The following is a 109,253-nucleotide window of genomic DNA, read 5'->3' as shown; positions in this document are numbered from 1 at the left end:
ATGACGGCGCCGTTGCGGTGGGCGGGGTGGACGCAGGAGCGGCCGACCTCGACCAGGTCGTGGCGGATCGGGGCGAGCCGGGTGAGGTCGAACTCGCTCTCGGCGTAGAGGCGTCCGGCGACGGCGGCCCGCTCGGGCGGCAGGATCCGGTAGGTGCCGACGACCTCGCCGGTGGCCTCGTCCCGTACGAGCAGGTGGTCGCAGTAGGCGTCGAAGGCGTCGCCGTCGAGGCCGGGTTCGGGGCCGTCGAGGATCGCGCCCATCTCTCCGGCGAAGACCTGGTGGCGCAGCCGCTGGGCGGCCCGTACGTCCTCCTGGTCGCGGGCGAGCCCGACGACGTACCGGGGCTGCCCGGCGGTCGCGGACCGCCCGGCCCGGTCCTGTGCCGTGGGCTGGGCGGGAACGGCGGCGAGCGCGGGTGACGAGGGAGCGACGGTCATGGCGGGTACCTCCGGCCGGACGGAAGAGGAGCGGGCGCGCCGGGCCGCGTGAGCGGTGGTGGCCCGGCTCCCTACTTCTTCCGTCACCGGCTGGATTCGACATGACCGTCCGGGGACCCGCGGGTGTGGACCCGCTGAATGCTATTCGGCGAGCGTGTCCGTGATCTCTTCCGACGCCGCCTTCGCCGCCTTCGCCGGGTCGTCGCCCTGGAGGACCGCCGTCATGTACGGCTTGATCGGGTTGTTGCCCTCGACGTCCGCCCACTGCGGGGAGTTGGGGGTCGCCTTGCCGCGCGCGGCGGCCGAGGCCATGACGGCGGTGGCCTCCTGGCCGCCGACGACGGAGGCGAGGGACTTCTTGTTCGGCACGTAGCCCATGGCGCGGGCCAGTTCGGTCTGCCACTTCTCGCCGGCGAGCGCCTTGACGACGTCGAGCGCGGCGGCGCGTTCGGGCGCGTTCTCCGGGATGATGAGGTCGGAGCCGCCGGTGAAGACGGTGCAGGGCTGTCCGGCCTTCTTGCCCGGTATCGCGAAGTAGCCCAGCTTGCCTTCGAGTTCGGGGTTGGCCTTGAGGATCGCGGCGACCGCGCTGGGCGTGGCGATCAGCTGGGCCACGTCACCCTTGGCGAAGACGTCGGACTGCGGCGGGTTCTGCTCGTCGGCGTCCTTCGGTCCGGAGCCGAGGGACTGGAGTTCCTTGTAGAAGGCCATGCCGCGCAGGGCCGCGGGGCTGTCGAGGGCGCCCGTCCACTGGCCGGCCTTGTCGTCGGCGAGTTCGCCGCCCTCGTCCCAGATGAAGCCGGCGAGGGTGTACCAGTCCTGGCCCGCGAGGTAGATGCCCTGCGTGCCGCCCCGGTTGAGCTTCTCGGTGTCGGCGAGCCACTCGGCGCGGGTGGCCGGGGGCTTGGCGATGCCGGCCTCGCGGAAGAGGTCCTTGTGGTAGATGACGATGCGGTTGGCGGCGTACCAGGGGATGCCGAACTGGGAGCCGTTGATGCTGCCGGGCTCCGCGAGGCCGGGCAGCCAGTCCTCGCTGCCGAGGTCGCGGACGGACTCCAGGGTGAGGTCGAAGAGCGTGCCGGTGTCGGCGTACTGGGCGACCTGGGTGTTGCCGACCTCGATGAGGTCGGGACCGCCGGAGCCGGTGATGGCCTCGGTGACCTTCTTCCCGATGCCGGTCCAGTCCTGGATGGTCACGTCCAGCTCGACGTCGTGCTCCTGCTCGTACTCCTCCGTGAACCGCGTGAGGAAGTCCTCGCTGACGCTGTCCCGCATCAGCCAGATGCTGACGGTGGGAGTCTCGCTCACGCCCGGGAGCATGCCGCACCCGGAGAGGGCGAGGGCGAGGGCGGCTGCCAGTGGGCAGGCGAGGTGGCGGTTCTTCACGTGGGTCACCTTCTGTGTTTGAGCACAGGGCTAGTGCGCCTTGGGGGGCTCTGACCCGACGTGGGGGGACCGAACGGGGTGTTCGCGCGGGTATGTGACCCGAATTTTGGTCTGGACCAACGGAGTGGTCAAGTCCTTGACCATCTCCTTCCGACCCGAGATCGGGCAGGATCTTCACTCCGTGATCACTCCGTCATCACGGAGTGATGACGCGGTCACCCTCGGCCCCCGTCCTGTCGCGCGCCGAACAGCCCTGGGGCACGGTGGAAGGACGTACCGAGAGGAGTCCGGCCCCCATGTCGAATCACACCTATCGCGTCACCGAGATCGTCGGCACGTCCCACGAAGGCGTCGACCAGGCCATCCGCAACGGCATCGACCGCGCCGCGCAGACCTTGCGCGGCCTTGACTGGTTCGAGGTCACGCAGGTCCGCGGGCACATCGTCGACGGTGCCATCGAGCACTACCAGGTCGGGCTGAAGGTGGGCTTCCGCCTGGAGGACGAGGGCTGACCGGACGGCGTCCCGCCGCAGAGAGGGCCGGCCGTCAGGTCCGGCCCTCCTCCGGGTCCGGGCCCTCCTGTCATCAGGTCCGGCCCTCCTTCTCCTGCGCGTCCCGCAGCGTCTCCGAGGGCGTCGCCCACCGGGCCCGTACGACCCGGAATCCGGCCGCCTCCGCCGCGTCGCAGACGAGCAGGTCGTCGTCCACCAGCATCCGGACCTCGCGGTCGGCGCCGAGCCGCCGCAGGACCTCGACCTTCGTCACCCGCGCCGGCCGGAAGTCCCGGTGCCCCCGCATGTGGATCGTGCCCTCCGGCAGCCCCTGCGCGGTGAGCCAGGCCACGGTGTCCCGGCGGCAGCGCTCCGGCCGCCCGGTCAGATAGACGATCTCGCACTCCTCGGCGGCCTCGCGGCACAGCTCGACGCCCTCCGCGAGGGGCGGGTCGGCGGGGGCCGCGGCGAAGAAGGCGCCCCAGTCCTTGGGCCGCCCCTCCAGGAAGTGCTGCCGGTGGGCGGTCCCGGCGAGGGTGTTGTCCAGGTCGAAGACGGCCAGGGGCCGGTGGTCGCGCGTCACGGGGCCAGCCTAGGAGCAGGCACCGACAGAACCCGGCGAATCCTCATCTAAAATGCACTGCGGCCTCGGGCTGCGACCCGCCGCCCCGCGCGGCAGGTGCGGAACGGCCGGCCCACCCCGAGTCCCGGGGGAATCGCGTGACCGCCGACGTACGTCCTGCGTGCGTCCCGGTGGTGCGGGAAGCCCAGCTCACCCGCTCGCGAACAGAAGACCCCCAGGGAGAAGTGAGGTATGCCGGTGATCTGCGTCGGAGGCATGATCGGGATCGGCAAGACGAGCGTGGCGGAGCTCCTCGCGAAGGAGCTCGGCAGCGACGTCTTCTACGAGAGCGTCGACGACAACCCGATCCTCCCGCTCTTCTACTCGGCGAGCCCCGAGGAGATCGAGGCCAAGCGCTACCCCTTCCTGCTCCAGCTGTACTTCCTCCAGACGCGCTTCGCCGCGATCAAGGAGGCGTACAAGCAGGGTGACAACGTCCTCGACCGGTCCATCTACGAGGACTGGTACTTCGCCAAGGTCAACCACGACCTCGGCCGGATCAGCTCGCTCGAGATGCAGGTGTACGAGGGTCTGCTCGACGAGATGATGCGCGAGATCGACGGCCTGCCGTACCGCAAGGCGCCCGACCTCATGGTCTACCTCAAGGCGGACTTCGAAACGGTCATGTACCGGATCGGGCTCCGGGGCCGTGACTTCGAGCAGGACGAGAACCTCGTCGCGTACTACCGGACGCTGTGGTCCGGCTACGACGACTGGGTGCACAAGCACTACTCGGCCAGCGAGGTCCTCGTCGTGGACATGAACAACACGGACGTCGTGAACAACCCCGAGGACGCGGCCCGCGTGGCCCGGCAGGTGAAGGACGCCCTGGCGGCGGCCCGCGCCACGCTCTGACCTACGCGAAATCCGCCGGTGTCCGTCTTTCGACGGGCACCGGCGGACCGTTTCACCTGACTGTTACTGGGTCTTCGTCGAGAGGGTCACTCCGCTGAAGTCCTGCGCACCGGCGAGGCTGAAGTACACCCAGCCGGACGGCGGGTTGTCGATCGTCAGCGTCTCGCCGTTGCCGGCGTTGGTGGACTTCGCCTGGTAGGCGGAGGTGGTGGCCCAGGCGGAGCCGCCGTAGTACAGGTCGGCGTTCCCGGTGCCGCCGGTGGCGGTCAGCTTCAGCTGCTTGACGCCGGCCGGCAGGTACACGAAGTGGTAGCTGTAGTTGCCCGCGCCGGCGGCGAGGCCCTCACGGCGGCAGTTCTGGTCGAACTGGCGCGTGTCGGGGAGGGTGCAGAGCGGGGCGGTCTCGGCCGGGACGTCGGTCGGGGCGTCCGGCAGGGTGCCGCAGTCGTTCGTCGCGCAGTCGGTGGCGAGCCAGTTGGCGAAGTCGGCGTCGTAGCGGGTGCCGATGGTCGTCTTCAGGATCGTGCGGGCGCCGTTCCAGTCACCCGAGCGGTACTTGCCGAGGACGGCCTGGATGTCGGCGGGGTGCTTCTGGAGCATGTAGCGGACCGCGAGCCAGCCCCAGCGGTAGACGCGGGTGGAGTTGACGTTCGGGTCGGCCTCCTGGCCGTAGACGGTGTCGAAGAGCTCGCTCAGCTTGTACGTGTTCTTCGCGGCCTCGGTGATGGCGCCGTCGTTGCGCTCGCCCTTGTAGCCGTACGAGATGTTCTCGGCGATGCCCTCCACCCACCAGATGGTGGGGGTGACCATGCCGGCCTCGAAGTCGCCGTACATGTTGTAGCGGCCGTCGAGGTAGTGGGTGTACTCGTGGTTGAGGTTCCAGATCTCGAACGTCGGGCGGATCCAGCTGGCCTCGTGGGCGATGAAGCGGGCCTGGTTGCCGGGGACGGCCGGGTTGCCCTCCTCGTACATGCCGCCGTTGTCGACGTCGATGTTGTAGATGGCCCAGGCGTACAGCGCGTACTGGGTGTAGTCGTCGAAGGCGACGACCTCCAGGTTGGTGTTCACGTCGCCGGCGATGGCGCCCTTGTCACCGATGATCCGGTGGAAGTAGGCGTCCTGGTTGATCAGGCTGGTGCAGGTGGTCGCCAGCTGGCCGGGGGACATGTCCTGGGCGCGGATCTTGATGCCGTCGTTGCAGACGTGCTGGGTCGGCAGGACCTGCGGGAGGACGCGGTCGCCGAGGTCGCAGATGGCGTAGGCGGCGCAGTTGCCCCGGTCGAACTGGCGGGTGGCCCAGCCGAGGTTCATGGTGATCGGCGCGGTGGGGCCGACGTTCGGGTACCGGTTGATGATGTCCTTGAGCAGGGGGCGCAGGCGCTCCTTCAGCTCGGGGACGTCGAGGGCGTAGCCGAGGAAGCGGCCGACGTTGCTGACGACGTCGTCGCGGTTGAGCGCGGCGCCGTTGCGGGTGATGAAGCCGGCCCAGGTGTCGAGGATGGCGGGGTCGGCCTTGAGGGCGGCGCGGAAGCCGCGGGCGTCGTTCTTGGCGGCGAAGGCGTTGTCGACGACCCACTCGACGTGCTGCATGGAGAGGTTCATCTGGCCGGGCCACGAGGAGACGTAGCTGCCGAGCAGCCACTTCAGGACGCCCGCGTACCGGCCGGCCGTCTCGGTGCTGTCGATCAGCGTGACGACCTCGTTGAGGATCGCGCCGTTGGCGTCGGTGACGTCCTTGCTGCGCGGGGAGGCGAAGTAGGCGTCGAGGGCGCCCTTGGCGGCGCCGTCGAGGGCGGTGCCGTAGTCGCCGACGGTGGCGGCGTTGTTGTCCTGCACGTAGTAGCCGGCGCGCAGGAAGAGGACCAGCTGGCCGATCTGGTTGCTGTTGGTGCCGTTGTACGTGGCGGACGCGTCGCGCAGGGCGTTGGCGACGGTCACCATCTTGTCCTCGCGGAAGGCGTTCCGCGCGTCCGTGCCGGTGAGGCCGAACAGGGGGTAGGTACAGGTGATCTGCGGGAGCGTCTTGAGCGCCGTGATGAGAGCGGTGCCCGTGTTGTTGATGACGCCCGAGAGGTCGTTGCACGGGTCCCCGGCCGCGGCCGAGAGCAGCTTGCCCGACTTGCTCGTCTTGCCCGTCGTGGCGGTCGAGACGCCGGTGGGCGCGGGGCGCGGGCCGGTCTCCTCGCCGGTCTCCTGCGAGGAGAGACGGAAGCGCGGGTTGGCGCTGATGGCGTGCGGCGACTTCGGAACGGGGATCGCCCGCGTGGCCTCGGCGCCGGCGGCGGCCCGAGCCGTGTCACCGGTGGTGGCGGTGGCGGCCTGGCTGTACGGCGCGAACAGGCCGAGGGTCATGACGACCGCCGCGCCGAGCACGGGGATGGTCCGCGCGCTCTTCGATATCCGGTAGGGATGCATCTGTGGGGGCCTCCGGGGCCTTGTGTGGGTTGCCACGCGCTGGGACACACGGGCAGCTGGCACGTGACGTGTAAAATTTCACATGTCGCATTGTTCTGGAAGACTTCTGGCCACATTTGTTGATCGCCGAGACGAAAAAGTTGCCGAAGCGGCGGCCCCGCCCGACGCCCCCCGCCGCCCTGACGCGCCGCCACCCCCGTTCCCACCAGGGAAAACAGCCCCCGCTTGGCTAAAATCGGCGCATGCACGCCAGCCCCCACGATCCGTACGTCCGCGTCCGCGGTGCCCGCGAGCACAACCTCGACGGAGTGGACGTCGACATCCCACGGGACGCGCTCGTCGCCTTCACCGGCGTCTCCGGCTCCGGGAAGTCCTCACTCGCCTTCGGGACGATCTACGCGGAGGCGCAGCGCCGGTACTTCGAGTCGGTCGCGCCGTACGCCCGCCGTCTGATCCACCAGGTGGGGGCCCCTGCCGTCGGCGACATCAGCGGACTGCCACCGGCGGTCTCCCTGGAACAGCGCCGGTCCACGCCGAACGCCCGCTCCTCCGTGGGAACGGTGACGACACTCTCCAACTCTCTGCGGATGCTCTTCTCGCGCGCCGGGACGTACCCGGAGGGCGCGCCCCGCCTCGACTCCGACGCCTTCTCCCCCAACACGGCCGCCGGGGCCTGCCCCTCCTGCCACGGGATCGGCCGGGTCCACGACACGAGCGAGGAACTCCTCGTCCCCGACCCGGACCTGTCGATCCGCGAGGGCGCCATCGCCGCCTGGCCGGGCGCCTGGCAGGGGAAGAACCTGCGGGACGTCCTCGACACGCTCGGGTACGACGTCGACCGGCCGTGGCGCGAGCTCGCCGCGAAGGACCGCGAGTGGATCCTCTTCACCGACGAGCAGCCCGTCGTCACGGTCCACCCGGTACGGGAAGCAGGGCGGATCCAACGCCCTTACCAGGGTACGTACATGAGCGCCCGGCGCTACGTCCTGCGCACCTTCGCGGACTCGAAGAGCACCACCCTGCGCGCGAAGGCCGAACGCTTCCTGACCAGCGCGCCCTGCCCGGTGTGCGGCGGCAGCCGGCTCCGCCCCGAGGCGCTCGCGGTGACCTTCGCGGGGCACACCATCGCCGAACTCGCCGCGCGACCGCTGACCGTGCTCGCCGGCCTGCTCCAGGCGGAACACGGCACCGAGACGGCACGGGTGCTCACCGAGGACCTCGTCGAGCGGATCGCCACCGTCACCGAACTCGGCCTCGGCTACCTCAGCCTCGACCGCGCGACCCCGACCCTGTCCAACGGCGAACTCCAGCGGCTCCGCCTCGCCACCCAGCTCCGCTCGGGGCTCTTCGGCGTCGTATACGTCCTCGACGAGCCGTCCGCCGGTCTGCACCCGGCGGACACCGAGGCGCTGCTCGTGGTCCTCGACCGCCTCAAGGCGGCCGGGAACTCGGTCTTCGTCGTCGAGCACCACCTCGACGTCGTCCGGCACGCCGACTGGATCGTGGACGTCGGCCCGCGCGCCGGGGTGCACGGCGGACGGGTCCTGCACAGCGGCCCGCCCGAGGAGCTGGCGGCGGTCGAGGCCTCGGCGACCCGGCGCTTCCTCTTCGACCGGGAGCCCGCGCCCGCCCGTGAGGTCCGCGCCCCGGCCGGCTGGCTGCGGACGGGACCGGTGACCCGGCACAACCTGCGCGCGGTCGACGCGGCCTTCCCGGTCGGCGTGCTCACCGCCGTGACGGGCGTGTCCGGCTCGGGCAAGTCGACGCTCGTGAGCGCGCTCACCGGGGAAGTGGAGGGAGTGGGACGGATGGTGACGGTCGATCAGCGGCCCATCGGCCGCACACCGCGCTCCAACCTCGCCACGTACACCGGACTCTTCGACGTCGTCCGCAAGCTGTTCACGGAGACGGAGGAGGCGAAGGCGCGCGGCTACAAGGCGGGCCGGTTCTCCTTCAACGTGACCGGGGGCCGGTGCGAGACCTGCCAGGGCGAAGGCTTCGTCTCCGTCGAGCTGCTCTTCCTGCCGAGCACGTACGCGCCCTGCCCCGACTGCCACGGCGCCCGCTACAACCCCGAGACCCTGGAGGTACGCCTCCGGGGCCTCACCATCGCCGAAGTCCTCGACCTGACGGTCGAGTCGGCGGCCGAGTTCTTCGCCTCCGTTCCGGCCGCGTCCCGTTCCCTCCGCACCCTCCTCGACGTCGGTCTCGGCTACCTCCGCCTCGGCCAGCCGGCCACCGAACTCTCCGGCGGCGAGGCGCAGCGCATCAAGCTCGCCTCCGAACTCCAGCGCCCGCGCCGGGCCCACACCCTCTACGTCCTCGACGAGCCGACCACCGGCCTCCACCCCGCCGACGTCGAAGTCCTGATGCGCCAGCTCCACGGCCTCGTCGACGCCGGCCACTCCGTCATCGTCGTGGAACACGACATGGACGTCGTCGCCACCGCCGACTGGGTCCTCGACCTCGGCCCCGGCGGCGGCGACGAGGGCGGCCGGGTCGTGGCCGCCGGGCCGCCCGCCGAAGTGGCCGCTTCCCCCACAAGCCGGACGGCGCCCTACCTGGCCAGGGCGCTCGCCGACTGACCCGGGTACGCTCACCCGCACACACGGCCGGGGGGACGGGGACGAGAGTGGCACTGCGGGACAGCGATCCGCGCGTGATCGGCGGATACGTGCTCCTCGACCGGCTCGGCGCGGGCGGCATGGGCACGGTCTTCCTCGCGACGGCCGAGTCCGGGCGGCCGGTCGCGCTCAAGGTCGTCCACGAACAGTTCGCCGCCGACCCGGAGTTCCGTACGCGCTTCCGCCAGGAGGTACGGGCCGCCCGCCGGGTCAGTGGAGCGTTCACCGCGCCGGTCGTCGACGCGGACCCGGAGGCGGAGCGGCCGTGGATGGCGACGACGTACGTCCCCGGACGCACGCTCCGGGACCGCGTCGAGTCGGAAGGCCCCCTGTCCGGGGCGGAGTTGCGACTCCTCGCGGTCGGCCTCGTCGAGGCGCTGCGGGACATGCACCAGGTGCGGGTCATCCACCGCGACCTCAAGCCCGACAACGTCCTCCTGACGGAGGACGGCCCCCGGGTCATCGACTTCGGCATCTCCCGGGCCGCCGACCACCAGACGATGACGGTCACGGGCCGCATCCTGGGCACGCCCCCGTTCATGTCCCCCGAACAGCTGTCGGCCCCGCACCGGGTGACGGCGGCGTCGGACGTCTTCTCGCTGGGCGCGGTGCTGGTGTACGCGACGACGGGCCACGGCCCGTTCGACGCGGGGAGCCCGTACATGACGGCGTACAACGTGGTCCACGAACCGGCGGAGGTCGCGGAACTCTCGGGCACGGTACGGGAGATCGTGCAGTGGTGCCTGGCGAAGGAGGCGGGGGAACGGCCGGGGCCGGAGGATCTGTTGTCGGCGTTCCGTCGGGCCCCGGAGGAGGAGTGGGGCACGCGCCCTGTGCTCCTGCCTGTGCAGCCCGCTCCCCCGGCCGCCACGGAGGTCGTCCCGCTCCCGGCACGCCGGCGCGCCCGCCGACGACCCGTCCTCGTCGCGCTGGCGACGGCGGTCGCGCTGCTCGCGGGGACAGGAGCGTACGCGTGGTGGCCGGACGGCCGGTCCTCGGGCGGCGGTGGCGCGCGCCCGTCCGCCACACCGTCGGCTCCGCCCGCGGGGAAGATGCCGGACGCCTCCGTGCTGGCGGCGGCCACCCCGTACAGTCCTGTGTACGGGGGCGATCCCGGCTTGACGAACGCGTATGCCGACTCCCCCGCACGGCGGCCCAAGGGCTGGCGGGCCTGGTCTCTGGACACCGGCCTCGGTCAGTGTGTGTTCGTCGAAGCGTCCCTGGTCTGCGTCGAACCCGACGTCTTCGAGACCGAGAAGCGGGTGGTCCGGATCGACGCCGCTACGGGGCGCACGATCTGGTCGGTCCCGACGACCGTCAAGGACGACCACGCGCCCGCAGTCCTCGGGAAGAGGATCGTGGTCTCCACACCGGACGGGCTCCGGGCGCTCGCGCTGTCCGACGGCCACGAGCTCTGGGAGCGGACGGGCGGGAGCGCGATCGCCCGGATCACGGCGGTCGGTGACGCGATCTACGGATCGACCTTCGACGGAGCGGTCGTGGCGGTCGACGCCGCCACGGGCGGTACGCGGTGGCGCCGACGGAGCGTCACCGAGGACATCGCGTACCCCCGCGTGCGGGTTTCGGGCGGCCAGGTACATGTCCTCGCGATGTCCGGAGGGGAGACATCGGCGAATCTCGTCGTAAGCCTGGGGATCAAGGGCGGCGCGAGCGTCAGGACGACGAACCTGGCGGAACAGTGTGAACCCTGGGAGCTGACGGTCACACCCGCGCGGCCGCCGGCGAAGGAGGTGTCGTACCTCTGCCGCGCGTCCCGCTTCCAGGCGTTCATCCACCAAGAGGCCGGCACCCGGAGCGCCGTCCAGTACGGAAACGGACTGGGCCTCGCCGCCGCCACCGTCTCCGACGTCGGCACGTACGGCGTGACCGGCGAAGAGACCCCCGAGTATGCGTTCGTCGGTCTCGTCGGTGGCTTCCCCGCCTGGCGGCTCGCCTTGAACCTGCAGTGCGAGGGACACAACCCGCCGCCCGTGGTCACGGGACAGCGAGCCTACGTGGTCTGCGGCTCTGCCGGAGTCGTCATCGACCTCGTCCGGCACGTCGTGGTGAACCGCTTCACGCTGCCCGGCGGCTTCCCCAAGAAGAGCGACGCCGAGGTCGGCATCCTCGTGGCCGGCGGCATCCTCTACGTACAGACCGAGAAGGGCTGGACCTCGCTCGACCCCTACGCCACCCCGGCGTGACGGAGACCCCTACCCCTTCACCTTCCTCCGCGCCCGCAGCCACTCCCTGTTCATCGACGTGATCGACGTCAGCGGAATCCCCTTCGGGCACGCCGTCGCGCACTCCCCCGTCAGCGTGCAGCCGCCGAAGCCCTCCGCGTCCATCTGGGCGACCATGTCGAGGACCCGGGTCTCGCGTTCCGGGGAGCCCTGGGGCAGGACGTTCAGGTGGTTGATCTTGGCGGAGGTGAAGAGCATCGCCGAGCCGTTGGGGCAGGCCGCCACGCACGCCCCGCAGCCGATGCACTCGGCGTGTTCGAAGGCCGTGTCGGCGTCGGGCTTCGGGACGGGGGTCGCGTGGGCCTCGGGGGCCGAGCCGGTGGGGGCGCTGATGTAGCCGCCGGACTGGATGACGCGGTCGAAGGAGGAGCGGTCGACGACGAGGTCCTTGACGACGGGGAAGGCCGCCGCCCGCCAGGGCTCGACGTCGATGGTGTCGCCGTCGCGGAAGGAGCGCATGTGGAGCTGGCAGGTCGTCGTCCGCTCCGGTCCGTGCGCGTCGCCGTTGATGACGAGGCTGCACGCGCCGCAGATGCCCTCGCGGCAGTCGTGGTCGAAGGCGACGGGGTCCTCGCCGCGCAGGATGAGTTCTTCGTTGAGGGTGTCGAGCATCTCCAGGAAGGACATGTCGGCGGAGATGCCGTCCACGTCGTACGTGGACATCGCGCCGGGGGTGTCGGCGTTCCGCTGGCGCCAGACGCGCAGGGTGAGCTTCATGCGTAGCTCCGCTGGGTGGGGTGGACGTACTCGAAGGCGAGGTCCTCCTTGTGGAGGACGGGTGCGGCGCCGGGCGACGTGAACTGCCAGGCCGCCGCGTAGGAGAACTCCTCGTCGCGGCGGGCGGCTTCGCCGTCCGGCGTCTGGGACTCCTCGCGGAAGTGGCCGCCGCAGGACTCGGCGCGGTGGAGCGCGTCGAGGCACATGAGCTCGGCGAGTTCCAGGTAGTCGACGATGCGGTTGGCCTTCTCCAGGGACTGGTTGAACTCCTGTCCGCTGCCCGGGATCCTGACGCGGCGCCAGAACTCCTCGCGGATCTGCGGGATGCGGGCGAGGGCCTTGCGCAGCCCTTCCTCGGTGCGGGCCATGCCGCAGAACTCCCACATGAGTTCGCCGAGTTCGCGGTGGAAGGAGTCGGGGGTGCGGTCGCCGTCGACGGCGAGGAGGAGGCTGAGGCGGTCCTCGGTCTCTGCGAGGACCTCCCGCACGGCCGGGTGGTCGTCGGTGACGGGTTCGGCGCCCGGGTGGCGGGCGAGGTAGTCGTTGATGGTGGCGGGGAGGACGAAGTAGCCGTCGGCGAGGCCCTGCATGAGGGCGGAGGCGCCGAGCCGGTTGGCGCCGTGGTCGGAGAAGTTGGCCTCGCCGATCGCGAAGAGGCCGGGGACGGTGGTCTGGAGGTCGTAGTCGACCCAGAGTCCGCCCATCGTGTAGTGCACGGCGGGGTAGATCCGCATGGGGACCTCGTACGGGTTCTCGGCGGTGATCCGCTCGTACATGTCGAAGAGGTTGCCGTACTTCTCCTCGACGGCGGCCCGGCCCATGCGCCGGATGGCGTCGGTGAAGTCCAGGTAGACACCCTGGCCGCCGGGGCCGACGCCCCGGCCCTCGTCGCAGACGTTCTTCGCGGCGCGGGAGGCGATGTCGCGGGGGACGAGGTTGCCGAAGGAGGGGTAGATCCGCTCCAGGTAGTAGTCGCGCTCGTCCTCGGGGATGTCGGCGGCGGGGCGGGTGTCGCCCTTCGCCTTGGGGACCCAGATGCGGCCGTCGTTGCGGAGCGACTCGCTCATCAGCGTCAGCTTGGACTGGTGGTCGCCGGTGCGCGGGATGCAGGTGGGGTGGATCTGGGTGAAGCAGGGGTTGGCGAAGTACGCGCCGCGCCGGTGGGCGCGCCAGACGGCGGTGGCGTTGGAGTTCATCGCGTTGGTGGAGAGGTAGAAGACGTTGCCGTAGCCGCCGCTGGCGAGGACGACGGCGTCGGCGTAGTGCGCGGTGATCTCGCCGGTGATCAGGTCGCGGGCGACGATGCCCCGGGCCCGGCCGTCGACCACGATGAGGTCGAGCATCTCCGTACGGGCGTGCATCTCGACGTTTCCGGCGGCGATCTGGCGCGAGAGGGCCTGGTAGGCGCCGAGGAGGAGCTGCTGTCCCGTCTGGCCGCGCGCGTAGAAGGTGCGGGAGACCTGGACGCCACCGAAGGAGCGGGTGTCGAGGAGGCCGCCGTACTCGCGGGCGAACGGGACGCCCTGGGCGACGCACTGGTCGATGATCTCGACGGAGATCTGCGCGAGGCGGTGGACGTTGGACTCGCGGGCCCGGAAGTCGCCGCCCTTGACGGTGTCGTAGAAGAGGCGGTGGATGGAGTCGCCGTCGTTGCGGTAGTTCTTGGCGGCGTTGATGCCGCCCTGCGCGGCGATGGAGTGGGCGCGGCGCGGGGAGTCCTGGAAGCAGAACTGGACGACGTGGTAGCCCTGTTCGGCGAGGGTGGCGCCGGCGGAGCCGCCGGCGAGGCCGGTGCCGACGACGATGATCCGGTGCTTGCGGCGGTTGGCGGGGTTGACCAGCTTGGCCTCGAAGCGGCGGGTGTCCCAGCGGTCGGCGATGGGGCCGGCGGGTGCCTTGGTGTCGGCGATCGGTTCGCCCACCTGGTACTCGGCATAGCTCATGTCAGCTCACCACTCCGGTCATGACGGCGACGGGGACGGAGACGAAGCCCGCCGTCAGGGCGACGGCGAGGGTGTTGGCGAGGGCCTTCAGGAGGCGCTCGCGGCGGGCGCTGCCGACGCCGAGGGTCTGGGCGGCGCTCCAGAAGCCGTGGCGGACGTGGAGGCCGACGGCGAGCATGGCGACGATGTAGATGACGTTGCCGTACCAGGTGGAGAAGGTGTCCACGACGTTCTGGTAGGGCTTGCCCTCCTCGAAGCCGCCGGGGTGGACGGTGCCGGTGGTGAGGTCGAGGACGTGCCAGACGATGAAGAGAGCGAGGATGATCCCGCCCCAGCGCATGGTGCGGGTGGCGTAGGAGGCCCGCTTGCGGCGGTGGACGTAGGCGACGGGCCGGGCCTTCACGTCGCGCCGGGTCAGCTGGTACGCGGAGACGGCGTGGGCGACGACGGCGGCGAGGAGCACGATCCGGACGAGCCAGAGCGCCCACTCGTGGTGGAGGAGGGGCGCGCCCATGACCCGGAGCCAGTGGGCGTATCCGTTGAACTCCTCGGGGCCGAAGAAGACCTTGAGATTGCCGACGACGTGGGCCACGAGGTAGCCGAGCATGATCAGCCCGCTCACCGCCATGACCGTCTTCTTGCCGAGGGTCGAGGAGAGGAATCCGCGTGACGGTGCGGGGGTGGGCGGGCGGCGCGCCGCCCGGTCCCCAGGGGGTGCCAGAGCCATGCCCTCGACGCTAGAGCCGAAGGCCCCGAGTGGTCCAAGACATGGTCTGGCTGATCTCGATAGGCACATCCTATCCACGTATCCTAGGCTGGCCTCATGCAGTTCCAGCAGCTCCTGTACTTCGTCGCCGTCGCCGAGACCCGCCACTTCACCCGGGCCGCCGAGCGCGTCCACGTCTCGCAGCCCTCGCTCTCGCAGCAGATCAAGGCGCTGGAAGGGGAGTTGGGGGCGGAACTGTTCAGCCGGGCCCGGGGGAACATCACGCTCACCGACGCGGGCGAGGCGCTGCTCCCGCTGGCGCGGCGGATCCTCGCCGACACGGAGACGGCCCGCCTGGAGGTCCAGGAGCTCGCGCAGCTGAAGCGGGGCCGGGTGCGGCTGGGCGCGACGCCGAGCCTCTGCACGGGGCTGCTGCCCGACGTGCTGCGCGCCTTCCACGACCTGCACCCGGGGATCCAGCTCCTCATCGAGGAGGGCGGCTCGCACGACCTCGTACGGGAGCTGGCGCGCGGCGCGCTCGACCTGGCGCTCGTGGTCCTGCCGCTGCCGACCCCGTCACCGGCGCTGACCACGGTCGAGCTGCTCCGGGAGGACCTGGTGGTGGTCTCCGCCGCCTCGGCGCCCGCGCCGAACCGCCCGGTACGGATCAAGGACCTGCGGGACCAGCCCCTCGTGATGTTCCGGCACGGCTACGACCTGCGGGAACTGACGGTCGCGGCCTGCCGGGCGGAGGGCTTCGAGCCGACTTTCACGGTGGAGGGCGGGGAGCTCGACGCGGTGCTCGGTTTCGTCCGGGCGGGCCTCGGGCTCGCGGTCGTCCCGGCGATGGTGGCGGCGCGGGCGGGCCGCGACCTACGGGTGACGGCACTCGCCCGGCCGGGCCTGCGACGCACGATCGCCCTGGCCCACCGCAGCGACGTGGCCCCACCCCGCGCGGCCCGCGAGCTCCAGAGGCTCCTGATGGCCTCCCGTCGGGACGCCTGACCTCTCCCCTGCGGGGCCGCACGGATCGGGGCGACGACCACCCCTGCCCCGCGGGTCGTCCGGACCGGGTGGTCGTCCGGACCGGGTCGACGGCCGCCGTACCCCGGCGCGGAGGCCCGAGCGCCTCCGCGCCGGTCTCAGACCGCGTCCGCCAGCACCAGCGAGTGGATGCGGTCCGGGGCGCCCGGGCGGGCGTAGTACCAGCCCTGGGCCGTGTCGCAGCCCAGGTCGCGGAGTTGGCGTGCCTGGGCCGCCGTCTCCACGCCCTCGACGGTGACCGCGAGTTCCAGGCTGTGCGCGAGCGAGACGATCCCTTCGACGATCTTGATGTCGACCGGGTCCACGGGGTGCTGCTGCATGCCGCGGGTGAAGGACCGGTCGAGCTTGAGGACGCTGACCGGGAGCCGGCGCAGGTTGGACAGGTTCGAGTAGCCGGTGCCGAAGTCGTCGAGCGCGATGTCGACGCCCATCTCGGCGAGCTGGCGCAGCGGCTTGAGCAGGTCCTCGTCGGCGCCGATCAGGGCCGACTCGGTCACCTCCAGGCAGAGCGCCCCCGGTTCGAGGCCCGACCGCTCCAGGACGTCGACGGTGTCGGCGACCAGCCGCGGGTGGTGCAGCTGGGTCGGCGAGAGGTTGACGTTGATGCGCAGCGGGCCGCCGTCGGAGTGCCGCGCCTGCCAGAAGCGGGCCTGGCGCACGGCCTCCTGGAGCACCCAGCGCCCGAGCGGCACGATGAGGCCGGTGTCCTCGGCGAGCGGGATGAACCGGTCGGGCCCGAGCACCCCGTGCTGCGGGTGGCACCACCGTACGAGCGCCTCGGCGCCGTGCACGCTGCCGTCGTCGAGGTGGACGAGCGGCTGGTACTCGATGAAGAACTCGCCGCGTTCGAGGGCCGCCGGCAGCGAGGTCGTCAGACCGTGGCGGGTGATCGCGCGGGCGTCCGCCTCGGCGTCGGCGACCTCGAAGCGGTTGCCGCCCGCCGACTTGGCCCGGTACATGGTGATGTCGGCGCTGCGCAGCACCTCGGCCGGGGTCCGCTCCCCCGCCGGCCCCTCGACGACGCCGAGGCTGCCGCGCACGGTCAGTTCGCGGCCGTCCACGCGGATCGGGGCGGCGAGCGAGCCGAGGATGCGCTCGGCGAGCTCGGTGACCTCCCGCTCGCCGCTCGTGCCCGTGGTGAGCGCGACGAACTCGTCGCCGCCGAGCCGGGCGACCATCTCGCCGGGTCCGGTGACGGAGGTCTGGAGCCGGTCGGCGACCTCGACGAGCAGCCGGTCGCCGGTGGCGTGGCCGAGGCTGTCGTTGATCACCTTGAAGCCGTCGAGGTCGAGGTAGCAGAGGCCGAAGCGGCCGTTGTCGCCGGGCGCGAGCGCCTTCTCCAGGCGCTCGAAGAACAGGGTCCGGTTCGGCAGGCCGGTGAGGGCGTCGTGCGTGGCCTCGTACCGCAGGCGCAGGTGGAGCAGCCGCCGTTCGGTGGTGTCCTCCATGAGCGCCAGCTGGTACTGGGGCCGGCCCTCGGCGTCGCGGAGCAGCGAGACGGTGAGATTGGTCCACAGGACCGTGCCGTCGCCGCGGTAGTACGGCTTCTCGACGCGGTAGTGCTCGCGCTCGCCGCGGACGAGTTCCTCGTACAGCTTCCAGACGTGCGGGCCGTCCTCGGGGTGGACCCACTCGCTCACGTTCCGGCCGCGCACGTGCCCCTCGACGCCGCCGAACATGCGGGTGAGGGTCTCGTTGACCTCCAGGACGTTGCCGTCGAGGTCGGCGATGCCGATGCCGATCGCCGCGCCGTCGAAGACCGCGCGGAAGCGGCTCTCGGTGGCGTGGAGGGCGGCCTCGGCGAGGCTGCGGGCGTTCAGCGCCGAGCGGGCGATGGCCTCCTGCTCGGAGCGGGTGCGCTCGCGCAGGGCCCCCGCGTAGCCCGCCGCCATGGCGTGCTGGAGCCGGGCGCACCGGGCGTGGAGCTCCTCGGCCGCCAGGTCCGACTCCGTACCGCAGTACAGGACGAGGTACGAGTCGACCACGCCGAGGCTGCGGCCGAGGGCGTCCGGGTCGGTGCAGTGGGCGTCGACGAGGGCGGCGCCCGCGCGCTGGGCCGGGGCCGTGTCGAAGGGCCGGGCGTGCAGCGCGTCGCACAGGAGGCGGGCCGGCGGCAGCAGGTGCCCCTCGAACTCGGCGCGGGTGAGCGAGGTGGCCGTCACGGGGAAGATCGCGCGGCTCCAGATGGTGACGAACCGCCGGAGTCTGTCCTCGGGCCCGTCGGTCTCGGCGACGGCGCCGGTCGGCTGCGAGGGGACCTTCACGCCTTGCGCCCCACACCGGCGAACCCGGAGAAGGCGTACGGATCCTCCTCCTCGACCGGGGTCTCCGGACGCCAGGCCGCCATGGGCACGAGCCCGGGGTCGACCAGGTCGGTGCCCTCGAAGAACCGGGCGATCTCCGGACCCGAGCGCATCACCAGCGGGTTGCGGATGTTCCGGTAGACGCCGACGGCGCCGCCGGACTGCTCCTGGGTGAGCGGGATGCCCTCGTAGGAGGCGTGGGTGAGGATGACGAGGCTGCCGGGCGCAAGCGCGTCGACCAGTTCGGCGACGGCCTCGCCGGGCCGGTCCTCGTCCTCCAGGAAGTGCAGGACGGCGACGAGCATCAGGGCCACCGGCCGGTCGAGGTCGAGGAGGCCGGCCACCTCGGGGCTGCCGAGGATGTCGGCGGGCTTGCGCAGGTCGGCGTTGACGACGGCGGCGGTGTCGTCACCTTCCAGGACGGCGCGGCTGTGGGCGACGGCGACCGGGTCGTGGTCGACGTAGACGACCCGCGAGGCGGGGTCGGCGGCACGGGCGACCTCGTGCACGTTGCCGAAGGTGGGGATGCCGGAACCTATGTCCAGGAACTGGGTGACGTCGTTGTCAACGGCGAAGCGCACGGCGCGCCGCATGAAGGCTCGGTTCGCCTGCATGATCTTCGGCAGGCCCGGCATGAACTCCATGGCCTTGCGCGCGGCTTCCCGGTCCACCTCGAAATTGTGCGATCCGCCCAAATAGAAGTCGTACATACGGGACACGCTCGGCACCGAAATGTCGATACCCGGCGGAGCCCAGGCGGGACGCTCCATCAATGTCTCCAACACGTCGCATGGGGGGACGCGGCCAGGTGTTCGCGGCCGGTGTTCGAGGTGAGGCTACTGATCGCCCGCCGAGAGAGCGAGGGGAAACGGAAATTGGCGGTCCGTTCTTGGTCACACGTCAATGGCACGTGCGCGTGGAACGAAGAGATCACGCCTTCAGGCCGTGCACATTCACGTGCATATGAGCGTGCGTCGGATTCCGTGGAGCCCGCGCCCGGCGGCGGCGAGTCCGTCAGGTCCCTTGCACACCTCGGCCGTTGCGGGAAACGGAACGGCAGCCGCCAGGAGCGGGCGTCCTGTTGAACTCCGTACGGCAGGTCGACAACCGGACAAGTCTTCGCACGAGGCCCTTGGAGGGCCCTGTCGGCCACACGTCCGGAAACACCGTACGCGGCAATACGGGCATTGCGCCGAATCCGTCTCCGGCCCGAGGCGAAACGTCAAACCAACGCGATCGAAGATCCCCTCCATCCGGCGAATCCGTCGCGTTTCCGCCCCGGCGCGCCGTATCGGTGTTCAAGCTCGTCGGCGTGTCTCTGTACGGATCACTCCTCGCGCGGCCACTGGCGGCCCTCGGACTGGTGTGGCTGCTCGCCGCACCGGTGCCGGCCGCCGCTGACGCCTGCGCCTACGTTTCCGACGACCTTGGAGGTTCACACATCGCCGTGGCGTACGCCGGAAGCGGTCGCGAAGACCACGGCGACGGCAAGGACGGTGACCGGGGTCGGGACAAGGGCCAGGGCCAGGGCCAGGGCCAGGGCCACGACAAGGGCAAGGGCCACGAGAAGGGCAAGGGAAAGGGCCACGGCAAGCACCACCATCACCACCACCCGAACCCCTGCACTCCCAAGCCCAAGCCCGAGCCCACACCCGAGCCGAAGCCCACGCCCCCGTGCCCGACGCCGACCCCCACGCCCACACCGACTCCCCCGCCGAAGCCGACCCCGACCCCGACCCCCACGCCCACACCGACGCCGCCCCCACCCCCGCCGCCACCGCCCACCCCGAAGCCGACCCCACCGGCCACCACGCCACCGCCACCGCGGCCGGCCCCGCCGAAGCCCGCGCCCCCCACCACGCCGCCGCCGAAGCCCGCCGCCGTCCCTCCGGCGCCGCCGCCTCCGCCCCCGCCGCCGGCTCCCACCCCGAGCCCGACTCCGACCCCGGAGCCGACCGTGAAGCCGCGCCCTCCGGCCCCCACGCCCGTGGCGCTGCCGCACTACCGCCCCACCGTCCGCGCCGAGCCGAAGAGCGGCGGTTCCGTCGTCACCGCGACGCTGATGATCACCGCCCCCGCCGTGCTCGCGACCGCGATCCTGCGCCCCCGCTCGAAGTAGCCGGGGACGGACCGCCCCATGTCCCGCTGAACCCCGTCGGAGAATCCGAGAACTCCCATGTCCGAATGGCTTGTCCTGTCCCTGGCGATGGCCGCAGCCTGCGCCGTCGTCCTGACCATCGTCGTCATCAACCACCGCCGCATCCCGGTGGACGACGACCCGAGTGAGACCCCCGACGTCATCGAGTACATGACGATGATGATCGGCGTGATCTACGCGATCGTCCTCGGCCTCGCCATCGCCGGCGTCTGGGAGGCCCGCGGGGCCGCCCAGGAGACCGTGCGCCAGGAGGCCCAGGCGATGCACGAGATCTCGGCCCGTGCCGAGGTCTATCCGCAGGCCGTCCGCGAGCGCATCCGCGCCGACGTGGACGCGTACGTCTCCTACGTGGTCCACGACGAGTGGACCCACATGTCCGAGGAGGGCGAGCTCAGCGACGAGGGCACCGCGCTCCTGGAGAAGGTGCGCCGGAGCGTCACCGACTACGAGCCCGCCGACGACTTCGAGGGGCAGGCGTACCAGCCGCTCGTCGACCAGGTCGCCGCGGCCGACGACGCCCGCGGGGCGCGCGGGCAGAGCGCCGGGGCGACCATGCCGGGGGTGGTGTGGTTCGGCCTCATCATCGGCGCGCTCGTGACCGTCGGCCTGATCTTCACGCTCCAGATCCGCAGGACGGGAAGGGAGTTGCTGCTCGCCGGGCTCTTCAGCGTGCTGATCGCCTTCCTCCTCTTCCTCATCTGGGACTTCGACGCGCCCTTCGGACGAGGCATCTCGGCCACCGCCACGCCGTTCACCGATCTGTTCCCGCAGGTCAACGAGTAGGCAGGGGGGTTCCAGTGGGCCGCACGGGGGACATGGGTGCCCCATTCGCACGTCTGGGATCGCGGCCGTGATAGTGCGCTCCTAGCGTTTCGGACATCGAGGTGCACGCAGGCCCTTCGCGGAAATCCCGTTTCGCGGCTGCCCCTCGGGACCCGGAGGATCACCATGCGCGCGATACGTGCCGCGTCCACTGCCCTGCTGGGGGCGGCCGCCCTCGCCCTGGCCGCCCCCACCACCCTCGCCCTCGCGGCGGAGGGCGGCCCCGCCGCCCATCCGAGAGCGCCGGGCCCGAAGGCACCAGGAGCGAAGGCACCGGGCGACTTCGTCGTGTCGCCCGGGGTCGTCGACCCGGGCGGGCGGGTGACGCTCAGCGCCCCCGGCTGCGCCAGTACGGCGACGGCCTCGGCCGGCATCTTCGACACCGTCACCATCGCGCCGAACTCGGCGGCGACGGCCACGGTGGACTGGGACGCCAAGCGCGGCGCGGTGTACACGGTCTCCTTCAACTGCACCGGTGGCGTGCAGGACACCGTCGATCTGACGATCAGCGGCGCGACCACGGCCCCCGCGACGATCAGCTCCACGATCCTGACGACCCCGCGCGGGGTCCAGGGCGGCCTGGGCGGCTCCGTGGACGAGGTGGACGGGACGGCGCTCGCCGCCGGTACGGCCCTGGTCCTGGCGGCCGCGACGGGCGCCGTGTACGTGGTCAGGCGCCGCTCGGGCACCACCCGCCGCCACTGAGCAGAGCCCGGACCACCGACCCCGACGCCCGGCGCCCCCACCGACCCCGACGCCCGGCGCCCCCGAGTCCTGGCAGGGACTCGGGGGCGCCGGGCACAGCGGGCCGACCGGGAGGTTCGGCCGGTCAGACTCCCGCGCCGGCCGCGCGGCGGCGACGGGCGATGAAGAGACCGCCGCCGAGCGCGGCCGCGGCGACCAGGCTGCCGCCGACGGCCATCTCGGTGGAGCTCGGGGTCAGCGAGCCGCCGAGACCGCCCTGGGCGCCGCGGCCCGCGAGGACGCGGAACGGGTGCGTGACGACGGCGGAGTTGTCGCTGCACTTGACCGCGAGGTTGTAGCTGCCCGGGGTGGCGTTGTCGTAGACACGGGCGATGGCGCTGGAGAGCCCGTTGGAGTTGACCGAGAGGCTGGTCTCGGGGAAGGCGTTGGACGTGACCGTGCCGCCGTGGCCGCAACCCTTGGCGGTGATGGTGATCGTCGACCCCGCGTGGACGTCGTACGGGTTGACCTGAACGTTGCTCGGCCCGTTGGTGGCGGCGGCGAGAGGGGCGGCGAGCCCGACCGCCGCGAACGCGGTGGCGGCCACCGCCAGAGTGCGTGCAGCACGCATGGTTGAACCTCCAGAGGAAGACGCCCCAAAGCGGTGCTCCGGGAAGTTCGACGAGTACGCCTTCCATGACGAACCATCACAACCTGGGCAGGGCAACGCACCTCGGCCTTGGTCCACCCCGGTGAGCCGACACTCCCGGGATTCGGCCCGCGCGGGGAACAGAACCGCAGGTCAGGGCCGTGTGGGCTGCTTATCTGACGAATACTCGGATGGTGGAGCCCTCTGTCACCCGGCTGCCACGACGGGGCTCCCCCGGTGCTCGCCGAGCCCTGCTCCGACGTCCGCCGACCCCGTTTCCGGCACTCGCCGGGCCTCCTCCCCGCGCGCCGACACCCGTCCGGCGGCGGCCCCCACCCGTTCGCTCCGTCCGGGGCGACGGCCTCGGGGACCGCCCTTACCGTTCTGTCGACGCCACGAAGGGAGAACCATGCCCCCGAAGGACTTCCGCGTCGCCGAGCGCCGGAGACGCCAACCCTGGGGCGTCCTGGCCCTCGCCATGCTGTCCGGACTCGCCATGATGCGCAACGGGGTCGACGTCGCCGCCGGACCTCCCCAACCCGCCGCGGCCGCACGGCCCGTGGCCCGGCCCGTCACCCCGCCGCCCGCCGCGGAGAGCACGGGTCTGGAACCCCTGCCCTTCGCCCCCGCGTCGCGGATCAAGATCCCGGCGATCCAGGTCGCGGCCCCGATCATGGACGTCGGCCTCGACGCCGACGGCTGGGTCTCGGCCCCGCCCCCGCAGGACGCCAACCTCGCCGGCTGGTACCAGAACGGCATCTCCCCGGGCCAGCGCGGCACCTCGGTCGTCGTCGGCCACGTCGACAACGCGAAGGGCCCGGCGGTCTTCTACGGTCTCGGCTCACTGGAGAAGGGCCAGCACGTCGAAGTGGAGCGGTACGACGGCCGGGTGGCCGTCTTCGAGATCTACGGGGTCGAGGTGTACGCGAAGAACGACTTCCCCGGCGTCCAGGTGTACGCGGACACGGGGCAGCCCGAGCTCCGCGTGATCACCTGCGGCGGCGGCTACACGCGCGCGCGTGGCTACGACGGGAACGTCGTCGTGTACGCCCGCCTGGTCGGCTCGCGCTGACGCGCTCCGGCGACCGCGGACCGAAGGGCCCCGGCACTGGCAGGTGCCGGGGCCCTTCTCGTATGCCCATCTCCGCCGCGCCCGCCGTCAGCGCCTCGGCACGGTGATGTGGTAGCCCGCGTCGAGGAGTTCGGGCAGGTAGCGGCGGAGCGCGGCGACGCTCTGCGTGCGGTCGCCCCCGGCGTCGTGGGAGAGGACGACGGCACCGGGTGCGGCGCCGTCGAGGACGCGCCGGACGATGGTCCCGGTCCCCGGCTCCTTCCAGTCGAGGGTGTCGACGGTCCAGGCGAGCGGTTCCATGCCGAGCTCCGCCCCGATCTCGAAGGAGTGCCGGTTCCAGGCGCCGTACGGCGCGCGGTACCAGAGCGGGGCCGTCCCGAGGGTCTTCTCGACGACCTCGCTCGTGGAGCCGAGCTCGTCGCGGATGCGGGAGGGCCGCAGCTTCGGGATGAGCGGGTGGGACCACGAGTGGTTGCCGACGACGTGCCCGTCCTCCGCCATCTCCCTGAGCAGGTCCGGGTTCTCGACGGCCATCTCGCCGCAGACGAAGAACATCGCCCGGCAGTCGTGGCGGCGGAGGGTCTCCAGGATGCCCGGCGTGTAGCGGGGGTCGGGGCCGTCGTCGAAGGACAGCACCATCGAGCGGCCCACCCCGGACATGCTGAGGAAGGGCCGCTGCCGGACCGGCGGCACCGCGCGCCGGAAGGCCGGGGGCGCGTACGCGGTCATCGGCTGGAGACGGTACGAGGACGGGCGCATCCGGGCGGCCCGCGCGGCCTGGGGTCCTCCGGCGGGGGCCGACCCGGCAGGGGCCGACCCGGCGGGAGCCGACCCGGCGGGGGCCGCCGAGGGCGCGGGCGGCGCCGTCGGGGAGAGCAGGTCCGCCGCGAGGTATCCGACGGTCGCCGTGGCGCCGAGGGCGGCGGCGAGGCGCAGCACGGTCCGGCGCCCGTGAGGCATCTGATCCGATTTCATGACCAATGGTTCGACCGGGCCAGGGCCGGTCCGGAACACCCACACCGGGCGCCCGCCCGATTGCACCCGATGGGCCTACTTGCCCATCGTGAGGCCGTCCTTGTCGGCGCCCCGGCTGAGGACGACCTGCCGGACAGTCTCGCGGACGGCGGCGAGGTTCGCGTCCTCGTCGCCCGCCGCGCCGAGGTTGACCACCCGGCCCCGGCCGGTGTCGAACCACTGGGGGACGAACTCGGCCTTGACGACCTCCCAGCGCGCCCCGGCCTTCTTGGGCGGGGCGAAGGTGAAGCGGCCGATGCTGCCCTGGTTGCCCCGGGGGTCGAAGGAGCCCTCGTGGTTGATCATGTCCCCGGCGATCTGGTCGCCCATGCCGTAGATGATCCAGGTGCCGTTGACCTTCTCGTACGCCTGCGGGACATGGGCGTGCGTCCCGATGACGAGGTCGATGTCGGGGCGGCCGCCGGTCGTCGACCCGGTGAGCGCGCGGCCGAGGGCGAGCTGCCGCTCGTCGGGGGCCGTCTGCCACTCGGTGCCCCAGTGGACGCTGACCACGACGACGTCGGCGCCCGCCGCGCGGGCGGCGCGGGCGTCGGCGATCACCTTCCGCTCGTCGAGCAGGTTGACCGCCCAGGGCTGCCCGTCCGGGAGCGGATAGCCGTTGGTGTCGTAGGTGTAGGCGAGTTGGGCGACCTTGGCGCCGCCGGCCTGGAGCAGCGTGGTGCGCGCCGCCTCCTGGGCCGTACGGGCGGAGCCTGCGTGCCGGACCCCGGCCTTGTCCAGGGCGTCGAGGGTGCGGGCGAGGCCGGCGGCGCCGTCGTCGAGGGTGTGGTTGGAAGCGGTGGAGCAGGAGTCGTAGCCGGTGGTCTTGAGGGCGGCGGCGACCTCGGGCGGGGACTTGAAGGCGGGGTAGCCGGTGTAGGGGCCGCCGGCCTTCCCGTAGACCGTCTCCATGTGGCAGATGGCGAGGTCGGCCCGGGAGACGACGTTCTTGACGCCGGAGAGCATGGGGGCGAAGTCGTAGCCGTCGCCGCCCGCGTCCTGGGCGGCGCGGCGGATGATCGAGTCGTGCGGGAGGACGTCGCCGGAGGCGACGAGGGTGAATCCGGCAGGGGCGGCGGGCGCGGACCCCGTGGCGGGGGGCTTGGGCGCCGCGGTGCCGGACGAGGCGCCGGGGGCGGGTGCGCCCGCGCTCGTGCCGCCGCTTTCGGAGCAGCCGGTGGTCGCGGCGAGGAGGACGGCGGCGACGGCCATCGTCGAGAGGGTGGTGCGTGAGGTCATGGGCTTGGGCAGCATGGACAGCGCTCCACTCGCTTCGTTCCATAAGTCACATGAACTTCTGAACATCAGTTCTGACGAATTGATCTCGCGAGGCACCCTCAGTCAAGGGTCGGGGCCGGAGAGGATCGCAAACCCCCACTAAACGGATGAATCGGCTCCGCCTGACCGCTCGCCGCACCATTCACCGCTCGGTGCGACCGTTCGTCGCACACCTCTGCCCGTTCCCTGTCGCTCGCCTTCCGGATGCGTTCGTATACCGCCGAGACGACGAGAGGCGGGATCATGACGGCGACGATGGCGGCGAGGACCGACGAGCGGAACCTGGAGCAGTTGCAGCGGGACCACGGACCCGCGCTCCTCTCGTTCCTGCTCGGCCTGACCTACGGCGACCGGCAGCGCGCCGAGGACCTCGCGCAGGAGACGCTCGTCCGGGCCTGGCTCCACCCCGAGGCCTTCGACGGCCCCTACGACTCCATGCGGCCCTGGCTCTTCACGGTCGCCCGCCGGCTCGCCATCGACGCCCGCCGCTCCCGCCTCGCCCGGCCCACCGAGATCGGGGACGGCGTCCTCGCCGTCACCCCCGACCCGCAGGACGCCACCGCCTCCGCCGAGGCCGCGCTCGACGTCCGGGCGGCCGTCCGCGAGCTCAGCCCCGAGCACCAGGCGGTCCTGGTCCGGCTGTACTTCCGCGGGCTCACCGTCAACGAGGCCGCCGTGGACCTCGGGATCCCCGCCGGGACCGTCAAGTCCCGCTCGCACTACGCCCTGCGGCAGCTCGGCGACTCCCTCCCCGGCTACCGGCCGCGCAGGTCACCCATTGCCCGGCCCCGGGCGGCGGCCGCACAATGACGCGGTGACGCTCACTCTCGCCGCCGCCGAAAAGGTCCTCGCCGACAACTTCGCCCCCTGGGTGCTCGATCTCGGGCTCACCGTCGACTCCGTCGACGGCGCCGAGGCCGTGCTCCGGCTCCCCTGGTCCGACCGCCTCGCCCGGGAGGGCGGCGGCCTGTCGGGACAGGCCCTGATGGCCGCCGCCGACACCGCCACGGTGATCGCGGTCGCCTCCGCCCGGGGCGGTTTCGTGCCGATGACCACGGTCCAGCAGAACATCACCTTCCAGCGGCCGGTCCTCGGCGCCGACGTCCTCGTCCGGGCCCGGCTCACCAAGAACGGGAAGCGGATGGCCTTCGCCGACATCGTCATGACCGCCGAGGGCACGGACGAGACCGCCGCCCACGCCACGGCGGTGTACGCGCTCCTCGGCTGACCCGCCGGCCCCGGCAACCCCACCCGCCTCTCACGGCCCCCGTCGCACGCCCGCCCACGGAAACCTCATCGGTACCTATCCGGCCGGGAAACGTATCCGAAAGCACACGGGCGAGTTGAGCAAACCGGGACCCGCGGGCGCCCTTCACGGAGGAGGCTCTCCCCCGGGCCCCGACGCCGGGGCCCGCATGTCCGGGAGAAGGTGGGAGCGTTGCTGCCCGAGAGCACGAACGGCACCGGCGGGACGAGCGGCGGGGAACTCGCCGTCCCGATGGCCTGGCTGTGTGCCGAGTACGTCGCCGACGAGGTGCTGCGAGCCGCCGCGCTCGTGGCACCCGGTTCACTGGAGTACCGGGCGGGGCTCCAGGCCCTGGCCCTCACCGTCCACCTCACGGACGAGCCGGACGGCTCACGCGGCCCCGACGGGGAACGGGACACCTGGCCGCTCTTCCAGGCCGACGAGTGGCTCCGCCACACGGCCTACGACCGGCCCTGGCCGCCCTGGGTGGAGGAGCGGCTCTCCGGCCGGCTCGCCGCCCACGGCGACAGCCCCGACCTCGCCCTCGCGCGGACCGCCTGGCACCGGCTGCGGGACACCTGGGTCCGCGCCGCCGACCTCGACGGACCGGCCGACACGGAGACCCCCGTCGACGAGGCCGAGCAGATCTGGCTGCCCGCGTGGAAGCTCGGCCTGCCGCTCGCGCACCTGTCGCTGCACCTGCGCTGAACGACGCCCGGCGAGAGCGGGAATCGGGTCCACGGGTGCACGGGCCTACGGGCCTAAGGGGCCGAAGGGTGCACCCCCGGGCGGTACTTGGGGACGCGTACCGTCACCTTCATCCCCGCCCCGACGCCCGTCTCGATCACGAGACCGCGCTCCGCCCCGTACACCTGGCGGAGCCGCTCGTCCACGTTGGACAGCCCGATGCCCGAGCCGCCGGGGTGCTCGCCGCGCAGGACGGCGCGGAGCAGCTCCGGGTCCATGCCGACGCCGTCGTCCTCGACGGTCACCACGGCCTCGGCGCCCTCGTCGCGGGCGGCGATCGTCACCCGGCAGCCGCGCTCCCGCTCCTGGAGGCCGTGCTTGACGGCGTTCTCCACGAGCGGCTGGAGGCAGAGGAAGGGCAGCGTGACCGGGAGGACCTCGGGGGCGATCTGGAGCGTCACCTTGAGACGGCTGCCGAAGCGGGCCCCGGCCAGGGCCAAGTACTGCTCGATGGCCCGGAGTTCGTCGGCGAGCTGGGCGAACTCGCCGTGCCTGCGGAAGGAGTAGCGGGTGAAGTCGGCGAACTCCAGGAGGAGTTCCCTGGCCCGCTCGGGGTCGGTGCGGACGAACGAGGCGATGGCGGCGAGGGAGTTGAAGATGAAGTGCGGGGAGATCTGCGCGCGCAGGGCCTTGATCTCGGCCTCCACCATCCGCGTCCGCGACCGGTCGAGCTCGGCCAGCTCCAGCTGGACGGAGGCCCAGCGGGCCACTTCCGTCGCGGCCCGCACGAGCACCGCCGACTCGCGCGAGCCGTAGGCGACGAGCGCGCCGAGGACGCCGTCCTCACCGGTGAGCGGGGCGATCACCGCCCAGCGCAGCGGGCAGGCGGGATCGGCGCAGTCGGTGTGCGCGGAGCGGCTGCGTCCCGACTCCAGGGTCTCGGCGGCGAGTTCGGGGACGTGCGCGCGGTGGTGGTCCCCGCCGGGACCGTCCCAGGCGAGGACGGCGTCCCGGTCGGTGAGGCACAGCGCCTCGGTGCCGAGCAGCGAGCGGAGCGTGTGCGCCGCCTTGCGGGCGGTCTCCTCGGTGAGCCCGGCGCGCAGCGGCGGGGCGGCCAGGGAGGCGGTGTGGAGGGTGTGGAAGGTGGCCCGTTCGACGGGCGTGCCGAGGTCGAGATCGGCGGCGCGGCCCGCGCGCCGGGCGGTGAGCCGGCCGAGGGCGAACCCGACGGCGAGCAGCACGGCCCCGGCGGCAGCGGCGGCGAGCGCGATGCCGGTCATCCGCGTGCCTCCGCCGGGAAACAGGCCTCGGTCATCGGCGTACCTCCGTCAGGGACTCGGCTATCTCCTCCGGCAGGTGCAGCCGGGCCAGCAGTGCGGGTGTGCCCGGCGGGACGCGGTCCGGGGTGGCGAGCGAGACGAGGACCATGGTGAGGAAGCCGAGCGGCACCGACCAGACGGCCGGCCAGGCCATGAGCGTGTGCGGCCAGCCCTCGGGGGCGAGTCCGGCACGGGTCGCCATGACGGCGGCGAGCGCGGAGCCGCCGCCGAGCAGCAGCCCGGCCATCGCGCCGGGCGGGGTGAGCCGCCGCCACCAGATGCCGAGGACGAGCAGCGGGCAGAAGGAGGAGGCGGAGACCGCGAAGGCGAGCCCGACGGCGTCGGCCACCGGCACCTTGGAGGCGACGACGCCGACGCCGAGCGGAACGGCGGTGGCGAGCACCGTCGCGAGCCGGAAGTGCCGGACGCCCCGGGTCGGCTGGGTGCTGCGGCTCGGCAGGACGTCCTGGGTGAGGACCCCGGCGACGGACATCGTCAGCCCGGAGGCGGTGGAGAGGAAGGCCGCGAACGCCCCGCCCGCCAGGAGCGCGCCGAGCAGCTCCCCCGCGAAGCCGCCGAGGATCCGTTCGGGCAGGACGAGGACGGCGGCGTCGGCGGAGCCGGTGAGCGCGAGCTCGGGGGCGTACACCCGGCCGAGGAACCCGTACAGCGGCGGCAGGAGGTAGAAGGCGCCGACGAGGCCGAGGACGACGAGGGTGGTGCGGCGGGCGGCGCGGCCGTGGGGGCTGGTGTAGAAGCGGACGGCGACGTGCGGCAGGCCCATGGTGCCGAGGAAGGTCGCGAGGATCAGTCCGTACGTGGCGTACAGCTGGTGCCCGTCGCGGCCCCCGGCGAGCGGCTGGGACCAGCCGAGCGGGTCGGTGCCGCTCGCGGCCCGTTCGGGCAGGACCGTGCCGGGCGCGAAGGTGAGCTCGGTGCCGGCGCGGACGTGGTGGGTGCCGGCGTCGAGGGTGACCGTCCCGTGGTCGTACGGGACGGAGTCGACGGTCCCGGTGACGGTGAGCGTCAGCGGGGCGTCGAGGCCGATCCGTACGGTGTCGGAGACGCGGACGACGGTGTGCTCGCGCAGGACGGCGGGGGCGTCGAAGCGGGCACGGGGCGCCCCGTCGCCGTACCAGGCGGCGAGGAGGAAGAGGGCGGGGACGAGGAGCGCGGTGAGCTTCAGCCAGTACTGGAAGGCCTGGACGAAGGTGATGCTGCGCATCCCGCCGGCCGCGACGGTGCCGGTGACGACGAGCGCGACGAGCAGCCCGCCGACCCAGTCGGAGGCGCCGGTGAGGATCTCCAGGGTGAGCCCGGCGCCCTGGAGCTGGGGCAACAGGTACAGCCAGCCGATGCCGACGACGAAGAGGCTGGCGAGGCGGCGGGCGCGGCGGGACGCGAGGCGGGCCTCGGCGAAGTCGGAGAGCGTGTACGCGCCGGAGCGGCGGAGCGGGGCGGCGACGAGGACGAGCAGGACGAGGTATCCGGCGGTGTAGCCGACCGGGTACCAGAGCATGGCCGGGCCCTGGACGAGGACGAGTCCGGCGATGCCGAGGAAGGAGGCGGCGGAGAGGTACTCGCCGCTGATGGCGGCGGCGTTGAGGCCGGGGCCGACCGTCCGCGAGGCGACGTAGAAGTCGGAGGTGGTGCGGGAGACCCGCAGACCGAGGGCGCCGATGAGGACGGTCGCGAGGACGACGGCGGCGACGGCGACGACCGCGTGGGCCTGGTTCATCGAGCCGGTGGCCTCAGTGCTCGACGAGACCGGTGAAGGCGCGCTCGTTGCGCTCGGCTCTGCGGACGTACCAGTGGGCGATGGCCCACACGACGGGGTACACGCCGAAGCCGAGGGCGGCCCAGACGAGGGCCTCGGGGGCGGGCAGGGCGAGGAGCAGCGGGAGCGTGCCGACGAGGAGGACGAGTGCGCCGAGGGCGGTGAGCGCGGCCCGCAGCTGGCTGCGCATCAGGGAGCGGACGTAGGTGTGGCCGAGGGTGGTCTGCTCGTCGATCTCGGAACGGGCGGGCGGGTGGGGCGGCCGGGGGCGCGTCCGGACGCCGGGGCGGTCACCGAGGGCCGAGGCGTGGGTGACGGTCTCGCGCCGGGGCCTGCGCGGCGGGTGGAGCTCCGGCATCGGCGTCCCGATTCTGCTGGCAGGCTGGCTGTGGGGCGGTGGGGCCCGTGGAGTGTAGGCACACGGGGTCCGCCGCCGGAAGGGGAGACGGCGGCTCAGCCTCCGGCCCTGCGCATGAGGAGGTCGCGCAGGTGGCGGGCGTGGCGGCGGCTCACGGCGAGGTCGGTGGCGCCGAGCCGGACCGAGGTGGCGCCGCCGTCGAGCCGGAGTTCGTCGATGCGGGCGAGGGCGACGAGGTGGCTGCGGTGGATGCGGACGAAGCCCCGGGCCGCCCACCGCTCCTCCAGGGCGGAGAGCGGGATGCGGACGAGGTGGCTGCCCGTGTCGGTGTGCAGGCGCGCGTAGTCGCCGTGGGCCTCGACGTACGCGATGTCGTCGACGTCCAGGAAGCGGGTGACGCCGCCGAGTTCCACCGGGATCTGCTCGGGGGCGGGCGCCGGTGCGGTGGCTGGTGCGGCGGTCGCGTGGACGAGCTCGTGGACGCGGCGGACGGCCTCGGCGAGGCGCTCGCGGCGGACCGGCTTGAGGACGTAGTCGACGGCCTTGAGGTCGAAGGCCTGGAGGGCGAAGCCCTCGTGGGCGGTGACGAAGACGACGAGCGGGGGCCGGGCGAAGCCGGCGAGGAGCCGGGCGACGTCGAGTCCGGTGAGGCCGGGCATGTGGATGTCGAGGAAGACGACGTCGATGGCGTCCCCGCCGTCGGGTCCGGTCTCCAGGGCGCGCCCGATCCTGCGCAGCGCGGCGGTCGCGTCGCCCGCCCCCTCGGCGGTACGGACCCGGGGGTCGGCCCGGAGCAGGTAGAGCAGCTCCCCGAGGGCGGGTTCCTCGTCGTCGACGGCCAGTACGCGCAGCATGCGCGGGAGTCTATGCCGGGGTTACTTGAGCAGTTTCGACAGGCGGCGGTCGGCGAGGATCTTCCCGCCGGTCTGACAGGTGGGGCAGTACTGGAGGGACGAGTCGCTGAAGCTGACCTCGCGGACGGTGTCCCCGCAGACCGGGCAGGGCTGCCCGGCCCTGCCGTGGACGCGCAGGCCGCTCTTCTTCTCGGCCTTCAGCTTGCCGGCCGCGAGGCCGTGCGAGCGTTCGACGGCTTCGCCGAGGGTGGTCCTGATCGCCGTGTGGAGCGTGGTGATCTCGTCCGGCGTGAGGTTCTGGGTGGGCTTGAACGGGGACATCCTGGCGACGTGGAGGATCTCGTCGCTGTAGGCGTTGCCGATGCCCGCGACGAGGCTCTGGTCGCGCAGGGCGCCCTTGATCTGCCGTCGTTCGCCCGCGAGGAGCGCGGCGAGGGCGTCGCGGTCGAAGTCCTCGGCGAGCGGGTCGGGGCCGAGGCGGGCGACGCCGGGGACCTCGCGCGGGTCGTGGACGAGATGGACGGCGAGGCGCTTCGTCGTCCCGGCCTCGGTGAGGTCGAAGCCGTCGCCCTCGGTGAGCGCCACGCGCAGGGCGAGCGGGTTCCGGCCCCCGGGCTTGGGCGGTCCCGAGGGCAGCGGGTCCTGCCAGCGGAGCCAGCCCGCGCGCGCGAGGTGGACCAGGAGGTGCAGCTCGCCCGCCGTGCCGCGCGTGGTGAGGTCGAGGAACTTGCCGTGCCGGCCGACGGCGGTGACCTCGGCGCCCTCGATCGCGGTGACGGGAGGCTCGTACGTCTTGAGGACGCTGATCGCCACGGGCAGGACGCGGGCGATCTCCTTGCCCACCAGATGCGCGTCGAGGAACTCGCGGAGCGCTTCCACCTCGGGCAGTTCGGGCATGGCACCACCCTGCCGCACGCGGGTCCCGACCGCTCGGTGAGCGAGACGACTTAGGGTGTCCGACGTGCGAGTACTGCTGGTCGAGGACGACGACAACCTCCGTTTCGGGGTGGCCGCCGCGCTGCGGGCCGCCGGGCTCGCCGTCGACGAGGCCGCCGATCTGCCGGGGGCCGACGAGGCGCTGTTCGTCACCGCGTACGACTGCGCGGTCTTCGACCGCATGCTGCCGTCCGGCGACGCCGCCGCCTACGTCGAGGGGCTCCGCCGGGCCGGTCGCGGGGTGCCGGTGCTGTTCCTGACGGCGCGGGACACGGTGGCGGACCGCGTGGAGGGGTTCGCGAGCGGCGGCGACGACTACCTGGTGAAGCCGTTCGCCGTGCCCGAGCTCGTGGCCCGCGTGCGCAGCCTGTGCCGCCGCTCCGCCGTCGTCCGCCCTCCGGTGCACCGCGTCGGCGGCCTGGAGATCGACACGGCCCGGCGGCTCGTCCGCAGGGACGGGGTCCTCCTCACGCTCACCGGCCGGGAGTTCGCGGTCCTGGAGGTCCTCGCCGCCCGCGCCGACCAGGCGGTCTCGCGCGCCGAGCTGATCGAGAGCTGCTGGGACGAGATGGCCGAGCCGCAGTCCAACGTCCTGGAGGTGCTCGTCTCCCAGCTCCGCCGCAAGCTCGGCGATCCGCCGCTGATCCACACCGTGCGCGGCCTCGGCTACCGGCTCGCGCCGCCCGACGGCCCGCGGTGAGCCGCGCACACGTCCGCGGTCCCCGGGTGCTCACGCCGACGGCCCGGGTCCTGCGGCTGCGCCGCCGGATCAGCCTGCTGTTCGCGCTGACCAGCGCCGTCGGCCTGATCGCGATGGCGGTCTTCGCGGTGCGCGCCGACAGCGGCCGGTGGCGGGAGCAGCTCGACCACACGATGGACGCGGACACCAGCTGGGCGCTCGGGCTCCTGGAGACCGACGAGGACGGGCGGCTCGTCACGGACGTCCTCGCGGACTCGGTCGACACGGCCTGCCCGCCGCTGACCGTGCTCCTCGTGGACGCGAAAGACGCGCGGGACGCGAGGGACGTCGGGGACGTGAACGCCCCGGAGCGGCTGACCGTCGAGCACGCGCCGAGGAAGCCCTGTCTGACCGTGGACCCGGCGCTCGTCGAGGAGGCGGGCCGGGCGGCGGTACGGGCCGACGCGGTACGGGCCTTCGACGCGCGGACGACGGACGGCGAGCCGGTACGGATGTTCGCGCAGCCCTTCTACGCGCCGGAGGCCCCCGACGACGCCGGGCCGCAGGGCGTCCTCGTCACGGCGGCCGACGCGAGCGCGCAGCGCGAGGACCACCGGCGGCTCGTCTGGCTGACGACCGCCGGATGCGCGGTGCTGATCCTGCTCTCGGCGGCCGTCGGCCACGTCCTGTCGGGGCGTGCGGTCAGGCCCGCGCTCGCCGCGCTCGACCGGCAGGAGGCCTTCCTCGCCGACGCCGCCCACGACCTGCGGACCCCCGCCGCCTCCCTCCGCACGCTCGCCGAGACGGCGCTGCGCGGCGAGACGGACAGCGCCGAGGTCCACCGGCGCACCCTGCGCCTGGCCGAGGGCATGGGCCGGCTCGTCGACGGGCTCCTGACCCGGGCCCGGCTCATGTCCGGTACGGCCGCGGTGACCCGGCAGCCCCTGCGCCTCGACCAGCTGGTGGAGGCGGTGGCGGAGGAGGCCGTGGCGGACGACGCGGAGGGCCACCGGGTCCGCGTGGCGGCGGAGGACACGGTCGTCGTCGCCGATCCCGATCTCGTACGGCGTGCCGTCGGCAACCTGCTGGGCAACGCGCTCCTGCACGGCCACGCGCCCGGCGAACCGGCGGACGTGCTGGTCACGGTCGGACGGGACGGGACGGTGACCGTCGAGGACGCCGGGCCGGGGCTGCCGCCGGAGGTGGCGGGGTCGCTGTTCGAGCGGTTCCGCAGCGGGTCGGGGGCGCGGACCGGGTCGACGGGTCTCGGCCTGTCGATCGCCGCGTGGGTCGCGCACGCGCACGGGGGCACGCTGACGGCGGGGCGGAGCGAGCGGGGCGGGGCACGGTTCGTGCTGCGGCTGCCGACGCGGGGATGAACGTCCGAGGCCCGTCCTCAGGAAAACCTCAGCATCGCCGCGTGATCCTTCCCTGGACCGACCGTTCAGGGGAGTTCTCGTGTACCACCGCCTTGGCGCTCTCGCCTTCGCCGCCCTCGGCACGGCCGCTCTGGCCGCCTGCACCACCGCCGTGCCCTCCACCGCGCCCTCCACGGCGCCCGCCACCGGCGCGGACCGCCCCGACCTGCGCCGCTTCTACGAGCAGAAGCTGAGCTGGCGCCCCTGCGGCGAGGAGGGCGGCGGCGTCCAGTGCGCCTCGCTCACCGTCCCCAGGGACTACGCGCACCCCGCCGACGGCAAGACCTTCGTCCTGCCCGTGGCGAAGGCGGCGACCTCGCTGCCGGGCAAGCGCGTCGGGGCCGTCGTCCTCAACCCGGGCGGCCCCGGTGAGCCGGGCGCGCAGCTCGTGAAGGACGGTGTCGCCGACACCATGGGCAAGGGCCTGCGCGAACGGTTCGACGTCGTCTCCTTCGACCCGCGCGGGGTGGGCGGGAGCAAACCGGCGCTGACCTGCGTCGACCCCGACCAGGACGAGGCGGAGGCCCGCGCCTCGACCGAGGCCTCGCTCCACCCCCGTACCGCCGCCGACCGCTCCGCCGTCCTCGCCGACGCGCGGGCGACGGCCGACGCCTGCCGCAAGGCCAGCGGGCCGCTGCTCCCGCACGTCGGAACGGTGGACGCGGCCCGGGACCTGGACGTGCTGCGGGCCGTGCTCGGCGAGCGGAAGCTGACGTACGTCGGCTGGTCGTACGGCACGAGCCTGGGGACCTCGTACGCCGAGCAGTTCCCCGGCCGCGTACGGGCGATGGTCCTGGACGGGGCCGTCGACCCGTCGCTCGACTGGCGGCAGCGCATGCTCGGGCAGTCGGCCGGTTTCCGCGACGCGGTCGACGCGTACGCCGAGTCGTGCGCGGACACGGTCGGCGAGAGCTGCCCCGGCGGGACGCCCGAGGAGATACGGGCGCTGATCGACCGGCTCGTCGAGCGGACGCGGCGCGAACCCCTGCCCGTCGACGACTCCGAGGACGAGGGGCTCGACGCGACGGGCGTGGTGGGCGCGCTCAGCATGGCGATGTACACGCCGGAGGCGCAGTGGGAGGACCTGTCGGAGGCGCTGCGCGCGGCCGACGAGGGGGACGGGACGAAGCTGGCCGCGCTCGGTGAGGACGCGTCCGCCGACACGGAGGAGTCCGAGGAGCCGACCGACTCCGCGACCCCCACCACCCCGGCGACCCCCACCACCCCGGCGACCTCCGCCACCCCCGATGTCCCCGAGGACAACAGCGAGGCCGCTCTCATCGCCGTCAACTGCCTGGACGTCCCCCACCCGCGCGACCCCCAGGCCTACTGGGACGCGCTCGCGCCCGCCGACAAGGCCGCCGGGGTGTACGGCACCTCCAGCGTGGCGAGCGAGCTGGTCTGCAAGGACTGGCCGTCCGGCCCCGAGCGCCCGCACCGGGTCCACGCCCCCGGCGTCCCGCCGGTGCTCGTCGTGGGCACGGCCGGCGACCCGGCGACGCCGTACGGCGAGGCGGTGGGCCTGGCCCGGCAGTTCCCCGGCGGGATGCTGCTCTCCTTCGAGGCCGACGGCCACACCGGGTACGGCAGGAACGCCTGCGTCGACCGGAAGGTCGAGGCGTACCTGACCGACCTCACGCCGGTGGCCCCCGGGACGACCTGTCAGAGCTGAGGCCCCCGGTCCGCGTCCGGAAGGGGCGGTGGATCGAGCAGGTCCAGTTCGGCGGTGAGGGCCGTGGCCAGCGCGTCGAGGTCGGGCACGGCCTCGCCGTCGGCGACGAGGCCGATGTGGACCCGGCCGTCGTACGGGGACATGGCGACGGCCAGGGACTGGCCCCGGGCCAGCGGCGCCATCGGGAAGAGGGCGCGCAGCGGGGCGCCGCCGAGGGAGAGCGCGGTGCGGGGCAGCGGGACCTGGGTGACGAGCAGGTCGAAGAGGAGCCGGGCGGCGCCGGAGGCCAGCGGGGCGCCGAAGCGGTGGGCGAGCGGGTGCAGCCGGTCGGCGAGGAGGGCCACGGCACCGGCGCCGCGCGCGGGGCCCGCGGCCTTGTTGCGGTCCATGGCCTCTCGTACCGCCGCGAGCCGGGTCGCCGGGTCGGCCGCGGTGACGGGGAGGTCCACGAGGTAGCCGGAGAGGCTGTTCCCCGGCCCGGGAGCGGCCCCGGGGCGGCGGCGCGAGACGGGGACGAGCGCGCGGGGGTCGCTGCCGGGCAGGGGCAGTCCCCTGGCCTCGTACCAGCGGCGCAGGGCTCCGGCGACGACGGCGAGGAGGACGTCGTTGGCGGTGCCGCCGGTGGCGCGGCGGACGCGGTGGACGCGGTCGAGGGGCAGGGTCGCGGTGGCGATCCTGCGCGTGCCGCTGGAGTCGGCGGCGAGCGCGCCGGCCGGTCCCGTGTCGAGGCGGCCCGCGCGGGCGACGGAGGTCGCGACGACGGAGGCACCGACGTCGACGGCCCGGCCGAGGTCGCCGAGCCGGTCCCGGGCGAGGCCGAACAGCCGGCCGGGGTCCGGGAGCCAGGGGCGCGGGGGTACGGGTCGGGGGCGACGTCCCGGGCGGCGGCGGCCGGCGGCGATCTCGTCGAAGATCCCGGCGCCGATGGCCACGGCCCGCATGCCGTCGGCGAGGGCGTGGTGGAGTTTGACGAGGACGGCGAAGGAGCCGTCGGGGGCGCCGCTGAGCAGGTACATCTCCCAGGGCGGAAGCCCGCGTTCGACGGGCCGTTCCATGAGTTCGGCGGCGGCCCGGGCGGCCTCGGCGGGGAAGTCGGCGCCGGGCAGGACGATCTCGCGGACGTGGTGCCGTACGTCGAAGTCGGGGTCGGCGCTCCAGGCGGCGCCGCCGACGGGGAAGAGGACGTCCCGGACGCGCATGCGCAGCCGGGGGATCGCGGCGGCGCGGCGGGCGAGGAGTTCCAGGACGTCCGGCGGATCGTCCGGAGGGGCGTCCGCGGCGGCGGAGCGCCGGGGGGCGGGGCCGAAGTGGGCGAGGGCGCCGAGGTGCAGGGGGTGGTGGGGGGATTCGAGGTGCCAGAAGGCCAGGTCGAGTGGTGCCAGTAGCTCGCTGCTGCTGCTCACGGGTGTCCTCACGTCCTGCGCGCGGAGGGGTTGGAGCGCAAAGTCAATCGCGTACCGTCAGTTACGGTCAAGTACGATCAATTCACGCACAGTTAACATCGTGTCCGCGGTGTACCCGGTCCCACGACGCGCCCGGTTCGCCCCGCTGAACTCGCTCAGTTCCCCACGCTGAACTCGCTCAGTTCCCCACGTTGAACTCGCACCAGACGCACTTGCCGCCGCCCCGCGACTCCACGCCCCACGCGTCCGAGATCTGCTCGACCAGGAGCAGCCCCCGCCCCGAGACCCCCGCCTCGCCCGCCTCGCGGCGCCGGGGCAGGGCGCTCGACCGGTCCTCGACCTCGACGCGCAGCCTCCGTTCGAGCCCGCCCAGGACCCGCAGGGTGACGATCGCGCCGCCGTCGGTGTGCATGAGGGCGTTGGTCATCATCTCGTCGGCGACCAGTTCGATCTCGTCCGCGCGCTCCCCCGCGCCCCAGGCCCGTACCGCCGCCCTGATCATGTGCCGCGCCGAGCTCAGCGCCTCGGGGTCGCTCTGGGCCACGTGCTGCCGGAAGCGGCCCGCCGCCTGGGCGGCGAAGGCCTCGTCCCGCCGGAGCAGCAGGATGGCGACGTCGTCCTCGCCGCCCCGGTCGGCGACCACGTCGCAGAGGTGGTCGGCGAGCTCCTGGAGGTCGCCGGGGCCGCGCCGGACGAGCGAGGTGAGCCACTGGAAGCCCTCGTCGAGGTCGGCGCCCGGCTTCTCCACGAGACCGTCGGTGTAGAGCATCAGGGTCTGTCCGGGGTCCAGCTCCAGGGTCGTCACGGGGTAGTCGAGGCGGCCGAACTCGGCGGAGAGCCCGAGCGGCAGACCGCCCTCCACCGTGATCCGGCGGCAGCCGCCGTCGATCTCCCTGATCAGCGGGTCGACGTGCCCGGCGCGGACGACCTGGACCACGCCCGTGCCGAGGTCGACCTCGGCGTACGTGCAGGTGGCGAACCGTTCCGTGTCGAGCTCGTGGAGGAAGACGGAGGCGCGGGCCATGACCGTGGCCGGGGTGTGCCCCTCGGCGGCGTACGCGCGCAGCACGATCCGCAGCTGGCCCATGACGGCCGCCGCGTGCGTGTCGTGGCCCTGGACGTCGCCGATGACCGCGCCGACCCGCCCGCCGGGCAGCGGGATGATGTCGTACCAGTCGCCGCCGATGTCCCGGCCGAGCCGCGCGGAGCGGTAGCGGACGGCGGTCTGCGCGCCGGTCACCTCGGGGATGCGGCGCGGGAGCATCGCCTGCTGGAGCCCCTCGGCGAGGTCGTGCTCCTGCTCGTACAGCATGGCCCGCTGGAGGCTCTGCGCGATGCTGCTGCCGAGCGCGACGAGCAGGGTCCGCTCGTCCTCGCTGAAGCCGGTCTTGTCGCTGTAGAGCAGCCCGAGCGCGCCGATGGGTCTCGCCTGGGCGATGAGCGGCAGATAGGCGGCGGCGGTGATGCCGAGGCCGCTGATGTGCGGCCAGAGGATCGGGTACGAGTCGGAGAAGTCCCGGGCCGTGTCGATGAACCGGGGCCGCAGGGTGCGGATCACCTCGCTCATCGGGTACGGCTCGTCCACCCGGGTGAACCGGGTGCCCGGCACGAAGGCGCCGTCGGGCCCCTCGGCGACCAGGTGGATGCGGCCGGCTTCGAGGAGGCCCATGACGAGGCTCGCCGCGCCGAAGTGTTCGAGGGCGTGCGAGTCGTTGAGGAGGTCGATGACGTCCTGGACGGTACGGGCGTACGCGAGGGCCGCCGTCGTTCCCTCGACGACCCCGGCGCGCTGGCGGCGCCCCTCGTCGAGACCGAGCCGCGCGGCCGACTCGGTCAGCTCGTGGGTGGCGTCGCGCAGGACGCCGACGATGCGGACCGGACGGCCGGTCTCGTCGCGGTGGACGAGGCCCTGGGTGTGGGTCCACTGGTGGGTGCCGTCGCGGCGGCGGATGCGGAAGTACGCCCCGTACTGGTCGCTGCCCTCCTTGAGCGCCTGGGCGACCATCGTGTCGAGGCGGGTGCCCTCGTCGGGCAGGACGCGGGGCGCGAGGTCCTCGGGGCGGTCGTGGTACTCCGAGCGGTCCAGGTCGAAGACTTCCAGGGCCGCGTCGTCCATGAGCATCTCGCCCGTGAGCAGGTCCCAGTCGAAGCCGCCCATGCGGAAGGCGGAGCCGTAGTCGTGGAGGATCCGGGCGCCGGCGCCGGGCGCCGGCTCCGTTGGCGACGGTACGTGGTGCTGTTCTGGATGTCCCGGTGCACGGTGGAGCCGCTCGGCCGCCTCCCCGCCCCCTCTGCCCGCGTTCATGGGGCCACGCTAGGCGCAGCCCTGCCCGTGCGCACCATGAAGATCCGTTTCACCCTTCGAAGGTCTCGGGCTGATCGGGATACGGGACGGAGTACGGGTCCTCCTGGTAGGGCTGGTCCGGGAAGGGCTGGTCCGGGAACGGCGCGTCCGGGTGAGCGGGCTCTTCGCCGTAGGGCTCCTCGGGGAACGGCTGCTCCTGATACGGCTGCTCCTGGTAGGGCTGCTCCTGGTAGGGCTGCTCGGTGTACGGCTCCACGGGCTCGGGCACGACCTGCTCCGGAACGACGGGCTCGGGAGCCACGGACTCAGGGGCCACGGACTCGGGCGCGACCGTGTCCGGCGTCACCGGCTCCGGGGCCACCGTCTCCGGGGTGACCGGCGCGGGCGCCACCGACTCGGGACGGGCGGGCTGCGGCCGGACGGTCTCGGGCCGGACCTGGTCCGGAGTCGGAGCGTCCGGAGTGGCCGCGTCCGGCGCCACGGGCTCCGGCGTCGCCGCCTGCTCCAGGCGGCACGCGTCCGGGTCGCACCCGGGCTCCACGGCCGGCTTCCGGTCCTCGGCCCCGTCGCTGCCGGTGCGCCGCTCGATCCAGCTGCGGTCGGCCGCGTTCACGATGACGAGGCTGGTGACGACGGAGGTGGTCGGCCGGACCACGACGACGTGCTCGGGGTCGAAGCCGTCCCAGGCGTCGCCCTGGTGGACGCCGCTGGGGACGTCGACGGGGGCCCGGAGCGGGTTGCCGCAGGCGCAGCGGACGCGCGGGGAGCCGTACTGGTCGACGAGGACCGCCGTACCGCTCTGGAGGACGGACTGGAAGGCGGTGGCCCGGCCGCCCCGGTAGCCGTGGTTGGTGACGCGCGCGTCGGCGCGGAGGACGACGGGGGTCAGGCCGCGCAGCCACCCGGCGACGCCCGCCTCGGGGATTCCGGCGGCCTCGGCGAAGGCGCGGGTCTTGGCCGGGTCGGCGGCGAGGAAGCCGGCCTGCTGCTCGACGTCGCAGCTGGCCTCGGCGCGCGTGCCGCCGTACAGGCCGGGGGTGGAGCCGGTGACCTCGCGGACCCGCTGGACGGACGCGGCGTCGGGGTTCCGGGCGACGGCGGGGGTGAGGGCGCCGATCCGGGCGGAGGACTCGGTGAAGGGGTCGGGGCCCCGGGAGGTGACCGACTGGAGCAGGACCTCCTGGGCGGGGGCGTCGGGCTGCTCGCCGTGGTTGCCGCCCTCCTCGCCGGAGGAGCAGCCGGCGACGACGAGTGCCGAGGTGAGCGCACCGATCGCGGTGAGCAGGGGGGAGGAGCGCACCGGGTTCTCCTGAGGTCTCGGCCGGTCAGTCCTTCATGTCTGTCGCAGCGCCGGGGCGCCCGCAAGCGGAGGAAGTCCGACCGGGGCGAGGGGCACCCGACCGGCGGGCACCCGACCGCGAACCTCCCACTTGAACACGTTCAAGAAAGCCTCTACGCTCGGCATGCCAGTTGAACACGTTCAAGAACGTGTTCACGTCTCTTGTCGGGGGGTGTCGCATGACCGCGCTGCCGCTGATCGTGAACCCGGTCGTGATGGTCGGGATGTTCTGGGTCGTGCCCACGGGTCTCGCGCTCCTCGACGGCCCCCGGCCCCCGGGCTGGGACCCGCTCCGGCGGGCGTGGCCGTTCCTCGCCGTTCCCGGGGCGCTCGCCCTGTGGCTGCCGCGTTCGGGACTCGCGGCCGGGCTCGCCGCCGTCTACGCCCTGGCCACGGTCGCGCTCGCGCTCCAGGCCGCGGCCCGCCTGACGCTCACCCGCTCCCTCCACCCCCGCGAGACCGCCGTCCTCACCGCGCTCGTCGCGCCCTCCGTCGCCGGACTGGCGCTGGTCGCCGAGCGGGCCTCGTACCCGCTCTTCGGCTTCGACCTCGACGTGCTCGCGCTGACCGTCCCGCACTTCCACTTCGCGGGCTTCGCCGCCGCCCTGGTCGCCGGACTCGTCTGCCGCGCCGACGACGGCCCCGCCGCCCGCTTCGCCGCGCTCAGCGTCCCCGCCGGCACCCTCCTCGTCCTCCTCGGCTACTTCGTCGACGACTGGGCCGAGCTCGTCGGCGCGGTCGTCCTCACCGCGGGCATGACGGCCGTCGCCGTCCTGACCCTGCGCGAACGCCGCGACCTCGCGGCCGACCCGCTCACCCGCGGCCTGCTCGCCGTCTCGGCCCTCGTCCTCGCCGCCACCATGCTGCTCGCCCTGAGCTGGGCCCTCGGGGAGGCCACCGGACTCCCCCACCTCAGCCTGGCGTGGACGGCCGGGACCCACGGCATCGGCAACGCCCTCGGCTTCGCCGTCTGCGCGCTCCTCGCGAGGCGCCGCCTCCACACCACCGAAAGCCCCCGCGTCCCCCTCCGAACGGAGCTCCCGGCATGACCCGCCTCACGCACGACGTCACCCGCGGCGAACGCCCCCGCCCCCGCCTCACCTACCCGGAGGTCGGCGCCACCCGCACCCCCGACCACCTCCCCCACGGCTACCACCACCTCCGCGTCACCACCGTCGTCGGCCACGGCCGCGCCGCCTTCGAGGCCGCGGGCGCCGCCGTCACCACCTGGCGGACCCACCGCGCCTCGGGCGCCACCGTCCGCAGCACCGCCGCGCGCGCCGAGCCCGGCGTCCACCTGGAGGTGTCGGCGGGCATCGGCCGCCTCCGGATAGGCGTGCCCTGCGAGGTGATCTGGACGGCGTACGAGGAGGACCGCGTCGGTTTCGCGTACGGCACCCTCACCGGCCACCCGGAGCGCGGCGAGGAGTCCTTCATCGTGACGCTCGCGCCGGACGGCACGGTCCTGTTCACGGTCACCGCCTTCAGCCGCCCCGACGCCTGGTACACCCGCCTCGCCGGCCCCGTGGTCCCGGTGCTCCAGCGGACGTACGCCCGCCACCTCGGCCGGACCACCCGGCGGCTCGCCCAGGGGTGACCCCGGCCGGGCCGCGGGCCGATACTGGAGGCGATGGAGTGGTTCACCGCGCCCGACCTCTGGCTGAGCCGGATCCTGTTCCAGCGGGGCCTCGCCGGGCTGTACTGCGTGGCGTTCCTGTCGGCCGCCCTCCAGTTCAGGGCGCTGATCGGCGAGCGCGGCATGCTCCCCGTACCGGAGTACGTCCGCCGGACGCGTCCCCGCCGCACGCCCTCGCTCTTCCACTGGCGCTACTCCGACACCCTGTTCGCCGCCGTCGCCTGGACGGGGTTCGGCCTCGCGCTGGCCATGGCGGCGGGCGCCGGGGACGCCGTACCGCTGCCGGTCTCGATGCTGCTGTGGCTGGTGCTCTGGGGGCTCTACCTGTCGATCGTGAACGTCGGCCAGACCTGGTACTCCTTCGGCTGGGAGTCCCTCCTCCTGGAGACGGGCTTCCTGGCCGTCTTCCTGGGCAACGACGACACCGGACCGCCCCTCCTCGTGCTCCTCCTCCTGCGCTGGCTGCTCTTCCGCGTCGAGTTCGGCGCCGGACTCATCAAGATCCGCGGCGACGAGTGCTGGCGCAAGCTCACCTGTCTCTACCACCACCACGAGACGCAGCCGATGCCCGGACCGCTGAGCTGGTTCTTCCACCACCTCCCGCGCCCGCTGCACCGCGTCGAGGCGGGCGCGAACCACGTCGTCCAGCTCTTCGTCCCGTTCCTGCTCTTCGCCCCGCAGCCCGTGGCCACCGTCGCCGCCGGGCTGATGATCGCGACCCAGCTGTGGCTGGTGCTCTCCGGCAACTTCGCCTGGCTGAACTGGATCACCATCGTCCTCGCCGTCTCGGTCGTGGACCTCTCCCCGCTCACCGGGGAGCACCCGCAACCGGACCCGCCGCTCTGGTACGTGGCCGTGGTCGCCGCGCTGACCGCCTTCGTCCTCGTACGGAGCTACCGCCCGGTGCGGAACCTGCTGTCGCGGCACCAGGCGATGAACCGCTCGTACGACCCGTACCACCTGGTCAACACCTACGGGGCGTTCGGGACGGTCGGGCGGATCCGGGACGAGATCGTGGTCGAGGGCACCGACGAGGCGGAGCCGCCGCACGAGGGGACGGTGTGGCGGGAGTACGGCTTCAAGGGCAAGCCGGGCGACCCGCGCCGGCTGCCGCGCCAGTTCGCCCCGTACCACCTGCGGCTCGACTGGCTGATGTGGTTCGCGGCGCTCTCGCCCGGCTACGCGCGGGACTGGTTCGGGCCGTTCGTGGAGCGGCTGCTCGACGGCGACCGGGACACGCTGAGGCTGCTCGCCCACAACCCCTTCCCGGACGCGCCGCCGAGGTACGTACGGGCCCGGCTCTACCGGTACCGGTTCACGACCTGGCGCGAGCTGCGCGAGACGGGCGCCTGGTGGGACCGGCGGCTGCTGCGCGAGTACCTGCCGCCGACGCGGCTTCGGTCCTGACGCGCGGCTGCCCCCGGCCGGATGAGGCGGCCGGGGGCAACGGGCGGAGCGACGACTGCGCCGGGTCGGGGACGCAGATGCTCAGTCGATACCGGGCAGGATGTGGGGCTCCGCGAGGTCGTCCTCGTACCCGGCCAGCCGGATGGGGGCCGAGCGCGCCCACACTTCGAGGCTTCCGAGCTGCCCGTCGCGGCGTGGCCGGTCGGGGGACTCGGACTGTCTCGGTTCCTGCTTCTTCAGTTCGGTTGTCACCGCGCACTCCCTTGTGTCGCGAAACCAGTGAGGACTTGATGCCGTCGGTCGCGGTGGCGCCGTTGTTCGGGCGGGGCCGCGGCCTTGGTGACAGACCAGTCCCCTGACCGGTCGTGAAGACGGTGTGTGTCCCCGGTGACCGATCGTGGACATCAGACTAACCAAATGAGCGCGGGAGCGCTCTACCGGGCTCGAAAGTGTGACGCGATCGAGTGAATGAAACGGAAGAGGCGCCCCACCAGCGGGTGGGGCGCCTCTTCCGACTGACCGGACGACCGGCTGACCGGACGACCGGCTGACCGGCGTCTACCAGTTCGCGGGGGCGTAGTCCTTCAGGAAGCAGCCGTACAGGTCCTCGCCGGCCTCGCCGCGGACGACCGGGTCGTAGACGCGGGCGGCGCCGTCGACGAGGTCGAGGGGGGCGTGGAAGCCCTCCTCGGCGAGGCGCAGCTTGTCGAAGTGCGGGCGCTCGTCCGTGATCCAGCCGGTGTCGACCGAGGTCATGAGGATGCCGTCGGTCTGGAACATCTCCTGGCCGCTGGTCCGCGTCACCATGTTCATCGCGGCCTTGGCGGCGTTGGTGTTCGGGTGACCCGCGCCCTTGTAGCCGCGGCTGAAGACGCCCTCCATCGCCGAGACGTTGACGACGTACGCGCGGCCGCTCGCGGCCTTCTTCGCGGCCTCGGCCATCGACGCGCGCAGCTTGCTGATGAGGATGAACGGGGCCGTGTAGTTGCAGAGCTGGGTCTCCAGGAGCTCGACCGGGGAGATCTGCTCGATGCTCTGCACCCACGTGTTGCTCTCGACGACGTCGGGCACGAGGCCGCCGGCGTCGATGGCGGTGCCGTCGAGGTGCTTGGCGATGGTGGCGTTGCCCGCGACGAGCGCGAGGTCGGCGACCTGCTGGGCCTCCAGGTCGCGCACGCCGGCCGGGAGCTCGGAGGAGCCGACGAGCTCGCCGACCGCGCCGGAGTTGAACGCGCCGATGACGTGGTGGGCGGGGAGCTCGCCGGCCGGCAGCGGGGCGCTCTCGCCCTCGACGAGGGCGGAGTACGCGGAGGGCAGGCGGCGGACGGTCTGCGTCGCGTTGTTGATGAGGATGTCCAGCGGACCGGCCTCGGCCACCTGGTCCGCGAGGGCCACGGCCTGCGCGGGGTCGCGCAGGTCGATGCCGACGACCTCCAGGCGGTGCATCCAGTCCGCGGAGTCCTCCATCGCCTTGAAGCGGCGGATGGCGTCCTTCGGGAAACGCGTGGTGATCGTCGTGTGGGCGCCGTCGCGGAGCAGCCGCAGGGCGATGTACATGCCGATCTTGGCGCGGCCGCCGGTGAGGAGCGCGCGCTTGCCGCTGAGGTCGGCGCTCGCCTCGCGCTTGGCGCGGTTGAGCGCCGCGCAGGGCTGGCAGAGCTGGTGGTAGAAGTAGTCGACCTCGACGTACCGCGTCTTGCAGACGTAGCAGGAGCGCGGGCGCTGGAGTATCCCCGCGATCCGGCCCTCCTCGGTGACGGAGGTGGGCAGCAGGCCCTCGGTCTCGTCGTCGATGCGCTGCGCGGAGCCGGTGGCCGTGGCCTCGGTGACCGCCTTGTCGTTGGCGGTCTTGGAGGCCCGGCGCTCCTGGCGGCGGCGCTGCTTCACGGTCCGGTAGATGCCGGCGGTGGCGCGGCGCACGCGGATGGCGTCCGGGTGGTCGACGTCGAGCTCGTCGAGCTCGTCGAGGACGCTCAGGCAGACGGCCAGGCGTTCGGGGTCGATACCCGGCCCGTATTCCTGGGTTTCTTCGGTCACCGTCATGGCCTTCGGGTTCCTCGTTCGCTCGTGGTTCGCTGGTGGTGCGCGGTTCTCAAAGACCCAACTTTACGGAGCGGGGGGCCGCGCCTCCAAACCCGTTCGGGGTGCGTGGTCGAAGACACAGTCGCCGCAGAGTCCGCCGCCGGAGCAGCGGTAGATGAGGCAGCAGGTGGAGCGGCGCAGCCGGGGGCCGTGGACCGTACCGGAGAGGTCGGGGTCGTCGAGGAGTCCGGAGACGAGGACGGCGGCCCGTTGGGCGACCTCGGGGCGGTTCCGGACGCGGGACCAGCGGACGATCTCCCGCAGGGCCCCGGCGAGGGCGGAGCCCGCGTTGCCCCACAGGAGCCGGGGCGCGATCCGGCCGTCGCGCGCGAGGGCCGCGTGCAGCGGGACGAGGTGGGCCTCCTGGACGGTCGCGCGGAGGTTCGCCACCGTGGCGGGGAGGGTGCCGGAGCCGGACCACCAGAGGTCGTCGGGGGCGGTGAGGGCGCCGTCCCAGGACAGCTCGTCGGGGGCGAGCGCGGGCAGGCGCCCGTAGAGGGCCGCCGGGCCGAGCGCGGTCGACCAGAGGCGGGCCGCGAGGCCGAGGTGGGCGACGGAGGCGGCGACACGGCGCTCGGGGGCACGGAGCCGGGCGGCGACGTGGTCGAGGCGGGCGGTCAGCGGCCCGTCGTCGCCCCCGTAGAGGCGGGAGAGGGGCCGGTGGGCGCCGCCGCTCGCGGGCGGGCAGGTCCGCAGGACGAAGAACCCGCCCAAGGACCCGCTGTCGACGATCTCCACGCCACTCCCCTGTCTCGTGCGCTGTGTGCGGTGGCGCCGCGATTCTCCCGTACGGGCCGTGGGGGGGCTGCGGGGGCCGTACGGGCGTACGCCCCTGGTCGTACGGGCGGGCCGCGTACTGCGACGGCGGTACCGCCCGGTCCCTCCTCCGGTACGACGCCGAATTCGCCCGGAAGAGAGATCGTGGAGGGTATGAGTCCCCTCCTGCTGTCCGTCCTCCTGGCCCTGGTCTCGGCGGTCGCCTACGCCGCCGCGGCGATCGTGCAGGAGCGGGTCGCGGCCTCCGCCGACGGTCCGCGCTACGCGCCGCTGCGCAGCCCGGTCTGGTGGGTGTCCGTCCTGCTCAACGGCCTCGGCGCCACCCTGCACGTGGCCGCCCTCGCCTTCGGCCCGCTCAGCCTGGTCCAGCCGCTCGGCGCCCTCACGATCGTCTTCGCCCTGCCCATGGCGGCGCTCTTCGTCGGCCGCAGGGCCGGGCGGCGGGCGTGGCGGGGCGCCCTCATGGCGACGGCCGGCCTGGCCGGGCTGCTGAGCCTGACGAGCGGCGCGGACACCGGCTCGCTCGCGGACGGCGAGCGGTGGCTGCTCGCGGCCGGCACGGCGGCGGCGGTGGCGGTGCTGTTCGCGCTCGCGCACCTGGTGGGCCGGTCGGTGCTGCGCAGCGTGGTCCTGGCCGCCGCCGCCGGTGTCTCCTTCGGCATGGCCTCGGTCTTCACGAAGTCCGTGGCCGAGGAGTGGACGGCGCGGGCGCCCCTCGCCGAGTGGACGGGGCTCCTCGTCCTCTCGGCGCTCGCCGTGACCGGACTGCTGCTCTCCCAGGCCTCCTATCGGGGCGCGGGGCTCGCGGCCCCGCTGGCCACCGTCACGGTGGTGAACCCGGTGGTCGCGGCGGCCGTGGGCCTGACGCTGTTCGACGAGTCCTTCCGGTACGGCGCCGCCGGCGGCGTGGCCGCGCTGCTGTGCGGCGCGGTGGCCGCGGCGGGCCTGGTGCAGCTCACCCTGGACCGGATGACGGTCTCGGGGTCAGATGGAGACCCCGCGGGCCCTGAGATAGGCCAGCGGGTCGATGTCGGAGCCGTACCCGGGACCCGTCCGCACCTCGAAGTGAAGGTGCGGTCCCGAGCTGTTGCCGGTCGATCCTGACCGCCCGATGCGCTGGCCGCCCTGGACCCGCTGCCCCTCGCGGACCGAGACCGCCGAGAGGTGCGCGTACTGGCTGTAACGCCCGTCCTCGTGCCGCAGGACGACCTGGTACCCGTACGCCCCTCCCCACCCGGCGGAGACCACCCGCGCGTCGGCGACGGCCGTGACGGAGGTCCCGGTGGGGACGGGGAAGTCGACGCCGGTGTGGTAGCCGCTGGACCAGGAGGAACCACGGGTGCCGTAGCGGGTGCCGATGTCGGCGGAGACGGGGGCGGAGTAGCGGTCGGTGTCGGGCTTGGCCTGGGTCCTGACCTGCGTGGTGGCGGGCTTTTTGGTGGTGGTCTTGGCGGAGGGCTTGGTGGAGGGCCTGGCGACGGGCTTGGCGACCGGCTTCGCGACGGGCTTGGCGACGGGCTTGGTGACCGGCTTGGCTGCCGGCCTGGCGGGCTTCGACTCCGGCTTCGGCTCCGGCTTCGGCTTCGGCTTCGGCTTCGCCGTCTCGGCAGGTTTGGCGGGATTGGCGATCGTGCCCGGCTTGGCAATCGTTCCCGGCCTGGCGAGCTTGCCCGGCTTCGTGATCTCGGCGGGCTTCGCGAGTTTGCCGGGTTTCGTGGGCGCGGAGATGCGCAGGGTGAGCCGCTGACCGGGGTGGATGAGGTCGGGGTCGTCGCCGACGACGGTCCGGTTCCTCTCGTACAGCCGCTGCCAGCCGCCCTGGACGCGCTCGTCCCGGGCGATCGTCGAGAGGGAGTCGCCGGGGGTGACCGTGTACATCTCGCGGATGGTGGGCACGGTGGTGGGGTCGGCGCGGCGGGCGGGCTGCTGGGGTAAGGCGCGCTGGCCGGGGAGGGCGGCCCTGGGGGCGTTCGCGTGGGTCGCGGTGCCGGTGCCGGTACCGGGGGCCTCGCCGCCCCGGGCGAGGCCCGCGCGGGGCCCGCAGGCGGGCCAGGCGCCGGGCCCCTGGCCCTTGAGAACGCGCTCGGCGATGGCGATCTGCTGGTCCTTGGAGGCCAGGTCGGCGCGGGGGGCGTAGTGGGTGCCGCCGTAGTTCTCCCAGGTGGACTGGGAGAACTGGAGGCCGCCGAAGTAGCCGTTGCCGGTGTTGATGTGCCAGTTGGAGGAGGACTCGCAGGAGGCGACCTTCTCCCAGACGTCCATCGAGGCGGCCTGTACGGCTCCGGAGCCGATCAGCGGCAGCGCCATGCCGGCGCCTCCCGCGGTGACGGTGAGCGAGGCGCGGTTGATGCGGCTCGGCTGGTGGCGGCGGTGACGTCCGCGTACGGCCATGGGCCCCCCTTGGAACACAGCGACAGCCGTCCAAGTTAGGGGCGGAACACGCTCCGTGACAAGGCCGCGCGGAAAACCTCAGGTGGGCGGGGCGCCGGCGGGCCCCGGCTGGGGCTGCGGTTCGGGCGGCGGCACGGGCCCGCCGGGCTGCGGCACCGGGATCGGGGCCGGGTCGGGCGGTACGGGCACGGGGCTCGGCGGCGGCACGGGCGGGGGCGCGGGCGCCGGGGGCACGGGCTCGGGGAAGGGAGGGTGCGTCATGCGAACCTCGCAGGCTGAACGGAGAAGGGCCATCGGGAAGGAAGGTCCCTGTCTCCAGGGTGACCCCGATGGCCCCTCTTCCGCCTACCAGAGGCCGGGCGTGGCCTTGAGCTGGAGCTTCGCCGCGCGGGTGACGTCCTGCGGGGGCACGGGGGCCTCGTCGGGGTGCCGCGCGGCCCACTTGGCGGCGTACGGGCAGAGCGGGACGACGGGGACGCCCTCGGCGGCGGCGATCGCGTAGAACTCGCGCACGAGCGCCCCGGCGATCCCCTTCCCCTCGTGTCCGTCCTCGACGATGGTGTGGACGGCGACGAGGGCGTGCGGTGCGAGGTCGAGGACGAAGTAGACGATGACACCGACGTAGGTGTCGCCCTCGAAGGCCTCGAGGCGTCCGTTCGCCCGGTCGTCGCGGATCTTCAGCTCGGTCATGCGGCGGCTCTCCCTGGTCAGATCGACGCGGCCACGGCGTGCGGGGGGCGCACCGTGTCACTGCCGGGAACGGGCGCGGAGGCGTCCGCCCCGAGCTCCACGATGCGGTTCTCCCCGTCGACGTGCACGACACGCGGCACGTACGTCCGGGCCTCGGCGTCCTCCATCTGCGCGTAGCTGATGAGGATGACCAGGTCGCCGGGGTGCACGAGATGGGCGGCGGCCCCGTTGATCCCGATGACCCCGGACCCGCGCTCCCCCTCGATGACGTACGTCTCCAGGCGGGCCCCGTTGTCGATGTCGACGATGTGCACGAGCTCACCCGGCAGCAGGTCCGCCGCCTCCATGAGCTCGGCGTCGACGGTGACGGACCCCACGTAGTGGAGATCGGCCTGCGTCACGGTGGCGCGGTGAATCTTCGACTTGAATATCGTCCGAAACACTGAAGTACTCCTGAAAATAGGCTCCCTGCCTGCGTTTTTGCAGGTCAAGGGCTGTTCCCACACCCTACAACGAAGCGCAAGTCGGGGCACCTGTCCGCAGGTTCCCCAGGAGGGACCGAGCGGTCTCGAAACCGAGGTGTGTGGATCCCGATCGGCGGGGCAGGCGGATGACGAGCGAGGGACACGCTCGCACCGGACGATCCACGGTCCCCCCCTGCCGTGGATCGGCGGTGCCCGTGAGTGGCCCGCACCCGTGGAAGGGTGCGGGCCACTCTCCTGCCCGTACCACCAGGGAGGATCCATGGACGTACGAGACAGCGGTGCGCCGGAAGAGGCCCCGATGGCGCACCGGAACGGCGACAAGGCACCGGAGCCGGACACCGGCACCGGCACAGGCACAGGCACAGGCACCGGTGGGCACGACGGACGCGGGGAGACGGAGAAGGAGCGCGCGGACCGGCGCTGGCAGGAACTCCTCCAGGAGATCCGGGTGGCACAGACCGGCGTCCAGATCCTCCTCGGCTTCCTCCTCACCGTGGTGTTCACCCCCCTCTTCCACGAGCTGGAGCAGACCGACAAGACGATCTACCTGGCCACGACCGTCCTCGGATCGCTGGCGACGGGCGCGCTGATCGGCCCCGTCTCCTTCCACCGGATCGTGTCGGGGCGGCGGGTCAAGCCCCGGGCCGTCGTCTGGGCCTCCCGGCTCACCTTCACCGGCCTCCTGCTGCTGCTCGCGACGCTGATGTCCGCCCTGTTCCTCATCCTGCGCGTGGCGACGCACGACCCGTACGTGCCCTGGCTGGTCTCCGGCGTCCTCGCCTGGTACCTGATCTGCTGGTTCGCCCTGCCCCTGTGGGTCCGCGTCCGCTACGCCGACCCCTCCTCCGCGACGACGGGCCCCCGCGAATCCGGCGCTTCACCGCTCGGCGCGCGCCGGAGGTCGGGTTCTCCCTGACCCGGGCGAGGGAGAAGCCCCCGAGCACGGCCGGGCCCGGCCGCGTGATCAGACGCTCAGGACCGAGCGTCCCGGAGCCGGGAAGGACGGGTTCCGGCCGGATGACCGGCACCGCCCTCCTGTTGTCGATCACGGAGGGGTAATGTCGTCATGATTGCCGTACGGCAACCATCGCGGCAGCCGGAGCCGTCCCGGGGGAATGGTCGGCAGGCGCGCGGCGTGGGCCGGCCGGTCCGTGTGCGCACATGGTGGGGAACGAGGATGAGGCATGTCTGAGACGACGACCAGGGGTTCCTCCGGACGGGAGTTGTCCGGGCCGGCCGCGGTGGTCGAGCCTGAACTCCACCAGCTGCTGGCCGGGCTCACGGCGGTGCGGGACGGCGACTTCGGCACCCGTCTGCCGGACGAGGCCGACGGGCTGATGGGCGAGATCTCCCGGGTGTTCAACGGGATGGTCGACCAGCTCTCCCTGTTCACCTCCGAAGTGACGCGGGTGGCGCGCGAGGTCGGCACGGAGGGGACGCTCGGCGGCCAGGCCACCGTGCCCGGCGTCTCCGGCACCTGGGCCGATCTGACGGACTCGGTCAACGCGATGGCCGGCAACCTCACCACCCAGGTCCGGGACATCGCCCACGTGGCGACGGCCGTCGCCAAGGGCGATCTCTCCCAAAAGATCGACGTGGACGCGCGCGGCGAGATCCTGGAACTGAAGAACACCATCAACACCATGGTGGACCAGCTCTCGGCCTTCGCCGACGAGGTCACGCGCATGGCCCGGGACGTGGGCACCGAGGGCATCCTCGGCGGGCAGGCCGACGTGAAGGGCGTCTCCGGCACCTGGCGCGACCTGACCGACTCCGTCAACTCGATGGCGGGGAACCTCACCGCCCAGGTCCGGGCCATCGCCCACGTCGCCACCGCCGTCGCGGGCGGGGACCTGACGAAGAAGGTCGACGTGGACGCCCGGGGCGAGATCCTGGAGCTGAAGACGACCATCAACACGATGGTCGACCAGCTCTCGGCCTTCGCCGACGAGGTGACCCGGGTGGCCCGCGAGGTGGGCACCGAGGGCAACCTCGGCGGCCAGGCCACCGTCAGGGGAGCCTCCGGCACCTGGAAGGACCTCACGGACAACGTCAACGTGATGGCCTCCAACCTCACCGGGCAAGTACGTTCGATCGCCCAGGTCGCCACCGCCGTGGCCCGCGGCGATCTCTCCCGCCGGATCACCGTGGAGGCCAAGGGCGAGGTCGCCGCCCTCGCCGACACCATCAACACCATGGTGGACACCCTGTCCGCCTTCGCCGACGAGGTGACCCGGGTCGCCCGCGAGGTCGGCACCGAGGGCCGGCTCGGCGGCCAGGCCCGGGTGCCGAACGTGGCCGGTACCTGGAAGGACCTCACCGACAACGTCAACTCCATGGCGAACAACCTGACCGGACAGGTCCGGAACATCGCCCAGGTCACGACCGCCGTCGCGAACGGCGACCTGTCGAAGAAGATCGACGTGGACGCCCGGGGCGAGATCCTGGAGCTGAAGACGACCATCAACACGATGGTCGACCAGCTGTCCTCGTTCGCGGCCGAGGTGACCCGGGTGGCCCGCGAGGTCGGCAGCGAGGGCAGGCTCGGCGGCCAGGCCGAGGTCGAGGGGGTCTCCGGCACCTGGAAGCGGCTCACCGAGAACGTCAACGAGCTGGCGGGCAACCTCACCCGCCAGGTTCGCGCCATCGCCGAGGTCGCGAGCGCCGTCGCCGAGGGCGACCTCACCCGCTCGATCACCGTCGAGGCGTCCGGCGAGGTGGCCGAGCTCAAGGACAACATCAACGCCATGGTGGGCTCGCTGCGCGAGACGACGCGGGCCAACCAGGAGCAGGACTGGCTCAAGTCCAGTCTGGCCCGGATGTCCGCGCTGATGCAGGGCCACCGCGACCTGGCAGTCGTCGCCGAACTCCTCATGGACGAGCTGACCCCGCTCGTGGGCGCCCAGTACGGCGCGTTCTTCCTCGCCGAGGAGGGTGCCGGCGGCGTCGAGCTGGGTCTCGTCGGCTCCTACGGACGCCCCGCGGGCGACCGGGGCCAGGTGCGCTTCCGGCTGGGCGAGTCGCTCGTCGGGCAGGCCGCCCGCAGCCGCCGTACCGTCACCGCCGAGAACGTCCCCGAGGACTACGTGACGATCTCCTCGGGTCTCGGCAGCACGTCCCGGGGCAGCATCGTGGTGCTGCCGGTCGTCGTCGAGGAGCAGGTGCTCGGCGTCATCGAGCTGATGTCCTTCAGCCCCTTCACCTCCGTGCACCGGGACTTCCTGGAACAGCTCATGGAGACGGTCGGCGTCAACCTGAGCACCATCGTCGCCAACGTCCGCACCGACGAACTCCTGGACGAGTCCCAGAGGCTGGCCGACGAACTCCGCTCGCGCACCGAGGAGCTCCAGGTGCGGCAGGAGGAGCTCCAGCGCTCCAACGCCGAGCTGGAGGAGAAGGCGGCCCTGCTCGCCACGCAGAACCGCGACATCGAGGCCAAGAACCTCCAGATCGAGCAGGCCCGGCAGGAACTGGAGGACCGCGCCCAGCAGCTCGACCTGGCCTCCACGTACAAGTCGGAGTTCCTGGCCAACATGAGCCACGAACTGCGCACTCCGCTCAACAGCCTTCTGATCCTGGCCCAGTTGCTGGCCCAGAACCCGACCCGCAACCTCACGGCCAAGCAGGTCGAGTACGCCGGCATCATCCACTCGGCCGGATCCGACCTGCTCCAGCTGATCAACGACATCCTCGACCTCTCCAAGGTGGAGGCCGGGAAGATGGACCTCAACCCGGAGCGCGTGCCGCTGCGCAGGCTCCTCGACTACGTCGAGGCCACGTTCCGCCCCCTCACCTCGCAGAAGAGCCTCGCCTTCACGGTCTCCACGGCCGCCGGTGTCCCCGTCGACCTCGTCACCGACGACACACGGCTCCGGCAGGTACTGCGCAACCTGCTGTCGAACGCGGTCAAGTTCACCGAGCAGGGCGGCGTCGAGCTGCGCATCGAACCGGCGTCGGACGACGAGCTGCCCGTGTCCGTGCACCGCGGCGGCCCCGTCGTCGCCTTCCGCGTCACCGACACCGGCATCGGCATCGCCCCCGAGAACCTGGAGGCCATCTTCGGCGCCTTCCAGCAGGCCGACGGGACGACCAACCGCAAGTACGGCGGCACGGGGCTGGGCCTCTCCATCAGCCGCGAGATCGCCCATCTCCTCGGCGCCGCCCTCACCGTCACCAGCGTGCCGGGCGAGGGCAGCACCTTCACCCTCTACCTCCCCGTCGCCCGCACCGACTTCGCCGAGCAGCCCGCGGCCGCCGCCGTGCCGACGGACTCCCCGGCCGGGGCCGTCGTCCCGGCCCCCGCCCGGGGCGGCGCGCTCGCGCCCCTCGGCGGCACGGCCGCCCGGCCGTCCCGGCGCCTCCTCGTGATCGAGGAGCGCCAGCGCGGGCTCCTCGCCGTCGTCGCGGAGAACGCGGTGGGCCAGCTCTCGGCCGACGGAGGGCAGTCGGGCCGGTCGGACATCGAACTGGTCGCGGTCGTCGGCCCCCAGGAGGCCGCCGCCGCGCTCGCCGCCCAGCCGTTCCACTGCGTCGTGCTCGACGTCGACATGGCGGACGGCGACGCCCTGCGCTTCCTGGACGCCGTGGACGGGGACGCGGCGCTGCGCACCGTACCCGTCCTCGCCCACAACAACCGCCGGCTCCCCGCCGACGAGGAGGGCGCCCTCCAGGACCTCGCCCGCCGACGGCCGCTGGAACTCCTCTCCAGCCTCGACGAGCTGCGCGAGCGGATCGCCCTGCACCTGTCCGCGGAGCAGCCCGGTGACGTCGTACCCCTGGTGCGCGGCGACCACCGGGTGCCCGCGCCCCGGGCCGTCGACAGCACGCTGAGCGGCAGGACGGTGCTCGCCGTGGACGACGACGCCCGCAACCTGTACGCCCTCAGCGGCATCCTGGAGCTGCACGGCATCACGGTGCTGCACGCCGAGAACGGACGGAAGGGCATCGAGACTCTCCTGGCGAACCCGGACGTCTCCCTCGTCCTGATGGACGTGATGATGCCGGAGATGGACGGATACACCGCGACCGCGCGGATCAGGGAGCTGCCCCAGTACGCGGACCTGCCCGTGATCGCCGTCACCGCGAAGGCCATGCCGGGCGACCGGGAGAAGAGCCTCGCGTCGGGGGCCAGCGACTACGTCACCAAGCCCGTCGACGCCGACGAACTCATCGCCTGCGTCGGCCGCTGGCTCGACGGAGGGGCGGCCTCGTGACCACTCCCCCGCTCTCCCCCAGCGGTGTCCCGCACCCCGACAGCGGTGTCCCGCACCCCGGCGACGGTGTCCCGGCGGTCCCGGACACCGCGGCCGCCGACGGCCGGCTCGCCGCCACGGTGGAACGGCTGCGGGGCGAGGTGCGCGCCGCGCACGCGGCGGCCGAGGGCCGCGCCCTGATCGAACTCGCCAAGGGCGTCATCGTCGAGCGCCTGGGCTGCGGCCCGGCCCAGGCGGCCCGCCAGCTGGCGGAGCTCGCCGACCGGGCCGGACTCTCCCGACTGGAGCTGGCCGCGGACGTCATCAACGAGGCGGCCCGTGACCGGATGGCCGAGGCGACGGACGAGTTCGTGAGAACGGCCGTCGGCGAGCCCTCGGTCGCCGCGGCCACCGCGGTCGCCTCGGTCGCCGTGCGGCTGCGCACGGCGGAGAGCGCGGCGCTCAGCGCCGGCGACACCCAGGCCGTCGCCGAGTCCCTGCTCCGGCACGCCCTCGAACCCCTGGGCGCCGTCGCCGTCGCGATCTGGACCACCGGTCCCGACACCTCGCTGACCCTGCGCGGGCACGCCGGCTTCGGCCTCGACGAGGCGGCTCGCTGGCGCTACGTGCCGCCGGGCGTGACAACCGCCGCCCGCCAGGCGCTGACGGGACGCCAAACCGTCCGCCACGCCAGCCTGGCGGCCTCGGGCATCCCCTCCATCGGCCGCGGGCGCCATCCCGACGGCGGCCGGGTCGTCGTCCCGGCCGGGACCGGGGGCCGCATCCACGGCGTCCTGGAGATCTGCTGGGACCGCCCGCTCGACCCCCTGCCGCAGGTCGTGGAGCGCCAGATCGAGGCCCTCGCCGAGCTCTGCGCCCACACCCTGGAGACCCTGCCCGAGGCGTCCCCCGAGGGCTTCCTCGTCCCCCACGGCCTCCCGGTCCCCGGCGCGGACGGGGCGACGGCGCTGGCCGCACTCTCGGACGGGCTCTACGACCCCGCCCTCGTCCTGACCCCCCACCTGGACGAGGCGGGGAAACTCGTCGACTTCCGCATCCGGCACGCCAACGCGCACTTCCAGGATCCGGCCGGCCGGCCCCGCGGCTCCGTCGACGGAGCCCTGCTCCTGGAGGCGTACCCGGCGACGGCGGGCAGCAGTGAACTCTTCGAACGGATAGAGCGGGTCTACGCCACGGGGGAGCCGTTCCGCGCCCGCCGGGTCCGGCTCACGGCCCTGGTGGACCAAGTGCCGCTCGCCTCGCTCGCCGACATCAGCATCAGCCGGTACGGCGCGAGCGTCCTGTTCATCTGGCGTGTGGAGGACGAGTCGGCGCGGCTCGCCAGCCTCCTCCAGCACGCCCAACGCCTCGGCCGCGTCGGCGCCTTCGAGGAGGACCTCGTCACCGGTGGCATCACCTGGCACAGCCAGTTGTACGAGCTCTTCGGCCGCAGGACGACGGAGCCGCCGGTCGCCCTGCGCGACCTGGCCCGCCACGTCCACCCCGACGACGGCCACACCGTCCGCCGATTCCTCCAGAAGGTGCTGCACCAGCGCCTGGTGGGCTCCGCCGCCTTCCGCATGCTCCGCCACGACGGCGTCACCCGGCACATCCGGGTGACCGCCGAACCCGCACCGGGCGACGACGGCGGCCTCCAGACCGTCCGGGGCGCGTATCAGGACATCTCGGCGCAGCACTGGACCGAGGTCGCCCTCACCGCCACTCGCGACCGGCTGGCGGCGACGGAGGAGGCGGCCGAGGAACGCAACCGGCTCACCCTCCAGCTCCAGCACGCGATCATGCCGCCGGCCATGCCGCCGCTGGACGCTCCGGGACTCGACGTGGCCGTGCGCTACCGGCCGGCGGAGTCCGACTCCCTGGTCGGCGGCGACTGGTACGACGCGGTCGTGCTGCCGTCCAAGAAGGTGCTCCTGTGCGTCGGGGACGTCGCCGGCCACGGCGTGGAGGCCGCCACCGGCATGGTGGTGCTGCGCAACGCCCTCCGCGGCCTGGCCGTCACCGGCGCGGGCCCGGGGCAGCTGCTGTCCTGGCTCAACAGCGTCGCCCACCACCTCACCGCCCACGTGACGGCCACCGCCGTCTGCGGCGTCTACGACCCGGAGAGCCGTACGCTGCGCTGGGCCCGCGCGGGCCACCTCCCGCCGGTGCTGGTGCGCGGGGCGGAGGCACACGACCTGCCGCTCCTGCGCGGGGTACTGCTGGGAGCCCTCGCGGAGGCCGAGTACGAGGAGAGGGAGCTGCGGCTCGAACCCGGCGACACGGTGCTGATGTACACCGACGGGCTCGTCGAGCGGCGCGACACCGCCGTCCACGATTCCGTCGCCCAGCTGCTCGCCGTCGCCCGGCAGCCGTCCGACAGCCTCGAACACCGGCTGGACCAGCTCCTCGCGCGCAGCAAGTCGGACACGGACGACGACACGTGCGTGATCGGTGTCCAGGTGTTCTGACCCCGCCCGCCCCGAGGCCGACCCTCCCCCTCCCCCACGGAAAGCAGGAGACATGTCCGAGCGTGAACCGAACCTTGATGTCGCCGTCGAGATCCGCGACGGCCGCACGGCGGTGCTGACCGTGGCGGGCGAGCTGGACATGGAGACGGCCGACCTGCTCCATGAGCTGTTGACGGAGCAGGTCGGCAAGGGGCGGCGCCGCCTCGTTCTGGACCTGTCGGCCCTCTCCTTCATGGACTCCTCGGGGCTGAACGTCCTGATCCAGGCGGTCAACAAGGCGCGGGAGAGCGACGGCGACCTCTACCTCGCCGCGCCGACCCCGGCCGTGCGCCGCATCCTGGAGATCACCGGCGTGATGTCGACCATCCCTCCGCACGACGCCGTGGCGGACGCACTGGCCGCGGCCGGCGGCACGAGATAGCCGACGGACCGCCCGGTCCCGTGGACAGGGACCGGGCGCAGGGAAGAAGAGGAAGAAGAGGAAGAGGAAGACCGTGCGCGAGATCGCCGAGGTCGAGCAGGCGCTCCGCCGGGCGGCTCCCCACCGGCTGGTGGAAGTCGTCGAGGAGGCCCTCAGGGACCACGGGGTGCTGCGGGTGGAGCTCCGCATGGCCGACTACGGCCTGCGGACGCTCCAGCTCGTCGGGCACGTTCCCGGGGCGGACCCGTCGGTGCCGATCCACGACAGTCCCCAGGGGCGCTCCTTCGGCGCCCAGGAGCCGTACGTGGACCGGGAGTCCGGGGCGCTCCGGCTCCATCTGCCCGTCACGGTCCGCGGGGACCGGCTGGGGGTGCTGACGGCCGAACTGCCCGCGCGGGCCGACGTCGGGCCGCTGCTGCCGGGGCTCGCCCAGCTCTGCGAGGCACTCGGGCACGAGATCCTGGTGGCGGAGCGCGACACGGACCTGTACGTCCTGGCGCGGCGGGCGACCCGACTCACGCTCGCGGCGGAGATGCAGTGGCAGCTGCTGCCCGGCCGTTCCTGCGCCCGCCCCGAGTTCGCCCTTGCCGCCCATCTGGAGCCCGCCTACGCGATCTTCGGCGACAACTACGACTGGTCGGTCTCGGACGGCCGGCTGACGCTGACGGTCACCAACGGCATGGGGGAGGGCATCGAGGCCGCCCTGCTGACGAACCTCGCGATCAACGCGCTCCGCAATGCCCGCCGGGCCGGCCTCTCCCTGGCCGACCAGGCAGCGCTGGCGGACCAGGCCGTGTACGCCCAGTACCGGGGCGAGTCCTTCGTGTCGGTGCTGCTGCTCTGCTTCGACCTGGCCACGGGCGAGGTGGAGGCCGTGGACGCCGGTTCGCCCCGGCTGTGGCGGCAGCGGGGACAGGTGGTGGAGTCCGTCGGCTTCGAGGCGCAGCTGCCCCTCGGCATGTTCGAGGAGACCGTGTACGTACCGGAGCGGTTCTCGGTACGGCCGGGCGACCGGCTGCTGTTCGGGAGCGACGGCGTCTACGCGTCCGTCTCGCCGTCCGGGGAGAGCTACGGGGACCGGGCGCTGGCCCGCGCGCTGCGGGGGACGCGACTGCTGCCGCCGACGCACGTGCCGCAGGCGGTGCTCAGGGAGTTGGCGGTCCACCACGGCGGCAGTCCGCTGGAGGACGACGCCCTGGTCGTCTGCCTCGACTGGCACGGCACCCCGTCAACAGTTGCCGTATGACAACTGTATCCTTTGGGCAACACGCTGGCGGGTGCCCGGAAGGACGCCGTCAAGGACGACCAGGGGTGGCAATGAGGACATGGTGTGTGCGCCGGGCGGGCGCGGGCGCCGCACGGGGATCAGGCCGAACTGACGTCCTTCAGCGGCGTGCGGGCGGGTGACGAGGCGGTCGCTCCGCTCCCTCCCACCGCGTCGTGGAACCCGGTGAGCCCGCGCAGCAGCGCCTTGCGGCTCGTCGCCGACATGCCCGCGATGACCGCGAGCAGGGCCTCCTCGCGCTGGACCCTGAGGTCCCGCAGGTACGCCTTTCCGTGCGCGGTCAGGTGCAGTTCCAGCTGCCGGCGGCTCACGGGGCTGGGCAGCCGCTGCACGAAGCCCAGCGCCTCCAGCCGGTCGCACATGCGGCTCACCGATGGCGGAGCGGAGCCCAGCACCTCCCCCAGGGTGCGCAGACTGATGCCCTCCTCACGGTCCAGGCTGTACAGCACGCGCAGCTGACTCGCCGATACGGGTGTCGACGACACCATGTCCCGGCCGCGCTCCCACAGCACCTCCAGAAGCTCGATGAGCTCACGGGCGGACTCGGCCGTCCTCTGCGGTTCCCCTGGCGGCGGGACGGGATTGCCGTTCATGCCTGCCGACCCTCCTCGGACGTCCCACGCCGGCGACAGCGGCCTTGCGACGGACCGGTCATCTCCACATCTCTCCAGAAGGCGGTAAGGATCCGGTGGATCGATACGTGACGGTGGAAGGCGCACTGCGCGGGGCGGCACCACACCTCCTCCTGGACTCACTCCGTGCCAGTCTCGCGCAGTTGTACGCCGCGACCTCCGCCGACCTGCTGCTCGTCGACTACGGATTCACGACCCTGCGCCCCGTGGAGCCCGTCCAGACACTTGCCGGGAGGCCGCACACGCCCGTGGGGACGGGCCCCGCCGGCCGCGTCTTCCGCACCCAGCAACCATATCTTTTTCGTGATGGCGGGCCCACGGCGACCGTTTACCTGCCCGTCACTGTCCGGGGTGACCGCCTCGGCGTCCTGGTCGTCGTCCTGCCCGCGGACCGGTGCGCGCCGGAGACCACCGCGAGCCTCGCGAGGGTCGCCGAGACCCTCGGACACGCCCTGCGCGTCGCCGACCGCCACACCGACCTGTACCGCCGCACCCGCAGGACGCGCACCCTCAGCCTCGCCGGGGAGATGCAGTGGGACACCCTTCCGGGCCGGGCCTGCTCCGGACCCGCCTTCGACCTCCACGCCCACTGGGAGCCCTCCTACGCCTCCGGGGGGCACCTCCTCGACTGGAGCGCCACCGAGCGGGACCTGGTGATCGTCGTCGCCGACGGCGCCGGCCCGGGCACCCCGGCCGCCCTGGCGAGCACCCTCGCCCTGATGGCGCTCCGCAACGCCCGGCGGGCCGGCCTCGACCTGGTGACCCAGGCGAGCCTCACCGACCAGGCGCTCTACGGGCAGTACCGCGGCCGGCACCCGCTCTCCGCACTGCTGCTCCGGATCGACCTGCCCACCGGGGAGACCGAGGTGGTGGACGCCGGGTCGCCGACGCTCTGGCGCCTCCGCTCCACCGGGACCGAACGCATCGACCTGGACCGCCAACTGCCCCTGGGCATGTTCGAGGACACCGTCTACGATCCCCAGCGCCTGCGCCTTCTGCGCGGCGACCGACTGGTCTTCGTCGCCCACGGCGCAGGAGAGACGGCCGCCGGCGGGGACGAGGCACCGGACGGTCTCGTCGCCCGCTCCCTCGCCCGGGTCCACCGCCGGAAGGGCGCGGACGTCCCCCGGGCCGTCGTACGGGCGCTGCGTGACACCCGTCGTGGCGCGTCGGCCCCCGTCCTCGTACTCTGTCTCGACTGGCGCGGCCACGGGGCCGAGACGCCGGACGGGGGACGGCACGCGGGGAGGGCGCAGGCGTCCCCCTGACGCGCGGCGCGCGGGTGGTCCGCGGGGCACGCGGTGTGAGAACCGTGAAGAGGGGAAAGGCGGGTACCAGGAGCCCGGCCACCGGCTCGGAACGAAGGGAGTACCAGCGGCATGACGGACGCGATGACCACGGAGCGCGCGGTCCCCGAGCCCCTGCTCTCCGCGGGCGTCGTCTACGCCGACGCCTCCCGGGCCGGGGCGATCGCGTCGGCCCGCGCCTTCACCGCCGAGTTCCTCGCCGACGCCCCGACCCTGCCACGCGGACCCGTCGGCACCGGGCACGTCGAACTCGCGCAGCTCGTCGTCAGCGAACTGGTCACCAACGCGATCCGCCACACCACCGGCCCCTGCCGGCTCCTCCTCGAACTCAGCCACCACACCCTGGAAATCTCCGTCTTCGACCAGGAGACCACCGCCCCCGTCCCCTGCGGCCACGACCCGAGCCGCATCGGCCGGCACGGCGTCGAGATCGTCGTCGCCGTCTGCGAGAGCCTCACCGTGGAACCCGTTCCGGAAGGGAAGCGGGTCCGGGCCCGCCTCTCCCTGCTGCCGGAGGACGCCGCCGACCCGGCGCACCCGTAGGACCGGCGCGCGGGCACACCGGCGGCCCGCCGGTTCAGCCGCGGTCGTCTTCCGGTGAAGCATCCGTGCCGGAATCGTGGGGATCGTGCGGGGCCAGGCGGTACACGTACCGGAAGAGGGGCGTTCACTTGATGTGCGGAGCCCCCTGCGCGAGGGTGGACGGACGAGCCGTCGTCGAGTGGGAAGGTGGCGGGCCCACGACGCGCGGGCCACGCTTATGACTGTTTTCGAGGACGAGTCCAGCCGCTCCCGGGAGGCCACGGAAGCGGGGAACCCCTGGTGGCGCGGTTCGCCGCACCCCGCGGTGGTGGCCGACCGCGAGGGCGGCGTGGTGGAGTTCAACGCCGCCGCCGCCGACCTCTTCCCTCGACTGGGCGTCGGCAAGGCGCTGCACGAAGCCGTCCCGCGATGGCTCGCCGACGCCCACCGGCGGCTGGACCACCCGGCGCGCGCACCCGCCGGGGCGGTACCCGCCCCGCTGCGCGGCAGCCACGACGGAAGGCTCCTGAGGGCCCACCCCACCGAGTCCGCCCAGGGCGAGGTGGCTTGGTGGCTGGTCGACGACTCCGACCTGACGGCCGCACAGGACGCCCTGCGCACCGAACGGGAGCGCCACGCCATCCTCGCCGAGGCCTCCACCCAGCTGCTGGCCTCGCTCAACCCCGACCGCTGCCTGGAGAAGGCGGCCCTGCTCGCCGCCGCCCACCTCGGCGACGCGGCCCTCGTGATCTCCCCGCCCGGGATGCGGAACCGCTCCACCGTGGTCACCGCCATGGCCGGGGTCCTCAAGCGGACGCAGCTCACCCTCGACCCGGCCGTCGTGCCCGGTCTCGCCGAGGCGCTGCGGGGTTTCCCGCCGGTGCCCGCCCGCTGGATCGACCCGGCCGAACTGCCGTCCTGGGCCGTACCCGAGGGCTTCGGGGGGACCCCCGGTTCCGTCGCCATCACCCCGCTGCCCGGCCACGGCGTGGCCGCGGGCGCCCTGGTCCTGCTGCGGCGCTGCGGCCGGCGTGCCTTCGACGCCTCCGAGGAGAACTTCGCCCGGCTGTTCGCCGCCCGCGCGGGCGCCGCCCTCTCGGCCGCGCGCCTCTACGCGGAGCAGGCACGCGTCACCCGCGCGCTGATCGCCGAACTCCTCCCGCCCCGGCTCCACCACGTCGACGGCGTCGACTTCGCCGGCGGCTACCGCACGTCCCGGGACACCGACCGGATCGGCGGCGACTTCTACGACGTGCACCCCGGCGCCGACGACGGCCGCGAGACGCTCGCCGTCCTGGGCGACGTGTGCGGCAAGGGGCTGGACGCCGCCGTGCTCACGGGCCGGATCCGCAGCACCGTGCAGGCCCTGCTGCCCCTCGCCGGCGACCACCAGGACGTCCTGCGGCTGCTCAACGGCGCCCTGCTGTCCACCCGGCACACCCGCTTCGCCACCCTGGTCCTGGCCTCCGTGCGGCGCACGGGAGGCCGGGTGCGGCTCCGGCTCACCAGCGCCGGCCACCCCCGCCCGCTCGTCCTGCGGGCCACGGGAGAGGTGGAGGAGGCCGACACCGCGGGGACCCTGGTGGGCGCCCTCCCCGTCGTCACGAGCCGGTCCGCCACCGTGGACCTCTCCCCCGGCGAGACCTGTCTGCTCTACACGGACGGGATCACGGAGGCCCGGGGCGGGCCCCTCGGCCCCGACATGTTCGGCGAGGACCGGCTGCGCTCCGCGCTCTCCGAGTGCGTGGGGCTCCCGGCCGAGGCCGTCGTCGAGCGCGTGCAGATGATCGCCGGGGACTGGGTGGGCAACGGTCCTCACGACGACATGGCGGTCGTGGCCATCACCGCGCCGCACACCACCCATCTGTCCGCGGTGAACGGCCACACCCGGGGCAGGTACACCGCATGAGCACACAGACCACCGCCCCGGCTGCCGTCCTCGCCGCCACCCGCCGACGGCTGTGGGCAGCCTTGGACGCGAGGGACGAACAGGCTGCCACCGCCGCCGTCCTCGGCGCCCACGACGCCGGGGTCCCCGCCGAGGACCTCCTCCTCGACGTGATCGGCCCCGTCCAGGCCGGAATCGGCGTGGAATGGGCCGCCGGCCGCATCGGCGTCGCCCAGGAGCACGCCGCCACCGCCATCCAGGACCGGGTCGTCGCGGCCCTCGCCCACCGCGCGGAGGGCACGGCCGCGCCCCGCCCGGAGACCGGTGGGACGCCCCGGCACATCACCGTCGCCTGCGTCGACGGCGAGTGGCACGCCCTTCCCGCCCGGCTCCTCGCCGAGGCCCTGCGCGGCCGGGGCTTCCTCGTCGACTACCTCGGAGCTCACGTCCCCACCCCCCACCTCGTCGCCCACCTTCACCAGACCGGGACGGACGTCGTCGCCCTCTCGTCCTCCCTGCCGGTCCGCCTCCCCGCGGCCCACGCTGCCGTCACCGCCGTCCAGGCCATCGGACTCCCCGTCCTCGTCGGGGGCGCCGCCTTCGGCCCCGACGGCCGCTACGCCCGTCTCGTGGGCGCCGACGGCTGGGCTCCGGACGCCCGGGCCGCCGCCCGGCTCCTCGCCGCCGGTCCGCCCCGGCCGCACCCGGCCCGACCGGCGGCCGACCCGCCCCACCTCGCCGACCAGGAGTACACCCTGGTCACACGTGCCCGGACCCGGCTGGTCCGCCAGACCCTCCAGGGCCTGGCGGACGCGGTCCCCGCGATGGCCGCGTACACCGACCGGCAGCGGGAGCGGACGGCCGAGGACCTCGCCCACATCGTCGACTTCCTCGGCGCCTCCCTCTACACCGACGACCCCGAGCTGTTCACCGGCTTCGTCACCTGGACCGCCGGGATCCTCCGGACCCGCGGCGTCCCGGGCGACGCCCTGGTCACCGCCCTCGACCTGCTCGCCGAGGCCCAGCGCGACTTCCCCCGCACGCTGGCGCACCTCGCCGCCGGGCGCCGTGCCCTCCTCCCCGTGACCGCCCCGCCCGCCCCGGGCCCCCGCTCGTGACCACACCCGACCACACCTTCGGCGTCGAGGCGGGCACCGCGCCCGACGGGAGCCTGTACGTGGCGCTCTCCGGCGACCTGGCCTGGGACAGCGCCGACGAACTGCTGGACGCGGTCCGGGGCGGCCTCGCCCCGAGGAACGCCCCGACGGCCCTCCGCGTCGACTGTGCCGGACTCACCCTCTGCGACTCGACGGGCCTCTCCGCCCTGCTGACCCTCCACCGGCTCGCCGAGGCCGCGGGTGCCCCGCTGCACCTCGACCGCAGACCGCCCTTCCTCGACCGGCTGCTCCTCCTCACCGGCACCTACGAGCACCTGACGGGGCGGTCCGAGACTGCGGCGCCCGACGGTGACACCCCGAGCGGCACGGCGGAGGGCCCCCGCCCCGCCGGTCCCTGACGGCGGCCCTCACGCCCTCCGCCGAATCGCGACACCGCCGACGCATCCACCACGGCGTCACGAGGTGTAACAGGGGCAGGACGGGACAAGCGGACATCGCACCCGCTCGCTGACAGCCCCTCAGCAGGAGGACCTCATGCACCAGCCCCCCGTCGCACCGCTCCCCGCACCGCGCGGCCTCGTCAAGCCGATGGCCATGGACCTGTTCACCACGGACGGAGCAGTCCGCATCCACACCACCGTCGGCTACGAGTCCCGCGATCCCCACGCCCTGAGCATCACCTTCCACCTCCTCGGCGAGGACCCGGTGGTGTGGCGCGTCGACCGCGAGATGGTCCTCGCCGGATCGCTCGGCCCCACCGGCGACGGCGATGTCCGGATCCGTCCCACCCCCGACGGCGGGCTCCTGCTCCGGCTCGGGCCGACGGCACAGTGCGCCGTCGTCCGCTGCGAGCAGGAGGCGATCGGCAGCTTCGTGCGCGAGACATTCGTCCTGGTGCCGCAGGGCACGGAGGAAGGCCACATCGACTGGGGCCCGCTGCTCGCGTCCCCGGGGCACTGAGGTGCAGCGGGAAGCGCCTCCCTCAGCCGAGCGCGGCCAGGTGCTCGCACGTCCGGTCGCGCGCCGCCTTCGCGCTGCTGCCCATCGGCAGTGACCGCGCCCGGCCGACGGCCCGCGTAGAGGGCGGGTCCCGTGTCATGTCTCTCCTCCCGAGGATCGGTCAGGCATTCCGTCTGCCCCGCGCACGGCGAGGAAGAACCGACGCAAAGTCACGCGGATTCACCATGCCTGGACGCGAGAGGCCGGGCAGAGGGCACCCGTGACGGGCCGCGCCTTCGACGTCGACGGCCCCGGCATGGGACCGGCCGGGCCGGTTAGCCGTCGGGGCATGGCCGAAGGCAGCGTCCCCGCACACCGGACTTCCGGGTCCCCGACCTGGGTCCCGACCCCCGCCCAGACCCCCGCCCCGTCCCGCGCCGAGGGCGCCGGACCGGGCGCCGCCGTCGAGGAGCGCGCCCCTGATTCGCCCGCCGACCTCTCCGTGTCCTCCTGGTTCGCGGTGCTGAAGGGGTCGGTGCGCGAGTTCACCGACGACGAGCTCATGGACCGCGCGGCGGCGCTGACGTACTACGGCGTGCTGTCGCTGTTCCCCGCACTTCTCGCTCTGGTCTCGCTGCTCGGGATCAGCGGACGGCGGACCACCGAGCGGGTGGCGGAAGGGCTCCGGGAACTGGCGCCGGGACCGGCCCGCGACGCCCTGGAACAGGCCCTGCAGACCCTGAGCGGCAGCACCGCCACCGGCGCCTTCGTGGCCGGGGGCGGGTTCCTGGTGGCGCTGTGGTCCTCGTCCGGCTACGTCGGCGCCTTCGTGCGTGCCGCGAACCGCGTCCACGACGTGCCCGAGGGCCGCCCCTGGTGGAAGCTGCTGCCGATCCGGCTCGGCATGACGGCGGCGCTCATGGCGACCGCCGCCGCGGGCGCCCTGCTGCTCGTGATCAGCGGCGACGCGTCACGCCGGGTGGGAGACGCGCTGGGCGTCGGCGACACCGCCCTGACGATCTGGTCGGTGGCCAGATGGCCCGCCCTTCTCCTGCTCGCCGTGGTCATGATCACCCTGCTGTACTGGGGGAGCCCGAACGCCAAGGGCCGGGGATGGCGCTGGATCACCCCGGGCAGCGTGCTCGCCCTGCTGATCTGGATGGCCGCCTCGGCGGGCTTCGCGGTGTACGTCTCCGCGTTCGCCTCGTACAACCGGGTCTACGGCACCATGGCCGGCGTCGTCGTCTTCCTCGTCTGGCTGTGGATCGGCAATCTGGCCATGCTGCTGGGGCTGGAGTTCGACGCCGAGATGCTGCGCCGGCGTGCGGTGGTCGGGGGCATGCCGCCGGACCGGGAACCGTACGTCAGGCCGCGCGACACCCGGTCGTGGAGCGACGAGGAGCGCCGCGAGGCGGGGCTGCCGGACCCGGGCGCGGCACCACGACCCGGGAGGGGCTCGACGGACGCTGCCGGGGGCACCGGGGCGACGGATCTCAAGTAGCGGCTTTCCTCGGGCGGACAGAGGGTAGGCGTGCGGACGCGACGACGAAAGGCAGAGAAATGACAGAGGCCCGACCCGCGACGACGACCGACTCCGGCGCGCCGGTGGAGAGCGATGAGCACTCGCTCACCGTGGGACCGGGAGGTCCCGTCCTCCTCCAGGACGCCTATCTGATCGAGCAGATGGCGCAGTTCAACCGGGAGCGCATCCCCGAGCGCCAACCGCACGCCAAGGGCAGCGGCGCGTTCGGCCACTTCGAGGTCACCCACGACGTCAGCGCGTACACCAAGGCCGCGCTGTTCCAGCCCGGGACCCGTACCGATCTGGTGGCCCGGTTCTCCACGGTCGCCGGCGAGCGCGGCAGCCCGGACACGTGGCGGGACCCGCGCGGCTTCGCGGTGAAGTTCTACACGTCCGAGGGCAACTACGACATGGTCGGCAACAACACGCCGGTGTTCTTCGTCAAGGACCCGATGAAGTTCCAGCACTTCATCCGGTCCCAGAAGCGGCGTGCGGACAGCAACCTGCGCGACCACGACATGCAGTGGGACTTCTGGACGCTGTCGCCCGAGTCCGCGCACCAGGTCACCTGGCTGATGGGCGACCGGGGCATCCCCCGGTCCTGGCGCCACATGAACGGCTACACCTCGCACACGTACATGTGGATCAACGCCTCCGGTGAGCGCTTCTGGGTGAAGTACCACTTCAAGACCGACCAGGGCGTCGAGTTCCTCACGCAGGCCGAGGCCGACCGCCTGGCGGGGGTCGACTCGGACTTCCACATGAGGGACCTGTTCGAGCACATCCGGGACGGCGACCACCCCTCGTGGACGCTGCACGTGCAGGTGATGCCGTACGAGGAGGCGGAGACGTACCGGTTCAACCCGTTCGACCTGACCAAGGTCTGGCCGCACGGCGACTACCCGCTCGTTCCCGTGGGCCGGATGACGCTGGACCGCAATCCGACCGACAACCACGCCGAGATCGAGCAGGCCGCCTTCCAGCCGAACAACTTCGTCCCCGGCATCGGGCCGAGTCCCGACCGGATGCTGCTGGGCCGGCTCTTCTCGTACGCGGACGCGCACCGGGCCCGCCTGGGCACCAACTACCAGCAGCTTCCGGTGAACGCGCCCGTGGTCGACGTCCACACGTACTCCAAGGACGGGGCGATGGCGTACCGGAAGACGTCCGATCCGGTCTACGCGCCGAACTCCAAGGGCGGTCCCGCAGCGGACACCGCGCGGTACGGCAGCCCGCCGAGCTGGACCGCCGACGGCGAGATCACCCGCTCGGCCTACGTCTCGCACGCGGAGGACGACGACTGGGGGCAGCCCGGCACCCTCGTGCGCGAGGTCCTGGACGACGCGGCCCGCGACCGCCTCGTGGACAACGTCGTCGGTCACCTTCTCGACGGGGTGAGCGAACCGGTGCTGGAGCGCGCCTTCGCGTACTGGACCAGCATCGACGCGGGCATCGGCAAGCGCATCGCCGAGGGCGTCCGAGCCAAGCAGGGCGGGTAGACCCAAGGGAGGATGTCCCGGTTTCGGCCCTTCTGTGGGGTGTGCAACCCGGGAGACGGGGTACGCGCCCTGAGCGGCACGACTCGGAGTCGTCCGCGCGCGGACATTCGGCCCCGTCAGAAAGGCAGCCATGATGACTCTCTCCCTGACCACCGCCACCGGACTCGCCGCGTCCGGCTCGTCCTCGCTCTTCCTGATCCTGGTGGGCGTGGTGCTGGTCGCCGTGCTGATCGCCGCGTTCTGGTGGGGCTCACGGCGCGTCGCCCGCAGGCGGCGCGGCGCCGGTGTCCCCCAGGCGCCGCCCGCGGAGTCGAGGCGGGATTCCTGGTCGACCCCGGAAGACGGGACGGAGCGATGAGGACGGACGCGCACGACCCGGATCGGAACGCCGGCGGAACCGGACGGGAGGCCGCCGGCGAGGAGCGGCGAGGTCGGGCCCACGACGACCGTGACACCACCCGCAGGAACGACGCCGGCGGTCACACCGCCAAGCGCCAGCGCCCCGGGGTGGGGCGCGAGGAGCAGACCCGAGAGCACGGGGGCTGACCGCCCCGCGCCACGACACGCCCGAGGCCCCGCGCCGTGTATCGCGCGGGGCCTCGGGCGTCCGGCCGCGAGCGGCCTGACGTGCGCGCCTCAGTGGCGGCGCAGCTTGCCGAACAGGCGGCGCGCCTGGGCGCGCTTGTGAGGGTCGGTCGCGGCGCGGCGAAGGGACTCCGCCGCGCCGCGGCCCTGGGGGCTGCGGGCGAGTCGCTTGAGGCGGTCGAGCAGTGCGGTCATGGGACTCTCCTCCGATGTCCGTGTCCTGACACGTCGTGTTGCCCCGGACGGCGGACTCACACCTCCCCGTTTCCCGACGCCTCGTCATGAACGGTGTTCCGGAACCGAGTTCTTCTTCGGAATCACGGCGGAATGATGCCCGCCGACCGGGGTACGCGGACGCTGTCCAACCCGCAGGGAAGGAGCCCAACCATGGGTCTGGGACTGTTCATCGCCATGATCGCCGTCGGCGCCATCCTCACCTTCGCGACCGACTGGGAGATCCAGAGCGTCGACCTCGACCTCGTCGGCGTGATCCTGATGGTCGTCGGCCTGCTCGGAACCGCCGTCTGCACCAGCGTGCTGCGCCGCCGCCGCATGGTGGTCCCGCCCGTGGCGCCCACGGTCACCGACCACGACCGTCACGACTCGCTCTGAGGCGGCCCGCGCCGACCGGCGCCACACCCTGCACGAACACAGCGACAAAGGAGTGACAGCAATGACCGACCACCTGTGGTCCTTCACCACCGAATCCGGCCACCTGACGGGCACCGACCTCACCGGATGGCGAGTCGAGGCATCCGACGGGCACATCGGCAAGGTCGACAAGCACTCCGACGAGGTGGACGACTCCTACCTCGTCGTCGACACCGGCGTCTGGATCTTCGGCAAGGAGGTGCTCATCCCGGCCCGGGCCGTGACCCGCGTGGAACCGGAGGAGGAGACCCTCTACCTGACCCTGACCAAGGAACAGGTCAAGGAATCACCTGAGTTCGTCTCCGACAAGCACCTCGCCGACCGCCAGTACCGTGACGAGATCGACCAGTACTACCGCTCGTCCTGGCACCTCCCCGGAGGCATGGGCGGCTTCTGACCAGCCGATCCGCCCGGCCCGCTCGTGCCGGTGATCCACGGTTTCCCCTTGCCGTGGGTCGGAGGCGCCCCTGAGTGGCCCGCACCTTCGAGGAGGTGCGGGCCACTGGCGTGTCGTCCCCCGGGTCTGCCCTCGGGGAAGGCGGCAGGCCGAACCGCCAGGCCACGGAAGCGGCCCCTTCCCCTGACCGCCGCCCTGACCGCCCGTTCCGGGACCCACCAGGTTTAACGTGCGGATCTCCGGCGAGACGGAGCCCATGAGTGCTTCGGAGAACAGCGGACGGAACCCCTTCCCCTGGACCGGTCTCTGCGCCGTCCCGGCCCAACCCGACCGGACGCGCGGAGACGGACCCGACTCGGACCTGCTCCTCTTTCCCGCGCCGGTCGCGGAGAACGACCGCGCGCGTGCGGCCGGCGGCGCCGAAGGCGGCCGGTGGAGCGCCACGCGCGCCCACCCGGCCGTGACGGCCGGTGCCGTGGCCGGGGCGGCTGCCGTCCTCGCCGTCGGGTACGGGTGGGGGCGCCGCTCCGGACGCCTTGCCGCGCGGCGCGGCCTGGGCCCGGTGGCCCTGTTCCTCCGGCGCCACGGCTGAGCCGGCGGCTCTTTCCGCCCGGCGCGAGCCCCCGCACGTCAGTTTCCCGTCATCGACTTCACGGAGGTAGACCCCCATGGTCCCCCTGATTCTCGTCCTGCTTCTCGCCCTGCTGCTCTTCGGCGCCGGCTTCGTCGTCAAGGCGCTCTGGTGGGTCGCCGTCATCGTGCTCGTCCTGTGGCTGCTGGGCTTCGTGGCCCGGCCGAAGGGCGGCGCGGGCCGCTGGTACCGCTGGTAGCAATCCCCGGAGCACGGCCGAGCCCGGCACCTCCGTCAGGAGGGTGCCGGGCTCGGCCGCGTGATCAGGCGCTCAGGACCGAGTCGTCCTCGGGGCGCGCGCCCGGCAGACGGTGGCGGGCCGCGATCAGCGCCGCGTCCACGTCCCGCGTGCCGGTGGTCACGCACAGCGTGTACGCGAGGTCGTCCATGCGCCGCCGTACCTCCTCGCCGCCGTTCTCGGCGTTCAGTACCTTGAGCGTCTCGTACTCGTCGATGAGGTTGCGCAGGACCGCGGGGTGGGCCATCAGCACGTACTGCTCCCGTCGTCGGCGGGGCGGAGGGGGACCGCCCGGTTCGGGGCGCGTGTACCCCGGTCGGGGCATCCCACACCCTCCGCCTCTTGACGCACTGTCAGCGGGTGTGATTCGCGGTACGCGCGGTGTGGGAACCGTGAAGAGGGGAAAGGCGGGTACCAGGAGCCCGGCCTCCGGCTCGGAACGAAGGGAGTACCAGCGGCATGACGGACGCGATCACCGCGGAGCGCGCGGTCCCCGAGCCCCTGTTCTCCGCGGGCGTCGTCTACGCCGACGCCTCCCGGGGCGGGGCGATCGCGTCGGCCCGCGCCTTCACGGCCGAGTTCCTCGCGGGCGCCCCGGCCGTGCTGCACGGACCGGTGGGCACCGAACGCGTCGAGCTCGCGCAGCTGGTCGTCAGCGAACTGGTCACCAACGCGATCCGGCACACGGCCGGCCCCTGTCGGCTCCTCCTCGAACTGAGCCACGAGGCCCTGGAGATCTCGGTCTTCGACCAGGGGACCGCCGCTCCCGTCCCGCGCGGGCACGACCCGGGCCGTATCGGCCAGCACGGCGTCGAGATCGTCGTCGCCGTCTGCGAGAGCCTCACCGTGGAACCCGTTCCGGAAGGGAAGCGGGTCCGGGCCCGCCTGTCCCTGCTGCCGGAGGACGCCGCCGACCCGGCGCACCCGTAGGACCGGCGAGCGCACGGGCGCACCGGCAGCCCGCCGGTTCAGCCGCGGTCGTCGGCGCGCCGGCGCATCAGGGAACTCCGTTGGACCTCCGTCAGGCCGCCCCACACGCCCGACGGAGGGTGTGGCTGCGCCAGTGCCGAGCGCAGGCACGGTTCACGTACCGGGCAACGCCGGCAGACGCTCTTGGCCTCCTCCGTCTGGGCGAGCGCGGAAGCGCCGTGCCCCACGGGGAAGAACAGATCGGGGTCGACCTCCTGGCAGGCCGCGGCCGCACGCCAGCCGTCCATGTGAGCCTCCTGGCACATGCGTAGGGATGGGTGTCCCCGTTCGCCTGACCGCTCGGCCGTCCGTGAAACCCGCCTCGTCCGTCCGTGAGACCCGCCTCAGTCGGGGCGGCCGCGGGCGGTCGTGCGGAAGCAGGCGGTGACGCCCTTGCCGCGCGGGCACGGGACGGTCCGCACGTCGTCGGCGAGCGCGTCGACCAGGAGCATCCCGCGCCCTCCCAGCGCGCCCTCGTCCGGATCGCGTTGCTCGGGGACCGACGAGGAGGCGTCGTGCACGGTGACGTGCAGGCACTCCTCGTCCCAGGTGAGGATCAGCTGGGCGTCGCTGCGCGCGTGCACATGGGCGTTGGTGACGAGTTCGGAGACCGCCAGCACGACGGAGTCGGCCACGCCGGGGGCGGTACGGTCCCAGCCGAGCGCCGCCAGGTGCTCGCGCGTCCAGTCGCGGGCCTCCTTAACGCTGCTGCCCATCGGCAGCGACCGCGCCCAGCCGACGGCCCTCATCGAAGGGTCCCGTTTCATGTCCCTCCTTCGGACGACCGGTCAGGGTTTCCGCCTACCCCCTGGCACGGGACGGGAACACCGGACGGAAATCTCTCGGGAATCCGTAGGTCTGAGGGTGCGAAGTCGGGGTAGGCGAGCAGTCTCGGGTTGACCACTCATCCCGATGAGGAACACACGTGAAAGGGGACAGGCGTGACGGTCACCACGATGTCGATGGCGGAGGTCGAGTCCGGAACGGGGACGCTGCCGCAGATCCCGGACACGTCGGCGGTCGCGCCCAGGGACGCGCGGGCCCTGTCGAAGGTCTTCTTCCAGGAGCTCGCGACGCTGGAGGAGGGGACGCACGCGTACCAGTATGCGCGGAACACCCTGATCGAGATGAACATGAGCCTGGTCCGGTACGCCGCCGGACGCTTCCGCCACCGCGCCGACGAGATGGAGGACATCGTCCAGGTCGGCATGATCGGCCTGATCAAGGCGATCGACCGGTTCGAACTCGCCCGCGAGGTCGAGTTCACCACCTTCGCCGTCCCCTACATCGTCGGCGAGATCAAGCGGTTCTTCCGGGACACCTCCTGGGCGGTGCACGTTCCCCGCAGGCTCCAGGAAGCGCGCGTGGAGCTCGCCAAGGCGAACGAGGAACTCTCCACCCGGCTCGGACGGATGCCGACGGTCAAGGAACTGGCCGACCTGATGAGCCTGAGCGAGGACGAGGTCACCGAGGCACAGCTGGCGTCCAACGGCTACAACTCCTCGTCGCTCGACGCCGCGCTCGGCGCCGAGAACGAGGACGGCGACGCCTCCCTGGCCGACTTCATCGGCACCGAGGACCACGCCATGGAACTGGTGGAGGACTTCCACTCGCTGGCCCCGCTCATCGCCGACCTCGACGAGCGCGACCGCCACATCATCCACCTGCGGTTCGTCGAGGAACTGACCCAGGCGCAGATCGGCGAGCGGCTGGGCTGCTCCCAGATGCACGTCTCCCGGCTCCTCTCGCGCACCGTGAAACGCCTGCGCGAGGGCCTGCTGGGCACCGCCGCCGTCTGAGCCGTTCTCACGCGTCGGCTCCCGTGGCCGGGGCGTGGTCGGGGTGGCCGGGAGTACGGCGCTCCCGCTGGAGCCGGGCCTCGAAACGGTGCTCACGGCCGCCGGACAGCGCCGCGACCGCGGTGCGCTCCAGCTGCCGGAACGGTTCGTAGTAGGTCTCGTTGTAGGCGTCGACGATCTCGTACGTCCAGTGGCCCGGCATGACGTTGCGTCCCAGGATCTCCGTCTCCACCCGGTCCGCCCAGGCGTGGTGCCCGGCCTCCCGCAGGAGCCGGACCGCCCGGTCGAGCTCGAAGTCCGCGGTGCCGGTCAGCTGGTGGAAACCGTACAGATGCCCCCGGGCGCGCTCCGCGGTCTCCAGCGCCTTGCACAGCGAGCCCAGGGCTTCGATGGTGAGGGCGTCAGGGGCGGCGGGGACATCCGGGGCGCCGGGGGCGTCCCGGTCGTCTTCGTGAGTGCTCATGGAAGCCTCTTGCCCCGTCGGCGGACCGGCACGGGCGTGCCGGTCCGCACATCCCCCGGACGGCGCGCCTTCCGGCCGGGGGAATCCCGTTCAGACGAAGGTGACGGTCACCCGTTCGAAGCCCAGGCCCCGGAGAAGCTCCCGCAGCATGGCGGCGGTGTTCCGCTCCGCCCGGGTCGTCAGGTCCGACGCGCTGGCCGCTTCGCCGATGCGCCGGGCGGCGAGGACCTGGACGGCCTGCTCGCCGGCGGGGTTGTCCGAGAAGAGGTCCGCGATCCGGTCGAGCAGACCGCGCTGCTTCGACACGGCGTACGACCGCTCCGGATCGAGCGCCGGGTCGGCCGTCCGGGCGCGCGGCAGCCGGAGGGTGGCCTCGGTGCGGCCGGCGTCGACGGTCACGGCGTCGTCCCCGAGCCCGCCGAAGTCGACGTACGCGGCGACGCTGCCGCTCGCCACGTACAGGGTGCGGGTGCCGCGGATCCCGTCGGGCAGGAACCGCGCGTCGTGCTCCAGGTCGACGACCACCTGATAGGTGCCCGCCGCCCCCTCGTACCGGCTCAGGTCCTGGACGGACTTCAGGACGGCGGGGCCGGAGCGGTCCCGCGTCTCCGTCCCGAAGACGTCCAGACCGGGCAGCCGGAGGAACTGGCCGATCAGCATGAGGGCGACCGCGAGCACCAGCAGCGCGCCGGCGGCGAGTCGCCACCGCCCTCGGGGACGCTTCCCTCGGGGACGCTGCCCCGAACGTCGTTCGGGCGCGGGGCGGTTATCCGTTTCTTCTTCTCCCATGCCGACCGGTTGCCCGAGTTCGCCCGGGGCACACGCAACTACCCATCAGCTGAGGTCAGTTGTGACAAACGAGATGGTTGTTGCGGAGGCGGACGACACGGCGGGGCGCGACGCATGCAGGCCGCCGGGCGCGGGTACGCGGGATTCGGCCGGACGCACGAGGACGCCCGGGGAAGGAGACGGCTCATGTTCGGTCGGAGAGTGTCGCGAGGGAACCGGAAGAGACGGGGCGCCGCCTCCGCCGGCGGGGAAGCGGGCGCGGGGGACGGTGCGGTGGGCGCGGAAGCTGCGGTACGCGCCGTCGAAGGCCCCGAGCGTACGGATCCGGGCACCGCCGCGCCCCCGGCCGGCGCCCCCGACCGGCGCGGCCCGGGCCGCTTCGTGCGGGCGCTCGTCGCCCTCGCGGCCCTCGCCTGCTCGGTGGCCTTCGCCGTGGTGCTGGCCCGGCTGACGCTGGAGGCGTCGCCGGCGTCCGCGCCCCTCACCCACAGCAACCTGACACCCGGGCGCTCGATCGAGGCCTATCTCACCCGGCCCGCGTTCCTGGACACCGTGAAACAGCTCGGGGGGAACATCGCCCTCGGCGTCCCCTTCGGCATCCTGCTGCCGCTGCTGTCCCGCAAGGCCCGCGGGTTCCTCCGTGTCGCGCTCCTCACCGCCGCCACCATGCTCTTCGTGGAACTGGTGCAGGGGGCGCTCGTGACGGGCCGCGCCTTCGACGTCGACGACGTCCTCCTCAACACGACGGGCGCGCTGCTCGGCTACCTGGCCGTCGGCCGGCGGCTGGGCCGGGCCGTACACCCCCGGACCCGCCCCCGCTGGTGGCAGCGGCGGCGCCCGGCCCGCACCCCGGCGGCCCCGGGCTCCTGAGCCCCGCCGCCCCTCCCCCGCTGTGGCGGCCCGGGACGCCCGTGCCGAGAATGGGAGGAGCGGATGGCGCGGCGGCCCGGTACCGCGCGGGAATCCAGGTGATCGCTATGTGTCGGTGGCTCGCGTACCGGGGGACGCCGGTGCTGCTCGAAACGCTCCTCTACCGTCCGGCCCACTCCCTGATCGACCAGAGCCTGCACTCCAGACTGGGGGTGGAGACGACCAACGGCGACGGATTCGGCGTCGGCTGGTACTCGGAGCACACCGACACGCCGGCGCTGCTCCGGGAGGTGGGGCCCGCGTGGAGCAACCGCAACCTGCGCGAGCTCGCGTCCCACGTCGCGTCCCCGCTCTTCTTCGCCCACATCAGGGCGTCGACGGGAACGGCCGTGCAGCAGGCGAACTGCCACCCCTTCCGGCACGGCCGCTGGATGTTCATGCACAACGGCGCCATCGCGAGCTTCCCGCTGCTGCGCCGCGACCTGACCCTGCGCGTCGACCCCGCGCTCTACGCGGACATCGAGGGCACGACGGACTCCGAGGTCATGTTCTACCTGGCCCTCACCCACGGCCTCGACGACGACCCGCCCGCGGCCGTCGCCAGGATGGCGGGCATCGTGGAACGGGTCGGCCGCGAGCACGGGGTGGACGACCCCCTCCAGATGACGCTCGCCCTCACCGACGGCGAGCGCGTCTGGGTCTTCCGCTACTCCAGCGCCCGCGCGTCCCGCTCGCTCTTCTACAGCAGCCGCGTCGACGCCCTGCGCCGCCTCCACCCCGACGTCGCGTTCCTGCGGGGCATCTCGGAAGAGACCCGCCTCGTCGTCTCCGAGCCCCTGGGGGACCTGCCGGGGGCCTGGAACGAGGTGCCGGAGAACAGCTACGGCGTCGTGCAGCCGGGCACGGACGAACTCCACCGCTTCGCTCCGGTGGCTGCCTGAGCCGTCGGTCCACGGGATGCGCCGTTCAGGGCGACCGCCGGGTCCGCCGGGCCAGTTCGTCGCGGCGGCGGGTCAGGCGGGCGATCTCGGCGTCCAGGGCGGCGATGCGACGGTCGACGACCGGCGCGAGGCCGCTGCCGCCGCTCTCGTCCGTCCCGGCCGAGCCGCACGCGGGGGCCGGGTCCCGGGCGAGCAGCGGCAGCCGGTCCGCGCGGGTGCGCAGGTCCTCGATGGTGAGGCCGAGGGCGAGCAGGCCCCGGATGACGCGGACCAGCGCGACGTCGGCGTCCCCGTACCGGCGCTGGCCGGAGGGGGTCCGCTCGGCGGGCGGCAGCAGGCCGCGCTCCTCGTACAGGCGCAGCGCCCTCGGGGTGGTTCCCGCGGCCGCCGCGGCGTCACCGATCCGCACTCCCCCACACCCCCTCACGTACCTGGCCTCCGCTACAGCCGTACGACCACCGCGCCGAAATGGCGGCCGGCGATCAGCTCGGGCAACGCGGCGCGGGCCGCGTGCATTCCCTCGATCTCCGTGTACGGGAACCGGATCTCGCCGGAGCGCAGCCAGGCGCCGAAGCGGCGGGTCCACTCCTCGTCCACACCGGGGTGGTCGGCTCCGGCGTATCCGGTCAGGGTGACCCCCCGGACGACCAGGCCGAAGGTGTCGATCTCGGCGGGCGCCCTGTCGCCGGCCGTGTGCGGGGACATCTGTCCGGCCAGCGCGCCGACCAGGGCCACCCGGGCCCCGGAGCGGGTGCTGTCCAGCGCGGCGGTCAGCTGCTCACCGCCGACGGTGTCCAGGACGACGTCCAGCCCGTCGGGGGCCGCCGCCGCCAACTGCTCGGCGAACGGCCGCTGTCCGGGGCCGGCGATCAGGACGCGGTCGTAGCCCAGCTCCCGTACGAGCCGGTCGGCCTTGTGCGGGGAACGGGTGGTGCCGATCACCGTGGTGGCGCCCAGCAGGCGGGCGATCTGCCCGGCGAGGGTGCCCACGGCACCGGCCGCGCCCGTGACGAGGACGGTGTCGCCGGGACGGACCCGGGCCTGCCGGGTCAGCGCTCCGTACGGGGCCGCGCCCTGGGCCAGGTGTGCGACGGGGGTGGGCAGGGCGTCGCCCGCGGAGACGGCCTCGTCGGCGGGCAGCAGCGCGTGGTCGCGCCAGCCGGCCAGGTGGACGACGGTGTCGCCGGGTTTCAGCGGCCCGTCCCCCGATGCGGCGACCACCTCGCCGACGGCCGGGCCGAAGAGGACCTGCCCGGCTGCCAGGGACGGCAGCGGCAGGCCCTTCATCCGGCCTCCGATGAGCGTGCGCAGGCCGGGAAAGACCAGGAAGTACCGGTTGCGCACGAGCACTTGGCCGGGTTCGGGCGCGGCCAGCGGGGTTCGCGTCAGGGTGAAGTGCCCGGCTTCCGGCAGGCCTTCGGGTACCGAGGCGAGGCGGATCTCCAGGGCGGATTCGGGCAGGTCTGCGGCGCTCATAGGGGTCTCCGGGGTCGGTACGGGGACGAAGTCCGGCGACGCTAACCCCTGACCCGCGGGTGAGGGTCAAGCTCCTCCCGCGAGTTCGCCACCACGGGGCCCTCTCCTCAGGGGCATGACATTGGCCGTATCTCGTCTGCCGTCCCACGAGCCCGCGCGGGCTTAATGATGCTCCCGCGCCACGCGCCGCGCGGGTGGTCGTGACGACAGCCGGGGGGAACCATGAACCACACAGGCGGCATCGGCTCACCACCTCCCGGGACTCCGCCGCCGGTTCCGCCCCGGCCGCCGTCTCAGCCCCCTGCCGGCATACCGCCGATGCCGCTGCCTCCCCGTAAGGGAGCGCGGCTGGAACTCCGGGTCGAACGGCACATTCTGTGGGTCGCGTCGGCGGCCGTTCCGGTGCGGAACATCAGCTGGGTCGAGGTGTTCAGGCTGCGGCCCGCCTGGGGCAAGGTCGGCGCAATCCTGTTGCTTCTGGCGATTCTGGCATTCCCGCTCGCCGACCAGCTCGACCTCGCGGACGGGGGTGGCGGCCACGTCCCGGGCATCCTGCTCGCGATCGCCTTCTTCGCCGTCTGCGCCGTCCTGATCCGGTCGAGGAAACCGGTGCTCGTCGTCGAGCTGAACAGCGGCTCCCGGGTGCTGCTGACCATGCCGAGCATGGACGAACTGCGCGTGGTCGCCGGGCAGATCGTGTACGCGATCGACCACCCGGACTACGAGTTCACCGCCGTCCTCGAACAGCACAACACCACGAACAACTTCGGTTCCGTCGTCCACATGCACGGCGGGCGGGGAAACACGGGGATCAAACTCTGAGCGGGTGACGCCCCCTAGGCGTTCGAGATGACCAGCAGGGTGCGGGCGGCTGCCGGTCCCGGCAAGCGGCATCGGTGCGGGACTTCACCCCTGTGGTGGGCGCTCTGGCCGGCGCGCAGGAGCAGGGGTTCCTCGCCCTCGACTTCGAGGAGGATCTCGCCCTCCAGTACGTAGAGGAAGTCCTCGCCCGGGTGCTCGAACCAGCCTCGCTCACCCTGGCCGGGTGCGAAGTGGTGCTCGTACGCCTCCATCTGCGTGCTGCGTCCGCCGGGGATGAGGACGTGGGCGAACTGGCCCGTGGCCTCGTTCACGCGGATCACCTGCGGGTCGCTCTCGTGGCTGACCGCACCCGGCCGGTCGGGTGGCCGGAGGAAGGTTCCGGGGGTGACGTCCAGCGCTTCCGCGATCCGGTAGATCGAGCTGAGGCTGGGGGTCGCGAGGCCGCGTTCCAGCTGGCTGAGGAAGGGCTGGGAGAGGCCCGAGCGGGTGGCGAGGACGGCCATGGAGACTCCCCGCTGAGTGCGGCAGCTCCGGATCACCCGTCCGACCTCGATCGCCTCGGGTGTGGGTTCGGGGCGAGACATGCAGGTGAACGTACCTCATCGCCGATCACGGGCCGGAGGCTCCCGGGACGTTTCGCACTGCCGCAACACCACCTTCATAAACCTCGTCAATTATTGACCTCACTTATCAACGAGTGAGTGACCGACGAGGAGTCGTCCCGTGCACGCCACCCCTTCACCGCCCGGCAGGGCCTTCGGCCGACTGGGCCCGGCCCTGGGCGCGGCAGCCGCCGTACTGGCGCTCTGGTTCCTCCTCGCCCGGTCCGGTGCGGTGGCCCCGGGGCTACTGCCCACGCCCGGTGAGACCGCGGCCGCTCTCGCCGACAGCGCCCGCAGCGGGGTCCTGGCCTCCGACGTCGGCGCCAGCCTCGCCCGCGCCGGGCAGGGATTCGCGCTCGGCGCCCTGGTCGGCAGCGCTCTGGGCTTCGCCACCGGATACCTGCCGCGGCTGTCCGCGGCCGTCACCCCCGTGGTCTCCTTCCTGCGTCCGATCCCGGCCATCGCGCTGGTCCCGCTCGCGACCGCCTGGTTCGGCATCGGGGAGACCGCGAAGCGCCTGCTCATCGCGTACGCCGTGCTGCTGGCCGTCTGGCTGTACGTCCACGACGGGGTCTCCCGGGTGCCGGTGTCCCATCTGCGGGCGGCCCGCTCACTGGGTGCGCCGCTGCACCGCCGGTTCACGGAGGTACTCCTGCCCGCCGCCGCACCGGCGCTGCTCGCCGCGCTGCGCTACGGCGCCTCGGTCGCGCTGCTCGCCCTGGTGGCGGCGGAACTGGGCGGCGCGGACAGCGGGCTGGCGTACCGGCTCCAGGTGGACGGCCAGTTCCTGCGCGTGGACCGGATGTTCGCGGGGCTGCTCGTGCTCGGACTGCTCGGCGTGGCCGTCGACGCCCTCCTGGCCGCGGTCGGCCGCCGGTTCGTGCACTGGAGCGCCTCATGAGCCTGGACGTACGGCTGGAAGGGCTGTCGGTCCGCTACCAGGGAGCCGGACCGGTGCTGGAACGCACCGATCTGGAGCTTCCGGCGGGCTCGTTCACGGCACTGCTTGGCCCCAGCGGGTGCGGCAAGTCCACGATTCTCAACCTGGTGGCCGGATTCGTACGGCCCACCGAAGGGCGGGTGACGGCGGGTTCCGCTCCGGTGCGCGGGCCGGGCCCGGAGCGGGGTGTCGTCTTCCAGCACTACGCGCTCTTCCCGTGGCGCACCGCCCGCGGCAACGTGGAGTTCGCCCTCAAGCGACACGGTCTGCCGCGCGAGGAACGCCGACGACGGGCTCTCGCGGCGCTGGCCGAGGTGGGGCTCGCCGACGGTGCCGAGAAGTACCCGGCGCAGCTGTCCGGCGGCATGCAGCAACGCGTGGCGCTGGCCCGCGCCCTGGCGGCCGAGCCCGAAGTCCTGCTGATGGACGAGCCGTTCGGCGCCCTGGACGCGCTGACCCGGACCCGGATGCAGACCCTGCTGCGGGAGCTGTGGCAGCGCCGCGGCACCACCGTCCTGTTCGTCACGCACGACATCGACGAGGCGCTGGCCCTCGCGGAGCGGGTCGTCGTCCTCGGCGGCACTCCCGGGCGGGTCCTCGCCGACCAGGAGGTGCCCGCCGGCGCGCCGGACCCGGGGCTGCGCGCGCTGATCGCACGGCACCTCGGCTCCGACTGACGTCCACGACGACGTCCTCCGTCACCTCTGCCCCCTCCCTCACCTCTACCCCCTCCCTCACCCCTGCCACTCCCCCGTCCCGAAAGGACCCTTCCCATGCCCAGACCCCGCGTCGCAGCCGCCCTTCTGACAGCGGTCCTGCTCGGCGCCTTCACCTCCGCCTGCGCCGGTGGTGGATCCGGCCCCACGGCGGGCGGCCGCCCCGCCGTCCCCCTGGCCGCGAGCGACCACCTCGGCGGTGCGCCCGTCTACGTGGCCCAGGAGCGCGGTCTGTGGTCCGCCGAAGGCATCGACGCCACCGTGACCACCCAGCCCACCGGCCGGGACGCGCTGAACGCCGTACTCGGCGGCCAGGCGCAGCTGGGCGTCGTCGGTGACCTGCCCGCCGTCACGGCCGTTCTGGGCGGGCGGGACCTGCGGGTCGTCGCCGACCTGTCGCGGTTCTCCGACTGGCGCCTGCTGACCCGTACCGACCGGCGGATCACCGGCTTCGCCGCCCTGAAGGGCCGCAAGGTCGGAGTCCCGCAGGGCACCAACGTCGAGTACGCGCTCTCGCGGATGCTCGCCTCCGCACAGCTGACGGCCGCGGACGTGACCACGGTCAACCTCGCCCCGAACCAGGTCACTTCGGCGCTGGCACGTGGGGACATCGACGCCGGGCTCACCTTCCCCAGCTTCTACGACTCCGCCCGCACCGCCCTCGGCGACCGCTACGCCGAGCTCCGCTTCACCGGGTACACGGCCCGGACCCTGCTCGTCGCGGGTCCGAAGGCCACCGAGGAGACCACCACCGCCGTGCTCCGGTCGCTGCTGAAGGCCCAGCGGGAGATCGCCGCGAACCCGTCAGCCGCGCGAAAGGCCGTGCTCGCCCAGTCCAAGGGCGCGCTCCAGGCGGGCTACGTGGACGCCTTCCAGCCCCGCTACGTCTACGGCGCCACCCTCTCGCCCGAGCTGCTGGCCCAGTTGGAGCAGGAGGCCGCCTGGGCGAAGGCCACCCAGGGGCTGACGGGCTCCGCCGACCGCGCCGCGCTGCTCCGGCACCTGCACCCCGCGCCCCTGGCGGCAGCCGACCCGGGCGCCGTCACCGTCGCATCCCACTGAACCACAGAGCCACAGAGCCACAGAGCCGCACCCCCTACAGGAGATCCTCATGACCGTCGACCAGAACACCCTGCGCCGACGCGGAGTCGGCCTGACCGCCCATGACCCCGCCCTCAGTTACGGCGGCTACACCCTCTACACCCCCATCACCAGCGCCGGTGAGATCCACCTCGTCGACATCGAGGGCCGGCCCGTCCACGCCTGGCACTCCCCGCACCCGCCGGGCCGCCAGGCACAGCTCCTCCCGGGCGGAAACCTCTTCTACGCGGCCAAGGACACCAGCGGCCCGACCCTCTTCCCCATCTGGGACGTTTACCACGGCGGCATCTTCCAGGAGCTGGCCCCCGACTCCACCGTCCTGCGCGAGGTCCGGCACCCCTTCCACCACCACGACGCTTCGGTCCTGCGCAACGGCAACCTGCTCGTCACCGTCGTCGAACCGCTGTCCCCCGCCGACGCGGCCAGGGTCCGGGGCGGCATCCCCGGGTCCGAGGCACCGGGCGGGGTGATCTACGGGGACGTGGTGTACGAGCTGACCTGGGAGGGGGAGGAAGTGTGGCGCTGGGCCGCCATCGACCACCTCGACCCGGAGGAATTCCCGCTGAACGCCCACTTCGCCCGCGAGCACTGGCCCATGGCCAACACCGTCAACGAGAGCGCCGACGGCTCGATCGTCATCGGCTTCCGCAGCGCGTCCTCCGCCATCGCCGTCGACCGCGCCGACGGGTCCGTCCTGTGGCGGATCGGCCCCGACGTCCTGGCCCAGCAGCACCACCCGCACGAGCTGCCGGGCGGGAACATCCTGGTCTTCGACAACGGGACCTACCGCGACACCACTTCCGTGCCGTACTCGCGGGTGCTTGAGCTCGACCCGCGCACCGGCAAGGAGGTGTGGTCGTACGAGGACAACCCGCCGCAGAACTTCTACAGCCCCTACATGTCCAGCGCGCAGCGGCTTCCCAACGGCAACACCTTCATCGCCGAGGGCTCCTTCGGCCGGCTCTTCGAGGTGACCCCCGGCGGGGACGTGGTCTGGGAGTTCGTCGTCCCGCAGTTCCGGTCCTTCGGCGAGGGAGTGGGCCTGGAGTCGTCGGGCGGCGCCCAGAACTCCGTCTTCCGCGCCTACCGCTACTCCGCCGACCAGCTCCCCTGGCTGTAGGGAGACAGGCCGGGGCGGTGGCCGGACATCCGGCCACCGCCCCTCGTCCACCCGCGTTCACTCCCGTACGGGTCAGGCCTTGACGTTCACCCCCGCCCAGGCGGCGTCCACGGCGCGGACCTCGGCGCTGCCCGCGCCGTAGAGGTCGGCGGCCGCCTTCAGGGTGCCCTCGCGGGCGCCGTGGTAGTCGGTGGTGGAGGTGAAGTACGCGGTCAGCGCCTTGTACCAGATCTGCACGGCCTTGTCGCGGCCGATGCCGGTGACCGTGGAGCCGTCCACCGTCGGGCTGTCGTAGTGCACGCCGTTGATGTCCTTCGCGCCGCTGCCCTCGGACAGCAGGTAGAAGAAGTGGTTGGCGACACCGGACGAGTAGTGCACGTCGAGGTTGCCGACCCCGGCGCTCCAGTAGTCGGCCGAGCCTCGGCCGTCCTTGCTGGGCTTGTCCTGGTAGCGCAGCGGCTTGCCGTTGCCGAAGATGTCGATCTTCTCACCGAGCAGGTAGTCCCCCTGGTCCTGGGGGTTGTTCGCGTTCCACTCCACGGCGGTGCCGAAGATGTCGGAGGTGGCCTCGTTGAGGCCGCCGGACTCGCCGGAGTAGGTCAGGTTCGCGGTGGCGGAGGTGACGCCGTGGCTGAACTCGTGGCCGGCCACGTCGAGCTGGGTCAGCGGGTGCTGGTTGTTCGCGCCGTCGCCGTAGGTGATGGTGAAGGACCGGTCGTCCCAGAAGGCGTTCTGGTAGGCGTTGCCGTAGTGGACCCGGGAGACGGGGGACCGGCCGTCGTTCTTGATGCCGTTGCGGCGCAGGACGTCCTTGTAGAAGTCCCAGGTCTTGGCGGCGCCGTAGGCGGCGTCGACGGCGGCGGTCTGGTTGTGGCCGGGGGTGCCGTCGCCCCAGGTGTTGTCCGCGTCGGTGAAGAGGACGCCCTTGCCGCCCGTACGGTGCTGGAAGTCGAGGACCTTGGAGCCGCCGCGGACGGCGTCGACGAGGTCGAAGCCCTTGGACGACGTGGTCGTGTCGAGTGCGACCTTGCCGCTGTACTGGCTGGCGCCGGTGCCGATCGCGGCGGCCTGGGGGCTGCCGGGCTTGGCGGCCGTGGAGCCGCTGGTGGCGGTGACGCCCTGGGCTATGTCGTCGATCAGCTGCTGCTCGTACAGCTTCGCGCCGGTGTTCGCGTCGGTGACGACGCGCAGCAGGCTCGGGGTGACGCCGTCGTCCTGGGTGCCACTGACGAGGGTTTCGTAGGCGAGGACGGGCTTGCCGTCGGCGGCCCAGACGACCTCGCGGGGGGCGTCGTCGCTGGCGGCGTCCGTGGCGCGTGCGGCCTTGGCGGCCTTGACGGCGGCGGCCTCGGCGGCGGCCGGAGCGAGCTTCGGGGTGAGCGAGGCGACCTCGATGGCGGCCTTGACCGCCTTGGTGACGTCCTTGACGGCGCCGTCGGCGGCGCGGTGGACGACGAGGTCTCCGCCGAGGACCGGAAGGCCGGCGTAGGTGCGCTCGTAGCGGGTGTGGACCGTGCCGTCGGCGTCCTTGACGACGTCCTTGACGACCAGCTTCTCCTTGGCTCCGAGCCCGAGCGACGAGGCGGTGGCCGTGACGGATGCGCCGCCACGCGGCTCCGGAGCGGCACCCGCGGACGCGGTGGCGGCAGCGGCGGCGACCAGGGTGCCGGTGAGGACGACGGCGCCCGAGGTGAGGGCGAGGCGCCGCGCCACGCCGTGTGCGGGGGTAAGCGAAGACATGTGGTTTCTCCAGGGATGCGTGGGGAGTTGAGCGGGATCGCCGCCCACCCGTTCGAGGCGGATCGCCTTGATGGGCAGGTACATTCGCAGCTCGTCGCGCACATGTCACGGGCGACATCGGGTGGTTCACCTCGCTATCTACCGATTCACCACCGCCCTGTTCACCAGATGGACGAGCTCGCGACACACGACGACACGGCGGCACGGACTCCCGACACGCGAGCGCAAGGAACGCGAAGGGCGCACTCCCCGAAGAGCACGCCGAGGGGTTCGGGAGGGGATGCGGACTGTGATGCCCATCTCTCACGATCGGGGCGATTCGCGGCGATTTATGAGCACTTTCATGACGGCGACATGAACAGGGCAACACTCTGGACATTCAAGGCAATACCCGTGTTTGACCTTGGAATCTGCCGCGTTGCGACAGCATCGATCTTTCGATCTAATGCTCGATGTCCGGAACGGTCACCCCGTCTCCGGTGTGATCCAGGGCGTTCCCCCACCGTCGGCGCGCCCCGAACGAGCGGGAGTGCGGCAGCGTGTCAGCGGTATCGAAGGTGGACGCCTTCCGGCGCGACCGGGTCGGGATCGTCTCGTTCTGCGTCGTCGCGCTCTTCGCACTCCTCGCCCTCGCGGCGCCCCTGATCACCGCCCTGTACGGCAAGAACCCGACCGAGCACTACGGCCAGAACGGCGTCGGCCTGCTGAGCCCGGAAGGCCTCCCCCTGCTGCCCAACGGCGGCATCTCGGCCGAGCACTGGTTCGGCATCGAGCCCGGCCTCGGCCGCGACGTCCTCGCCCAACTCCTGTACGGCATCCGCACCTCGCTGCTGATCGCCGTCGTCTCGGCCGCCGTCGTCGCCGTCGTCGGCGTGGTCGTCGGGGTGGCCGTGGGCTATCTCAGCGGACTCGCCGACCGGGCGTTCACCTTCGTCTGCAACGTCCTGCTCGCCTTCCCGAGCCTGCTGTTCCTGCTCACGCTGGGCCCGGTCGTCCAGACCCGATTCGTCGCGCCCGACGAGAACGAACCCGCCTGGATGCAGTTCGCCGTTCTCGTCCTGGTCTTCTCCGCCTTCGGCTGGGTACCGCTCGCGATGGTGCTGCGCACGGTCGTACGGTCCCTGCGGGAGCGGGAGTTCGTCGAGGCGGCCCGGGCCCTCGGTGCGAGCCGGCGGCACATCGTGTTCCGCGAGCTGCTGCCGAACGTCTGGGCGCCGGTCCTCGTGCACATCACCCTCGTCGTGCCCGCGATCGTCACCACCGAGGCCGCGCTGTCCTTCCTCGGGGTCGGCGTCAACGAGCCCATCCCCGACTGGGGCCGCATGATCTCCCGGGGCGCCGACGTCCTCTACGACGACCCCACCTACATGGTCTTCCCCGGCGCCGCCCTCCTCGTCTTCGTCCTCGCCTTCAATCTCCTCGGCGACGCCGTGCGGGACGCGCTCGACCCGCACACCGTCCGCTGAGCGCCTCACACCCTTCTCTCACCCTCATCCGCAACACCGGCACCATCCAACGGAGTTCGTCATGCCCGCAATCACCCTGCGCACCGCAGCCGTACCGGTTCTCGCCACCACCACCGCCCTGCTGCTGTGCTCCTGCTCCGCGGGTGCGGGCGCGGGCGCGGGCACAGGCGCCGGCCAGGGGAAGGCCGCCACCGCCGCCAAGAGCGGACAGCGGCTGACCACCACCCTCGGCACCGCGAAGGACAGCCAGGGCCCCGCCCCGGAGATCCCCGGCGCCCGCAGGGGAGGCACCGTCACCGTCGCCAACCAGGCGGACTTCCCGCACCTCGACCCGCAGAAGATCTACGCCGGCGAGCGGTACAGCACCTCCCTGCTGTGGGGACGGCAGCTGACGCAGTACCAGATCGTCGACGGCAGGCCCCGGTTGGTCGGCGACCTCGCGACCGACACCGGCACGTCCTCCGACGGGGGCCGCACCTGGACGTACCGCCTGAAGGACGGCATCGCCTGGGAGGACGGCAAGCCCGTCACCGCGCAGCAGGTCAAGTACGGCATCGAGCGCACCTTCGCGCCCGGCTTCGAGGTCGGCCCCGCCTACTGGCAGCCGTGGCTCACCGGCACCAAGGACCTCACCGAGGCGGTGAAGAAGTACGGCGGCCCCAAGAAGGACGGTGATCTCAAGGCGATCGAGACGCCCGACGACAAGACCATCGTCTTCCACTTCCCCCAGCCGCAGTCCGACGTGCCGTACATGGCCGCCCAGTCCTCCTCCTCGCCGGTCCGCGAGGACAAGGACACGGGCACCGGCTACGACCTGAAGCCCTTCGCCACCGGGCCGTACAAGATCGTCGAGCACAAGCAGAACCAGAGCCTCACCCTGGAGCGCAACCCGTACTGGAAGCCGGAGACGGACTCGATCCGGCACGCCTACCCGGACCGCTTCGCGTTCACCTTCGGCAAGGAGGCCCTCAACACCGCGCAGGAGGTGTTCGCCGGGCAGGGCGCCGGGGCGACCACGCTCACCACCAAGGACCTCCTTCCGCCGGAGCTGATCTCGACGGTCGAACGCGACCCCGCCAAGCGCGCGTTGGTCGTCTCCGGCAGCAAGGGCGCCTACACCCAGGACCTGTACATCAGGAACGACCGGGTCACCGACCCCGAGGTCCGCAAGGCCATCCACTACCTCTTCCCGCGCAAGCAGGCCCGCCAGGTCCTCGGCGGCCGCTACGCCGGAGACATCGCCACCACCCTCTCCTCGCCGGCCGTCGTCGGCTGGAAGAAGTACGACCTCTACCCCGTCGCCCCCACCGGCGACATCGCCAAGGCCAAGGAACACCTGGCCCGGGCGAAGACGAAGGTCACCCGGCTGACGTACGCGTACCCCACCGACAGCCCGGCGGACGACCAGGTCGCGCAGGTCCTCGCCGACGCCTTCGCCAAGGCCGGGATCACGCTCGTGCTCAAGGGCCTCCAGCCCGGCGCGTTCAACGACCAGGTCTTCGGCGGCGAGGACAGCCCGTACGACCTGTTCCTCTCCACCAACTCCGTGGACTGGCCCACCCCTTCGACCCTCCTCCCCCTCGGCTACGAGAGCCACCTGGACGCGGTGTCCAACCCCATCCGCTACGCCAACCCGCGGGTGGACGAGGAGCTCGCCCGCATCGCGAAGATCGGTGACGCCCGGAAGAAGGCCGACGAGCTGATCGCCCTGGAGCAGACGGTCATGAAGGACGTCCCCCTGGTGCCCTTCCTCTACAAGAGCGTCTCCCAGTTCCGCGGCGAGCGGATCGGCGGCGCCGCCACCCACCCGATCTACGGCGTCACGGCCCTGGCCGACGTGTACGTCAAGAACTCCTGACCTCCACGACCATGATCCGATACCTCCTCAAGAGGGTCGCGCAGGCCGTGGCGGTGCTCTTCGCGATCACCGCCACGGCCTTCGGGCTCTTCCACGCCGCCCCCGCCGACCCGGCCCTCGTCGCCTGCGGCCCCAGGTGCACCTCCGCACAGCTCACGGCCGTCCGTACGAGCATGGGGCTCGACCGGCCGATCGTCTCCCAGTTCACCGACTACGTCGGCGGCATCGTCGCCGGCCGCACCATCGCGGACGTCGACGGCACCCCGATCCCCTGCCCGGCCCCCTGCCTCGGCTACTCGTACACCCTCCACCAGCCCGTGCTGACCGCCATCGAGGACCGCCTCCCGGTGACCGTCTCGATCGCGGTCGGCGCCCTCGCCGTGATCCTGGTCCTCGGCGTGGGCTCGGGCCTCGCGGCGGCGCTGCGCAGGGGCAGGGCGACCGACCGCCTGCTGTCCGGCTTCAACCTGCTGGGCGCCAGCGTCCAGATCTCCTTCCTCGGCTACGTGGTCCTGTTCCTGCTCGTCTACTCCACGGGCCTGCTGCCGCCCCCGCGTTACGTCTCCTTCGCCGACCGGCCCGGCCAGTGGGCCCTCGGCATGATCCTGCCGTGGCTGGTCCTCGGCTTCGTCAACGCCGCCGTCTACGCCCGGCTGACCCGCTCGCAGATGCTGGAGACCATGCATCACGGGTACGTCCGCACGGCGCGCGCCAAGGGCCTGGGCACCCTGCGCACCCACCTCAGGTACACGGCGCGCGGGGCGGCCGGCCCGCTGGTGCAGCTGCTCGGCCTGGAGGTCGGGGCGCTGCTCGGCGGCGCGTTCATCACGGAGACCGTGTTCGGTCTCGGCGGTGTCGGGAAGCTGGCCGTGGACGCGGTGACCGGCAACGACCTGCCCACGGTCGTCGGCACCGTCCTCGTCGCCGCCTTCTTCGTCGTCGTGTTCGTGGCCGTGGCCGACCTGGTGGTGGCCTGGCTTGACCCCCGAGTGAGGCTCGCGTGAACGACCGCCCCGCACTGAGCGTCCGCGATCTCGCGGTCACCTTCCGCACCGCGCGCGGACCGGTCTCCGCCGTCCGTGACATCTCCTTCGACGTGGCCCCCGGCGAAGTCCTCGGTCTCGTCGGGGAGTCGGGCTCGGGCAAGTCCACGATCGGCCTGGCCGCCCTGGCCCTCCACGACCCGGCGCGCACCCGCGTCGAGGGCCTCATTCGGCTCGGCGGTGACGGCCTCGACCTCGTGAGCGCACCGGAAGCGGTCCTCAAGACGGTCAGGGGCTCCCGTGTCGCGATGGTCTTCCAGGACGCCCTGGACGCGCTGTCGCCGTTCCACACCATCGGCGCCCAGGTCGCGGAGGCGTACCGCGTGCATCACCCGAGGGCCGGTCGCGGGGAGGCGAGGGAACGGGCCGCGGCGATGCTGGAACGGGTGGGCATCCCGGCCGCCCGCGCCTCGGACCACCCCCACCACCTCTCGGGCGGCATGCGCCAGCGCGTCGTCATCGCCATGGCGCTGGTCAACGACCCGGGCGTCCTGATCGCCGACGAACCCACCACCGCGCTGGACGCCCGCGTCCAGCACCAGGTCCTGGAGCTGATCCGCGAACTCCAGTCGGAGGCCGGGACGGCCATGGTCCTCATCACGCACGACGTGGGCGTGGTGGCGAGGACGTGCGACCGCATGCTGGTGATGCGCGACGGCGAGGCGCTCGAAGAGGGCCCCACCGAGCGCCTCCTGACCTCCCCCGCCCATCCCTACACGAAGGCCCTCATCGGAGCGGCACCCACCCGGGACACCGTCCCCGGCACGCGCCTTCCCACGGTCGACGACCCGGAGCCGAGGCCGCGCGCCGGCGCCCGCCCCCGTACCGCCCCCGACCCGGCCTCCGTCTCCGCCTCCACCTCGACCTCCGTCTCAGGAGTCCTGGCCGAAGTACGGGACCTGCGCGTGGGCTACCCCGGCCGCCGGCGCGCCCGCCCGCACACCGCGGTGAACGGTGTGAGCCTCCACGTGGCGCACGGGGAGACCCTCGGCCTGGTGGGCGAGTCCGGCTCGGGCAAGTCCACCATCGCGCGGGCCATGACCGGCCTGCGCCGTCCCACGAGCGGGGAGGTCCGCTTCGACGGCCGGGACGTCTCCCGGGCCGCGACGGACACGCGGCTGCGCCGGGAGCTGAGCCGGGACGTCCAGCTGGTCTTCCAGGACCCGTACGCGTCCCTGAACCCTCGCCACACGGTGGAGCAGATCGTCACCACGCCCCTGCGCATCCACACGGACCTGGACCGCGCGGCACGCCGGGAGCGGGCGGCGGAACTCCTCGAACAGGTGGGGCTGTCCCCGACGCACCTCTCGCGCCACCCGCACGAGTTCTCCGGCGGTCAGCGCCAGCGCATCGGCATCGCCCGCGCGCTGGCCGTGCGGCCGCGTCTGGTCATCGCCGACGAGCCGGTGTCCGCGCTGGACGTGTCGGTCCAGGCGCAGGTCCTGAACCTCCTGATGGACCTGCGCGAGGAGCTCGGCCTGTCGCTGCTCTTCATCTCCCACGACCTGACGGTCGTGCGGCACTTCTGCGACCGCGTCGCCGTCCTGAACCAGGGCGAGCTGGTGGAGGTGGGACCGAGGGACACCGTCTTCGACGCGCCGTCCGCCCCGTACACGAGGGAACTTCTGGACGCCTTCCCGCACCACCTCCCGGCCGGGGTCGGCCTGCCCCCGCAGCCCGTGTCCTGAAGGTCCTGAAGGTCAGTCCGTACGGGCGTTCTCGACCGTGCAGGTGAGGGAGTGCGCGGCGCACCAGTGGGTGCGTCCGCCGACCAGGCGGAGCTGGAGGTCGGCGTCGGCCATGCCCGCGCGGTCGAGAGCGGCGCGGAGGGCCGTGGGGGCGGGCTGGGGCGGGAGGCCGAGGACGCCGACGAGGACGACGCCGTTGCGGGCGTCGACGGAGGCGATCTGCCAGGCGCCCGCCTCAGCCCAGCGGTCGGCGACGGGGCGGGCGTCGGCGGCGAGGGAGCGGTCGTGGGCGACGGAGATCGTGCCGGTGGTGAGGGGGACCGCGACGAGGAGGACGACGGCCCCGACCGCGACGAGGGTCCTGCCGTGGAACTCGCCCACGGTGAGACCCGCCTCGCGGGCCGCGTCCCGGACGCGGTAGGCGAGGAAGACGAGGGTGCCGGTCGCGACGATGGCGGCCACGTTGGTGGCGAAGAGGAGCGCCGACTGTCCGGCGTCGTGGTAGCGGCCCACCGTGACGAGCAGCCCGGTGACGGCCAGCGGCGGGACGAGGGAGATCGCGATGGCGACGCCGGGCAGGGTGTCGGAGATGTCGGTACGGACCAGGGCGAAGGCGCCGACGGTTCCCGTGGCCAGCGCGGCGAGCAGGTCGATCAGGCGCGGGCTGATGCGGGAGGACACCTGACTGTTGTTGGCGAAGGCGTCCGGCGGCGAGACGATCCAGCCGAGCAGCATCCCGATGCACACCACGGCCACCGCGCCGCCGATCACGAGCAGCGCGCTGCGGGTGACGTGGGCGCGGTCCGCCAGGACGAGGGACAGCGCGGTGCCGAGGATCGGCGTCATGAGCGGGGCCACGATCATCGCGCCGATGACCGTGGCCGTGGAGTCGCCCACGACGCCGGCGCCCGCGATCACCGAGGCCAGCACGAGCAGCACCCAGAACCGCGACGAGCTGGGGCTCCGCCAGTCGCGCTCGATGAACAGGGAGTCGGCCATCCGCCGGGCCGCGTCGGCGTCGACGCCTCGCGCTCGGGAGCGCCCTCCGGCCGCCTGGACGGTGTGACCGTCGGTCATGGCGCGACCCCTCCCTGTTGCCCGTTTCAGGAAGTATCAGGCGATTAGCCCTCCTGTGCGAGTCGAGGCCGGCTCCGCGGGAGCCCCGTCAGCCGACCCGCAGGCCGACCGCCAGCGTCAGTTCGAGGACCCGGTGGGGCGACGCGAGGTCCGGGAACAGCTCCCGCAGCTGCGACATCCGGTAGCGGACGGTCTGGGGATGGACGAACAGCGCCGCCGCCACCTCGTCCCGCCTGCCCTGGTGGAGCAGCCACGCCCGCAACGTCTCCTCCAGCCGCCGCGCGGTCGCGGCGGGCAAGGTCCGCAACGACGCGAGGGCCCGGGCCCGTAGATCCGCGAACGCGTCCACGTCGGCGCTCAGCACCAGCTCGGGCAGGTGGTCCTCGGTGTCGCGGATGTCGGCGGAGAGGGAGCGCGCGCGGGCGGCTCGCTCGTACGAGGCGGACGCACGGGTCCACGGCCGGGCCGGGCCGACCACGGCGGTGCGGTCGGCCAGCTGCCGCAGGAGATGTGGCCGGTCGGCGTCGGGGACGAGCAGCACACCGAGGTCGTCCGGCAGATCGTCGAGGACGAGGGTGCTCGGGTCGAGCGCGCGGTACGCGGGCCGGGCCTGGGCGGCGGGCAGCAGGACGGCGGTCAGCGAGGCGGGAGGCTGCCACCCGGCCCGTTGCACGGAGGCAAGCAGCACGTCCGTGCTCGCGCCGGCGAGGAGGTCACGGGCCAGGTGTTCCAGGTGACGCTCGTGCTCCCGGCCCCGGGCGGCGAGCTCGTCGGCGTGACCCGCGGCGCTCGCCGCGGAGAGCTCGTCGATGTAGGCGAAGGTCAGCTCGGCGAACTTGGCGACCTCGGCGGCGGGCAGACCCGCGGGTACGGCACCCGCCGCCAGACACCGCCAGGCCACCCGTGCGCCGACGCGGTAGGCGCTGAGCAGGGCGTCCATCGAACGCCCGTCGCGCACCTCGCCGCGGCCCAGCTCGTAGGCCGCGTCACCGGCGTCGCCGCCGGTGGCCCGCCCGCTCGCGAGGTCCAGGTAGTGGCCCAGGGCGGTGCGGACGGCTCGGCGGATGGTGACACCCATACGGCCCGAAAGGGCGTTGGCGTACGGAGGGACCTCGTCGATGATGGCCTGGACGACCTCGTCGGCGGTGGTCGTCAGCGCGGCCCGGAGTGCGGCGACCGTCGCCTGGTCAAGGGCCAGATCGGTGACCCTCCGGATCGGATAGCTCATGCTTTGTTCCCTGCGAACAATTCGGCCGGTCAAATTTACGTCTTTCGGTCAGGACTTTACGCCGTGAAGCGCATCAAGCTGGGGACATGACGAGTGCAGCCCTCCGCAGTAGGGCGTGGAAACTGCTGGAGATGGTCACGACGCCGCTGCTGCCGTCGGACTACCTCGACCTGGTCAGCCCCCTGCGCGCGGGAGCCGACCTGCGGGGGCGCATCGAGGCCGTGCACCCCGAGACGGGTGACGCGGCGACCATCGTGATCAGGCCCGGGAAGGGCTGGCGCGGCCACACGGCCGGTCAGTACGTGCGGATCGGGGTCGACGTCGACGGGAGGCGCCTGTGGCGCGCCTACTCCCTCACCTCGCCGCCGGACCGCCGCGACGGCCGTGTCACGATCACCGTGAAGGCGATCCCGGACGGCAAGGTCAGCAACCACCTGGTCCGCAGGGCCAGGCCGGGCACCCTGGTCCAGCTCGACCAGGCGACCGGCGACTTCGTCCTGTCGGCGCCCACGCCCGCCAAGGTGCTCTACCTGACCGCAGGCAGCGGCATCACGCCGGTGATGGGCATGCTGCGTGACAGCGCGTTCGACGACGTCGTCATGGTCCACAGCGCGCCGCGCCCACGAGACGTGATCTTCCGCGAGGAACTGCACGGCCTGGTCGCGGCCGGGAAGCTGCGGCTCACCGAGGTGCACACCGACACGGACGGCGTCCTCGACATCGCCCGTCTCGACGAGCTGGTACCCGACTGGGCCGAGCGCGAGACCTGGGCCTGCGGGCCCGCGGGCCTGCTCGACGCCGCCGAGGAGCTCTGGCGCGGACACGGCGTCGAAGAGCGCCTGCACACCGAACGCTTCCGCCCCGGTGTCGTCGTCGCCGGTGACGGCGGCGAGGTCACGTTCAGCGCCACCGGCAGGACCGTCGAGGCGGACGGCGCCACCCCCTTGCTCGATGTCGGCGAGGAGGCCGGCGTGCTCATGCCGTCCGGGTGCCGCATGGGCATCTGCTTCGGCTGCGTCACCCCCCTCAAGGCGGGCGCCGTCCGCGACCTGCGCACCGGCGAGATCACCGAGGCCGAGCCCGGCGTCCTCATCCAGACCTGCGTGTCCGCCGCGGCGGGCCCCTGCGACATCGAACGGTAGGAGCACCTTGACCGCCATCGACCCCACCGCCCACCTGACCGCGGAGCAGATCGAGGAGCTCGGCCGCGAGCTGGACGCGATCCGCGACGAGGTGATCGCCGGCCGCGGCGAGAAGGACGCCGCCTACATCCGCAAGGTCATCTCGGCGCAGCGCAAGCTCGAACTGGCCAGCAGGGCGGTCCTGCTGTTCTCGATCTTCCCGCCCGCCTGGGTGATCGGCACCGCCGGGCTGTCCGTGGCGAAGATCATGGACAACATGGAGATCGGCCACAACGTCCTGCACGGCCAGTGGGACTGGATGCGGGACCCGAAGATCCACTCCACCACCTGGGAGTGGGACCACGTCTCGCCGTCCGACCAGTGGCGGCATTCGCACAACGAGCTGCACCACACGTACACCAACGTGATCGGCAAGGACAACGACCTCGGTTACGGCATCATGCGCGTCGACGAGGACCAGAAGTGGTACCCGTTCCACCTCGGCCAGCCGCTGTGGAACTTCGTCAACGCCTGCTTCTTCGAGTACGGCATCGCGGCGTACGACCTGGAGCTCGGCAAGAACCTGCACAAGCGCCGCCGCAAGAACCCCGAGTTCCGCGCGCGGGCCAGGGCCGTCGGCCGCAAGATCCGCAAGCAGGTGCTCAAGGACTACGTGATCCACCCCCTGCTGTCGGGCCCGTCCTTCCTCACCACGCTCGCCGCCACGTTCACCGCGAACCTGGTCCGCAACATCTGGTCCCACTCGGTGATCATGTGCGGGCACTTCCCCGAGGGCGTGCGCGTCTTCGAGCGCCGGTCGATCGAGGGCGAGACACGCGGCCAGTGGTACCTGCGCCAGATGATGGGCTCGGCCAACATCAGCGGCAGCAAGGCCATGCACTTCATGACCGGCAACCTGTCGCACCAGATCGAGCACCACCTGTTCCCGGACCTGCCGAGCAACCGGTACGCCGAGGTCGCGGTGAAGGTGCGCGCGCTGTTCGAGAAGTACGAGCTGGAGTACGTCACCGGGCCGCTGCCCAAGCAGGTGTTCTCCGCGTGGCACAAGGTCTTCCGGCTCTCGCTGCCCAACCGGAAGCCCAAGACCGACGCGCCGCACCGCGAGAAGGAGCTCGTCACCGCCTGATTCCCGGTACCGGTTCATACCCTTTTCCCGGTACCGCTTCATGCCCTTCCGGCCGCACCGCTTCCGGCGGTCGCCGGAGCGACGAAGGCGGCCGCCAGGCCGAGGGCGGCGAGCAGGAGGAAGAGTTCCGGGTAGCCGCCCAGCGGTACGGCGAGGACGGCGGCGGCGAACGGGGCCAGCGCCGAGGCCGTCATGGCGGGGGCGCCGAGGAGCGCGGAGAGGCGGCCGTAGTGCCGGCCGCCCCAGCGGTCGGTGACCGCCGTGGCCTGGAGCAGGGTGAGGTTGCCCCGGACCATGCCGGCCGCGACGGACACCGCGATCACCAGGCCGTACGGGCCCGGCGTGACGGCGAGGGCCGCGGTGGTCAGGGCGCCGAGGGCGATGAGAGCGGTCGTACGGACCGTGGTCCCGGTGTGGCGGGCCAGCGGGGCGTAGAGGATCCGGCCGAAGGTCTGGCCCGCGCCGCCGAGTCCGAGGGCCCAGGCCGCCTGGGAGGTGCTGTAGCCGCGTTCGAGCAGGAGGGGGACGAGCGTGACGACGACCGCGTACATCGCGAAGGCCGAGAGGGTGAACGCGACCGCGAGCAGGACGAACGGTCGGCTGCGCGCCGTGGCGCCCGGACTCGTCCCCGTACCGCCGGCCGGAGCGGGCGGCGCCGGGGGCCACGGGGCTCGCAGGGCGAGGGCGTGGGCGGGGACCGTGACGACGGCGAGGACCGCCGCCAGTACGAGGTAGGTCTCGCGCCACGACAGCCGGTCGGCCAGGACGGCGGTCAGCGGGGCGAAGACGGTGGAGGCGAGGCCGCCGGCGAGGGTGACGATCGTCAGGGCGCGGACGTGGTCCGGGGCCCACCAGCGGGTGAGCGCGGCGAACGCGGGCTGGTAGAAGGTGGCCGCCATGGCGAACCCCGCCAGGAGCCACCCGGCGAAGAACACCGGCAGGTTCGGCGCCAGGGCCACGACCGCCAGGCTCAGGACCCCGGCCACGGAGCCCGCCGTCATGACCGTGCGCGGCCCGCGGCGGTCGATGGTCCGGCCGACCCGGATTCCGGCGAGGCCGGAGACGACCAGGGCGAGCGAGAACGCCGCCGTCGTGGCGCCGGTGGACCAGCCGGTCTCGGCCGTGATCCTCGGGTTCAGGACGGGGAAGGCGTAGTAGACGATGCCCCAGCTGGTGATCTGGGTGGCGCAGAGCGCGGGCAGGGCGGCACGGGGCCGCGACCGGTCCCCTGCTCCAGTCGCGGCCCCGTGGGTGTGGAGGTCGGTCATCGTGGGATCAGCAGCATCCACCGGCGACGGCCGGTGCGCCCGCCCCGTCGTCCGCGGAGTCCGCGGAGTCCGCCGAGCCGGCACAGCAGGCGCTGCCCTGTTGCTTCGTCAGGGTGTCGGCGTCGGCCTTGACCACGTACACCTCCCACGGTTCACGGCCGGGGCCCTGGACCCAGACCTTGTCCTGGAGGGCGTAGCAACAGGTGGTGTCGTTCTCCTCGGTGGTCGCCAGTCCCGCCTCCCCCAGGCGGGTGGTGGCGGCGTGGACCGCCTCCGTCGTGCCGACCTCCACCCCGAGGTGGTCCAGCCGGGTGTCCTCGCCCTCGGCTCCCTCGATGAGGACGAGCTTGAGCGGCGGTTCCTCGATGGCGAAGTTGGCGTAGCCGTCGCGGAGCTTGGCCGGTTCGGTGCCGAAGAGCCGGGTGTAGAAGGCGACGGACGCCGCCAGATCGGGGACGCGCAGGGCGAGCTGTACGCGGGACATCGTGTTCCTCCGGTTGCGGATGGACGGGTGAGCGGATGAGTGGGTGAGTGGTGCCGTCTCAGCAGCCGCCGGCCGCGGCCGGGGCTCCGACGCCGATCTGGAGCGCCGTCGGGGTCGCGCAGCAACCGCTGCCGTCGGCCACGCTGTCGTCCGGCTCGTCGAACAGGCCGGCTCCGCCGCAGACCCCGGTCTCGGGGAGGACGAGCTCGACGCGCTCGGCGGACGCGTGGTCCCCGGCGAGGGCGGCGACGACCGACCGGACCTGCTCGTAGCCGGTGAGGGCCAGGAAGGACGGGGCGCGTCCGTAGGACTTCATGCCCACGAGGTACACGCCCGGCTCCGGGTGTGTCAGCTCCTTCACGCCGTGCGGGTAGACGGTGCCGCAGGAGTGCTGGTTCGGGTCGATGAGCGGAGCGAGCTCGACGGGGGCCTGGAGCCTCTCGTCGAGGCCCAGGCGCAGTTCGTCGAGGAAGGTCAGGTCGGGGCGGAAACCGGTCAGGACGATGACCTCGTCGACGGGGTCGAGACGCCGGCCGTCCTCGGCGACCAGGACGAGGTGCTCGCCGTCCCGCTCGATCGCGTCCGTACGGAAGCCGGTGACGGCGTCCGCGTACCCCTCGTCGACCGCGGCCTTCGCCGCGAGTCCGAGGGCGCCACGCGCGGGGAGCTGGTCGGCGCCGCCTCCGCCGAAGGTGCTGCCCGAGAGGGCGCGGCGCAGGATCCAGGTCGCCCGGGTGTCCGTGCCGTCCGGGGACTTGGCGAGGGCTGCCAGCGAGGCGAGGGCGGTGAAGGCGGAGGCGCCCGAGCCGATGACGGCGACGCGCCGGCCCGCGTAACGGGCGCGCACGGCCGGGTCCTTGAGGTCGGGAACGCGGTAGGAGATCCGGTCGGCCGCCGCGCGCTCACCGAGTGCCGGGAGTCCGTCGCCGCCGGCCGGACTCGGGGTGGACCAGGTGCCGGAGGCGTCGATGACGGCCCGGGCGAGGAGGCGTTCCTCGCGTCCGTCGCCGTGGCGGACGTACACCGTGAAGGGCTGCTGCTCGCGGTCGGCGTCGACGACGCGGTCGCGGCCGGCCCGGGAGACACCGGTGACCCGGGCGCCGAGCCGGATCCTGTCACCGAGGGCGTCCGCGAGCGGCGCGAGGTAGGCGGCCACCCACTCGCCCCCGGTCGGGTACGTGTCCGGGTCGGGCTTCACCCAGCCGGTCGGGGTCAGGAGCTTCTCGGCGACCGGGTCGACGACCTCGCTCCAGGCGGAGAAGAGCCGCACGTGGGACCACTCCCGTACAGAGGTTCCCGGCTGGGATCCGGCCTCCAGGACCAGGGGCTCCAGGCCCCGGTCGACCAGGTGGGCCGCGGCGGCCAGACCGGCGGGACCCGCTCCGACGACCACGACGGGCAGCTGCTCGGTGGGGGTGGCGGTGACGTTCACGGCGCTTCTCCTTGCTGTTTCGACATCTGTCGATCTCTTGCACCTTCAGCATGGCGACTGATTCGACATTCGTCAACATAGACGTTCATCGAATTCAGAAGAGAGGAAGGGGCGAGGGAAGACGGCTTGGTTCGATACGTGTCAACATAGATGCATGTCGAACATGAAGATGCTGCCGATACTGGAGCCCGGGACGGAGCCCTGCTGCCCGCCGCTCACCGAGCGGCCGCTCACCGCCGAGGAGGCGGAGCGCACCGCCGTCATGTTCAAGGCACTGGGCGACCCGGTGCGGCTGCGCCTGTTCTCGGCCGTCGCCTCGCACGAGGGCGGCGAGGCGTGCGTCTGCGACATCTCCGACGTCGGCGTGTCCCAGCCGACCGTCTCGCATCACCTGAAGAAGCTGCGGGAAGCCGGGCTGCTCACCTCGGAGCGGCGCGGGACCTGGGTGTACTACCGGGTCGAACCCGCCGTACTCGCCGCCATGGGCGCACTCCTCACGAAGGCGGCCTCGGCCTGACCGGCGACAAGAACGCGAACGACGCCGACACCAGGAAGCCGCCCGGGTCGCCGGAGCGAGCTCATCGGCGCGGGCGTTCTAGACGCTGGCGTTCTCGGTGTCGGAGAGAAACGTCCCGAGCGAGGCCAGGACGCCGGGCGCCGGACGGTAGTAGACCCAGGTGCCGCGCCGCTCGGAGGTGAGCAGGCCCGCTTCCCGGAGCTTCTTGAGGTGATGCGAGACGGTCGGCTGGGAGACGCCGACGTCGGCTATGTCGCAGACGCACGCCTCCCCGTTGGGGTGCGAGGCCACTCGGGACAGGAGCCGGAGCCGGACGGGGTCGGCCAGCGCTTTGAACATCGCCGCCATGACCTCCGCATCCCGCTCGGACAGCGCCGCGGTCACGATCGGCGGGCAGCAGGCGGTGCCGGCAGCGCCGGCCGCGCCGACCCCGCCGGTTGCACCGGACACGCGCGCGGCCGGCTCGACCGAGGGGGCGGTCCTCACTCCGCGACCGCGGGACGGCCCATGACGGCGTCGGCGGCGCTGGGGAAGCACGCCACGCAGGCGACGTTGATGGAGTAGAGCATCGATGTCCCCTGGCGTTCACGCAGGACGAACCGCACGTCGGAGAGGAGCTTCAGGTGGTGTGACACCGTCGACTGCCCGACGCCCATCCGGTCCACGATCTCGCCGACGCTCATCGGTCCGGTCGCCAGCGCGAGGAGATTGAGGATCTGCACCCGGGTGGGATCGGAGAGGGCCTTGAACCAGGTCGCGTAGGACTCGGCCGTGGCTCGGTCGATCAGCTGGGCATTCATCGTACCGCTCATGATTCATCGATGTTATTCGATGACCACCCGCGACGGCAAGGTTCGCTCCGGACAGCGAGGGTCACATCCAGCCTGGGAGCGGCGAGGCCAAGCGCCAGGGCGCAGCAGGCGCCGTACGACCCATTGCTCGACATCCCTTTAATCGTCTATCATCGATATTCGATAAAGGGGATGCCGGTCGAGCCTCCCCAGGCGGCTCGCCACGTCCTCCGTACGTCCCCTCACGGCGCCGCTCCCCGCATGTGTCACCGTTTCAGAGAGGTTCACCCGTGGACGAATTGCGGGCCCTTGGCCTGTTCATCCTGCTTGAGGTACTGCACTACCTGCCGTGGTTCCTGGTCGCCATCGTCCTGGGCATCGCCGTACAGCGTCTGTCGATCGACGTGGTCGCGCGCCGGAGCTTCGCCCAGGGACGCAGGGGCGTCCTCGGCATCGCCATCGTCACGGCGATCGGCGCGTTCAGCCCCTTCTGCTCCTTCACCGTGATCCCGCTGATCCGCCGGTTCCTGATAGCCGGCGTCCCGCTCTCGGCGGTCATGTCCTTCTGGATCGCCTCCCCCTCCATGGACCCGGAGATCTACGCCCTCTCCGCCTCCCAGCTCGGGCTCCCCATCGCCACGGCCCGGCTCGTGGGCGCCCTGGTACTGAGCTTCGGCGCGGGCCTCATCGTCCTCGCGCTCGAACGGCGCGGACGCTTCGCGGACCCGCTGCTCGACTCCACGGAGGGGAAGACGACCACGAAGAGCTGCTCCCAGGAGCCGGAGACCGTGGCCGTCGCCGAGACGGCGTGCTCGACGGCGAAGGCCACCGTCCCCCAGCCCGTGACCGTCGGGGGCGGCGGCAGCAGCAGCAGCGCCGACGAGGGTCCGGCCGGGGGCGGTTGCGGAGGCTCCGCCGCACAGGAGTCGGCGCCCGCGGCGGGCGGCTGCTCCCCCGCTCCGCAGAACGACGCGGAGGACGACGGCACTCCGTGGCGCGTGCTCGTCCGGCGTGACATCAAGAACCTGAACGCCGTCGAGATCCTCAAGGAGATCGTCAGCGACTCCCTGATCCTCGGCAAGTGGCTGCTCCTCGCCATCGTCCTCGAGGCGCTGATCGTCCGCTACGTGCCCACCGACGTCGTCTCGGGCATCCTGGGCACCGACGGTGTCGTCTCCGTCCTGGTCGCCGGTCTCATCAGCGTCCCGCTGTACCTCAACGGCGTCGGCGCCATCCCCGTCGTCGAGGGCCTCCTGGACCAGGGCATGGTCGCCGCGGCCGGTGTCACCTTCCTCCTCGGCGGTGCCGTCACGACGATCCCGGCGATGGTGGCCGTCAAGAGCGTCGTGAAGGCCAAGGTCTTCGCGTTCTACCTCGGCGTGGGTCTCCTCGGCAGCGTGGGCATCGGCCTGGTCTCGCTGGCGATTCTCTGACCCTGAGCTCTTCCCTCACCCCCCACCCACGCTCCTGTGGCGGTCCCCCACCGCCACAGGAGCGTCGCCGTACCCGCCCCCGCGCCACCCTCGTGCGCGCCTCGCAAAGGAACCGAGCATGACCGTCCGCCCGCACACCACGATCACCCTCGCCCCCATGACGGACGACCACGCGCCGGCCGTCATGGCGATCTACCAGCAGGGCATCGACGAGGGGAACGCCACCTTCGAGACGGCGGCACCGCCGTGGAGCGCCTTCGACACCGCCAAGTCGCCCGCGCACCGGTTCGTCGCGCTCGACCCCCGAGGGCGGGTCGTCGGCTGGACGGCGGTGTCCCCCGTCTCGGCGCGCCCCGCGTACGCGGGCGTCGTCGAGCATTCCGTGTACGTCGATCCCGCGGCGCGCGGAACCGGCGTGGGACGGGCGCTCCTCACGGCGCTGATCGACTCCACGGAGAGGGCGGGGATCTGGACCGTCCAGGCGGGCGTCTTCCCCGAGAACGAGGCGAGCCTGGCCCTGCACGCGTCCGTGGGCTTCCGCGTCCTCGGCAGGCGGGAGCGCGTGGCGCGCCACCACGGGGTCTGGCGCGACGTCCTGCTCGTGGAACGCCGCAGCCCGGCGGTCGTATGACCGATGCCGGCCACCTCGGTGACCGGCATCGTTCGCGCGGGCGGAACCGCTCAGTCGGCCAGGGGGCGCGACCGCAGCTCGACCAGGGCGGGCGCGGCCTCCACGTCGGCCGCCACCTGCTCGCGGTCCTCGCCGACGGCGATGACGTAGCCGTACCGGTTCATGTACGCCCGGGGCGGGAGGGCCAGCCGGGTGCCGGGACCGGCGGTCGCGACCGCCGTGTGCACCGTGGGTCCGTACAGGTCGGTGCGGACGGTCACGTCGAGCGCCTCGCAGTCGGCCTCCGGGTAGAGGAACCGGATGGCCGCCGTCCGCCGCGCCTTCGGCGCGGTCTCGGGCGCGAGCCCGGCCGCGACCTGGGCGGCGGCGACCGCCGGGTCGGTACCGGTGGCGAGCATCCCTATGAGCGGGATGAAGTCGCCCCCGAGGCGCGCGTTGATCTCGACGAGGCGCGGCCCCTTGGGGGTGAGCTTGAACTCGGTGTGCGTGGCGCCGTGCGCGAAGCCGAGCGCCTGGTGGATGCGGTGCAGCTGGTCGAGGAGTTCGGGGTCCGTCAGCAGCGGGTCGGCGGCGTCGACGGTGTGGCCGGTCTCCTCGAAGTACGGGTCCATGCCGACCTGCTTGCGCGCCACGATCATCGGGGCGCACACGCCGTCGACGACGACCGCGTCGATGCTGATCTCGGGACCGGTGAGGTACTCCTCGACGAGGACGTCGGCCTCGTAGCGGGGCACCCCGGGCCAGTTGGCGGAGCTGGCCGCCTCGAAGGCCGCCTCGACGGCGTCCCCGTGGTCGGCCCGGACGACACCGAGGCTGCCGGCGAGTCCACGGGCCTTGACCACCACGGGGTATCCGGTCGCGTCGGCCGCGCCGCGCGCCTCGGCCGCCGTGGAGACGGGGGTGCAGGCCGGCTGGGGGACGCCGGCGGCCGTCAGGCGCTCCCGGGTGGTCGCCTTGTCGCGGCAGGCGAGCACCGCGTCGGGTGCGCTTCCGGGCAGACCGAGGGCCTCGGCGAGGCGCGAGGCGGCGTGCACGAGCGACTCGTCGTACGTGAAGACCCCGGCCACGGGGAACCGCTCCATGACCTGCTTCGCCTCGACGAGGAGTTCGTCGAGGTTCTTGGTGTCGAGGAGCGAGGACCCTTCCACGTACGGCAGTTGCCAGCTCGGCTCGTACGCGTCGAGGAGCCACAGGCGGAAGTGGCGGGAGACGGCGTCCACGATGTACTCCCGGTAGCGGCGGTCGCCGCTGCCCATGAGGAGCAGGACCGGAGCCTCGGTGGTGGACGACTGCGGGTGGGGTGTGACGGCCATGGCGGGAACTTTCGTGTCGACGTGAGGTCGATGCCGGGGCCGGCCGACGGGGCGGGGTCGGCACCCGGTTCGGCGACGGCGCAGTCGGCCGAAGGCCGACGGCCGGAACCCTGCCAGCGTCGAGCGATGTATGTCAATAGATCGATGAATGCCCCCGGACCTCGCCCGACCCTGATCGTCCCGGACAGGCCCTAGCAGGCGGCGCCGGACGGGAAGGCGCGCTTCCTGAGCTCCTGAAGGGCGTCCCAGCGGATCGAGAACCAGGCCCAGGTTCCCCGCTGCTCACGACGCAACAGCCCTGCCGTGGTGAGGATCTTCAGATGGCGGCTCACCGTGGGCTGCGCCAGGTCGAGCGACTCGGTCAGGTCGCAGACGCAGAGTTCTCCGGCCGGAGCCTGGTCGATGAGGTGGATGATCTGCAGACGGGTCTGGTCGGCCAGCGCCTTCAACCGGACAGTCAGCAGCTCGACTTCGTCGCGGTCGATCAGAAGGCCCGGGGGGCGGGGGGCGCAGCGCTCCGCGCTCAGATCCTCAATCGGTATGTCCGCCACAGGAATTGCCATCCGTACACCATACGAGTCGACAAGATCGCATGGCGATCCCGAGGATCGGTTTCCGCCAGTTGTTCACCCTGCGTTCACGCTCCGCTGCCACGGGCTCATCACAGAAGGGCCGCGACGGCCCGCGCGGCCTCGCGGGCGGGACGGCCGACGCCGACGAGGGTGGCCGAGGCGGGGCCGGTCCAGTCGCCGTAGCCGAGCAGGTGGAGTCGCGGCTCCCCGACAGCCTCCGTGCCCCGGGTGGAGATGTGTCCGCGAGGACCTCGGAGGCCGAGCGGGGCGAGGTGGGCGAGTGCGGGGCGGAACCCGGTGCACCAGATGATCGCGTCCGCCTCCGCCCGCGTGCCGTCGGCCCATTCGACGCCGGTCTCCGTCACCCGCGTGAACATCGGCTGCGCCTTGAGGAGGCCCGCGTCGCGGGCTTCGCGCACGGGCGGCACGGCGACGATGTCGCCGAGCGAGGCGACTCCCCCGCCGTCGACGCGGCCTTCGTCGAGGGCGCGACGGCGGGCGGTGGCGTGGTCGAAGAGGGCCCGTCCGTCGATGTCGTCGGCGAGGAACCGCGCGGGACGCTGGGTGACCCAGGTGAGGTCGGTGCCGTACGCGAGATCCGCCGCGATCTGCGCCCCGGAGTTCCCGCCTCCGACGACGATGACGCGCATCCCGGCGAACTCGCCGGACGTGCGGTACTCGACGGTGTGGAGCTGCCGTCCCCGGAAAACGTCCCGGCCGGGTACGGCGGGGAGGAACGGTCGCGACCACGTTCCGGTGGCGCTGACGACCGCGCGGGCGCGCCAGGTGCCGGAGTCGCTCTCGACCTGCAGGCGCTCGCCGTCGCGGCGGACCGCCCGTACGTGGACGGGGCGCCGGACGGGAAGCTCGTAGCGCTGTTCGTAGTCGGTGAGGTACGCGACGACATGGGCGGCGTCCGGGTACGTCTCACCGGGCTGCAGCGGCATGAGGCGGCCGGGCAGGGAGGAGTAGGGCGCCGGAGAGAAGAGGTGGAGCGAGTCCCAGGTGTGCTGCCAGGCTCCGCCGGGCGTCGGCTGGGCGTCCAGGACGACGAAGTCGAGTCCGCCGAGGCGGCGCAGGTGATACCCGGCGGCCAGTCCCGCCTGGCCGCCGCCGATCACGACGACATCGACATCCGCATCGGCATCGACCGTGCTGCTCATCTCTCCGGCTTCCTTCCGTGGGGGGTGGCGGGTCAGCGGGATCTACCGCAGGGCGGGAGCGAACTTGCTGCGCCAGGCCAGGGACACGTACACGAGCGCCACGAGTACGGGGACCTCGATGAGAGGACCGACGACGCCGGAGAGCGCCTGCCCGGAGGTGACGCCGAAGGTGGCGATGGCGACGGCGATGGCGAGCTCGAAGTTGTTTCCCGCCGCCGTGAAGGCCAGCGTGGCCGTCCGGTCGTAGTTCAGCCCGATCGCCTTGCCGAGCGCGAAGGTGCCGAACCACATCACCGCGAAGTACACGAGCAGCGGGAGCGCGATGCGGGCGACGTCCAGCGGCTGCGAGGTGATCGTCTTCCCCTGGAGGGCGAAGAGGATGACGATCGTGAACAGCAGGCCGTACAGCGCCCACGGGCCGATCTTCGGCAGGAACTTCGCCTCGTACGCCTCGCGGCCCATCCTCTTCTCGCCGATGCGGCGGGTGAGGAAACCGGCGAGGAGCGGGACGCCGAGGAAGATGACGACGTTCAGCGCGATCCTCCACATCGAAATGTCGAGGGTCTCGCCGTCCCCGAGGCCGAGCCGGCCGGGCAGGACGTCGAGGTAGAACCAGCCCAGCAGACCGAACGCGATCACTTGGAAGACCGAGTTCAGCGCCACCAGGACGGCTGCCGCCTCGCGGTCGCCGCAGGCGAGGTCGTTCCAGATGATGACCATGGCGATGCAGCGGGCGAGACCGACGATGATCAGGCCGGTGCGGTACTCGGGCAGGTCGGGCAGGAAGGTCCACGCCAGCGCGAACATGACGGCCGGGCCGACGATCCAGTTGATGACGAGCGACGAGACCATGAGCTTCTTGTCGCCGGTGACGGCGTCCAGCTTGTCGTACCGGACCTTCGCCAGCACCGGGTACATCATCACCAGCAGGCCGACGGCGATCGGCAGCGAGATGCCGCCGATCTCGACCTTGGCGAGGGCGTCGTTCAGGCCGGGGATCAGCCGCCCCAGGCCGAGGCCGAGGGCCATGGCGAGGAGGATCCAGACGGCGAGGAAGCGGTCGAGCGTCGACAGCTTCGCGACGACCGAGGGGTCCGCCGCCGGAGCGGGTGCCTGGGTGGGGCTCACGGGCAGGCCCTCTTGTTGTCGGTGGCGGTACGGGCGGACTCGGCCAGCTCCGCGAACTGGCCCGCGAGCCGGGCGACGACGTCCGGCACCAGGCGGTAGTACGTGAAGCGACCGCACGGCTCGGTCTCCACCACACCGGCTTCGCGCAGGACGCGGAGGTGGTTGGAGAGGTTGGTCTGCTTGGCACCCGTCTCCTCGACGAGGTGGGTGGTGCAGAGGGTCTCGCGGGCGAGCAGCGTCACGATCCGGAGCCTGAGGGGGTCGGCCAGAACTCGGATCAGATCAGCATCGACTGACGTCATCATGGACTGATACTGTCACATCACTCGCCGCTGATACCAGCGGGGACTGACCTCTTGCCCGCAAGGAAGAACCGATGACCACCGCTCCGCTCGCCTCCGTGCTCTTCGTCTGCATCCACAACGCGGGCCGCTCCCAGATGGCCGCCGGCTTCCTGGACCACCTGGCGGGCGACCGCGTCGAGGTCCGCTCCGCCGGCTCGATGCCGGGCGACCGGGTCAACCCGGCCGCGGTCGAGGCGATGCGGGAGGTCGGCGTCGACATCTCCGACCAGAAGCCGAAGGTGCTGACCACCGAGGCCGTCCAGGCGTCCGACTACGTCATCACCATGGGCTGCGGCGACGCCTGCCCGGTCTTCCCCGGCAAGAAGTACCTCGACTGGGCCCTGGAGGACCCGGCGGGGCAGGGCGTGGAAGCCGTCCGTCCGATCCGCGACGAGATCAAGGTCCTGATCGAGGGCCTGATCGCCGAGATCGACGCGAAGCGGCAGCCCTGACCCGCACACGCCGTCGGGCGGCCCCCTGGCCACCGGCCCCTGCTCGTCACGTTGGCGGATGTGACGGGCGGGGGCCGGTTCCCGTTGCGGGGCAGGGGTGGGGCGGGGCGCCGATGAGGATGTCGGCGGCGCCGGGGAACTCGGTGACGCACCGGGGGTTGACGGCGTACAGGATGCTGGAACCGGCCCGGCGTCTGGTCAGGAAGCGGACGTCGTAGAGGATCTTCAAGTGGTGTGAGACGGTCGACTGGTTGAGACCGAGATGGGCGACGATCTCCCCCACCGGCACGGGCCCCGGCCGCCCGCTGAGGAACCGCATGATGCGGATGCGCGTGGGGTCGGCCAGGGCCCGGAACCAGCGGGCGTACTCCTCGACGGTCTCCCGGTCGAGCGAGGTGTCGGACATGGGCATCCTTCAACGGGCCGTGGGGGGGGGGGGGCGCGCCGGCCCCCGCCCCGGTTTGTCGGGGTTTTAGCAGCACGTTGGGCCCCGGGCGGCCACAACCGGGGGGGGGTGGAGCGGCGTG

General features: G+C 72.6%; 109 protein-coding genes (1 of these 109 cut by a window edge). 57 read left to right on the top strand and 52 right to left on the bottom strand.

The annotated features are described in order from the left end of the window. Nucleotides 1-440: the 5' portion of a GNAT family N-acetyltransferase gene (locus tag ACFC0Z_RS02270; protein ID WP_376431822.1), read on the bottom strand. 385 nt of this gene lie to the left of the window's left edge; only the first 440 of its 825 coding nucleotides appear in the window; the start codon lies at nucleotides 438-440; its stop codon lies off the left edge, out of view. 141 nt (nucleotides 441-581) lie between these two features. Beyond that, nucleotides 582-1,826 carry an extracellular solute-binding protein gene (locus ACFC0Z_RS02265; protein ID WP_376431820.1) on the bottom strand — a complete coding sequence of 415 codons (1,245 nt, stop codon included), beginning with the start codon at nucleotides 1,824-1,826 and terminating at the stop codon, nucleotides 582-584. A 296-nt stretch (nucleotides 1,827-2,122) separates the two neighbouring features. On the opposite strand from ACFC0Z_RS02265, the gene ACFC0Z_RS02260 reads away from it, so the two are divergent. Beyond that, complete coding sequence (locus tag ACFC0Z_RS02260) at nucleotides 2,123-2,338, top strand: dodecin (protein WP_376431818.1); 216 nt, start codon at nucleotides 2,123-2,125, stop codon at nucleotides 2,336-2,338. 73 nt (nucleotides 2,339-2,411) lie between these two features. On the opposite strand, the gene ACFC0Z_RS02255 is transcribed toward ACFC0Z_RS02260, so the two are convergent. Next, complete coding sequence (locus ACFC0Z_RS02255; protein WP_376431816.1) at nucleotides 2,412-2,900, bottom strand: hypothetical protein; 489 nt, start codon at nucleotides 2,898-2,900, stop codon at nucleotides 2,412-2,414. 231 nt (nucleotides 2,901-3,131) lie between these two features. Here ACFC0Z_RS02255 and ACFC0Z_RS02250 point away from each other — a divergent pair, with 231 nt between their 5' ends. After that, nucleotides 3,132-3,794: a deoxynucleoside kinase gene (locus tag ACFC0Z_RS02250; RefSeq protein WP_376431814.1), complete on the top strand. Its 663-nt coding sequence runs from the start codon at nucleotides 3,132-3,134 to the stop codon at nucleotides 3,792-3,794. A 63-nt stretch (nucleotides 3,795-3,857) separates the two neighbouring features. Here the strand turns inward: ACFC0Z_RS02250 and ACFC0Z_RS02245 are convergent, their stop codons facing one another. Next, complete coding sequence (locus ACFC0Z_RS02245) at nucleotides 3,858-6,209, bottom strand: collagenase (protein ID WP_376431812.1); 2,352 nt, start codon at nucleotides 6,207-6,209, stop codon at nucleotides 3,858-3,860. A 242-nt stretch (nucleotides 6,210-6,451) separates the two neighbouring features. Here ACFC0Z_RS02245 and ACFC0Z_RS02240 point away from each other — a divergent pair, with 242 nt between their 5' ends. Both ACFC0Z_RS02240 and ACFC0Z_RS02235 read left to right on the top strand, forming a co-directional pair. Beyond that, the gene (locus tag ACFC0Z_RS02240; protein ID WP_376431811.1) at nucleotides 6,452-8,794 is read left to right on the top strand and encodes an ATP-binding cassette domain-containing protein; all 2,343 of its coding nucleotides are present in this window, start codon (nucleotides 6,452-6,454) and stop codon (nucleotides 8,792-8,794) included. 47 nt (nucleotides 8,795-8,841) lie between these two features. Further along, the gene (locus ACFC0Z_RS02235) at nucleotides 8,842-11,037 is read left to right on the top strand and encodes a protein kinase (protein WP_376431809.1); all 2,196 of its coding nucleotides are present in this window, start codon (nucleotides 8,842-8,844) and stop codon (nucleotides 11,035-11,037) included. A 9-nt stretch (nucleotides 11,038-11,046) separates the two neighbouring features. On the opposite strand, the gene ACFC0Z_RS02230 is transcribed toward ACFC0Z_RS02235, so the two are convergent. The 3 genes from ACFC0Z_RS02230 to ACFC0Z_RS02220 are packed head-to-tail and all read right to left on the bottom strand — an operon-like array spanning nucleotide 11,047 to nucleotide 14,463. Continuing rightward, nucleotides 11,047-11,793 carry a succinate dehydrogenase/fumarate reductase iron-sulfur subunit gene (locus tag ACFC0Z_RS02230; protein ID WP_376431807.1) on the bottom strand — a complete coding sequence of 249 codons (747 nt, stop codon included), beginning with the start codon at nucleotides 11,791-11,793 and terminating at the stop codon, nucleotides 11,047-11,049. Beyond that, nucleotides 11,790-13,736 carry a fumarate reductase/succinate dehydrogenase flavoprotein subunit gene (locus ACFC0Z_RS02225; protein ID WP_376431805.1) on the bottom strand — a complete coding sequence of 649 codons (1,947 nt, stop codon included), beginning with the start codon at nucleotides 13,734-13,736 and terminating at the stop codon, nucleotides 11,790-11,792. The genes ACFC0Z_RS02230 and ACFC0Z_RS02225 overlap by 4 nt, the downstream gene beginning before the upstream one ends. Nucleotide 13,737: 1 nt before the next feature. Beyond that, entirely contained in the window at nucleotides 13,738-14,463 is a 726-nt protein-coding gene (locus tag ACFC0Z_RS02220; RefSeq protein ID WP_376431803.1) for a succinate dehydrogenase, read from the bottom strand. A gap of 96 nt (nucleotides 14,464-14,559) precedes the next feature. On the opposite strand from ACFC0Z_RS02220, the gene ACFC0Z_RS02215 reads away from it, so the two are divergent. Beyond that, nucleotides 14,560-15,447, top strand: coding sequence for a LysR family transcriptional regulator (locus ACFC0Z_RS02215; protein WP_376431801.1), 888 nt, complete (start codon nucleotides 14,560-14,562; stop codon nucleotides 15,445-15,447). Between the two features lie 137 nt (nucleotides 15,448-15,584). On the opposite strand, the gene ACFC0Z_RS02210 is transcribed toward ACFC0Z_RS02215, so the two are convergent. The 3 genes from ACFC0Z_RS02210 to ACFC0Z_RS02200 all read right to left on the bottom strand — a co-directional run bounded on the left by ACFC0Z_RS02210 (nucleotide 15,585) and on the right by ACFC0Z_RS02200 (nucleotide 19,401). After that, nucleotides 15,585-17,750, bottom strand: coding sequence for a putative bifunctional diguanylate cyclase/phosphodiesterase (locus tag ACFC0Z_RS02210; protein ID WP_376431799.1), 2,166 nt, complete (start codon nucleotides 17,748-17,750; stop codon nucleotides 15,585-15,587). Then, nucleotides 17,747-18,559, bottom strand: a complete 813-nt coding sequence (locus tag ACFC0Z_RS02205; protein WP_376431797.1) for an SAM-dependent methyltransferase — start codon at nucleotides 18,557-18,559, stop codon at nucleotides 17,747-17,749. Before ACFC0Z_RS02205 ends, ACFC0Z_RS02210 begins: the two co-directional genes overlap by 4 nt. Before the next feature lie 665 nt (nucleotides 18,560-19,224). Further along, nucleotides 19,225-19,401, bottom strand: a complete 177-nt coding sequence (locus ACFC0Z_RS02200) for a hypothetical protein (RefSeq protein WP_376431795.1) — start codon at nucleotides 19,399-19,401, stop codon at nucleotides 19,225-19,227. 345 nt (nucleotides 19,402-19,746) lie between these two features. Here ACFC0Z_RS02200 and ACFC0Z_RS02195 point away from each other — a divergent pair, with 345 nt between their 5' ends. The 3 genes from ACFC0Z_RS02195 (at nucleotide 19,747) to ACFC0Z_RS02185 (ending at nucleotide 21,474) form a co-directional block, all read left to right on the top strand. Beyond that, nucleotides 19,747-19,908 (top strand): hypothetical protein, encoded by a 162-nt coding sequence (locus ACFC0Z_RS02195; protein ID WP_376431793.1) that lies wholly within the window; start codon nucleotides 19,747-19,749, stop codon nucleotides 19,906-19,908. Nucleotides 19,909-19,965: 57 nt separating this feature from the next. Next, nucleotides 19,966-20,730, top strand: coding sequence for a hypothetical protein (locus tag ACFC0Z_RS02190; protein WP_376431791.1), 765 nt, complete (start codon nucleotides 19,966-19,968; stop codon nucleotides 20,728-20,730). Nucleotides 20,731-20,895: 165 nt separating this feature from the next. Beyond that, the gene (locus ACFC0Z_RS02185) at nucleotides 20,896-21,474 is read left to right on the top strand and encodes a hypothetical protein (protein WP_376431789.1); all 579 of its coding nucleotides are present in this window, start codon (nucleotides 20,896-20,898) and stop codon (nucleotides 21,472-21,474) included. 124 nt (nucleotides 21,475-21,598) lie between these two features. On the opposite strand, the gene ACFC0Z_RS02180 is transcribed toward ACFC0Z_RS02185, so the two are convergent. Further along, nucleotides 21,599-22,084, bottom strand: a complete 486-nt coding sequence (locus ACFC0Z_RS02180) for a hypothetical protein (RefSeq protein ID WP_376431787.1) — start codon at nucleotides 22,082-22,084, stop codon at nucleotides 21,599-21,601. Between the two features lie 427 nt (nucleotides 22,085-22,511). Here ACFC0Z_RS02180 and ACFC0Z_RS02175 point away from each other — a divergent pair, with 427 nt between their 5' ends. Beyond that, nucleotides 22,512-23,174 carry a class F sortase gene (locus tag ACFC0Z_RS02175; protein WP_376431785.1) on the top strand — a complete coding sequence of 221 codons (663 nt, stop codon included), beginning with the start codon at nucleotides 22,512-22,514 and terminating at the stop codon, nucleotides 23,172-23,174. Nucleotides 23,175-23,261: 87 nt separating this feature from the next. Here ACFC0Z_RS02175 and ACFC0Z_RS02170 read toward each other — a convergent pair whose 3' ends face one another. After that, complete coding sequence (locus ACFC0Z_RS02170; RefSeq protein ID WP_376431783.1) at nucleotides 23,262-24,134, bottom strand: polysaccharide deacetylase family protein; 873 nt, start codon at nucleotides 24,132-24,134, stop codon at nucleotides 23,262-23,264. A 90-nt stretch (nucleotides 24,135-24,224) separates the two neighbouring features. Then, a complete protein-coding gene (locus tag ACFC0Z_RS02165) occupies nucleotides 24,225-25,427 on the bottom strand; it encodes a CapA family protein (RefSeq protein ID WP_376433420.1) in 1,203 nt (400 codons plus the stop codon). 282 nt (nucleotides 25,428-25,709) lie between these two features. Between ACFC0Z_RS02165 and ACFC0Z_RS02160 the strand changes: the two genes are divergently transcribed. The 3 genes from ACFC0Z_RS02160 (at nucleotide 25,710) to ACFC0Z_RS02150 (ending at nucleotide 27,420) form a co-directional block, all read left to right on the top strand. Further along, nucleotides 25,710-26,276, top strand: a complete 567-nt coding sequence (locus ACFC0Z_RS02160) for a sigma-70 family RNA polymerase sigma factor (RefSeq protein WP_376431781.1) — start codon at nucleotides 25,710-25,712, stop codon at nucleotides 26,274-26,276. Nucleotides 26,277-26,280: 4 nt separating this feature from the next. Further along, nucleotides 26,281-26,694 carry a PaaI family thioesterase gene (locus ACFC0Z_RS02155; RefSeq protein WP_376431779.1) on the top strand — a complete coding sequence of 138 codons (414 nt, stop codon included), beginning with the start codon at nucleotides 26,281-26,283 and terminating at the stop codon, nucleotides 26,692-26,694. A 210-nt stretch (nucleotides 26,695-26,904) separates the two neighbouring features. After that, nucleotides 26,905-27,420, top strand: a complete 516-nt coding sequence (locus ACFC0Z_RS02150) for a hypothetical protein (protein WP_376431777.1) — start codon at nucleotides 26,905-26,907, stop codon at nucleotides 27,418-27,420. A gap of 53 nt (nucleotides 27,421-27,473) precedes the next feature. Here the strand turns inward: ACFC0Z_RS02150 and ACFC0Z_RS02145 are convergent, their stop codons facing one another. The 5 genes from ACFC0Z_RS02145 to ACFC0Z_RS02125 all read right to left on the bottom strand — a co-directional run bounded on the left by ACFC0Z_RS02145 (nucleotide 27,474) and on the right by ACFC0Z_RS02125 (nucleotide 32,604). Continuing rightward, nucleotides 27,474-28,679 (bottom strand): histidine kinase, encoded by a 1,206-nt coding sequence (locus tag ACFC0Z_RS02145; RefSeq protein ID WP_376431775.1) that lies wholly within the window; start codon nucleotides 28,677-28,679, stop codon nucleotides 27,474-27,476. A 31-nt stretch (nucleotides 28,680-28,710) separates the two neighbouring features. Then, entirely contained in the window at nucleotides 28,711-30,456 is a 1,746-nt protein-coding gene (locus tag ACFC0Z_RS02140) for a cation acetate symporter (RefSeq protein WP_376431774.1), read from the bottom strand. A gap of 13 nt (nucleotides 30,457-30,469) precedes the next feature. Then, the gene (locus ACFC0Z_RS02135; protein WP_376431773.1) at nucleotides 30,470-30,853 is read right to left on the bottom strand and encodes a hypothetical protein; all 384 of its coding nucleotides are present in this window, start codon (nucleotides 30,851-30,853) and stop codon (nucleotides 30,470-30,472) included. Nucleotides 30,854-30,948: 95 nt separating this feature from the next. Next, nucleotides 30,949-31,707, bottom strand: coding sequence for a LytR/AlgR family response regulator transcription factor (locus ACFC0Z_RS02130; protein WP_376431771.1), 759 nt, complete (start codon nucleotides 31,705-31,707; stop codon nucleotides 30,949-30,951). Between the two features lie 21 nt (nucleotides 31,708-31,728). After that, nucleotides 31,729-32,604: an Fpg/Nei family DNA glycosylase gene (locus ACFC0Z_RS02125; protein WP_376431769.1), complete on the bottom strand. Its 876-nt coding sequence runs from the start codon at nucleotides 32,602-32,604 to the stop codon at nucleotides 31,729-31,731. Nucleotides 32,605-32,668: 64 nt separating this feature from the next. On the opposite strand from ACFC0Z_RS02125, the gene ACFC0Z_RS02120 reads away from it, so the two are divergent. From ACFC0Z_RS02120 to ACFC0Z_RS02110, 3 genes are all read left to right on the top strand, one after another. Further along, complete coding sequence (locus ACFC0Z_RS02120; RefSeq protein WP_376431767.1) at nucleotides 32,669-33,343, top strand: response regulator transcription factor; 675 nt, start codon at nucleotides 32,669-32,671, stop codon at nucleotides 33,341-33,343. A 26-nt stretch (nucleotides 33,344-33,369) separates the two neighbouring features. Further along, nucleotides 33,370-34,701: a sensor histidine kinase gene (locus tag ACFC0Z_RS02115; protein WP_376431765.1), complete on the top strand. Its 1,332-nt coding sequence runs from the start codon at nucleotides 33,370-33,372 to the stop codon at nucleotides 34,699-34,701. Between the two features lie 79 nt (nucleotides 34,702-34,780). After that, nucleotides 34,781-36,412 (top strand): alpha/beta hydrolase, encoded by a 1,632-nt coding sequence (locus ACFC0Z_RS02110; protein WP_376431763.1) that lies wholly within the window; start codon nucleotides 34,781-34,783, stop codon nucleotides 36,410-36,412. Here ACFC0Z_RS02110 and ACFC0Z_RS02105 read toward each other — a convergent pair. The 3 genes from ACFC0Z_RS02105 to ACFC0Z_RS02095 form a co-directional block, all read right to left on the bottom strand. Then, on the bottom strand, nucleotides 36,403-37,815 hold the full coding sequence (locus ACFC0Z_RS02105; RefSeq protein ID WP_376431761.1) for a wax ester/triacylglycerol synthase family O-acyltransferase: 1,413 nt from the start codon (nucleotides 37,813-37,815) through the stop codon (nucleotides 36,403-36,405). The two genes, ACFC0Z_RS02110 and ACFC0Z_RS02105, sit on opposite strands and share 10 nt — an antisense overlap. A gap of 178 nt (nucleotides 37,816-37,993) precedes the next feature. After that, nucleotides 37,994-40,120, bottom strand: a complete 2,127-nt coding sequence (locus ACFC0Z_RS02100; protein ID WP_376431759.1) for a SpoIIE family protein phosphatase — start codon at nucleotides 40,118-40,120, stop codon at nucleotides 37,994-37,996. A 49-nt stretch (nucleotides 40,121-40,169) separates the two neighbouring features. Beyond that, nucleotides 40,170-41,420 (bottom strand): DUF6777 domain-containing protein, encoded by a 1,251-nt coding sequence (locus ACFC0Z_RS02095; protein ID WP_376431757.1) that lies wholly within the window; start codon nucleotides 41,418-41,420, stop codon nucleotides 40,170-40,172. Nucleotides 41,421-41,638: 218 nt separating this feature from the next. On the opposite strand from ACFC0Z_RS02095, the gene ACFC0Z_RS02090 reads away from it, so the two are divergent. From ACFC0Z_RS02090 to ACFC0Z_RS02080, 3 genes are read left to right on the top strand one after another with little or no spacing between them, the layout of a single operon-like run. Continuing rightward, nucleotides 41,639-42,508: a YndJ family protein gene (locus ACFC0Z_RS02090; RefSeq protein ID WP_376431755.1), complete on the top strand. Its 870-nt coding sequence runs from the start codon at nucleotides 41,639-41,641 to the stop codon at nucleotides 42,506-42,508. Continuing rightward, complete coding sequence (locus ACFC0Z_RS02085; RefSeq protein WP_376431753.1) at nucleotides 42,505-43,056, top strand: DUF1990 family protein; 552 nt, start codon at nucleotides 42,505-42,507, stop codon at nucleotides 43,054-43,056. The genes ACFC0Z_RS02090 and ACFC0Z_RS02085 overlap by 4 nt, the downstream gene beginning before the upstream one ends. A 33-nt stretch (nucleotides 43,057-43,089) precedes the next feature. After that, nucleotides 43,090-44,502 (top strand): lipase maturation factor family protein, encoded by a 1,413-nt coding sequence (locus ACFC0Z_RS02080; protein ID WP_376431751.1) that lies wholly within the window; start codon nucleotides 43,090-43,092, stop codon nucleotides 44,500-44,502. Nucleotides 44,503-44,583: 81 nt separating this feature from the next. On the opposite strand, the gene ACFC0Z_RS02075 is transcribed toward ACFC0Z_RS02080, so the two are convergent. The 3 genes from ACFC0Z_RS02075 to ACFC0Z_RS02065 form a co-directional block, all read right to left on the bottom strand. Beyond that, nucleotides 44,584-44,754, bottom strand: a complete 171-nt coding sequence (locus ACFC0Z_RS02075) for a hypothetical protein (protein ID WP_376431749.1) — start codon at nucleotides 44,752-44,754, stop codon at nucleotides 44,584-44,586. A gap of 306 nt (nucleotides 44,755-45,060) precedes the next feature. After that, nucleotides 45,061-46,545 carry an SDR family NAD(P)-dependent oxidoreductase gene (locus ACFC0Z_RS02070; protein ID WP_376431747.1) on the bottom strand — a complete coding sequence of 495 codons (1,485 nt, stop codon included), beginning with the start codon at nucleotides 46,543-46,545 and terminating at the stop codon, nucleotides 45,061-45,063. A gap of 63 nt (nucleotides 46,546-46,608) precedes the next feature. Then, nucleotides 46,609-47,322: a (2Fe-2S)-binding protein gene (locus tag ACFC0Z_RS02065; RefSeq protein WP_376431745.1), complete on the bottom strand. Its 714-nt coding sequence runs from the start codon at nucleotides 47,320-47,322 to the stop codon at nucleotides 46,609-46,611. A 192-nt stretch (nucleotides 47,323-47,514) separates the two neighbouring features. Here ACFC0Z_RS02065 and ACFC0Z_RS02060 point away from each other — a divergent pair, with 192 nt between their 5' ends. Beyond that, complete coding sequence (locus ACFC0Z_RS02060; protein WP_376431743.1) at nucleotides 47,515-48,465, top strand: DMT family transporter; 951 nt, start codon at nucleotides 47,515-47,517, stop codon at nucleotides 48,463-48,465. Here ACFC0Z_RS02060 and ACFC0Z_RS02055 read toward each other — a convergent pair. The 4 genes from ACFC0Z_RS02055 to panD form a co-directional block, all read right to left on the bottom strand. Continuing rightward, nucleotides 48,346-49,752, bottom strand: coding sequence for a transglycosylase family protein (locus ACFC0Z_RS02055; protein ID WP_376431741.1), 1,407 nt, complete (start codon nucleotides 49,750-49,752; stop codon nucleotides 48,346-48,348). The genes ACFC0Z_RS02060 and ACFC0Z_RS02055 overlap by 120 nt on opposite strands. Before the next feature lie 78 nt (nucleotides 49,753-49,830). Continuing rightward, entirely contained in the window at nucleotides 49,831-50,013 is a 183-nt protein-coding gene (locus ACFC0Z_RS02050) for a hypothetical protein (protein WP_376431739.1), read from the bottom strand. A gap of 84 nt (nucleotides 50,014-50,097) precedes the next feature. Then, the gene (locus ACFC0Z_RS02045) at nucleotides 50,098-50,442 is read right to left on the bottom strand and encodes a GNAT family N-acetyltransferase (protein WP_376431737.1); all 345 of its coding nucleotides are present in this window, start codon (nucleotides 50,440-50,442) and stop codon (nucleotides 50,098-50,100) included. Between the two features lie 17 nt (nucleotides 50,443-50,459). Continuing rightward, nucleotides 50,460-50,885: an aspartate 1-decarboxylase gene (gene panD / locus ACFC0Z_RS02040; protein WP_376431735.1), complete on the bottom strand. Its 426-nt coding sequence runs from the start codon at nucleotides 50,883-50,885 to the stop codon at nucleotides 50,460-50,462. Between the two features lie 340 nt (nucleotides 50,886-51,225). Between panD and ACFC0Z_RS02035 the strand changes: the two genes are divergently transcribed. The 5 genes from ACFC0Z_RS02035 (at nucleotide 51,226) to ACFC0Z_RS02015 (ending at nucleotide 60,254) form a co-directional block, all read left to right on the top strand. Continuing rightward, entirely contained in the window at nucleotides 51,226-51,843 is a 618-nt protein-coding gene (locus tag ACFC0Z_RS02035) for a DUF6328 family protein (protein ID WP_376433418.1), read from the top strand. A 268-nt stretch (nucleotides 51,844-52,111) separates the two neighbouring features. Next, nucleotides 52,112-56,140 (top strand): HAMP domain-containing protein, encoded by a 4,029-nt coding sequence (locus tag ACFC0Z_RS02030; protein ID WP_376431733.1) that lies wholly within the window; start codon nucleotides 52,112-52,114, stop codon nucleotides 56,138-56,140. Next, nucleotides 56,137-58,587, top strand: a complete 2,451-nt coding sequence (locus ACFC0Z_RS02025) for a SpoIIE family protein phosphatase (protein ID WP_376431732.1) — start codon at nucleotides 56,137-56,139, stop codon at nucleotides 58,585-58,587. Before ACFC0Z_RS02030 ends, ACFC0Z_RS02025 begins: the two co-directional genes overlap by 4 nt. 52 nt (nucleotides 58,588-58,639) lie before the next feature. Further along, nucleotides 58,640-59,008, top strand: coding sequence for an STAS domain-containing protein (locus ACFC0Z_RS02020; RefSeq protein ID WP_376431730.1), 369 nt, complete (start codon nucleotides 58,640-58,642; stop codon nucleotides 59,006-59,008). A gap of 73 nt (nucleotides 59,009-59,081) precedes the next feature. Continuing rightward, nucleotides 59,082-60,254 carry a PP2C family protein-serine/threonine phosphatase gene (locus ACFC0Z_RS02015; RefSeq protein WP_376431728.1) on the top strand — a complete coding sequence of 391 codons (1,173 nt, stop codon included), beginning with the start codon at nucleotides 59,082-59,084 and terminating at the stop codon, nucleotides 60,252-60,254. A 119-nt stretch (nucleotides 60,255-60,373) separates the two neighbouring features. Here ACFC0Z_RS02015 and ACFC0Z_RS02010 read toward each other — a convergent pair whose 3' ends face one another. After that, the gene (locus ACFC0Z_RS02010; protein ID WP_376431726.1) at nucleotides 60,374-60,886 is read right to left on the bottom strand and encodes a MarR family transcriptional regulator; all 513 of its coding nucleotides are present in this window, start codon (nucleotides 60,884-60,886) and stop codon (nucleotides 60,374-60,376) included. A gap of 107 nt (nucleotides 60,887-60,993) precedes the next feature. On the opposite strand from ACFC0Z_RS02010, the gene ACFC0Z_RS02005 reads away from it, so the two are divergent. The 10 genes from ACFC0Z_RS02005 to ACFC0Z_RS01960 all read left to right on the top strand — a co-directional run bounded on the left by ACFC0Z_RS02005 (nucleotide 60,994) and on the right by ACFC0Z_RS01960 (nucleotide 70,266). Next, a complete protein-coding gene (locus ACFC0Z_RS02005; RefSeq protein ID WP_376431724.1) occupies nucleotides 60,994-62,193 on the top strand; it encodes a PP2C family protein-serine/threonine phosphatase in 1,200 nt (399 codons plus the stop codon). Nucleotides 62,194-62,304: 111 nt separating this feature from the next. Further along, nucleotides 62,305-62,775, top strand: a complete 471-nt coding sequence (locus tag ACFC0Z_RS02000) for an ATP-binding protein (RefSeq protein ID WP_376431722.1) — start codon at nucleotides 62,305-62,307, stop codon at nucleotides 62,773-62,775. Between the two features lie 217 nt (nucleotides 62,776-62,992). After that, nucleotides 62,993-64,663, top strand: coding sequence for a PP2C family protein-serine/threonine phosphatase (locus tag ACFC0Z_RS01995; RefSeq protein ID WP_376431720.1), 1,671 nt, complete (start codon nucleotides 62,993-62,995; stop codon nucleotides 64,661-64,663). Then, a complete protein-coding gene (locus tag ACFC0Z_RS01990) occupies nucleotides 64,660-65,760 on the top strand; it encodes a B12-binding domain-containing protein (protein WP_376431718.1) in 1,101 nt (366 codons plus the stop codon). The genes ACFC0Z_RS01995 and ACFC0Z_RS01990 overlap by 4 nt, the downstream gene beginning before the upstream one ends. Next, on the top strand, nucleotides 65,757-66,158 hold the full coding sequence (locus tag ACFC0Z_RS01985) for an STAS domain-containing protein (protein ID WP_376431716.1): 402 nt from the start codon (nucleotides 65,757-65,759) through the stop codon (nucleotides 66,156-66,158). Before ACFC0Z_RS01990 ends, ACFC0Z_RS01985 begins: the two co-directional genes overlap by 4 nt. 136 nt (nucleotides 66,159-66,294) lie before the next feature. Beyond that, a complete protein-coding gene (locus ACFC0Z_RS01980; RefSeq protein WP_376431714.1) occupies nucleotides 66,295-66,720 on the top strand; it encodes an SsgA family sporulation/cell division regulator in 426 nt (141 codons plus the stop codon). 328 nt (nucleotides 66,721-67,048) lie between these two features. After that, the gene (locus tag ACFC0Z_RS01975; RefSeq protein ID WP_376431712.1) at nucleotides 67,049-68,200 is read left to right on the top strand and encodes a YihY/virulence factor BrkB family protein; all 1,152 of its coding nucleotides are present in this window, start codon (nucleotides 67,049-67,051) and stop codon (nucleotides 68,198-68,200) included. Between the two features lie 59 nt (nucleotides 68,201-68,259). After that, nucleotides 68,260-69,720, top strand: a complete 1,461-nt coding sequence (locus ACFC0Z_RS01970) for a catalase (RefSeq protein ID WP_376431711.1) — start codon at nucleotides 68,260-68,262, stop codon at nucleotides 69,718-69,720. A gap of 130 nt (nucleotides 69,721-69,850) precedes the next feature. Continuing rightward, nucleotides 69,851-70,078, top strand: a complete 228-nt coding sequence (locus tag ACFC0Z_RS01965; RefSeq protein WP_376431709.1) for a DUF6479 family protein — start codon at nucleotides 69,851-69,853, stop codon at nucleotides 70,076-70,078. Further along, the gene (locus ACFC0Z_RS01960; protein ID WP_376431707.1) at nucleotides 70,075-70,266 is read left to right on the top strand and encodes a hypothetical protein; all 192 of its coding nucleotides are present in this window, start codon (nucleotides 70,075-70,077) and stop codon (nucleotides 70,264-70,266) included. Before ACFC0Z_RS01965 ends, ACFC0Z_RS01960 begins: the two co-directional genes overlap by 4 nt. A gap of 90 nt (nucleotides 70,267-70,356) precedes the next feature. Here ACFC0Z_RS01960 and ACFC0Z_RS01955 read toward each other — a convergent pair whose 3' ends face one another. Continuing rightward, nucleotides 70,357-70,500: a hypothetical protein gene (locus ACFC0Z_RS01955; protein ID WP_376431706.1), complete on the bottom strand. Its 144-nt coding sequence runs from the start codon at nucleotides 70,498-70,500 to the stop codon at nucleotides 70,357-70,359. Nucleotides 70,501-70,692: 192 nt separating this feature from the next. Here ACFC0Z_RS01955 and ACFC0Z_RS01950 point away from each other — a divergent pair, with 192 nt between their 5' ends. The 4 genes from ACFC0Z_RS01950 (at nucleotide 70,693) to ACFC0Z_RS01935 (ending at nucleotide 72,183) form a co-directional block, all read left to right on the top strand. Beyond that, nucleotides 70,693-70,917 carry a DUF6458 family protein gene (locus tag ACFC0Z_RS01950; protein WP_376431704.1) on the top strand — a complete coding sequence of 75 codons (225 nt, stop codon included), beginning with the start codon at nucleotides 70,693-70,695 and terminating at the stop codon, nucleotides 70,915-70,917. Between the two features lie 61 nt (nucleotides 70,918-70,978). Further along, nucleotides 70,979-71,353: a PRC-barrel domain containing protein gene (locus tag ACFC0Z_RS01945; protein WP_376431702.1), complete on the top strand. Its 375-nt coding sequence runs from the start codon at nucleotides 70,979-70,981 to the stop codon at nucleotides 71,351-71,353. A gap of 256 nt (nucleotides 71,354-71,609) precedes the next feature. Then, nucleotides 71,610-71,945 carry a hypothetical protein gene (locus ACFC0Z_RS01940; protein WP_376431700.1) on the top strand — a complete coding sequence of 112 codons (336 nt, stop codon included), beginning with the start codon at nucleotides 71,610-71,612 and terminating at the stop codon, nucleotides 71,943-71,945. Between the two features lie 76 nt (nucleotides 71,946-72,021). Continuing rightward, nucleotides 72,022-72,183, top strand: coding sequence for a hydrophobic protein (locus tag ACFC0Z_RS01935; protein WP_376431698.1), 162 nt, complete (start codon nucleotides 72,022-72,024; stop codon nucleotides 72,181-72,183). A 64-nt stretch (nucleotides 72,184-72,247) separates the two neighbouring features. Here ACFC0Z_RS01935 and ACFC0Z_RS01930 read toward each other — a convergent pair whose 3' ends face one another. Further along, nucleotides 72,248-72,475, bottom strand: coding sequence for a DUF5133 domain-containing protein (locus ACFC0Z_RS01930; protein ID WP_376431697.1), 228 nt, complete (start codon nucleotides 72,473-72,475; stop codon nucleotides 72,248-72,250). Nucleotides 72,476-72,681: 206 nt separating this feature from the next. On the opposite strand from ACFC0Z_RS01930, the gene ACFC0Z_RS01925 reads away from it, so the two are divergent. Then, complete coding sequence (locus ACFC0Z_RS01925) at nucleotides 72,682-73,152, top strand: ATP-binding protein (protein ID WP_376431695.1); 471 nt, start codon at nucleotides 72,682-72,684, stop codon at nucleotides 73,150-73,152. A 38-nt stretch (nucleotides 73,153-73,190) separates the two neighbouring features. Here the strand turns inward: ACFC0Z_RS01925 and ACFC0Z_RS01920 are convergent, their stop codons facing one another. Continuing rightward, nucleotides 73,191-73,439, bottom strand: coding sequence for a WhiB family transcriptional regulator (locus ACFC0Z_RS01920; RefSeq protein ID WP_376431693.1), 249 nt, complete (start codon nucleotides 73,437-73,439; stop codon nucleotides 73,191-73,193). Nucleotides 73,440-73,535: 96 nt separating this feature from the next. Then, nucleotides 73,536-73,958: an ATP-binding protein gene (locus ACFC0Z_RS01915; RefSeq protein ID WP_376431692.1), complete on the bottom strand. Its 423-nt coding sequence runs from the start codon at nucleotides 73,956-73,958 to the stop codon at nucleotides 73,536-73,538. A gap of 174 nt (nucleotides 73,959-74,132) precedes the next feature. Here ACFC0Z_RS01915 and ACFC0Z_RS01910 point away from each other — a divergent pair, with 174 nt between their 5' ends. Then, nucleotides 74,133-74,990, top strand: a complete 858-nt coding sequence (locus tag ACFC0Z_RS01910) for an RNA polymerase sigma factor SigF (protein WP_376431690.1) — start codon at nucleotides 74,133-74,135, stop codon at nucleotides 74,988-74,990. Between the two features lie 7 nt (nucleotides 74,991-74,997). On the opposite strand, the gene ACFC0Z_RS01905 is transcribed toward ACFC0Z_RS01910, so the two are convergent. Then, on the bottom strand, nucleotides 74,998-75,453 hold the full coding sequence (locus ACFC0Z_RS01905; RefSeq protein ID WP_376431688.1) for a hypothetical protein: 456 nt from the start codon (nucleotides 75,451-75,453) through the stop codon (nucleotides 74,998-75,000). A gap of 90 nt (nucleotides 75,454-75,543) precedes the next feature. Beyond that, entirely contained in the window at nucleotides 75,544-76,113 is a 570-nt protein-coding gene (locus tag ACFC0Z_RS01900; RefSeq protein WP_376431687.1) for a DUF4230 domain-containing protein, read from the bottom strand. 402 nt (nucleotides 76,114-76,515) lie between these two features. On the opposite strand from ACFC0Z_RS01900, the gene ACFC0Z_RS01895 reads away from it, so the two are divergent. Both ACFC0Z_RS01895 and ACFC0Z_RS01890 read left to right on the top strand, forming a co-directional pair. Further along, complete coding sequence (locus tag ACFC0Z_RS01895; RefSeq protein WP_376431685.1) at nucleotides 76,516-77,112, top strand: VanZ family protein; 597 nt, start codon at nucleotides 76,516-76,518, stop codon at nucleotides 77,110-77,112. A gap of 107 nt (nucleotides 77,113-77,219) precedes the next feature. Continuing rightward, the gene (locus ACFC0Z_RS01890; RefSeq protein ID WP_376431683.1) at nucleotides 77,220-78,053 is read left to right on the top strand and encodes a class II glutamine amidotransferase; all 834 of its coding nucleotides are present in this window, start codon (nucleotides 77,220-77,222) and stop codon (nucleotides 78,051-78,053) included. A 25-nt stretch (nucleotides 78,054-78,078) separates the two neighbouring features. On the opposite strand, the gene ACFC0Z_RS01885 is transcribed toward ACFC0Z_RS01890, so the two are convergent. Together ACFC0Z_RS01885 and ACFC0Z_RS01880 are read right to left on the bottom strand one after the other, a co-directional pair. Next, the gene (locus ACFC0Z_RS01885) at nucleotides 78,079-78,462 is read right to left on the bottom strand and encodes a MerR family transcriptional regulator (protein WP_376431681.1); all 384 of its coding nucleotides are present in this window, start codon (nucleotides 78,460-78,462) and stop codon (nucleotides 78,079-78,081) included. Nucleotides 78,463-78,494: 32 nt separating this feature from the next. Next, nucleotides 78,495-79,529: a zinc-binding dehydrogenase gene (locus tag ACFC0Z_RS01880; RefSeq protein ID WP_376431679.1), complete on the bottom strand. Its 1,035-nt coding sequence runs from the start codon at nucleotides 79,527-79,529 to the stop codon at nucleotides 78,495-78,497. 318 nt (nucleotides 79,530-79,847) lie between these two features. On the opposite strand from ACFC0Z_RS01880, the gene ACFC0Z_RS01875 reads away from it, so the two are divergent. Next, complete coding sequence (locus tag ACFC0Z_RS01875; RefSeq protein WP_376431677.1) at nucleotides 79,848-80,351, top strand: DUF6232 family protein; 504 nt, start codon at nucleotides 79,848-79,850, stop codon at nucleotides 80,349-80,351. A gap of 14 nt (nucleotides 80,352-80,365) precedes the next feature. Here the strand turns inward: ACFC0Z_RS01875 and ACFC0Z_RS01870 are convergent, their stop codons facing one another. Beyond that, a complete protein-coding gene (locus tag ACFC0Z_RS01870; RefSeq protein WP_376431675.1) occupies nucleotides 80,366-80,935 on the bottom strand; it encodes a helix-turn-helix domain-containing protein in 570 nt (189 codons plus the stop codon). A gap of 139 nt (nucleotides 80,936-81,074) precedes the next feature. Here ACFC0Z_RS01870 and ACFC0Z_RS01865 point away from each other — a divergent pair, with 139 nt between their 5' ends. The 4 genes from ACFC0Z_RS01865 (at nucleotide 81,075) to ACFC0Z_RS01850 (ending at nucleotide 84,830) form a co-directional block, all read left to right on the top strand. Next, complete coding sequence (locus ACFC0Z_RS01865) at nucleotides 81,075-81,854, top strand: ABC transporter permease (protein WP_376431673.1); 780 nt, start codon at nucleotides 81,075-81,077, stop codon at nucleotides 81,852-81,854. Further along, complete coding sequence (locus tag ACFC0Z_RS01860; protein ID WP_376431671.1) at nucleotides 81,851-82,570, top strand: ABC transporter ATP-binding protein; 720 nt, start codon at nucleotides 81,851-81,853, stop codon at nucleotides 82,568-82,570. Before ACFC0Z_RS01865 ends, ACFC0Z_RS01860 begins: the two co-directional genes overlap by 4 nt. Before the next feature lie 96 nt (nucleotides 82,571-82,666). Then, a complete protein-coding gene (locus ACFC0Z_RS01855) occupies nucleotides 82,667-83,671 on the top strand; it encodes an ABC transporter substrate-binding protein (protein WP_376431669.1) in 1,005 nt (334 codons plus the stop codon). A 49-nt stretch (nucleotides 83,672-83,720) separates the two neighbouring features. Then, complete coding sequence (locus tag ACFC0Z_RS01850; RefSeq protein WP_376431667.1) at nucleotides 83,721-84,830, top strand: aryl-sulfate sulfotransferase; 1,110 nt, start codon at nucleotides 83,721-83,723, stop codon at nucleotides 84,828-84,830. A 72-nt stretch (nucleotides 84,831-84,902) separates the two neighbouring features. Here ACFC0Z_RS01850 and ACFC0Z_RS01845 read toward each other — a convergent pair whose 3' ends face one another. Beyond that, the gene (locus tag ACFC0Z_RS01845) at nucleotides 84,903-86,570 is read right to left on the bottom strand and encodes a M4 family metallopeptidase (protein ID WP_376431665.1); all 1,668 of its coding nucleotides are present in this window, start codon (nucleotides 86,568-86,570) and stop codon (nucleotides 84,903-84,905) included. 539 nt (nucleotides 86,571-87,109) lie between these two features. Between ACFC0Z_RS01845 and ACFC0Z_RS01840 the strand changes: the two genes are divergently transcribed. The 4 genes from ACFC0Z_RS01840 to ACFC0Z_RS01825 all read left to right on the top strand — a co-directional run bounded on the left by ACFC0Z_RS01840 (nucleotide 87,110) and on the right by ACFC0Z_RS01825 (nucleotide 92,625). After that, the gene (locus tag ACFC0Z_RS01840) at nucleotides 87,110-88,036 is read left to right on the top strand and encodes an ABC transporter permease (protein ID WP_376431663.1); all 927 of its coding nucleotides are present in this window, start codon (nucleotides 87,110-87,112) and stop codon (nucleotides 88,034-88,036) included. A gap of 61 nt (nucleotides 88,037-88,097) precedes the next feature. Beyond that, complete coding sequence (locus tag ACFC0Z_RS01835) at nucleotides 88,098-89,894, top strand: ABC transporter substrate-binding protein (RefSeq protein WP_376431661.1); 1,797 nt, start codon at nucleotides 88,098-88,100, stop codon at nucleotides 89,892-89,894. Between the two features lie 11 nt (nucleotides 89,895-89,905). Further along, a complete protein-coding gene (locus ACFC0Z_RS01830) occupies nucleotides 89,906-90,898 on the top strand; it encodes an ABC transporter permease (RefSeq protein ID WP_376431659.1) in 993 nt (330 codons plus the stop codon). Beyond that, entirely contained in the window at nucleotides 90,895-92,625 is a 1,731-nt protein-coding gene (locus ACFC0Z_RS01825; protein WP_376431657.1) for a dipeptide ABC transporter ATP-binding protein, read from the top strand. Before ACFC0Z_RS01830 ends, ACFC0Z_RS01825 begins: the two co-directional genes overlap by 4 nt. A gap of 12 nt (nucleotides 92,626-92,637) precedes the next feature. Here ACFC0Z_RS01825 and ACFC0Z_RS01820 read toward each other — a convergent pair whose 3' ends face one another. Beyond that, nucleotides 92,638-93,702: a DUF389 domain-containing protein gene (locus ACFC0Z_RS01820; RefSeq protein ID WP_376431655.1), complete on the bottom strand. Its 1,065-nt coding sequence runs from the start codon at nucleotides 93,700-93,702 to the stop codon at nucleotides 92,638-92,640. Nucleotides 93,703-93,790: 88 nt separating this feature from the next. Continuing rightward, nucleotides 93,791-94,930, bottom strand: a complete 1,140-nt coding sequence (locus ACFC0Z_RS01815) for a PucR family transcriptional regulator (RefSeq protein WP_376431653.1) — start codon at nucleotides 94,928-94,930, stop codon at nucleotides 93,791-93,793. Between the two features lie 131 nt (nucleotides 94,931-95,061). On the opposite strand from ACFC0Z_RS01815, the gene ACFC0Z_RS01810 reads away from it, so the two are divergent. Next, nucleotides 95,062-96,072 carry a ferredoxin reductase gene (locus ACFC0Z_RS01810; protein ID WP_376431652.1) on the top strand — a complete coding sequence of 337 codons (1,011 nt, stop codon included), beginning with the start codon at nucleotides 95,062-95,064 and terminating at the stop codon, nucleotides 96,070-96,072. A gap of 7 nt (nucleotides 96,073-96,079) precedes the next feature. After that, nucleotides 96,080-97,198, top strand: a complete 1,119-nt coding sequence (locus ACFC0Z_RS01805) for a fatty acid desaturase family protein (RefSeq protein ID WP_376431650.1) — start codon at nucleotides 96,080-96,082, stop codon at nucleotides 97,196-97,198. Between the two features lie 38 nt (nucleotides 97,199-97,236). On the opposite strand, the gene ACFC0Z_RS01800 is transcribed toward ACFC0Z_RS01805, so the two are convergent. Genes ACFC0Z_RS01800 through ACFC0Z_RS01790 form a run of 3 tightly spaced genes read right to left on the bottom strand, consistent with a single transcriptional unit; the run spans nucleotide 97,237 to nucleotide 100,382 of the window. Continuing rightward, on the bottom strand, nucleotides 97,237-98,466 hold the full coding sequence (locus ACFC0Z_RS01800; RefSeq protein ID WP_376431648.1) for an MFS transporter: 1,230 nt from the start codon (nucleotides 98,464-98,466) through the stop codon (nucleotides 97,237-97,239). A 7-nt stretch (nucleotides 98,467-98,473) separates the two neighbouring features. Then, nucleotides 98,474-98,950: an ArsI/CadI family heavy metal resistance metalloenzyme gene (locus ACFC0Z_RS01795; protein WP_376431646.1), complete on the bottom strand. Its 477-nt coding sequence runs from the start codon at nucleotides 98,948-98,950 to the stop codon at nucleotides 98,474-98,476. A gap of 58 nt (nucleotides 98,951-99,008) precedes the next feature. Continuing rightward, a complete protein-coding gene (locus ACFC0Z_RS01790) occupies nucleotides 99,009-100,382 on the bottom strand; it encodes an FAD-dependent oxidoreductase (protein WP_376431644.1) in 1,374 nt (457 codons plus the stop codon). Nucleotides 100,383-100,536: 154 nt separating this feature from the next. Here ACFC0Z_RS01790 and ACFC0Z_RS01785 point away from each other — a divergent pair, with 154 nt between their 5' ends. Further along, the gene (locus ACFC0Z_RS01785; RefSeq protein WP_376431642.1) at nucleotides 100,537-100,899 is read left to right on the top strand and encodes an ArsR/SmtB family transcription factor; all 363 of its coding nucleotides are present in this window, start codon (nucleotides 100,537-100,539) and stop codon (nucleotides 100,897-100,899) included. Between the two features lie 78 nt (nucleotides 100,900-100,977). On the opposite strand, the gene ACFC0Z_RS01780 is transcribed toward ACFC0Z_RS01785, so the two are convergent. Then, a complete protein-coding gene (locus ACFC0Z_RS01780) occupies nucleotides 100,978-101,349 on the bottom strand; it encodes an ArsR/SmtB family transcription factor (protein ID WP_376431640.1) in 372 nt (123 codons plus the stop codon). A gap of 32 nt (nucleotides 101,350-101,381) precedes the next feature. After that, nucleotides 101,382-101,711, bottom strand: coding sequence for an ArsR/SmtB family transcription factor (locus tag ACFC0Z_RS01775; protein ID WP_376431638.1), 330 nt, complete (start codon nucleotides 101,709-101,711; stop codon nucleotides 101,382-101,384). Between the two features lie 269 nt (nucleotides 101,712-101,980). Here ACFC0Z_RS01775 and ACFC0Z_RS01770 point away from each other — a divergent pair, with 269 nt between their 5' ends. Both ACFC0Z_RS01770 and ACFC0Z_RS01765 read left to right on the top strand, forming a co-directional pair. Beyond that, complete coding sequence (locus ACFC0Z_RS01770; RefSeq protein ID WP_376431636.1) at nucleotides 101,981-103,123, top strand: permease; 1,143 nt, start codon at nucleotides 101,981-101,983, stop codon at nucleotides 103,121-103,123. Between the two features lie 118 nt (nucleotides 103,124-103,241). After that, a complete protein-coding gene (locus tag ACFC0Z_RS01765; protein WP_376431634.1) occupies nucleotides 103,242-103,754 on the top strand; it encodes a GNAT family N-acetyltransferase in 513 nt (170 codons plus the stop codon). Between the two features lie 50 nt (nucleotides 103,755-103,804). Here ACFC0Z_RS01765 and ACFC0Z_RS01760 read toward each other — a convergent pair whose 3' ends face one another. The 5 genes from ACFC0Z_RS01760 to ACFC0Z_RS01740 form a co-directional block, all read right to left on the bottom strand. Further along, entirely contained in the window at nucleotides 103,805-105,067 is a 1,263-nt protein-coding gene (locus tag ACFC0Z_RS01760) for an ATP-grasp domain-containing protein (RefSeq protein WP_376431632.1), read from the bottom strand. A 191-nt stretch (nucleotides 105,068-105,258) separates the two neighbouring features. Then, complete coding sequence (locus ACFC0Z_RS01755; protein ID WP_376431630.1) at nucleotides 105,259-105,630, bottom strand: ArsR/SmtB family transcription factor; 372 nt, start codon at nucleotides 105,628-105,630, stop codon at nucleotides 105,259-105,261. Nucleotides 105,631-105,728: 98 nt separating this feature from the next. Further along, entirely contained in the window at nucleotides 105,729-106,802 is a 1,074-nt protein-coding gene (locus ACFC0Z_RS01750) for an ArsO family NAD(P)H-dependent flavin-containing monooxygenase (RefSeq protein ID WP_376431628.1), read from the bottom strand. A 42-nt stretch (nucleotides 106,803-106,844) separates the two neighbouring features. Continuing rightward, nucleotides 106,845-107,930 carry an ACR3 family arsenite efflux transporter gene (gene arsB / locus ACFC0Z_RS01745; protein ID WP_376431626.1) on the bottom strand — a complete coding sequence of 362 codons (1,086 nt, stop codon included), beginning with the start codon at nucleotides 107,928-107,930 and terminating at the stop codon, nucleotides 106,845-106,847. Then, the gene (locus ACFC0Z_RS01740) at nucleotides 107,927-108,235 is read right to left on the bottom strand and encodes an ArsR/SmtB family transcription factor (protein ID WP_376431625.1); all 309 of its coding nucleotides are present in this window, start codon (nucleotides 108,233-108,235) and stop codon (nucleotides 107,927-107,929) included. The genes arsB and ACFC0Z_RS01740 overlap by 4 nt, the downstream gene beginning before the upstream one ends. 71 nt (nucleotides 108,236-108,306) lie before the next feature. Between ACFC0Z_RS01740 and ACFC0Z_RS01735 the strand changes: the two genes are divergently transcribed. Then, the gene (locus ACFC0Z_RS01735) at nucleotides 108,307-108,726 is read left to right on the top strand and encodes an arsenate reductase ArsC (protein WP_376431623.1); all 420 of its coding nucleotides are present in this window, start codon (nucleotides 108,307-108,309) and stop codon (nucleotides 108,724-108,726) included. A 46-nt stretch (nucleotides 108,727-108,772) separates the two neighbouring features. Here ACFC0Z_RS01735 and ACFC0Z_RS01730 read toward each other — a convergent pair whose 3' ends face one another. Then, nucleotides 108,773-109,132 carry an ArsR/SmtB family transcription factor gene (locus ACFC0Z_RS01730; protein ID WP_376431621.1) on the bottom strand — a complete coding sequence of 120 codons (360 nt, stop codon included), beginning with the start codon at nucleotides 109,130-109,132 and terminating at the stop codon, nucleotides 108,773-108,775. Nucleotides 109,133-109,253: the final 121 nt, after the last annotated feature.

It is taken from the genome of Streptomyces sp. NPDC056144, assembly GCF_042264145.1.
Classification (GTDB): Bacteria; Actinomycetota; Actinomycetes; order Streptomycetales; family Streptomycetaceae; genus Streptomyces.
This window is presented reverse-complemented; position numbering and strand designations above follow the sequence as displayed.

Excerpts from the sequence above, each read along its gene's own strand:
- ACFC0Z_RS02260 (WP_376431818.1), top strand. The coding sequence starts at position 2,123 with ATGTCGAATCACACCTATCGCGTCACCGAGATCGTCGGCACGTCCCAC.
- ACFC0Z_RS02060 (WP_376431743.1), top strand. The coding sequence starts at position 47,515 with ATGAGTCCCCTCCTGCTGTCCGTCCTCCTGGCCCTGGTCTCGGCGGTC.
- ACFC0Z_RS02145 (WP_376431775.1), bottom strand. The coding sequence starts at position 28,679 with ATGACCGGCATCGCGCTCGCCGCCGCTGCCGCCGGGGCCGTGCTGCTC.
- ACFC0Z_RS01870 (WP_376431675.1), bottom strand. The coding sequence starts at position 80,935 with ATGTCTCGCCCCGAACCCACACCCGAGGCGATCGAGGTCGGACGGGTG.
- ACFC0Z_RS01960 (WP_376431707.1), top strand. The coding sequence starts at position 70,075 with ATGAGGACGGACGCGCACGACCCGGATCGGAACGCCGGCGGAACCGGA.
- ACFC0Z_RS01765 (WP_376431634.1), top strand. The coding sequence starts at position 103,242 with ATGACCGTCCGCCCGCACACCACGATCACCCTCGCCCCCATGACGGAC.
- ACFC0Z_RS01995 (WP_376431720.1), top strand. The coding sequence starts at position 62,993 with ATGACTGTTTTCGAGGACGAGTCCAGCCGCTCCCGGGAGGCCACGGAA.
- ACFC0Z_RS02135 (WP_376431773.1), bottom strand. The coding sequence starts at position 30,853 with ATGCCGGAGCTCCACCCGCCGCGCAGGCCCCGGCGCGAGACCGTCACC.
- ACFC0Z_RS02010 (WP_376431726.1), bottom strand. The coding sequence starts at position 60,886 with ATGAACGGCAATCCCGTCCCGCCGCCAGGGGAACCGCAGAGGACGGCC.
- ACFC0Z_RS01915 (WP_376431692.1), bottom strand. The coding sequence starts at position 73,958 with ATGAAACGGGACCCTTCGATGAGGGCCGTCGGCTGGGCGCGGTCGCTG.
- ACFC0Z_RS02230 (WP_376431807.1), bottom strand. The coding sequence starts at position 11,793 with ATGAAGCTCACCCTGCGCGTCTGGCGCCAGCGGAACGCCGACACCCCC.
- ACFC0Z_RS02215 (WP_376431801.1), top strand. The coding sequence starts at position 14,560 with ATGCAGTTCCAGCAGCTCCTGTACTTCGTCGCCGTCGCCGAGACCCGC.
- ACFC0Z_RS02180 (WP_376431787.1), bottom strand. The coding sequence starts at position 22,084 with ATGCGTGCTGCACGCACTCTGGCGGTGGCCGCCACCGCGTTCGCGGCG.
- ACFC0Z_RS01925 (WP_376431695.1), top strand. The coding sequence starts at position 72,682 with ATGACGGACGCGATCACCGCGGAGCGCGCGGTCCCCGAGCCCCTGTTC.
- ACFC0Z_RS02050 (WP_376431739.1), bottom strand. The coding sequence starts at position 50,013 with ATGACGCACCCTCCCTTCCCCGAGCCCGTGCCCCCGGCGCCCGCGCCC.
- ACFC0Z_RS02245 (WP_376431812.1), bottom strand. The coding sequence starts at position 6,209 with ATGCATCCCTACCGGATATCGAAGAGCGCGCGGACCATCCCCGTGCTC.
- ACFC0Z_RS01860 (WP_376431671.1), top strand. The coding sequence starts at position 81,851 with ATGAGCCTGGACGTACGGCTGGAAGGGCTGTCGGTCCGCTACCAGGGA.
- ACFC0Z_RS02000 (WP_376431722.1), top strand. The coding sequence starts at position 62,305 with ATGACGGACGCGATGACCACGGAGCGCGCGGTCCCCGAGCCCCTGCTC.
- ACFC0Z_RS01900 (WP_376431687.1), bottom strand. The coding sequence starts at position 76,113 with ATGCTGATCGGCCAGTTCCTCCGGCTGCCCGGTCTGGACGTCTTCGGG.
- ACFC0Z_RS01880 (WP_376431679.1), bottom strand. The coding sequence starts at position 79,529 with ATGAGCGCCGCAGACCTGCCCGAATCCGCCCTGGAGATCCGCCTCGCC.
- ACFC0Z_RS02100 (WP_376431759.1), bottom strand. The coding sequence starts at position 40,120 with ATGAACGCGGGCAGAGGGGGCGGGGAGGCGGCCGAGCGGCTCCACCGT.
- ACFC0Z_RS01775 (WP_376431638.1), bottom strand. The coding sequence starts at position 101,711 with ATGAGCGGTACGATGAATGCCCAGCTGATCGACCGAGCCACGGCCGAG.
- ACFC0Z_RS01980 (WP_376431714.1), top strand. The coding sequence starts at position 66,295 with ATGCACCAGCCCCCCGTCGCACCGCTCCCCGCACCGCGCGGCCTCGTC.
- ACFC0Z_RS02185 (WP_376431789.1), top strand. The coding sequence starts at position 20,896 with ATGCGCGCGATACGTGCCGCGTCCACTGCCCTGCTGGGGGCGGCCGCC.
- ACFC0Z_RS02240 (WP_376431811.1), top strand. The coding sequence starts at position 6,452 with ATGCACGCCAGCCCCCACGATCCGTACGTCCGCGTCCGCGGTGCCCGC.
- ACFC0Z_RS02020 (WP_376431730.1), top strand. The coding sequence starts at position 58,640 with ATGTCCGAGCGTGAACCGAACCTTGATGTCGCCGTCGAGATCCGCGAC.
- ACFC0Z_RS02080 (WP_376431751.1), top strand. The coding sequence starts at position 43,090 with ATGGAGTGGTTCACCGCGCCCGACCTCTGGCTGAGCCGGATCCTGTTC.
- ACFC0Z_RS01750 (WP_376431628.1), bottom strand. The coding sequence starts at position 106,802 with ATGAGCAGCACGGTCGATGCCGATGCGGATGTCGATGTCGTCGTGATC.
- ACFC0Z_RS01735 (WP_376431623.1), top strand. The coding sequence starts at position 108,307 with ATGACCACCGCTCCGCTCGCCTCCGTGCTCTTCGTCTGCATCCACAAC.
- ACFC0Z_RS01785 (WP_376431642.1), top strand. The coding sequence starts at position 100,537 with ATGTCGAACATGAAGATGCTGCCGATACTGGAGCCCGGGACGGAGCCC.
- ACFC0Z_RS01890 (WP_376431683.1), top strand. The coding sequence starts at position 77,220 with ATGTGTCGGTGGCTCGCGTACCGGGGGACGCCGGTGCTGCTCGAAACG.
- ACFC0Z_RS01920 (WP_376431693.1), bottom strand. The coding sequence starts at position 73,439 with ATGGACGGCTGGCGTGCGGCCGCGGCCTGCCAGGAGGTCGACCCCGAT.
- ACFC0Z_RS01740 (WP_376431625.1), bottom strand. The coding sequence starts at position 108,235 with ATGATGACGTCAGTCGATGCTGATCTGATCCGAGTTCTGGCCGACCCC.
- ACFC0Z_RS01815 (WP_376431653.1), bottom strand. The coding sequence starts at position 94,930 with ATGAGCTATCCGATCCGGAGGGTCACCGATCTGGCCCTTGACCAGGCG.
- ACFC0Z_RS01810 (WP_376431652.1), top strand. The coding sequence starts at position 95,062 with ATGGTCACGACGCCGCTGCTGCCGTCGGACTACCTCGACCTGGTCAGC.
- ACFC0Z_RS01755 (WP_376431630.1), bottom strand. The coding sequence starts at position 105,630 with ATGGCAATTCCTGTGGCGGACATACCGATTGAGGATCTGAGCGCGGAG.
- ACFC0Z_RS02070 (WP_376431747.1), bottom strand. The coding sequence starts at position 46,545 with ATGACGGTGACCGAAGAAACCCAGGAATACGGGCCGGGTATCGACCCC.
- ACFC0Z_RS01795 (WP_376431646.1), bottom strand. The coding sequence starts at position 98,950 with ATGTCCCGCGTACAGCTCGCCCTGCGCGTCCCCGATCTGGCGGCGTCC.
- ACFC0Z_RS02090 (WP_376431755.1), top strand. The coding sequence starts at position 41,639 with ATGACCGCGCTGCCGCTGATCGTGAACCCGGTCGTGATGGTCGGGATG.
- ACFC0Z_RS02175 (WP_376431785.1), top strand. The coding sequence starts at position 22,512 with ATGCCCCCGAAGGACTTCCGCGTCGCCGAGCGCCGGAGACGCCAACCC.
- ACFC0Z_RS02250 (WP_376431814.1), top strand. The coding sequence starts at position 3,132 with ATGCCGGTGATCTGCGTCGGAGGCATGATCGGGATCGGCAAGACGAGC.
- ACFC0Z_RS01990 (WP_376431718.1), top strand. The coding sequence starts at position 64,660 with ATGAGCACACAGACCACCGCCCCGGCTGCCGTCCTCGCCGCCACCCGC.
- ACFC0Z_RS01970 (WP_376431711.1), top strand. The coding sequence starts at position 68,260 with ATGACAGAGGCCCGACCCGCGACGACGACCGACTCCGGCGCGCCGGTG.
- ACFC0Z_RS01905 (WP_376431688.1), bottom strand. The coding sequence starts at position 75,453 with ATGAGCACTCACGAAGACGACCGGGACGCCCCCGGCGCCCCGGATGTC.
- ACFC0Z_RS01945 (WP_376431702.1), top strand. The coding sequence starts at position 70,979 with ATGACCGACCACCTGTGGTCCTTCACCACCGAATCCGGCCACCTGACG.
- ACFC0Z_RS02130 (WP_376431771.1), bottom strand. The coding sequence starts at position 31,707 with ATGCTGCGCGTACTGGCCGTCGACGACGAGGAACCCGCCCTCGGGGAG.
- ACFC0Z_RS01850 (WP_376431667.1), top strand. The coding sequence starts at position 83,721 with ATGACCGTCGACCAGAACACCCTGCGCCGACGCGGAGTCGGCCTGACC.
- ACFC0Z_RS01955 (WP_376431706.1), bottom strand. The coding sequence starts at position 70,500 with ATGACCGCACTGCTCGACCGCCTCAAGCGACTCGCCCGCAGCCCCCAG.
- ACFC0Z_RS02125 (WP_376431769.1), bottom strand. The coding sequence starts at position 32,604 with ATGCCCGAACTGCCCGAGGTGGAAGCGCTCCGCGAGTTCCTCGACGCG.
- ACFC0Z_RS01730 (WP_376431621.1), bottom strand. The coding sequence starts at position 109,132 with ATGTCCGACACCTCGCTCGACCGGGAGACCGTCGAGGAGTACGCCCGC.
- ACFC0Z_RS02225 (WP_376431805.1), bottom strand. The coding sequence starts at position 13,736 with ATGAGCTATGCCGAGTACCAGGTGGGCGAACCGATCGCCGACACCAAG.
- ACFC0Z_RS02205 (WP_376431797.1), bottom strand. The coding sequence starts at position 18,559 with ATGGAGCGTCCCGCCTGGGCTCCGCCGGGTATCGACATTTCGGTGCCG.
- ACFC0Z_RS01950 (WP_376431704.1), top strand. The coding sequence starts at position 70,693 with ATGGGTCTGGGACTGTTCATCGCCATGATCGCCGTCGGCGCCATCCTC.
- ACFC0Z_RS02035 (WP_376433418.1), top strand. The coding sequence starts at position 51,226 with ATGGCGCACCGGAACGGCGACAAGGCACCGGAGCCGGACACCGGCACC.
- ACFC0Z_RS01800 (WP_376431648.1), bottom strand. The coding sequence starts at position 98,466 with ATGACCGACCTCCACACCCACGGGGCCGCGACTGGAGCAGGGGACCGG.
- ACFC0Z_RS01935 (WP_376431698.1), top strand. The coding sequence starts at position 72,022 with ATGGTCCCCCTGATTCTCGTCCTGCTTCTCGCCCTGCTGCTCTTCGGC.
- ACFC0Z_RS01875 (WP_376431677.1), top strand. The coding sequence starts at position 79,848 with ATGCCGCTGCCTCCCCGTAAGGGAGCGCGGCTGGAACTCCGGGTCGAA.
- ACFC0Z_RS02190 (WP_376431791.1), top strand. The coding sequence starts at position 19,966 with ATGTCCGAATGGCTTGTCCTGTCCCTGGCGATGGCCGCAGCCTGCGCC.
- ACFC0Z_RS01965 (WP_376431709.1), top strand. The coding sequence starts at position 69,851 with ATGATGACTCTCTCCCTGACCACCGCCACCGGACTCGCCGCGTCCGGC.
- ACFC0Z_RS02085 (WP_376431753.1), top strand. The coding sequence starts at position 42,505 with ATGACCCGCCTCACGCACGACGTCACCCGCGGCGAACGCCCCCGCCCC.
- ACFC0Z_RS01940 (WP_376431700.1), top strand. The coding sequence starts at position 71,610 with ATGAGTGCTTCGGAGAACAGCGGACGGAACCCCTTCCCCTGGACCGGT.
- ACFC0Z_RS01760 (WP_376431632.1), bottom strand. The coding sequence starts at position 105,067 with ATGGCCGTCACACCCCACCCGCAGTCGTCCACCACCGAGGCTCCGGTC.
- ACFC0Z_RS01830 (WP_376431659.1), top strand. The coding sequence starts at position 89,906 with ATGATCCGATACCTCCTCAAGAGGGTCGCGCAGGCCGTGGCGGTGCTC.
- ACFC0Z_RS01855 (WP_376431669.1), top strand. The coding sequence starts at position 82,667 with ATGCCCAGACCCCGCGTCGCAGCCGCCCTTCTGACAGCGGTCCTGCTC.
- ACFC0Z_RS01975 (WP_376431712.1), top strand. The coding sequence starts at position 67,049 with ATGGCCGAAGGCAGCGTCCCCGCACACCGGACTTCCGGGTCCCCGACC.
- ACFC0Z_RS01845 (WP_376431665.1), bottom strand. The coding sequence starts at position 86,570 with ATGTCTTCGCTTACCCCCGCACACGGCGTGGCGCGGCGCCTCGCCCTC.
- ACFC0Z_RS01820 (WP_376431655.1), bottom strand. The coding sequence starts at position 93,702 with ATGACCGACGGTCACACCGTCCAGGCGGCCGGAGGGCGCTCCCGAGCG.
- ACFC0Z_RS02220 (WP_376431803.1), bottom strand. The coding sequence starts at position 14,463 with ATGGCTCTGGCACCCCCTGGGGACCGGGCGGCGCGCCGCCCGCCCACC.
- ACFC0Z_RS02165 (WP_376433420.1), bottom strand. The coding sequence starts at position 25,427 with ATGACCTCACGCACCACCCTCTCGACGATGGCCGTCGCCGCCGTCCTC.
- ACFC0Z_RS02170 (WP_376431783.1), bottom strand. The coding sequence starts at position 24,134 with ATGCCTCACGGGCGCCGGACCGTGCTGCGCCTCGCCGCCGCCCTCGGC.
- ACFC0Z_RS02055 (WP_376431741.1), bottom strand. The coding sequence starts at position 49,752 with ATGGCCGTACGCGGACGTCACCGCCGCCACCAGCCGAGCCGCATCAAC.
- ACFC0Z_RS02030 (WP_376431733.1), top strand. The coding sequence starts at position 52,112 with ATGTCTGAGACGACGACCAGGGGTTCCTCCGGACGGGAGTTGTCCGGG.
- ACFC0Z_RS02160 (WP_376431781.1), top strand. The coding sequence starts at position 25,710 with ATGACGGCGACGATGGCGGCGAGGACCGACGAGCGGAACCTGGAGCAG.
- ACFC0Z_RS02140 (WP_376431774.1), bottom strand. The coding sequence starts at position 30,456 with ATGAACCAGGCCCACGCGGTCGTCGCCGTCGCCGCCGTCGTCCTCGCG.
- ACFC0Z_RS02045 (WP_376431737.1), bottom strand. The coding sequence starts at position 50,442 with ATGACCGAGCTGAAGATCCGCGACGACCGGGCGAACGGACGCCTCGAG.
- ACFC0Z_RS01835 (WP_376431661.1), top strand. The coding sequence starts at position 88,098 with ATGCCCGCAATCACCCTGCGCACCGCAGCCGTACCGGTTCTCGCCACC.